General features: G+C 37.8%; 117 protein-coding genes, 1 rRNA gene and 3 riboswitches (1 of these 121 running past the window's edge). Of the genes, 74 read left to right on the top strand and 44 right to left on the bottom strand.

What is annotated here, in order from left to right:
• Together AC1D0Y_RS23400 and AC1D0Y_RS23395 are read right to left on the bottom strand one after the other, a co-directional pair.
• A protein-coding gene (locus AC1D0Y_RS23400) for a YitT family protein (protein ID WP_013081605.1) crosses the window boundary here: on the bottom strand, positions 1–853 show its 5' portion. The gene continues 14 nt to the left of window position 1, outside the view; only the first 853 of its 867 coding nucleotides appear in the window; it begins with the start codon at positions 851–853; its stop codon lies off the left edge, out of view.
• A 381-nt stretch (positions 854–1,234) separates the two neighbouring features.
• Positions 1,235–1,645: an Lrp/AsnC family transcriptional regulator gene (locus tag AC1D0Y_RS23395; protein ID WP_060745367.1), complete on the bottom strand. Its 411-nt coding sequence runs from the start codon at positions 1,643–1,645 to the stop codon at positions 1,235–1,237.
• 196 nt (positions 1,646–1,841) lie between these two features.
• Positions 1,842–1,886, top strand: a riboswitch (PreQ1 riboswitch).
• A gap of 9 nt (positions 1,887–1,895) precedes the next feature.
• Here AC1D0Y_RS23395 and AC1D0Y_RS23390 point away from each other — a divergent pair.
• The 4 genes from AC1D0Y_RS23390 (at position 1,896) to AC1D0Y_RS23375 (ending at position 3,958) form a co-directional block, all read left to right on the top strand.
• The gene (locus AC1D0Y_RS23390; RefSeq protein ID WP_013081607.1) at positions 1,896–2,384 is read left to right on the top strand and encodes a QueT transporter family protein; all 489 of its coding nucleotides are present in this window, start codon (positions 1,896–1,898) and stop codon (positions 2,382–2,384) included.
• 593 nt (positions 2,385–2,977) lie between these two features.
• A complete protein-coding gene (locus AC1D0Y_RS23385) occupies positions 2,978–3,271 on the top strand; it encodes a hypothetical protein (protein WP_235593559.1) in 294 nt (97 codons plus the stop codon).
• 71 nt (positions 3,272–3,342) lie between these two features.
• Positions 3,343–3,588, top strand: a complete 246-nt coding sequence (locus AC1D0Y_RS23380) for a hypothetical protein (RefSeq protein ID WP_060745368.1) — start codon at positions 3,343–3,345, stop codon at positions 3,586–3,588.
• 196 nt (positions 3,589–3,784) lie between these two features.
• Positions 3,785–3,958: a hypothetical protein gene (locus tag AC1D0Y_RS23375; protein WP_477707943.1), complete on the top strand. Its 174-nt coding sequence runs from the start codon at positions 3,785–3,787 to the stop codon at positions 3,956–3,958.
• 59 nt (positions 3,959–4,017) lie between these two features.
• Here AC1D0Y_RS23375 and AC1D0Y_RS23370 read toward each other — a convergent pair whose 3' ends face one another.
• Together AC1D0Y_RS23370 and AC1D0Y_RS23365 are read right to left on the bottom strand one after the other, a co-directional pair.
• The gene (locus AC1D0Y_RS23370; protein ID WP_060745370.1) at positions 4,018–5,454 is read right to left on the bottom strand and encodes a DHA2 family efflux MFS transporter permease subunit; all 1,437 of its coding nucleotides are present in this window, start codon (positions 5,452–5,454) and stop codon (positions 4,018–4,020) included.
• A gap of 21 nt (positions 5,455–5,475) precedes the next feature.
• Entirely contained in the window at positions 5,476–6,051 is a 576-nt protein-coding gene (locus tag AC1D0Y_RS23365) for a TetR/AcrR family transcriptional regulator (protein ID WP_060745371.1), read from the bottom strand.
• A gap of 339 nt (positions 6,052–6,390) precedes the next feature.
• Here AC1D0Y_RS23365 and rluF point away from each other — a divergent pair, with 339 nt between their 5' ends.
• Positions 6,391–7,098: a 23S rRNA pseudouridine(2604) synthase RluF gene (gene rluF / locus AC1D0Y_RS23360; protein ID WP_025601719.1), complete on the top strand. Its 708-nt coding sequence runs from the start codon at positions 6,391–6,393 to the stop codon at positions 7,096–7,098.
• A gap of 36 nt (positions 7,099–7,134) precedes the next feature.
• On the opposite strand, the gene AC1D0Y_RS23355 is transcribed toward rluF, so the two are convergent.
• Complete coding sequence (locus tag AC1D0Y_RS23355) at positions 7,135–8,088, bottom strand: TRM11 family SAM-dependent methyltransferase (protein ID WP_060745372.1); 954 nt, start codon at positions 8,086–8,088, stop codon at positions 7,135–7,137.
• Between the two features lie 260 nt (positions 8,089–8,348).
• On the opposite strand from AC1D0Y_RS23355, the gene AC1D0Y_RS23350 reads away from it, so the two are divergent.
• The 5 genes from AC1D0Y_RS23350 (at position 8,349) to AC1D0Y_RS23330 (ending at position 12,905) form a co-directional block, all read left to right on the top strand.
• Positions 8,349–8,507, top strand: coding sequence for a hypothetical protein (locus AC1D0Y_RS23350; RefSeq protein ID WP_014461742.1), 159 nt, complete (start codon positions 8,349–8,351; stop codon positions 8,505–8,507).
• Between the two features lie 167 nt (positions 8,508–8,674).
• Entirely contained in the window at positions 8,675–9,064 is a 390-nt protein-coding gene (locus AC1D0Y_RS23345) for a tautomerase family protein (protein ID WP_060745373.1), read from the top strand.
• A gap of 359 nt (positions 9,065–9,423) precedes the next feature.
• Positions 9,424–10,428, top strand: coding sequence for a cell division protein FtsZ (gene ftsZ / locus AC1D0Y_RS23340; RefSeq protein ID WP_013055240.1), 1,005 nt, complete (start codon positions 9,424–9,426; stop codon positions 10,426–10,428).
• Positions 10,429–10,430: 2 nt separating this feature from the next.
• Positions 10,431–10,621: riboswitch (cobalamin riboswitch) on the top strand.
• A gap of 143 nt (positions 10,622–10,764) precedes the next feature.
• The gene (gene nikA / locus AC1D0Y_RS23335) at positions 10,765–12,306 is read left to right on the top strand and encodes a nickel ABC transporter substrate-binding protein (protein WP_098250138.1); all 1,542 of its coding nucleotides are present in this window, start codon (positions 10,765–10,767) and stop codon (positions 12,304–12,306) included.
• Between the two features lie 71 nt (positions 12,307–12,377).
• The gene (locus tag AC1D0Y_RS23330) at positions 12,378–12,905 is read left to right on the top strand and encodes a GNAT family N-acetyltransferase (protein WP_028410231.1); all 528 of its coding nucleotides are present in this window, start codon (positions 12,378–12,380) and stop codon (positions 12,903–12,905) included.
• A 311-nt stretch (positions 12,906–13,216) separates the two neighbouring features.
• Here the strand turns inward: AC1D0Y_RS23330 and AC1D0Y_RS23325 are convergent, their stop codons facing one another.
• The gene (locus tag AC1D0Y_RS23325; protein WP_028410232.1) at positions 13,217–14,518 is read right to left on the bottom strand and encodes a CitMHS family transporter; all 1,302 of its coding nucleotides are present in this window, start codon (positions 14,516–14,518) and stop codon (positions 13,217–13,219) included.
• 142 nt (positions 14,519–14,660) lie between these two features.
• Positions 14,661–15,104: a YfmQ family protein gene (locus AC1D0Y_RS23320; RefSeq protein WP_060745375.1), complete on the bottom strand. Its 444-nt coding sequence runs from the start codon at positions 15,102–15,104 to the stop codon at positions 14,661–14,663.
• A gap of 194 nt (positions 15,105–15,298) precedes the next feature.
• Here AC1D0Y_RS23320 and AC1D0Y_RS23315 point away from each other — a divergent pair, with 194 nt between their 5' ends.
• Positions 15,299–15,436: a lmo0937 family membrane protein gene (locus tag AC1D0Y_RS23315; RefSeq protein WP_013055244.1), complete on the top strand. Its 138-nt coding sequence runs from the start codon at positions 15,299–15,301 to the stop codon at positions 15,434–15,436.
• 32 nt (positions 15,437–15,468) lie between these two features.
• On the opposite strand, the gene AC1D0Y_RS23310 is transcribed toward AC1D0Y_RS23315, so the two are convergent.
• Positions 15,469–16,239 (bottom strand): TatD family hydrolase, encoded by a 771-nt coding sequence (locus AC1D0Y_RS23310; protein WP_098966486.1) that lies wholly within the window; start codon positions 16,237–16,239, stop codon positions 15,469–15,471.
• Positions 16,240–16,305: 66 nt separating this feature from the next.
• Positions 16,306–17,226: an EamA family transporter RarD gene (rarD, locus tag AC1D0Y_RS23305; RefSeq protein ID WP_477707942.1), complete on the bottom strand. Its 921-nt coding sequence runs from the start codon at positions 17,224–17,226 to the stop codon at positions 16,306–16,308.
• A gap of 335 nt (positions 17,227–17,561) precedes the next feature.
• On the opposite strand from rarD, the gene AC1D0Y_RS23300 reads away from it, so the two are divergent.
• Complete coding sequence (locus tag AC1D0Y_RS23300) at positions 17,562–17,957, top strand: SET domain-containing protein (RefSeq protein ID WP_025753011.1); 396 nt, start codon at positions 17,562–17,564, stop codon at positions 17,955–17,957.
• 35 nt (positions 17,958–17,992) lie between these two features.
• Here the strand turns inward: AC1D0Y_RS23300 and AC1D0Y_RS23295 are convergent, their stop codons facing one another.
• Positions 17,993–19,135 (bottom strand): AI-2E family transporter, encoded by a 1,143-nt coding sequence (locus AC1D0Y_RS23295; protein WP_013081622.1) that lies wholly within the window; start codon positions 19,133–19,135, stop codon positions 17,993–17,995.
• 127 nt (positions 19,136–19,262) lie between these two features.
• On the opposite strand from AC1D0Y_RS23295, the gene AC1D0Y_RS23290 reads away from it, so the two are divergent.
• Positions 19,263–19,532 (top strand): hypothetical protein, encoded by a 270-nt coding sequence (locus AC1D0Y_RS23290; RefSeq protein ID WP_028410236.1) that lies wholly within the window; start codon positions 19,263–19,265, stop codon positions 19,530–19,532.
• A gap of 249 nt (positions 19,533–19,781) precedes the next feature.
• Here AC1D0Y_RS23290 and AC1D0Y_RS23285 read toward each other — a convergent pair whose 3' ends face one another.
• Complete coding sequence (locus tag AC1D0Y_RS23285; protein WP_028410237.1) at positions 19,782–20,312, bottom strand: IseA DL-endopeptidase inhibitor family protein; 531 nt, start codon at positions 20,310–20,312, stop codon at positions 19,782–19,784.
• A gap of 416 nt (positions 20,313–20,728) precedes the next feature.
• Here AC1D0Y_RS23285 and AC1D0Y_RS23280 point away from each other — a divergent pair, with 416 nt between their 5' ends.
• The gene (locus tag AC1D0Y_RS23280; protein WP_060745379.1) at positions 20,729–21,721 is read left to right on the top strand and encodes a zinc-binding dehydrogenase; all 993 of its coding nucleotides are present in this window, start codon (positions 20,729–20,731) and stop codon (positions 21,719–21,721) included.
• Positions 21,722–21,817: 96 nt separating this feature from the next.
• Here the strand turns inward: AC1D0Y_RS23280 and AC1D0Y_RS23275 are convergent, their stop codons facing one another.
• Both AC1D0Y_RS23275 and AC1D0Y_RS23270 read right to left on the bottom strand, forming a co-directional pair.
• Positions 21,818–23,398 (bottom strand): lactate permease LctP family transporter, encoded by a 1,581-nt coding sequence (locus tag AC1D0Y_RS23275; protein ID WP_025753004.1) that lies wholly within the window; start codon positions 23,396–23,398, stop codon positions 21,818–21,820.
• A gap of 62 nt (positions 23,399–23,460) precedes the next feature.
• Positions 23,461–24,417 (bottom strand): L-lactate dehydrogenase, encoded by a 957-nt coding sequence (locus AC1D0Y_RS23270; RefSeq protein WP_013081626.1) that lies wholly within the window; start codon positions 24,415–24,417, stop codon positions 23,461–23,463.
• A gap of 331 nt (positions 24,418–24,748) precedes the next feature.
• On the opposite strand from AC1D0Y_RS23270, the gene AC1D0Y_RS23265 reads away from it, so the two are divergent.
• Both AC1D0Y_RS23265 and AC1D0Y_RS23260 read left to right on the top strand, forming a co-directional pair.
• On the top strand, positions 24,749–25,624 hold the full coding sequence (locus AC1D0Y_RS23265) for a cation diffusion facilitator family transporter (RefSeq protein ID WP_028410239.1): 876 nt from the start codon (positions 24,749–24,751) through the stop codon (positions 25,622–25,624).
• Positions 25,625–25,765: 141 nt separating this feature from the next.
• A complete protein-coding gene (locus AC1D0Y_RS23260; RefSeq protein ID WP_477707941.1) occupies positions 25,766–27,784 on the top strand; it encodes a methyl-accepting chemotaxis protein in 2,019 nt (672 codons plus the stop codon).
• Positions 27,785–27,821: 37 nt separating this feature from the next.
• Here the strand turns inward: AC1D0Y_RS23260 and AC1D0Y_RS23255 are convergent, their stop codons facing one another.
• Positions 27,822–28,733, bottom strand: a complete 912-nt coding sequence (locus tag AC1D0Y_RS23255; RefSeq protein ID WP_098332953.1) for an RluA family pseudouridine synthase — start codon at positions 28,731–28,733, stop codon at positions 27,822–27,824.
• Positions 28,734–28,888: 155 nt separating this feature from the next.
• On the opposite strand from AC1D0Y_RS23255, the gene AC1D0Y_RS23250 reads away from it, so the two are divergent.
• From AC1D0Y_RS23250 to AC1D0Y_RS23210, 9 genes are all read left to right on the top strand, one after another.
• Entirely contained in the window at positions 28,889–29,281 is a 393-nt protein-coding gene (locus AC1D0Y_RS23250; protein ID WP_013081630.1) for a YhcU family protein, read from the top strand.
• Positions 29,282–29,676: 395 nt separating this feature from the next.
• Entirely contained in the window at positions 29,677–30,471 is a 795-nt protein-coding gene (locus AC1D0Y_RS23245) for a SurA N-terminal domain-containing protein (RefSeq protein WP_028410243.1), read from the top strand.
• 188 nt (positions 30,472–30,659) lie between these two features.
• Positions 30,660–31,430: a L,D-transpeptidase gene (locus AC1D0Y_RS23240; RefSeq protein ID WP_477707940.1), complete on the top strand. Its 771-nt coding sequence runs from the start codon at positions 30,660–30,662 to the stop codon at positions 31,428–31,430.
• Positions 31,431–31,748: 318 nt separating this feature from the next.
• Positions 31,749–33,287: a carbon-nitrogen hydrolase family protein gene (locus tag AC1D0Y_RS23235; protein WP_013055260.1), complete on the top strand. Its 1,539-nt coding sequence runs from the start codon at positions 31,749–31,751 to the stop codon at positions 33,285–33,287.
• Positions 33,288–33,400: 113 nt separating this feature from the next.
• Positions 33,401–33,955, top strand: a complete 555-nt coding sequence (locus tag AC1D0Y_RS23230; RefSeq protein WP_013081633.1) for a glycerol-3-phosphate responsive antiterminator — start codon at positions 33,401–33,403, stop codon at positions 33,953–33,955.
• A 178-nt stretch (positions 33,956–34,133) separates the two neighbouring features.
• The gene (locus tag AC1D0Y_RS23225) at positions 34,134–34,961 is read left to right on the top strand and encodes an MIP/aquaporin family protein (protein ID WP_028410245.1); all 828 of its coding nucleotides are present in this window, start codon (positions 34,134–34,136) and stop codon (positions 34,959–34,961) included.
• 67 nt (positions 34,962–35,028) lie between these two features.
• Positions 35,029–36,519: a glycerol kinase GlpK gene (gene glpK, locus AC1D0Y_RS23220; RefSeq protein ID WP_028410246.1), complete on the top strand. Its 1,491-nt coding sequence runs from the start codon at positions 35,029–35,031 to the stop codon at positions 36,517–36,519.
• Between the two features lie 187 nt (positions 36,520–36,706).
• Entirely contained in the window at positions 36,707–38,386 is a 1,680-nt protein-coding gene (locus AC1D0Y_RS23215; RefSeq protein ID WP_060745385.1) for a glycerol-3-phosphate dehydrogenase/oxidase, read from the top strand.
• A gap of 164 nt (positions 38,387–38,550) precedes the next feature.
• Positions 38,551–40,305 carry a phospho-sugar mutase gene (locus AC1D0Y_RS23210; protein WP_028410247.1) on the top strand — a complete coding sequence of 585 codons (1,755 nt, stop codon included), beginning with the start codon at positions 38,551–38,553 and terminating at the stop codon, positions 40,303–40,305.
• A 34-nt stretch (positions 40,306–40,339) separates the two neighbouring features.
• Here the strand turns inward: AC1D0Y_RS23210 and AC1D0Y_RS23205 are convergent, their stop codons facing one another.
• A complete protein-coding gene (locus AC1D0Y_RS23205) occupies positions 40,340–40,951 on the bottom strand; it encodes a biotin transporter BioY (RefSeq protein WP_028410248.1) in 612 nt (203 codons plus the stop codon).
• A 210-nt stretch (positions 40,952–41,161) separates the two neighbouring features.
• Positions 41,162–41,413, bottom strand: coding sequence for a YhdB family protein (locus AC1D0Y_RS23200; RefSeq protein WP_013055267.1), 252 nt, complete (start codon positions 41,411–41,413; stop codon positions 41,162–41,164).
• Positions 41,414–41,734: 321 nt separating this feature from the next.
• Here AC1D0Y_RS23200 and AC1D0Y_RS23195 point away from each other — a divergent pair, with 321 nt between their 5' ends.
• From AC1D0Y_RS23195 to AC1D0Y_RS23185, 3 genes are all read left to right on the top strand, one after another.
• On the top strand, positions 41,735–43,144 hold the full coding sequence (locus AC1D0Y_RS23195; protein WP_014461707.1) for a SpoVR family protein: 1,410 nt from the start codon (positions 41,735–41,737) through the stop codon (positions 43,142–43,144).
• Positions 43,145–43,270: 126 nt separating this feature from the next.
• Positions 43,271–43,600 carry an antibiotic biosynthesis monooxygenase family protein gene (locus AC1D0Y_RS23190; RefSeq protein WP_098332956.1) on the top strand — a complete coding sequence of 110 codons (330 nt, stop codon included), beginning with the start codon at positions 43,271–43,273 and terminating at the stop codon, positions 43,598–43,600.
• A gap of 65 nt (positions 43,601–43,665) precedes the next feature.
• Positions 43,666–44,097, top strand: coding sequence for an Rrf2 family transcriptional regulator (locus AC1D0Y_RS23185; RefSeq protein ID WP_013081642.1), 432 nt, complete (start codon positions 43,666–43,668; stop codon positions 44,095–44,097).
• Between the two features lie 53 nt (positions 44,098–44,150).
• Here the strand turns inward: AC1D0Y_RS23185 and AC1D0Y_RS23180 are convergent, their stop codons facing one another.
• The gene (locus tag AC1D0Y_RS23180; RefSeq protein WP_098332957.1) at positions 44,151–45,146 is read right to left on the bottom strand and encodes an NADPH:quinone oxidoreductase family protein; all 996 of its coding nucleotides are present in this window, start codon (positions 45,144–45,146) and stop codon (positions 44,151–44,153) included.
• Between the two features lie 179 nt (positions 45,147–45,325).
• Here AC1D0Y_RS23180 and AC1D0Y_RS23175 point away from each other — a divergent pair, with 179 nt between their 5' ends.
• Positions 45,326–46,270 carry a nucleoside hydrolase gene (locus AC1D0Y_RS23175; protein ID WP_477707939.1) on the top strand — a complete coding sequence of 315 codons (945 nt, stop codon included), beginning with the start codon at positions 45,326–45,328 and terminating at the stop codon, positions 46,268–46,270.
• A 34-nt stretch (positions 46,271–46,304) separates the two neighbouring features.
• On the opposite strand, the gene AC1D0Y_RS23170 is transcribed toward AC1D0Y_RS23175, so the two are convergent.
• From AC1D0Y_RS23170 to AC1D0Y_RS23160, 3 genes are read right to left on the bottom strand one after another with little or no spacing between them, the layout of a single operon-like run.
• The gene (locus tag AC1D0Y_RS23170; RefSeq protein ID WP_028410252.1) at positions 46,305–47,039 is read right to left on the bottom strand and encodes an amino acid ABC transporter ATP-binding protein; all 735 of its coding nucleotides are present in this window, start codon (positions 47,037–47,039) and stop codon (positions 46,305–46,307) included.
• Between the two features lie 30 nt (positions 47,040–47,069).
• A complete protein-coding gene (locus tag AC1D0Y_RS23165) occupies positions 47,070–47,774 on the bottom strand; it encodes an amino acid ABC transporter permease (protein WP_034276677.1) in 705 nt (234 codons plus the stop codon).
• Complete coding sequence (locus AC1D0Y_RS23160) at positions 47,758–48,579, bottom strand: amino acid ABC transporter substrate-binding protein (RefSeq protein ID WP_028410254.1); 822 nt, start codon at positions 48,577–48,579, stop codon at positions 47,758–47,760. Before AC1D0Y_RS23160 ends, AC1D0Y_RS23165 begins: the two co-directional genes overlap by 17 nt.
• A gap of 323 nt (positions 48,580–48,902) precedes the next feature.
• Here AC1D0Y_RS23160 and AC1D0Y_RS23155 point away from each other — a divergent pair, with 323 nt between their 5' ends.
• From AC1D0Y_RS23155 to thiD, 9 genes are all read left to right on the top strand, one after another.
• On the top strand, positions 48,903–49,319 hold the full coding sequence (locus tag AC1D0Y_RS23155) for a fluoride efflux transporter FluC (protein ID WP_286127904.1): 417 nt from the start codon (positions 48,903–48,905) through the stop codon (positions 49,317–49,319).
• Positions 49,320–49,709 carry a fluoride efflux transporter CrcB gene (gene crcB / locus AC1D0Y_RS23150; protein ID WP_272801755.1) on the top strand — a complete coding sequence of 130 codons (390 nt, stop codon included), beginning with the start codon at positions 49,320–49,322 and terminating at the stop codon, positions 49,707–49,709.
• A 47-nt stretch (positions 49,710–49,756) separates the two neighbouring features.
• Positions 49,757–49,972, top strand: a complete 216-nt coding sequence (locus tag AC1D0Y_RS23145) for a hypothetical protein (protein WP_013055279.1) — start codon at positions 49,757–49,759, stop codon at positions 49,970–49,972.
• Between the two features lie 158 nt (positions 49,973–50,130).
• Positions 50,131–50,231, top strand: a riboswitch (TPP riboswitch).
• Positions 50,232–50,352: 121 nt separating this feature from the next.
• The gene (locus AC1D0Y_RS23140; protein ID WP_253352935.1) at positions 50,353–50,976 is read left to right on the top strand and encodes a thiamine phosphate synthase; all 624 of its coding nucleotides are present in this window, start codon (positions 50,353–50,355) and stop codon (positions 50,974–50,976) included.
• Entirely contained in the window at positions 50,960–52,087 is a 1,128-nt protein-coding gene (gene thiO, locus AC1D0Y_RS23135; protein WP_028410258.1) for a glycine oxidase ThiO, read from the top strand. Before AC1D0Y_RS23140 ends, thiO begins: the two co-directional genes overlap by 17 nt.
• Positions 52,084–52,287: a sulfur carrier protein ThiS gene (gene thiS, locus AC1D0Y_RS23130; protein ID WP_477707938.1), complete on the top strand. Its 204-nt coding sequence runs from the start codon at positions 52,084–52,086 to the stop codon at positions 52,285–52,287. The genes thiO and thiS overlap by 4 nt, the downstream gene beginning before the upstream one ends.
• Before the next feature lie 5 nt (positions 52,288–52,292).
• Positions 52,293–53,060: a thiazole synthase gene (locus AC1D0Y_RS23125; RefSeq protein WP_013055283.1), complete on the top strand. Its 768-nt coding sequence runs from the start codon at positions 52,293–52,295 to the stop codon at positions 53,058–53,060.
• The gene (locus AC1D0Y_RS23120; RefSeq protein WP_060745392.1) at positions 53,057–54,076 is read left to right on the top strand and encodes a thiazole biosynthesis adenylyltransferase ThiF; all 1,020 of its coding nucleotides are present in this window, start codon (positions 53,057–53,059) and stop codon (positions 54,074–54,076) included. The genes AC1D0Y_RS23125 and AC1D0Y_RS23120 overlap by 4 nt, the downstream gene beginning before the upstream one ends.
• Before the next feature lie 22 nt (positions 54,077–54,098).
• Complete coding sequence (thiD, locus tag AC1D0Y_RS23115) at positions 54,099–54,908, top strand: bifunctional hydroxymethylpyrimidine kinase/phosphomethylpyrimidine kinase (RefSeq protein ID WP_060745393.1); 810 nt, start codon at positions 54,099–54,101, stop codon at positions 54,906–54,908.
• Between the two features lie 30 nt (positions 54,909–54,938).
• On the opposite strand, the gene gpmA is transcribed toward thiD, so the two are convergent.
• Positions 54,939–55,664 (bottom strand): 2,3-diphosphoglycerate-dependent phosphoglycerate mutase, encoded by a 726-nt coding sequence (gene gpmA / locus AC1D0Y_RS23110; RefSeq protein WP_060745394.1) that lies wholly within the window; start codon positions 55,662–55,664, stop codon positions 54,939–54,941.
• A 181-nt stretch (positions 55,665–55,845) separates the two neighbouring features.
• Between gpmA and AC1D0Y_RS23105 the strand changes: the two genes are divergently transcribed.
• Complete coding sequence (locus AC1D0Y_RS23105; RefSeq protein ID WP_016762958.1) at positions 55,846–56,043, top strand: hypothetical protein; 198 nt, start codon at positions 55,846–55,848, stop codon at positions 56,041–56,043.
• 38 nt (positions 56,044–56,081) lie between these two features.
• On the opposite strand, the gene AC1D0Y_RS23100 is transcribed toward AC1D0Y_RS23105, so the two are convergent.
• Positions 56,082–56,702, bottom strand: coding sequence for an NAD(P)-dependent oxidoreductase (locus tag AC1D0Y_RS23100; protein WP_013081655.1), 621 nt, complete (start codon positions 56,700–56,702; stop codon positions 56,082–56,084).
• A 185-nt stretch (positions 56,703–56,887) separates the two neighbouring features.
• Between AC1D0Y_RS23100 and AC1D0Y_RS23095 the strand changes: the two genes are divergently transcribed.
• Positions 56,888–58,153: a hemolysin family protein gene (locus AC1D0Y_RS23095; RefSeq protein ID WP_028410262.1), complete on the top strand. Its 1,266-nt coding sequence runs from the start codon at positions 56,888–56,890 to the stop codon at positions 58,151–58,153.
• Positions 58,154–58,218: 65 nt separating this feature from the next.
• Here the strand turns inward: AC1D0Y_RS23095 and AC1D0Y_RS23090 are convergent, their stop codons facing one another.
• The gene (locus AC1D0Y_RS23090; RefSeq protein ID WP_013055290.1) at positions 58,219–58,437 is read right to left on the bottom strand and encodes an alpha/beta-type small acid-soluble spore protein; all 219 of its coding nucleotides are present in this window, start codon (positions 58,435–58,437) and stop codon (positions 58,219–58,221) included.
• Positions 58,438–58,808: 371 nt separating this feature from the next.
• Between AC1D0Y_RS23090 and AC1D0Y_RS23085 the strand changes: the two genes are divergently transcribed.
• On the top strand, positions 58,809–58,973 hold the full coding sequence (locus AC1D0Y_RS23085; protein ID WP_306460673.1) for a hypothetical protein: 165 nt from the start codon (positions 58,809–58,811) through the stop codon (positions 58,971–58,973).
• Between the two features lie 24 nt (positions 58,974–58,997).
• Here AC1D0Y_RS23085 and AC1D0Y_RS23080 read toward each other — a convergent pair whose 3' ends face one another.
• From AC1D0Y_RS23080 to AC1D0Y_RS23050, 7 genes are all read right to left on the bottom strand, one after another.
• On the bottom strand, positions 58,998–60,107 hold the full coding sequence (locus AC1D0Y_RS23080) for an ABC transporter ATP-binding protein (protein ID WP_016762961.1): 1,110 nt from the start codon (positions 60,105–60,107) through the stop codon (positions 58,998–59,000).
• 139 nt (positions 60,108–60,246) lie between these two features.
• Positions 60,247–61,149: a PucR family transcriptional regulator gene (locus AC1D0Y_RS23075; RefSeq protein ID WP_334035497.1), complete on the bottom strand. Its 903-nt coding sequence runs from the start codon at positions 61,147–61,149 to the stop codon at positions 60,247–60,249.
• Between the two features lie 29 nt (positions 61,150–61,178).
• Complete coding sequence (locus AC1D0Y_RS23070; protein WP_013081659.1) at positions 61,179–61,388, bottom strand: YheE family protein; 210 nt, start codon at positions 61,386–61,388, stop codon at positions 61,179–61,181.
• 66 nt (positions 61,389–61,454) lie between these two features.
• A complete protein-coding gene (locus AC1D0Y_RS23065) occupies positions 61,455–62,615 on the bottom strand; it encodes a YheC/YheD family endospore coat-associated protein (RefSeq protein ID WP_272801754.1) in 1,161 nt (386 codons plus the stop codon).
• Positions 62,612–63,961, bottom strand: coding sequence for a YheC/YheD family endospore coat-associated protein (locus AC1D0Y_RS23060; RefSeq protein ID WP_217599416.1), 1,350 nt, complete (start codon positions 63,959–63,961; stop codon positions 62,612–62,614). Before AC1D0Y_RS23060 ends, AC1D0Y_RS23065 begins: the two co-directional genes overlap by 4 nt.
• 4 nt (positions 63,962–63,965) lie before the next feature.
• The gene (locus AC1D0Y_RS23055; protein ID WP_225049873.1) at positions 63,966–65,048 is read right to left on the bottom strand and encodes a YheC/YheD family endospore coat-associated protein; all 1,083 of its coding nucleotides are present in this window, start codon (positions 65,046–65,048) and stop codon (positions 63,966–63,968) included.
• The gene (locus AC1D0Y_RS23050; protein ID WP_060745399.1) at positions 65,045–66,388 is read right to left on the bottom strand and encodes a YheC/YheD family endospore coat-associated protein; all 1,344 of its coding nucleotides are present in this window, start codon (positions 66,386–66,388) and stop codon (positions 65,045–65,047) included. The genes AC1D0Y_RS23055 and AC1D0Y_RS23050 overlap by 4 nt, the downstream gene beginning before the upstream one ends.
• Before the next feature lie 187 nt (positions 66,389–66,575).
• Here AC1D0Y_RS23050 and AC1D0Y_RS23045 point away from each other — a divergent pair, with 187 nt between their 5' ends.
• The 6 genes from AC1D0Y_RS23045 to AC1D0Y_RS23020 all read left to right on the top strand — a co-directional run bounded on the left by AC1D0Y_RS23045 (position 66,576) and on the right by AC1D0Y_RS23020 (position 72,853).
• Positions 66,576–66,926, top strand: coding sequence for a YlbF/YmcA family competence regulator (locus AC1D0Y_RS23045; RefSeq protein WP_013055299.1), 351 nt, complete (start codon positions 66,576–66,578; stop codon positions 66,924–66,926).
• Positions 66,927–67,105: 179 nt separating this feature from the next.
• Positions 67,106–67,984 carry a Cof-type HAD-IIB family hydrolase gene (locus AC1D0Y_RS23040; RefSeq protein ID WP_013055300.1) on the top strand — a complete coding sequence of 293 codons (879 nt, stop codon included), beginning with the start codon at positions 67,106–67,108 and terminating at the stop codon, positions 67,982–67,984.
• Between the two features lie 446 nt (positions 67,985–68,430).
• Positions 68,431–69,930, top strand: a complete 1,500-nt coding sequence (locus tag AC1D0Y_RS23035) for a coproporphyrinogen III oxidase (protein WP_028410269.1) — start codon at positions 68,431–68,433, stop codon at positions 69,928–69,930.
• A gap of 115 nt (positions 69,931–70,045) precedes the next feature.
• Positions 70,046–71,659, top strand: coding sequence for a long-chain fatty acid--CoA ligase (locus AC1D0Y_RS23030; protein WP_028410270.1), 1,614 nt, complete (start codon positions 70,046–70,048; stop codon positions 71,657–71,659).
• A 5-nt stretch (positions 71,660–71,664) separates the two neighbouring features.
• Positions 71,665–72,468 (top strand): enoyl-CoA hydratase, encoded by an 804-nt coding sequence (locus tag AC1D0Y_RS23025; RefSeq protein WP_028410271.1) that lies wholly within the window; start codon positions 71,665–71,667, stop codon positions 72,466–72,468.
• A gap of 112 nt (positions 72,469–72,580) precedes the next feature.
• Positions 72,581–72,853: an HU family DNA-binding protein gene (locus AC1D0Y_RS23020; RefSeq protein ID WP_013055305.1), complete on the top strand. Its 273-nt coding sequence runs from the start codon at positions 72,581–72,583 to the stop codon at positions 72,851–72,853.
• Between the two features lie 40 nt (positions 72,854–72,893).
• Here the strand turns inward: AC1D0Y_RS23020 and AC1D0Y_RS23015 are convergent, their stop codons facing one another.
• Entirely contained in the window at positions 72,894–73,079 is a 186-nt protein-coding gene (locus AC1D0Y_RS23015) for a YhzD family protein (RefSeq protein WP_025752944.1), read from the bottom strand.
• 141 nt (positions 73,080–73,220) lie between these two features.
• Here AC1D0Y_RS23015 and AC1D0Y_RS23010 point away from each other — a divergent pair, with 141 nt between their 5' ends.
• The 4 genes from AC1D0Y_RS23010 to AC1D0Y_RS22995 all read left to right on the top strand — a co-directional run bounded on the left by AC1D0Y_RS23010 (position 73,221) and on the right by AC1D0Y_RS22995 (position 77,049).
• Positions 73,221–74,120 (top strand): ABC transporter ATP-binding protein, encoded by a 900-nt coding sequence (locus AC1D0Y_RS23010; RefSeq protein ID WP_029320779.1) that lies wholly within the window; start codon positions 73,221–73,223, stop codon positions 74,118–74,120.
• On the top strand, positions 74,113–75,366 hold the full coding sequence (locus AC1D0Y_RS23005) for an ABC transporter permease (protein WP_060745402.1): 1,254 nt from the start codon (positions 74,113–74,115) through the stop codon (positions 75,364–75,366). Before AC1D0Y_RS23010 ends, AC1D0Y_RS23005 begins: the two co-directional genes overlap by 8 nt.
• A gap of 493 nt (positions 75,367–75,859) precedes the next feature.
• Positions 75,860–76,801 (top strand): 3'-5' exoribonuclease YhaM, encoded by a 942-nt coding sequence (gene yhaM, locus AC1D0Y_RS23000; RefSeq protein WP_013055309.1) that lies wholly within the window; start codon positions 75,860–75,862, stop codon positions 76,799–76,801.
• A 65-nt stretch (positions 76,802–76,866) separates the two neighbouring features.
• On the top strand, positions 76,867–77,049 hold the full coding sequence (locus AC1D0Y_RS22995; protein ID WP_013055310.1) for a sporulation YhaL family protein: 183 nt from the start codon (positions 76,867–76,869) through the stop codon (positions 77,047–77,049).
• Between the two features lie 42 nt (positions 77,050–77,091).
• Here the strand turns inward: AC1D0Y_RS22995 and AC1D0Y_RS22990 are convergent, their stop codons facing one another.
• Positions 77,092–78,015, bottom strand: a complete 924-nt coding sequence (locus AC1D0Y_RS22990) for a peptidylprolyl isomerase (RefSeq protein WP_013055311.1) — start codon at positions 78,013–78,015, stop codon at positions 77,092–77,094.
• A gap of 307 nt (positions 78,016–78,322) precedes the next feature.
• On the opposite strand from AC1D0Y_RS22990, the gene AC1D0Y_RS22985 reads away from it, so the two are divergent.
• The gene (locus tag AC1D0Y_RS22985; protein WP_016762973.1) at positions 78,323–78,412 is read left to right on the top strand and encodes a YjcZ family sporulation protein; all 90 of its coding nucleotides are present in this window, start codon (positions 78,323–78,325) and stop codon (positions 78,410–78,412) included.
• Positions 78,413–78,448: 36 nt separating this feature from the next.
• Positions 78,449–78,544 (top strand): YjcZ family sporulation protein, encoded by a 96-nt coding sequence (locus tag AC1D0Y_RS22980; RefSeq protein ID WP_016762974.1) that lies wholly within the window; start codon positions 78,449–78,451, stop codon positions 78,542–78,544.
• A gap of 35 nt (positions 78,545–78,579) precedes the next feature.
• On the opposite strand, the gene AC1D0Y_RS22975 is transcribed toward AC1D0Y_RS22980, so the two are convergent.
• On the bottom strand, positions 78,580–78,759 hold the full coding sequence (locus tag AC1D0Y_RS22975; protein WP_013055312.1) for a hypothetical protein: 180 nt from the start codon (positions 78,757–78,759) through the stop codon (positions 78,580–78,582).
• Positions 78,760–79,235: 476 nt separating this feature from the next.
• Between AC1D0Y_RS22975 and AC1D0Y_RS22970 the strand changes: the two genes are divergently transcribed.
• The gene (locus AC1D0Y_RS22970; RefSeq protein WP_013081673.1) at positions 79,236–79,580 is read left to right on the top strand and encodes a DUF1878 family protein; all 345 of its coding nucleotides are present in this window, start codon (positions 79,236–79,238) and stop codon (positions 79,578–79,580) included.
• A gap of 3 nt (positions 79,581–79,583) precedes the next feature.
• Here the strand turns inward: AC1D0Y_RS22970 and AC1D0Y_RS22965 are convergent, their stop codons facing one another.
• Both AC1D0Y_RS22965 and AC1D0Y_RS22960 read right to left on the bottom strand, forming a co-directional pair.
• Positions 79,584–80,180: an HTH-type transcriptional regulator Hpr gene (locus AC1D0Y_RS22965; protein ID WP_014461677.1), complete on the bottom strand. Its 597-nt coding sequence runs from the start codon at positions 80,178–80,180 to the stop codon at positions 79,584–79,586.
• A 113-nt stretch (positions 80,181–80,293) separates the two neighbouring features.
• Positions 80,294–80,689, bottom strand: coding sequence for a YtxH domain-containing protein (locus AC1D0Y_RS22960; RefSeq protein ID WP_013055314.1), 396 nt, complete (start codon positions 80,687–80,689; stop codon positions 80,294–80,296).
• A gap of 73 nt (positions 80,690–80,762) precedes the next feature.
• On the opposite strand from AC1D0Y_RS22960, the gene yhzF reads away from it, so the two are divergent.
• Entirely contained in the window at positions 80,763–80,981 is a 219-nt protein-coding gene (yhzF, locus tag AC1D0Y_RS22955; RefSeq protein ID WP_464722081.1) for a membrane protein YhzF, read from the top strand.
• 246 nt (positions 80,982–81,227) lie between these two features.
• Here the strand turns inward: yhzF and AC1D0Y_RS22950 are convergent, their stop codons facing one another.
• Positions 81,228–81,758, bottom strand: coding sequence for a tryptophan transporter (locus AC1D0Y_RS22950; protein ID WP_136790505.1), 531 nt, complete (start codon positions 81,756–81,758; stop codon positions 81,228–81,230).
• 124 nt (positions 81,759–81,882) lie between these two features.
• A complete protein-coding gene (gene serC, locus AC1D0Y_RS22945) occupies positions 81,883–82,980 on the bottom strand; it encodes a 3-phosphoserine/phosphohydroxythreonine transaminase (RefSeq protein WP_221841231.1) in 1,098 nt (365 codons plus the stop codon).
• A gap of 253 nt (positions 82,981–83,233) precedes the next feature.
• On the opposite strand from serC, the gene AC1D0Y_RS22940 reads away from it, so the two are divergent.
• The 3 genes from AC1D0Y_RS22940 to AC1D0Y_RS22930 all read left to right on the top strand — a co-directional run bounded on the left by AC1D0Y_RS22940 (position 83,234) and on the right by AC1D0Y_RS22930 (position 86,433).
• Positions 83,234–83,788, top strand: a complete 555-nt coding sequence (locus AC1D0Y_RS22940; RefSeq protein WP_025752934.1) for a PadR family transcriptional regulator — start codon at positions 83,234–83,236, stop codon at positions 83,786–83,788.
• 17 nt (positions 83,789–83,805) lie between these two features.
• Positions 83,806–84,249 carry a GNAT family N-acetyltransferase gene (locus AC1D0Y_RS22935; protein WP_028410277.1) on the top strand — a complete coding sequence of 148 codons (444 nt, stop codon included), beginning with the start codon at positions 83,806–83,808 and terminating at the stop codon, positions 84,247–84,249.
• Positions 84,250–84,552: 303 nt separating this feature from the next.
• On the top strand, positions 84,553–86,433 hold the full coding sequence (locus AC1D0Y_RS22930; protein ID WP_328249750.1) for an acyltransferase family protein: 1,881 nt from the start codon (positions 84,553–84,555) through the stop codon (positions 86,431–86,433).
• A 102-nt stretch (positions 86,434–86,535) separates the two neighbouring features.
• Here AC1D0Y_RS22930 and AC1D0Y_RS22925 read toward each other — a convergent pair whose 3' ends face one another.
• A complete protein-coding gene (locus AC1D0Y_RS22925; protein WP_221841230.1) occupies positions 86,536–86,970 on the bottom strand; it encodes an HIT family protein in 435 nt (144 codons plus the stop codon).
• 691 nt (positions 86,971–87,661) lie between these two features.
• Between AC1D0Y_RS22925 and AC1D0Y_RS22920 the strand changes: the two genes are divergently transcribed.
• Both AC1D0Y_RS22920 and AC1D0Y_RS22915 read left to right on the top strand, forming a co-directional pair.
• A complete protein-coding gene (locus AC1D0Y_RS22920; protein ID WP_013055321.1) occupies positions 87,662–88,405 on the top strand; it encodes an ABC transporter ATP-binding protein in 744 nt (247 codons plus the stop codon).
• Complete coding sequence (locus tag AC1D0Y_RS22915) at positions 88,398–89,603, top strand: ABC transporter permease (protein WP_028410279.1); 1,206 nt, start codon at positions 88,398–88,400, stop codon at positions 89,601–89,603. The genes AC1D0Y_RS22920 and AC1D0Y_RS22915 overlap by 8 nt, the downstream gene beginning before the upstream one ends.
• A 37-nt stretch (positions 89,604–89,640) precedes the next feature.
• Here AC1D0Y_RS22915 and AC1D0Y_RS22910 read toward each other — a convergent pair whose 3' ends face one another.
• Both AC1D0Y_RS22910 and AC1D0Y_RS22905 read right to left on the bottom strand, forming a co-directional pair.
• Positions 89,641–90,360, bottom strand: coding sequence for an EcsC family protein (locus tag AC1D0Y_RS22910; RefSeq protein ID WP_028410280.1), 720 nt, complete (start codon positions 90,358–90,360; stop codon positions 89,641–89,643).
• A 113-nt stretch (positions 90,361–90,473) separates the two neighbouring features.
• Positions 90,474–91,682 carry a M20 family metallopeptidase gene (locus AC1D0Y_RS22905; RefSeq protein ID WP_098334697.1) on the bottom strand — a complete coding sequence of 403 codons (1,209 nt, stop codon included), beginning with the start codon at positions 91,680–91,682 and terminating at the stop codon, positions 90,474–90,476.
• Between the two features lie 224 nt (positions 91,683–91,906).
• Here AC1D0Y_RS22905 and AC1D0Y_RS22900 point away from each other — a divergent pair, with 224 nt between their 5' ends.
• Complete coding sequence (locus tag AC1D0Y_RS22900) at positions 91,907–92,572, top strand: phosphatase PAP2 family protein (RefSeq protein WP_097825009.1); 666 nt, start codon at positions 91,907–91,909, stop codon at positions 92,570–92,572.
• Positions 92,573–92,619: 47 nt separating this feature from the next.
• Here the strand turns inward: AC1D0Y_RS22900 and AC1D0Y_RS22895 are convergent, their stop codons facing one another.
• Positions 92,620–94,008 carry a hypothetical protein gene (locus AC1D0Y_RS22895; protein ID WP_225049874.1) on the bottom strand — a complete coding sequence of 463 codons (1,389 nt, stop codon included), beginning with the start codon at positions 94,006–94,008 and terminating at the stop codon, positions 92,620–92,622.
• An 83-nt stretch (positions 94,009–94,091) separates the two neighbouring features.
• Positions 94,092–94,598: an antibiotic biosynthesis monooxygenase family protein gene (locus AC1D0Y_RS22890; protein ID WP_025751398.1), complete on the bottom strand. Its 507-nt coding sequence runs from the start codon at positions 94,596–94,598 to the stop codon at positions 94,092–94,094.
• 185 nt (positions 94,599–94,783) lie between these two features.
• On the opposite strand from AC1D0Y_RS22890, the gene AC1D0Y_RS22885 reads away from it, so the two are divergent.
• The 5 genes from AC1D0Y_RS22885 to AC1D0Y_RS22865 all read left to right on the top strand — a co-directional run bounded on the left by AC1D0Y_RS22885 (position 94,784) and on the right by AC1D0Y_RS22865 (position 101,474).
• Positions 94,784–96,913, top strand: coding sequence for a transglycosylase domain-containing protein (locus AC1D0Y_RS22885; protein ID WP_477707937.1), 2,130 nt, complete (start codon positions 94,784–94,786; stop codon positions 96,911–96,913).
• A 196-nt stretch (positions 96,914–97,109) separates the two neighbouring features.
• Positions 97,110–98,153 carry a uroporphyrinogen decarboxylase gene (hemE, locus tag AC1D0Y_RS22880; RefSeq protein WP_013055329.1) on the top strand — a complete coding sequence of 348 codons (1,044 nt, stop codon included), beginning with the start codon at positions 97,110–97,112 and terminating at the stop codon, positions 98,151–98,153.
• A 97-nt stretch (positions 98,154–98,250) separates the two neighbouring features.
• Positions 98,251–99,183, top strand: a complete 933-nt coding sequence (hemH, locus tag AC1D0Y_RS22875) for a ferrochelatase (protein WP_028410285.1) — start codon at positions 98,251–98,253, stop codon at positions 99,181–99,183.
• Positions 99,184–99,320: 137 nt separating this feature from the next.
• Positions 99,321–100,742 (top strand): protoporphyrinogen oxidase, encoded by a 1,422-nt coding sequence (gene hemY / locus AC1D0Y_RS22870; protein WP_025751394.1) that lies wholly within the window; start codon positions 99,321–99,323, stop codon positions 100,740–100,742.
• Between the two features lie 162 nt (positions 100,743–100,904).
• Positions 100,905–101,474 (top strand): TetR/AcrR family transcriptional regulator, encoded by a 570-nt coding sequence (locus AC1D0Y_RS22865; RefSeq protein ID WP_013081690.1) that lies wholly within the window; start codon positions 100,905–100,907, stop codon positions 101,472–101,474.
• A 52-nt stretch (positions 101,475–101,526) separates the two neighbouring features.
• Here the strand turns inward: AC1D0Y_RS22865 and AC1D0Y_RS22860 are convergent, their stop codons facing one another.
• Positions 101,527–103,695 carry a peptidoglycan D,D-transpeptidase FtsI family protein gene (locus tag AC1D0Y_RS22860; RefSeq protein ID WP_060745410.1) on the bottom strand — a complete coding sequence of 723 codons (2,169 nt, stop codon included), beginning with the start codon at positions 103,693–103,695 and terminating at the stop codon, positions 101,527–101,529.
• Between the two features lie 280 nt (positions 103,696–103,975).
• Between AC1D0Y_RS22860 and AC1D0Y_RS22855 the strand changes: the two genes are divergently transcribed.
• From AC1D0Y_RS22855 to AC1D0Y_RS22845, 3 genes are all read left to right on the top strand, one after another.
• Positions 103,976–105,265, top strand: coding sequence for an ABC transporter substrate-binding protein (locus AC1D0Y_RS22855; RefSeq protein ID WP_028410288.1), 1,290 nt, complete (start codon positions 103,976–103,978; stop codon positions 105,263–105,265).
• Positions 105,266–105,414: 149 nt separating this feature from the next.
• Positions 105,415–107,235: a cache domain-containing sensor histidine kinase gene (locus AC1D0Y_RS22850; RefSeq protein WP_225049876.1), complete on the top strand. Its 1,821-nt coding sequence runs from the start codon at positions 105,415–105,417 to the stop codon at positions 107,233–107,235.
• Complete coding sequence (locus AC1D0Y_RS22845) at positions 107,213–108,796, top strand: response regulator (protein ID WP_102813512.1); 1,584 nt, start codon at positions 107,213–107,215, stop codon at positions 108,794–108,796. The genes AC1D0Y_RS22850 and AC1D0Y_RS22845 overlap by 23 nt, the downstream gene beginning before the upstream one ends.
• 38 nt (positions 108,797–108,834) lie before the next feature.
• On the opposite strand, the gene yhfH is transcribed toward AC1D0Y_RS22845, so the two are convergent.
• Positions 108,835–108,966 carry a protein YhfH gene (gene yhfH, locus AC1D0Y_RS22840; RefSeq protein WP_013055337.1) on the bottom strand — a complete coding sequence of 44 codons (132 nt, stop codon included), beginning with the start codon at positions 108,964–108,966 and terminating at the stop codon, positions 108,835–108,837.
• 228 nt (positions 108,967–109,194) lie between these two features.
• Between yhfH and AC1D0Y_RS22835 the strand changes: the two genes are divergently transcribed.
• The 5 genes from AC1D0Y_RS22835 to AC1D0Y_RS22815 form a co-directional block, all read left to right on the top strand.
• The gene (locus AC1D0Y_RS22835; RefSeq protein WP_477707936.1) at positions 109,195–109,926 is read left to right on the top strand and encodes an MBL fold metallo-hydrolase; all 732 of its coding nucleotides are present in this window, start codon (positions 109,195–109,197) and stop codon (positions 109,924–109,926) included.
• Between the two features lie 15 nt (positions 109,927–109,941).
• Positions 109,942–110,931, top strand: a complete 990-nt coding sequence (locus AC1D0Y_RS22830) for a lipoate--protein ligase (protein WP_060745413.1) — start codon at positions 109,942–109,944, stop codon at positions 110,929–110,931.
• A gap of 169 nt (positions 110,932–111,100) precedes the next feature.
• Positions 111,101–112,633 (top strand): fatty acid--CoA ligase family protein, encoded by a 1,533-nt coding sequence (locus tag AC1D0Y_RS22825; RefSeq protein ID WP_477707935.1) that lies wholly within the window; start codon positions 111,101–111,103, stop codon positions 112,631–112,633.
• A 35-nt stretch (positions 112,634–112,668) separates the two neighbouring features.
• Positions 112,669–113,445, top strand: a complete 777-nt coding sequence (locus AC1D0Y_RS22820) for an enoyl-CoA hydratase-related protein (protein WP_028410294.1) — start codon at positions 112,669–112,671, stop codon at positions 113,443–113,445.
• Positions 113,446–113,857: 412 nt separating this feature from the next.
• Positions 113,858–113,921 (top strand): 16S ribosomal RNA (locus AC1D0Y_RS22815); the annotation flags it as partial.

The following is a 113,921-nucleotide window of genomic DNA, read 5'->3' as shown; positions in this document are numbered from 1 at the left end:
CTTTTGTTTCATGAGGCGAATTACCGATAAATCCAAATTTCCCGCCGACAACTTCTTTTACTTCGTGGATGACAATAAAAGAATTCGGGTCAATTTGCTGGATTTTCTTTTTAATTTTTAATAGCTCGTTCTTTTTAATAACAACGTAAATAATACGTTTATCTTTGTTGGCGTAGTAGCCGTATCCGTAAAAGATGGTGGCTGCATTTCCAAATTCACTGGTGATGACTTGGGCTATGTCTTTGTATTGATCGGACATAATCGTCATTGCTTTTTTGTTGTGGAAACCTTCGATAACGACATCTACGATTTTGGCACAAAGATAGACGAATATAAAAGTATAGAGCATGTTATTGACGCCAATAGCGAAAACTGATGCTAAAATAATGACACTGTCCATGTAGAACATGCTTTTAGAAATATTATAGCCTTTTGTGTAGTTTAATAAATAAGCTAAAAGAGTTGTTCCACCAGTCGATCCATCCGCTATAAAAATGAGAGCCAGTCCTGTTCCCATTAGTAAGGCGCCGAATACAATTCCTAAAATCATGTCGTGAACGTGAAAAGGAATATAGCTGACTAGACCGAGGAAAACAGATGTCATGACGGCTCCTAGAATCGTATAAAGAATCGTTTTTTTGGTTAGAAATTTATAGGCTAAGGCAATAAATATAAGGTTTACAAGAAATGTGCTGATACTTGTAGGGATATGAAATAAATAATATAAAACAAGGGCAATACCAACCGTGCTTCCGTCACCTAATTTATTTGGAATGACGAAAAAATCAATGGATGCAGCAACTAAAAGTGCTCCAACAATAATTAAGATAATGTCTTTATAGATTGTTTTCAATATGCAAACCTCCTTGATTATTAGGATATTTTCATGTGGAATCTTGTTTTTACTAGTGTTTCACAAATGATAAAATAAAAAACGTCTTAGAAATTGTCTAGTTATAAAACTGATCAACTTCTAAGACGAAGAATTACGATACGTGTATAGGTCTTAATCCGGCTTTTCTATGCTTCGATGTCACCGATTATATAAACCTCTGACCGCTATGTCAACGCTGTGAGAGATGTTCAACTTTTCGAAAAATAGAAAGCGGTTTCCTACATAAAAAAAGAATCCTTTGCGATGGTGCAAAGGATTTTCAAATTTATTGGAATAGGGGGAATACGTTATTAGGATTACCATTTTCATAAATTAATATACCTTTATTTTTTAAAAAATTTATTTGTTAATGACGATTGAAAGTTTGTAATTCACATGCTGATTTAGCTCTGTCAAAAAATCATTTAGTTCTTCATTTGAATGAAATTTGCATTCTAGTAAGTAGCAGCCATCGCCGCTGATTTTAAAGTTGTTGATAACGTGCTCCTGCTGACTTTCTAAAAATGTAAGGTAGGGGTGATGATGAATGCTCTGCGTATAGATATTTAAAAATGCATGGATGGTGTAGCCGAGTGTTCGTTCATCAATGTTAATTGTATAGCCTTTGATAATGCCTTCATCTTCTAACTTTAATACTCTAGCAGAAGCGGCTTGTCCGGTTAAATGCACTTTTTCTCCTAATTCTTTCATCTTCATACGTCCATTTTTTGATAGCTCTTCGAGTATGCGTTTATCTGTATTATCTAACATCGCTACAAATCCTTTCGTATTTCAAATCAAAAGGGTTAACTACTTGATGTCACCTATGTATACTGATACGTCTTCTATTTTATACTAAAGGAAAGTAAGAAAAAAGAGCAGTCAATATGCAAGATATAGAAAGCAGCAGTAGTTTGTAAACAGCTAGTTTGACGAAAGCTTAAGCTTGCTGTATGATTCTTTGAGTGTTTACGTGGTTCGTAACCATCCCACGTTAAAAAACTAAGGAGAGAATAGTAAGATGAATATAAGAACACTTTGCGTCAACGGTCTTTTAGCTGCTATGTATATTGCTGTCAGCATGTTAATCCAGCCGTTTGGCTTCACCAATATCCAATTTCGTATATCGGAAATGTTCAATCACTTAATTGTGTTTAATAAAAAGTACGTGTACGGCATTGTGCTAGGAGTATTTCTGACGAATTTGTTTTTTTCACCAATGGTCGCTTATGATCTGGTGTTTGGGGTAGGACAATCCGTGCTATCATTACTCATTACCATTTTTTCTATGCGCTACATTAAAAATATGTGGGCTCGTATGCTTGTTAATACACTTGTATTTACGTTCACGATGTTTATTATTGCGTTTGAACTGCACTTGGCATTTGATTTACCATTTTTCTTTACATGGTTAACAACGGCCGTTGGTGAGTTCATTGTTATGCTTGTTGGAGCACCCATTATGGCTGCAATTAATAAACGTGTACAATTTAATAAGCTAGTTGGATAAAAAAGATGGGGCTGTGATAAATCTCACAGCCCCATCTTTTTTTCTTTGTTATTCTATAAGTGTAGTGATAAACCCCTTATTATTGAAGAGCTTTTCACGCATGGACAAATTACCCATATCTAGCATGTGAAAAGAGCAGGTCGCGTTTGCGATCTGCTCTTTTTGCGTAAGGCAATAGGAAGTATCCGGTTAGATTGTTTTGAAAGAAGGAGTGACAAATCTCACAGCGCATTCTTTTTTCTTTTGTTACGGTATACATATAGTTGGCAAACTCCTTATCGAAAAGTTTTTCGCACAACAACACATTACCTATGCGTAGCAATTAAAAAAGCAGACCGATGACGGTTTGCTTTTTTAATTGTATTTTTACCATTAAATAACTATTTTTAGTTATAATTGTAAAATAACCTTTGTTATTAGAGAGGGGATTGTTTTTTGAATAGAAAGTTAGGAATTCTTGTTTTATTATAGCGGTAGCCATCTTATTTGCAGGGTGTTCAAAAGAAGAAGACAACGTTCCTTTAAGAGAACTAGCAAAGATAAGTATTAACGTAATCAAAGAACAAAAAATGAAGCAAGGGATTTCATATGAAATGGAATTAGTAAACAAGAGCGATTTGACCATCAAACAAAATAATGTATTTTTATCGTATCCTTTAAAAATGAAAAACGGTTATTCTGATAATAAATTTAAGGTGTTAACAGAAAGAAATAAATTAAATATCAGGCCAAAACAAAAGGTGAAGTTAACGGCATTTATTCCTTATAAAGGAACTAATAAAGAAGCGTTAGGTATTGATGAGCCCGACGTAAAGTGCATAGGGTATTGGAATAAGCTTGATGACTACCATCAATTTTCTTTTGGAGGATCCTTAAAGCAAGAGTAATAGAAAGTTTTTTGTTAAATAGTGGAACTTGAAAGGTGTGAAATCGTATATAAACCAAGGGGGAGATTTCATTGAAGAGATATGGACTATTTATCATTAGCTTCATTGTGTTGCTAGGTAGCTTTCAACTGCTATCAGGCATGATTCTTACGCTTTTGTATGTTCCAGAAAGCGCGGATATGTGGAATTCAATTGAAGGTTTATCAAGTAAAGTAATATTTGGCAGTCATTTACATAGCTTTGCTTTTGTAATTCCCGTTTTAGCAGCTACAGCCGCTTTTTTTATTTCTAAAAAACGGGTTAGGAAGAGTTCATAAGGGATTGATAAAGGCGGTGAATGAATAGTGAGTGTAGACACGGATAGATTGATTAGCTTCTTTATTTTATGGGGAACACCCGCTGTTTTTAGTATAGTACTTTAAACTGAGTAAAACTGAAAAAAAAGAAGCGATACGAGACTTAATATCTTTAAAATCTATTGTAACAACAGGATTTATATTGATTGGAGGAGTGATGGCGAGTTTAGGTAGAGTATTATCTCTGCTGCCTCTCCACGTTATAGGTACTTTTATTTTAGCTATTGGTGGTATCGTGGGCGCTGTTGAAGCATGGAAGACAGAAAAAAAGAAAAGTATTGTTATCCTTGTTTTAATAGTATCTATGATTGCTTTTACATTTGTAATATAAATTCTGCATGTAACAAGAGCTGCTCAACCAGTGAGCAGCTCTTCTTATCAGTTTCTTATTTATTGTGTTTCAAGATGCTGATCTCTTTTCTTTAACGTAAGAGCGAGCAGGAACGAAACGACGGCGAAAGCGATGGCTACATAATAGACGGTATGAACCCCGCTTGTCATACTTTTTATTTGTAACAGCGTTTTATTCGTTTCGCTTGATTGTTGAATAAAGTGCTGAGAAGCCATGGTCATAATACTTGTATACAAAGCGGGTCCAATCGCGCCTGAAACTTGGTTAATCGTATTTGAAATAGCTGAACCGTGGGCATGAAGCGGTTTTGGCACTTGATTTAAAGCAAGCGTCATCACGGGACCGATGCTTAAACCTACGCCAATTGTAAAGGCTGCGTATAAGATGGCTGCAGTCGTCGTGCTTGTTCCGCTTGAAATAGTAGTGAACAAACTTAAGATAATTGTTAAAAGGACTAAGCCCGTTAAAAGCAGCGGTTTAAATCCGATTTTGTCAAACAAACGTCCTCCCACCATAGCTGTTAGAGCCAGCGTTACGCCGCCAGGAAGCATAAGAAACCCTGTTTGCAAAGGAGACAGTCCCGCAGCCGTTTGGAAGTATAGCGGCAAAATTAACATCATTGAAAACTGAATCATCATAATAAGAAACATTAAGAAAATCGATCTTGAAAACACAGACGATCTAAAAGGCTTCATATTAATCATAGGAGAATTCAGCTTGCTTTGCTGTCTGACAAATAAAGCAAGAGCTATGACGCCAATTATGAGCGTAAGCCATACGATAGGATTACTCCATCCCGTCTCTTCACCAGCTGCGCTAAATCCATAAACAACTCCTCCAAACCCAATTGTAGAAAGAAACACAGATGGCATATGAATTGTTGGTCTAGATGTTTCAGAAACGTTACTGAGCTTAAAGAGAGCAAATAGGAAAATAAGCGCCGCTGCAATTAAAAGACCTAGAAATATAATTTGCCACGAATAATATTGAATAATTAATCCTGAAAGAACCGGTCCTATTGCCGGTGCAAATAAAATAGCTACGCTAAAAATCCCCATTACGGTGCCGCGTTTGCTAACAGGCACGAGTGTTAACATTGTGCTCATCACAAGAGGTAAAATAATGCCTGTCCCTAATGCTTGAATCATACGGCCCGCAAAAAGCAGAGAAAACCATGGAGTAATAAATCCAATGAAGGACCCAATTAAGTAAAAGCTCATAGCCGTCACAAACAGCTGTCTTAATGTGAATCGTTGAATTAAGAAAGCAGACACCGGAACAGAGATGCCGATTACAAGCATATATCCGGTAGTTAACCACTGAGCTGAGCTCGTTCTAATGTGAAAATCTGAAATGATACTTGGCAAGGCCACGTTCATTACCGTTTCACTAATTAAGCATAAAAAATTCCCAAGAATCAAAATGAAAAGGATAAGCTTACTTTGTGTACTCATTTTTTCTTCTGTTTGTGTCATAAGTGACCTCCTTTTACTAAATTAATTTTTGTTTGCAAACAGCTTGCCAATTTGGTCAGCTGCAATTTGCATAGGGACTGTACTATTTTTAGTTAATGAAAGAGTATAAGCACCTTCAATCCAAGACTGTATAGCTGAACCTAGCTGTCTTGCTTCTTCTTGTTCATAACCTGAACAAACTAACTTATCTGCATAAACTTGCTCCCACTCGTTATACACGGCTTCACAGGCCATACGAAGCGTTTCGTTTGATGACCATACTTCACTCGACATAGCAGCGAGAGAGATATCCGCTTCATTTTCCACTTGCTCAAACATTCGATCAGCCATCAGTTTTATATGATATTGAATAGCTGACGCGGCATCTTCATGAGAAGCGAGGGATTTTTCGATATAAGCTTTGACTCTTTCTCCCGTTTTTTGAATAGCTTCTTTTGCTAACTGTTGTTTTCCATCCGGAAAATAATAATAAATAGATCCTCTCGGAGCCCTGCTTTCTTTTGTAATTTGACTTAGACTGGTGGCGTGATAGCCTTTTTTGCGAAAAAGTTTAGCCGCTGCGCTTAAAATTTTTTCTTTTGAATTGGTTGGTTCCATGAAAACAGCTCCCTGATATAATTACTAATTGATCGGTCAGTATAATGGTAGCAACTCTATACTGATCAGTCAATCCAGACGTCTAGGCCTTGTATATAAGTGAAGATTGATGCAAGTTTCGCAGGTGTAAGCATTGATTGAAATGTTAAGAATAAGGTTACAAAGTATTTTGGACCTATACTTCTATTACTGTTAAAAAAATATGATTAAGTAATGAAATTAAAAGAAGACGAGAAGCGTATAGCATGTTACGATAGGGACGGTATAGAAATTGGCATATGTCTGTTTCTAATAGAAGAGACAAATTTTAAAATTTTTAAATGTAAGGTTGTGATTCACCTGAGACTGAATAAATTTATTAGCGAATCTGGAAAGGCGTCAAGACGCGGGGCAGATAAGTTAATTAGTGAAGGAAGAGTAACCGTTAATGGAAAGGTTGCAAAAGTCGGAGATCAAGTTAAGCCAGGCGATGATATTCGAGTAAGCGGCCAACAGCTTCGGATTGCTCGAAATAATGTATATATTGCGCTTAATAAACCAGTCGGCATTACAAGTACGAGTGAAAAAAAAGTAAAGGGAAACATCATTGATTTAGTCAATCACCCTTTGCGTATTCACCACGTTGGACGACTTGATAAGGATTCAGACGGCTTAATTTTACTTACAAATGACGGCGATATTATTAATGAAATTTTACGTGCAGAAAACAAGCATGAAAAAGAATATATTGTGGCAGTAGATAAGCCAATTACACCAGAGTTTATCAAAAACATGTCTGAGGGAGTGAAAATTTTAGGCACAAAAACGCTTCCTTGTGAAGTGACACAGCTGTCTAAGTATGAGTTTCAAATTATTTTAACACAGGGTTTAAATCGTCAAATTCGCCGTATGTGTGAAGTGCTCGGATATGAAGTGTACCGCCTTCAGCGCACGCGTATTATGAATATCCATTTAAACAACTTACCTGTTGGGCAATGGAGAGATTTAACGAAAAAAGAGCGTACGCAGCTATTCAAAGAATTAGACTATGAACCTAAAGAGTGGTAAATCAAAAGACACCAGCCTGTTAGACTGGTGTCTTTTTTATTCGCATACAACTACTTGTCTAGAAAATACGCTTTTGCGCGCTACGCAGCGATCTGAAATAGAAAAGCCCGCTTCATGAATCATATGGTCAATCGTATCTACTGTAATCACGACTACTTTATCCGCAAAGCGGCGCGCGTGTTTTAAAATAGAAAGCTGATCTTCAGGCGTCGCGTGGGTGTAGAGATTGTAAGGCATGTCGATGATAGCTACATCATAGTGAGTTGTAACATCTGAAATCGGTCCAGTTTTGACATCACCGCTTAAGCCGAAATGCGCAATATTTTCACGAGATCCGTCGGTCACAAGTGGATTGATATCGCGTCCTACAATATCAATACCCATTGAAAGGGCTTCTACAAGGACTGTACCAATACCGCAGCATGGATCAATCGCTTTCATTCCTTCGGGGTTTGGAACGGCAATGTTAGCTACAGCTCTTGCAAGGCGGGTACTGAGTGCTGTAGAGTATTCACGCGGTTTTTTCAAATGATGCAGCCATACCGCTTCGCTTTTTTGATATTTCCCAAAATACCAGCGTCCTTCAAATGGAACAATGCCAAAAAAGTGGTCAGGGTTATGCAAGTCTGCTTCTGCTACAAAATGCCAACCCACATCACGTTCAATAGCACGCTGACCTTTATAACTTATTTTTTGATCTTTTTCCAAGTCATTAATTTTCATAAAAATGAGTTTAAATGTTTTGTCTCCGAGGTCAATATCTTCTACTTGCTTACAAATATCTGCAAGGTCATCTGATTCATACATAATATCTAATCGCTCTTTGATAAAAGGGCTTCTGCTTGGATCAAGTTTAACAGCACTTTTTATGATAGGTTTCTCAGTTTCAATTTCAAAAAGAGAGCGTCTCTCTAATTGACATAGTGAGAGTTCCTCTTCGCTGCATGCGTATGTGTAGATATACTGAGGCAGCTGCGTATGGTTATTCAATATCGTATCATCCTTTATCGTATCTAATTATCCTTCTTCTCAAACAATAGCGAGAAAAGAAGAGAAAAGCAACGAATTTAAATATATTTGGCTGTGAATAATAAATTGAAGCGCTACATAGTCCACTTATTTGACAAAACATGCTAAAATAACTGGTGATAACCTGCATGTGCTGCTGTCTATACAAAAGAACTGGATCAAGGTTTCTCAAAAATCATTTACACACTGCTGACATTTTGATGAATAGGAGAGGCTACGTGATGTCTAAAAGTGATCATGAAAAGCAACAGATGAGTCGGGCTGATATGAAAAAACAAGCCAAAACATCCTCGCAAAACCTTGTGATGAACGTACTCATTGCCATTGTATCTGTATGTATTTTAGCTCTTATTATAAATGTTTTTATACTAATGAAATGAGCCGTTATGCTGCTCATTTCTTTTTGTTAGGTTCAGCTTTTATTGAAGCATTTGAGGTCTCTTTCACTAGAGAGCATATTGTGAATAGCATATCTTTTTTTTACAAATGATAGTTGTGATATGATGAGGCAATAATATATTAGACAAAAAGCTGGAGGTTACTTAGTATGCCATTACTTAGATTTGATGTAATAGAAGGAAGAGATGAAAAAGAGTTAAAAACATTGCTAGACGCTGCTCACCGAGCGATGCTAGAAGCCTTTGGCGTCCCGGAGCGAGACCGTTATCAAATTGTACATCAGCATCCTGCTCATGAAATGATTATTGAAGATACAGGTCTTGGCTTTGAGAGAAGCAAGGATTTGGTTATTATAAGTGTAACGAGTAAACAGCGAACAGAAGAGCAAAAGCAAGCTCTTTACAGATTAATTGTAAAAGAGCTTGGAGAGAGCTGCGGCATTCAGCCAAACGACATTATGATTTCGATTGTTGAAAACGATAATGCTGACTGGAGCTTTGGCATGGGAGAGGCTCAATTCTTAACTGGGAAATTATAAAACGGTTTATTATCTAGAGAAGCCCTTATTTCTAAGGGCTTTTTCTCATTTTGTCTCTAAAAATATTATTCTCTTAGTCACATCTTACTCAAAATTAAATACAGACATCTGTCAAATGAATGATACAATAAGCTTATATGCCGTTTTGAGTGGAAAAGCCATAAAAGAGTTCGGCGTACTAATTTTAGAACAACAATAAATTTACATAAAGATGTAAAGATTTGAAGGTTAAAAGAGAAATGTATAAAATCTGTAAAACAAAAGAACAGTTACGCGTTAAACATAGGAGTAAAAGGTTCTTCACGTGTTTTTTCGGATAAGAAGAGAAAGTAATTTTGATCATTGAGGAGGAACTTAGAATGTTTGGATTTGATGCAGATGTATCGCCACTAGTGCGAATTAAAGTAATTGGAGTCGGCGGTGGAGGAAATAACACCGTTAACCGTATGATTGAACACGGTGTACAAGGAGTAGAATTTATTGCCGTTAATACGGATGCTCAGGCGCTTAACTTATCTAAAGCAGATGTAAAAATGCAGATTGGTGCGGCATTAACGCGAGGATTAGGTGCAGGAGCTAATCCAGAAGTGGGAAGAGAAGCAGCCGAAGAAAGCAGAGAACAAATTCAAGAAGTACTGCAAGGCGCAGACATGGTATTCGTAACAGCTGGCATGGGTGGAGGAACCGGTACTGGAGCAGCCCCAGTTATTGCCCAAATTGCCCGTGAACTAAATGCTTTAACAATTGGAGTAGTCACTCGCCCATTCAAGTTTGAAGGAAATAAACGTACGAAGCAAGCAGTAGGCGGTATTACTGCGATGAATGAATCGGTAGATACCCTTATTGTGATTCCAAACGACCGCTTGCTTGAAATTGTCGATAAAAAGACGCCTATGCTTGAAGCATTCCGTGAAGCAGATAATGTTCTTCGCCAAGGTATTCAAGGTATTTCAGATTTAATCGCTGTTCCGGGGCTGATTAACCTTGACTTTGCTGATGTAAAAACAATCATGTCTAATCAAGGATTTGCGCTTATGGGTATCGGACGAGCTTCTGGATCAGACCGGGCAATTGAAGCGGCGAAAAAAGCGATTTCTAGTCCGCTGCTAGATGCATCGATTGATGGAGCAAGAGGCGTGCTGTTGAACATTACGAGCGGCAGCAGCTTGAGTCTTTACGAAGTACAGGAAGCAGCAGATATTGTCACGTCTGCTTCTGATCAGGACTTAAATATGATTTTTGGGTCCGTGATTAATGAAGATTTAAAGGACGAAATGATGGTAACCGTTATTGCCACTGGATTTGATGATGAAGATGTTTCACCATCAGCTTCTACTTCTAGAGTTTCAAGAGCACGCTACTAAATTAAATAACCAGCTTTTATGGTGGCAATTGTTTTTCAATTGCCTTAAAAGGGAATCCGGTGCAAATCCGGAGCGGTCCCGCCACTGTAACAAGGAGCCTTATGTCAAAAAGCCACTGTCTATTTAGAGACGGGAAGGCGGTATAAGGCAATGACTTGAAGCCAGGAGACCTGCCATAAATCGCAGCACACAATAACCTACGAGGATAGGGAGGTGTTTTGGCAGAATCAAAAATAAGATAAACAAGGGATACGTTTATCTGAATTTGTATTGAAGACAAGCACTTCTTTTTAGAAGTGCTTTTTTTTTGTATTAAAATAGAAGGTGGAAAAATCAATGATAAATAATAAAAAACTCGTATCTATGATATTTCTTGTGTTACTTTGCCTCACTGCTTGTGCTCCTAATGAAGAGAGCATAAGTATAAAAGAAAAAAAGAAAACGGATAAAAGTGTGACGTTTTTATTTAATTTTACATCTGCAACACTTGATCCTCATACGGATGATAATTATACAGCAGTTCGTGCGGGAGTAGGGGAGACGCTTGTTAAAATCAGCAATGATTTAAAAATAAAGCCCTGGCTTGCTGAAAAGTGGAAAACGGAAGATAACGGTCTTACGTGGACATTTACGATAAGAAAGAATATTACGTTTCAAAATGGTAAAGCACTAGATGCAAATGCCGTTAAGTCTTCTCTTCAAAGAACGATAGATCAAAGTTATGCGATGAAAAACGCTTTAAATATTAAAGAAATGAAAGCGAACGGTCATGCGCTGACAATTACATTAAAAGAACCAATGCCTAAATTTCCTTCTGAGTTAGTACATCCAAACACAGCTATTATAGATGTTGATGTTTCTAATATAGCTAAGAAGCCTATTGGCACAGGTCCATTTCAAGTTTTGACTTTCGATCAAGGAAATCAAGTGAAGTTAGAAAGATATGAACATTATTGGAATGGGAAAGTAAAATTAAAAAATGCGATCTTTGCATTTAACGAAGATGCTAATGCGCGCGTTGCGGCTCTTCAGTCCGGAACAGCGGATATTATTTATCGCCCGCCTTTAGAAAGTTTGGGCACTTTACAAACAGATCCGTCTTTTAAGGTAAGTGGAGTACCCAGTGTGCGTACACATTTATTACTTTATAATCAAACCAATGACGCATTAAAAGACGAAAATGTAAGAAAAGCTATCGATACCTTACTGAACCGAAAAGAAATTGTCAGCAGCATCATGAACAATCAAGCGGCAGCAGCTCGAGGTCCATTTTTACCTCAATTTCCTTTTGCTGATAATAATGCTAATGAGCAAAGAGGTATGCCATCTGCTAAAAAATATTTAGAGAAAGCAGGCTATCAAATCAAAAATGACAAACCAATGAAAAATGGAAAGCCACTATCGCTCTCTCTTGTCACATACAGCTCTCTACCAGAACTTCCTTTGATTGCTCAGCTTATACAGTCTAATGCCAAAGAGTTAGGAATTACTATTAAGATTCATCTCGTTGAGGACAGCGATGAATATGTAATGGCAAAAGACGATTGGGATTTAGCACTGTACAGTCTTATCACTGCACCTAGAGGAGATGCAAGCTATTATTTAAGTACGAACTATTTGCCGGGCGGTGGTTTAAATGCCAGCCGGATTGATGACGATAAGCTAACAAAAATGATAGAACAGTTAAATTCAACAGTAGATGACGCAAAGCGAGATCAGTTAGCTAAGCAAGCAACCGCTTTGATTAATGAGGAAATGCTGACGTCATCGATTGTACATCCAAACATTGTTGTTGCTTATAATCAAAAAGTGAAAAACTGGACCACAAATCCAAGCGAGTATTATATGCTGACTCAGCATTTAGACGTAACGCCATAGTCAATCTTGTGTTGTTCCTATAGGAAAACGAGAAAGTATACAATGATAGATAAAAGGATGTGACAGTAAACGTGCAAGAAGTACAAACGTATCAAATTAAAGAAGTAAAAGAAAAGGATGCGGAAGTGATTCAGTTTGTCATGAATATGCGGAATGAGCTATTTCCTATGATGGAAAAAAATCAGCTTCCTGTGGATTTGCTTCATTTTAATAAATATTATGTTCAAGCGAAAGGCGCTGCTTTTTTTGCAGCTGTCACGGAAAATCAACAAGTAATTGGAACAATTGGTTTATACGCTTACGATGGAAGGTTTCATGCATTAAAAAAGCGATATGAACATAAAACTGCAGCCGAGATTGTAAAATGCTATGTCGATCCAGCATATCGGCGTCTAGGCATTGGACAGCAGCTGTTAAAGGCAGTGGAACAATTTGCTCAAAGTCATTTTTATGACACGTTGTATCTGCATACTCATCCTTTTTTACCGGGGGCTATTCCATTCTGGACTTCACAAGATTTTATCGAAAGGCTTGCTGAACAGGATGAGCCATGGAATACGCTGCACATGGACAGAAAAATACAACCGGTCGTAATGTAACGATATTATACAGTAATTACCATAGAATCTAGATAAGAGCTCATGCTATAATGAGCTTACTTACATTTATAGCCTGTAGGGCAAGTCCTTACAGAAAAGAACCACGTTTCGAATTGGCTGAAACGTGGTTTTTTTCTATGAAAAACAAATAACAAAATATTTTTAAAAATATATATGAAATCGCTTTCAAAATAATGAAATATATTATATAATTACTAGTGTTGTGTTGTACTTTGTTAGTGTTAAATCAATATCCTACATGTGTGAGCCGATTGCCTTATGGTAGTCGGCTTCCTTTTTTATGGTAGAGTCTAAAGGGAGATAGCATTCGTTAAAATGGCTGTAATTGTCATCACAATAGTTGTCCCAAAGGCCCACTTGAAAAGAAACTTTTGATGCTCCCCGAAATCTACTTCAACCAGCCCAATCAGAATGAAAGTAGCGGGTACTAAAGGAGATAGGGGAAACCCAGTTGTGGAATGTCCCAATAAAGCTGCTCGTCCTATTTCTACAGGGTCTACACCAAAATTAGCTGCTGTATGGCTAATAACAGGTAAAATGCCAAAATAATAAGCATCAGGTGAAAATACAAAGCTAAGAGGAAGGCTCGTTATTGCTACAACTAAGGGAAGGTGAGAGCCCAGCCATTCAGGAGTGAGGCTGACAATGGTATTAGCCATGGCATCCATCATTTTTGTTTCTGTAAAAACGCCTGTAAAGATTCCGGCTGCAAAAACCAACGTACTAACCATTACAAAGCTGTTTGCATGACTTAAGATTCTTTCCTGCTGTTCTTTTGGATGAGGAAAATTAACAAATAAAGCAATGGCAAAAGCAATAGCAAATAAAATTGGAATAGGGAGTATGTCTATGATCAAGAGAGTCATTAAGCACAGTGTCAATAAGGCATTAAACCAAAAGAGTCTAGGTGGCTTCCCAGGGGTCTCATGAACTGAAAGCTGTTCAGCAAATGCCATTGATGCACCTTTTAAATGAATAGTTCCTAAGCGCGCTTTTTCTCTCTTTCCGAGTAGATATGCTGAAAATAAAGTCCACATCAATCCCGCTGCCATAGCTGGAATAAGAGGATTAAATAGATCTGATACTTCTAATTGCAAACTTGCTGCGGCTCTTACGAGAGGACCTCCCCAAGGAATCATATTCATAACACCTGCGCTTAAACTAATAACACAAGCCAGTATTAGTCGGTTCATTCCCAGTTTTGTGTACAAAGGAAGCAAGGCGGAAACTGTAATTAAAAATGTAGAAGAGCCGTCTCCGTCCAAGCCAACAAGCATTGTAATAACGGCAGTTGCCATTACGACTTTTAAAGGATCGCCTTTCACAATGTTTAGGATACGAGAAATCATAGGATCAAATAAACCGACGTCAATCATTAGTCCAAAATATAAAATAGCAAAAACGATCATAATGGCCGTAGGAGCTACTTTTAAAATACCATTCATCATCATATCGCCCATATCAGCACTAAAACCTCCAATTATACCAAAGAGGATAGCGACAAAAATAAAAGCAACAACCACGGACAAGCGTTTACTGATGACAAGAAATAGAAAAGTCGCAATCATTCCAAACCCTAACAAAGAAAGCATTATCCATCACCTCTTAAAAAGTTAGAAAATTCTATTAATTTTCATTATAGCATTAGAATTACTGTTAAAGTTTGGTATTTTTAAATAAGATAGCTTCAAACTAAAACTAAAAGCTAAAAAAGCCGCCTTATAGGCGACTGGTTTAAGCTAGGTCAGCTGTTATGGACTGCTTTTGAAGGTGATCAGACAGCAGGCTGTAAGCAATAATTTTCTTTTTATACTGTTTTACGACATCGACATGATCATCATAACTGTATAAGCATAATCGAACATCTTTTTTTCCTTTTTTCGTATCGATAACCAGTGGAGTTTCACTGTCTTCTAGGTGTTTATAATAGTCCTTATTTCCTTCATGGACATAATATTGTTTTAAAAAGGTTGCTTTATTAAAATAATCAATCACTTGCATTTTGTCTTTGCCTTCTAAATGTTTCCCATCAACTGTGACAGTAACGTTTTGGTCATCAAGTGTTGGGTGTAATTGAAATTTAGTCATAAGCCATTTGACCACTGGAGTTGGAAGACACGTTATTAATATTTTGAGTGCACTTACAAGAATGATGGAAAGTAATACAATCCATGTCATAGTTAATCATCTCCGCTATAGTTTAAATGAAATAAGATTACATACTTATTTTACCACAGAGAACATGATTGCTTTTTGTACATTATGTGAACCTTCCTCAGTGAAAAGATGTATATGAAATGCGTTTATTTATGCACATTTAGGGAAATATAAAATTATAACAAATACTACATATAAAAAAAGGAGAAAAAATTATGTTGTGGACGATTATTGGACTTTTATTTATTTTTTGGTTATTAGGATTAGTTTTTCATATTGGCGGCGGCATCATTCACATTCTTCTTGTCATTGCAGTGATTGTGCTAATCGTAAAACTTGTGAAACGAATTTAGATATAAAAGGCCTTTCCTTAGGGAAAGGCCTTTTATGTGGAGAGATTATAAAAACAAGACGTATTTTGATATAAACAATCATATGCTTCCGTTCCAGAAACTCCTTTGAGACGTGCTATTTCCTCAACGGACTGATGTATCATTGATGGAACCGTTATCTGGTTTTGAAAAGGTCCTTCAAATGGCCACGGACCATCTGTTTCGACCATCAAGTAATCAAGAGGGTATTCCATGGCAAGCGCTTGGATTTTAGGCTTATATACAATATCAGGTGTAACTGAAATATAGTAACCGTTGTTTTTCATTCGTTCAACGGTTTTTTTAGCTCCTTTGAACCAGTGGAAGTGAGCTTTAGACACGGAATGTTTTTCTAGTAATTCACACACAATTTCAGCGTCTTCATATACAGCGTGAAGAATTAACGGTTTTCCCCATTTTTTTGAATGAATAATAAAAGCTTCAAGCAGCTCCAAATAGGGATCTAGAGAAAGAGTATAGGTCTGACTTAAGTAATAAGGTAGACCTACCTCACCAACAGCTATCATTTCTTCATTGTTTCGATCAATCCAGGCAAACAGCTCCGCTAATTCATTTGAAGAAGGCAGCATTTGTTCAGGATGAAATCCGTAGGCGGGTTTCACACAAGAATACAATTGGCTGATTTTTTGATTAAGTTGGCAAGACTGTAATGTGGAAGATACAGAAATAAGCGCTTGTAACGAAGGATCCTTCTCTACTATGTCTTTCCAGCTTTTCGGTTCATATTGATCGAGGTGAATATGAGCGTCAATGATTTGTTTCATAAATATCGCTCGCTCCTTTCAGCCCAATTTGTTTAGAAATAATACGTAAGAGAATGTATGATTCTGTTAGGCCTCCATTTTATTTCTTATTTGTTTTTTGTTCCCCCATTTAGCAATAGATGAAAACGTATAAACAATAAGAGCTAACCAAATAAAACTAAAAGCAATAACATGAGCTTTTGTTAGCGATTCATGGTACAGAATCACTCCTGCTAGCAGAGATAATGTTGGTGAAATATATTGAAGAATACCAAGCATTGATAATGATACTTTTTTAGCACTTTTTGTGAATAATAAGAGTGGTAAAGCTGTGACCATTCCACTTCCCATTAATAAAAGACTTGTTGAAAAAGAATCAAAAAACTGCAAGTGTGATTGAAACGTGAGGTAGCTTATATATGCTAATGCAATAGGGGAGATGACCATCGTTTCAAGAGTTAATCCGATTGTTGAGTCAGCTTTAATCTTTTTCTTTGTCAAACCATATAATCCGAAAGTAAGAGCTAAACTAAGCGAAATCCAAGGAACCACACCATAATGAAGACTGAGTGTTAATACCCCGATCGCTGCTAGTATAAATGCAAAAATTTGAGCCCCGCTTAATCTCTCTTTTAAGACAATAACACCTAATAAAACACTTGTTAGGGGGTTAATATATTGTCCAAGGCTCGCTTCTACTATTTTTCCATCAATGACAGCCCACATAAAAATGCCCCAATTTGCACTAATAAGTACAGACGCAGTAAAAAGGGACCAGAATAAGGATGGTTTTTTCATTATTTCTTTTACAAACGTAATGTATGTACACCATTTCTTTGTGATCAATAAAAGAATAAGCATAAAAATAAAAGACCAAAAAACGCGCTGAGCTAAAATCTCCCCTGGTGCTACGTGGTGAACCAGCTTCCAATAAATTGGCGTGAGCCCCCACATAAGATAAGAAAGGACTGCATACGTTACACCATCTTTGTCATGATTTAAGTTCATTTAAAACCTTCCTTCTAACATGAGATAAATTTGGTAATAAGAGTCATAGATTAACATAAAAAAGCAGCATAAACGATTATATCACAGAGAAAAACGATTCTTCACATGTTGAATGGCTCAAAAAAGCGCTATGCGCAAGGTTATTGCTTTTCCATGTCTAAAATAAAGTCAAATTGTGTGTTTCTAACAAGGTAAGTGCTTACACAAGTGTGCATGATAAGCGCTCCTTCAGCTTTTATTCAAGTGGTTATGAAAAACAGTTGATTTCCCTATTAGAAACTGTCAAGCTTAAGGAAGAAAAAAATCTTAGAGGAAAGAATATATAGGTGACGAATATGATCGAAATAAAAGCGTCTGCGATAAGCGACGGAGAATTTAATAGAGGTGTATTTGCTAAGCAAGATATTAAAAAAGGAACGCTTATTCACGAAGCTCCTGTTATCGCTTATCCTAATAAAGAGCATGATTTTATTGAGAAAACAACACTAGCGGATTATGCTTTTGAATATGGAGTGAATCATACGGCTATTCTTTTGGGATACGGTATGCTGTTTAATCACTCGTATACACCCAATGCTACGTATGAAATTAATTTTGACAATCATACCTTTGATTTTTATGCATATACGGATATCCAAGCAGGAGAAGAAATTCTCATCAACTATAATGGAGATGAAGATGATCAAGAGCTCCTTTGGTTTGATCGTGAAGATGAAGAAGAACAAAAGTAAAAAGGTAAGCCCATCGAAAATCGATGGGCTTTTTATTATGCTTTTTTATCTGGATACATAGTCGAATTCAAACGGATGAATTGGTAAATATGCGTAATAATAACTTTTAAAACGGCATATCCAGGGACGGCTAAAATGATACCGATGATTCCGAATAAGTTTCCGGCGGTTAGAATGACAAAAATGACTGTAATCGGGTGAATGTCTAGGCTTCTTCCCATAATTTGCGGAGATATTACTTTACCTTCAAGCAATTGAACAACTGCCCAGACAATGGCTAGTTTTACAAGCATGAAAGGAGAGGTAATAAACGCAATAATAATGGCTGGGATAATGGCGATAATAGGACCAAGGTAAGGCACAACGTTGGTTACCATGGCGATAATCGCTAGAAGTAATGCATAATCTAACCCAATAATCAGATAGCCAATGAAAAGCAGTACACCTATACAAATCGCAACAAAAATTTGCCCGCGAATATATGCGCTTAATGCGTGGTTCATGTCGGCTAAAATGAATTTAGCTTCAGAACGAGAGCGGTTTGGAAGCAGTTTTACAATGTAATTAGGTAAATTTTTCCCATCTTTTAATAAGTAAAAAAGAATAAAGGGTAAAACGGCAACCGATAATATAATTTCTGTAATGGTGCCGACAAAATTCACAATACCGCTTGAAAATCCAGAAACATATTTACTCAAGTGTTTTGATGCATCTTTTGAAATCTTATCTAGGTCCGTGTTAGCCGACTGAAGACCTTGTTCGACATATCGGTTATTCGAAAGGTTCGTCACCGCATGCTGAACGTCATGCGTCAGCTCTGGGATATTATCAATAAGACGGTCAACTTGATTTTTTAGAGGCGGAATAACCGATGAAATAATAATGGCTAATGCGCCGATAATCACTATGTATAAAACAAGAATGGAAATAATTCGTTTTACACCTTTTCGTTCTAAAAAGTCAACAAGCGGATTAAATAAATAAAAGCAAATTCCTGCTAAGATAATCGGCAGTGCGATTGTTTTAATAAAAATAGAGATAGGAATTAAAATAAATCCGATTTTTGATAACGAAAAAATAGTCATGCTGAGAATAAAAATAATAATTGTATATACAACAAATTTATTATTTAAGATTTTTTCTCGGAAAAAAGTTCCTTTCTGAGGTCTAGGTTCCAAGCTGTTCAACTCCTTTTAAAAATAAATGTATAGTTATCATACCCTGATTTAGACTAATTTAAGAGGGTTTTTTACAAAGAAGTGTGCATACTAGTAGAAAATCTTCTAGAAAGAAGGGGTGAAATCATTGAAAAAAGACAAACAACCATCGTATGATGATTTCTCTACAGTAGAAAAAAGCCATGAGTATATAACCGCTGAAGAATTTCCAGACGGTCCTTTCGGTTCTCCTGTTAATCAAAAACTGGGGAAATCTACTTCATGGGAAGAAGGGCAGCGAACGTATAGCGCATTTAATTATGAAAACAAAAATCTTCATGAAAAAGCGCAAAGATTATTTCCGGGCGCTCATCCTGTACATGATAACCCAGAGGAACATGAACAAAATCCAAGTTAATGTCTTTATTATGCTCTGAATATATTGCCCTATCTTTTTGCTGAATTTTGTTGACAATAAGCAATTTAGCCTGTAATATAAAACGTAACTTATCACTGTTTCTACAGGATTCGACAAAATTTGATTTACTTAAACTTGTGATCTCAACTTCTATTTACAGCTATTAGAGCGCTGTAAGTAGAAGTTTTATTTATGTTATCGATAAAAAAAGAAAAAAGCAGGTCTGCTCAAGCAGGCCTGCTTTTTTTATTATTGAACAGCGTCAAATTTATTTACTTTCCACTGAGAATTAGATTTATAGAATGTGACAGTGCGTTTTACGCTGCCGCCATCTACAGTTGGAACTGTGAATTCATAAGAGCGAACTGTTGCTGTCTGATACACAAGCTTTGTTTTTGCTTTTGACCACTCTAACATGCTGAATCCGTCGCCGATTGGATGTGCAAGTTTGCCGTTATATGTGATATAGCCGTAATTTGTTAATCCTTTTTCTACTGCACTATTTGTAAATGTCTCAGATAAGTAGCTTGATAGCTCAGCTTTTGTATCAAATTCAGGGCAAAGATACACGTAATCAGTTCCTTTATATTCAAATGTACGTTCTGTACATGGTTTGTTTTTATAACCGTGCAGAGCACTCCAGAAATGATTGCTGGCACTAGCTGCAATTTTGACAGCATTTGCATCCGTTAGTGTTGTAGATGTTGTTTGTGCTGTAACTCCAGTGCTTAGTGTAAAGAAAATAGCGATTGATGATAAAACTAGTCCAATTTTTTTCATTTCTAACTCACTCCTAATTAATTAACCTTATTTATGTAACAATTATGTGTTTTATATTTCTTTTGTTACATTTATATTACAATAAATCTGTAATAAAAGAAAGTGTTTTGTCTTTTTTTCTTAAATTTTTTTAGTTTTTTACTAGTTTCTAAACTAGACATAGTAAGAGAATTACCAGTTAAATGTTGATTTATCAACGTTTTCAGGCGTTTCTCTCTACTTTTTAATCTTTTTGTTACAAAAAGATTGTTTGTAACAAAAATGTAATAAAAGAAGCTTAATACCTTTACGATACAGAAAAATAAAGATAAAACGGTGAAAAAGTGAATATGAAAACTGTTTTTTTCCTTTTTTTAGGCATATTTCTTTTTCCATTTACAGCTTTTTAGTAGGGTAGATTAAGAGGAGGCGAAATGATGAAAGGCATTATACATAGTGAAAAAAGTGGAATAGCAGGCATGAAGTACAGAGATCTTCAGGAGGTGCACCCTCAAAGAGGAGAAGTAAAAGTAAGACTAAAAACAGCAGGTTTAAACCGGAGAGATTTATTCGTTATGAATAATCGAGGCAAAGGAGATAAGCCGTTTATCCCCGGTTCAGACGGTGCAGGCATTATAGAAGAATTGGGAGAAAGCGTAAAAGGTTTAAAAAAAGGAATGGAAGTAATTATTAATCCAAGTCTAGAGTGGGATTGTGTAGAACACGTTCCACTTAGACCTGAAATTTTAGGCGGTCCATCACATGGAACATTTGCAGAGTATGTAATCATACAAGCGAATAACGTTGTACAAAAGCCATCTTATCTATCTTGGAAACAGGCGGGAGTTCTTTCATTATCCGCTTTAACTGCTTATAGAGCTCTATTTACAAAAGGCCAATTAAAAAAAGGAGAGCACCTCCTTATTCCCGGTATAGGAAGCGGAGTCGCGACCTATGGATTGTTATTCGCAAAAGCTATCGGAGCTAACGTAACAGTCACTTCTAGAAGTGGTGAAAAAAGAAAGCAAGCTCTAAAGCATGGAGCGAATTATGCATTAGATAGCGGAAGCATCCTAAAAGAAGAAACCAACAATAGAAAAGTAGACATCATACTTGATAGTGTGGGGGCAGCTTTATTTCCTGCTTATTTTGAAATATTAAAGCCAAATGGAAGAATTGTTAACTTTGGTGCAAGTTCTGGAAATGAAGTTGAATTACCTCTGAGAACCATTTTTTATCCTCAATTCAACATACTTGGTACGTCTATGGGAAGTCAGGAAGAATTCGTGGACATGATGGATTTTATAGAGAAATATCAAATTAAACCAATCGTCGATCGATTCTATCCGCTGTCAGAGGCAGTTGCAGCTTGCGAACGATTAGATAAAGGGAAACAATTTGGCAACATAGGTTTACTTATTTCGGAATAAAAAAACCCCCAGCGCTAACTGGGGACTTTTTTATATAATCAAACGTTTGTTTAAATGAAAGAAACACGGTAATAACAGCTTTTTAGCGCTTTTTTATCATAACCACCAAGCCAATAAAAAAGTAACAAACCCTCCTAGTATCAAAAATCCCATGCTGTATTTGAGCGTGTATTTAAACAGTTCACCTTCTTTTCCAGCCAGTCCCACTGCTCCGGCAGCGACGGCAATTGATTGAGGAGAAAGCATTTTAGCCATCACGCCGCCGGCAGTATTGGCCGCTACGAGAATAACTGGCAAGACATTAATTTGCTGAGCTGTAGTTAGCTGCAAGTTGCCGAACAGCGCATTATTTGATACGACAGACCCCGTTAGAAATACGCCGATCCAGCCAAGAAATGGAGATAAAAATGGAAAATAAGCAGCTGATGTAGCAAGCGCCAATCCAAGTGTAGAAGACTGTCCTGAATAATTTGAAATAAAAGCAAAAGCAATGACCATCATAATAGTAATAATAGGTCTTGATAATTCTTTTACGGTTTCTAAAAGAGTGGTCCATGCCACTTTTGGCGATACGTTAAGCAAGAAAACTGAAAGGATACAAGCAATAAGAATTGCTGTACCTGTTGCTGCAAATACGTCTATTTTTAAGACAGCAGCGTAAGGCGTAGGATCTTTTACTAAAGGCGCTGCTTTAATTACGTGATTGTGTAAAAATGGGACGTTAATAAGCAGGTTCATATGTTCAAGCATTATTTTGACAAAAGAAATGCTCCAAGCCGTAACGAGTATCGTTAATAGAATAAAAGGAGACCAAGCCTTTAAAATCTGTTTTGGTGACAGGCTGAAGCTTTTAGCTGCTGCCGGGCTTGTTCGTTTAATATAAAAAGCAAGAGCAAGCAAACTCACAATAGAAGATGTGATATTTGGAAGTTCAGGGCCGATGTATGTAACAGTTAAATACTGTGTCAGTGCATAGGAAACGGCTGTGATGCTCGTTGCTTTCCATACGTCTTTTAATCCTTTTATCCCATCCATAATAAAGACAAGTAAAAAAGGAATAAGAAAAGAAATAATTGGAAGCTGCGTGCCGAGAAAATGAGCAATTTCTTTTGGATCTATGCCAGATACTTGTCCTGCGACAATAACAGGAATCCCCATGGCACCAAACGCTCCTGAAGCTGTATTAGCAATTAAACATAGCGCCGCTGCTTTTAACGGTTTGAACCCAAGTCCAACTAAAAGCGCTGCTGTAATGGCAATTGGAGCCCCAAATCCCGCTGCCCCTTCTAAAAAAGCATTAAAGGAAAAAGCAACAAGCAGCATTTGCAAGCGGGGGTCATCGGTTATTGAAATAATAGATTGTCTGATGGTAGTAAACTGTCCGCTTTTGACAGTTAGCTTGTATAAGAACACCGCTCCGATAATAATATAGCTGATGGGCCAAAGTGCATACAGAAACCCATAGCCTGTGGCTCCTAAAACCATTGAGGCAGGCATATCATAAAAATAAATAGCAATAATCATAGAAAGAAGCACCGTAATACCGGCAGCAATATGTCCTTTTAATTTCAAAAGAGTTAAAGCAATAAAGAAAAAGATAATGGGGATGAGTGCAATTAGTGCAGAAAGCCAAATATTATCTAACGGATTATATACCTGAGTCCACGTCATATTCATACACCTCTACTACATATTTAAAACAAGGGAGCGGGGGAGTCCCCCGCAAAAATCTTTAGATGTTACACAAAAGCTCTGTCGCGAGTTTGCTTAAGAATGCTAGCAGAGTGCTCGAGCTGTTGCTGTTCGTGAGGAGTTAAATTCAATTCAATAATTTGACGCACGCCGTTTTTATTAATGATAGCTGGTACGCCGATATACACATCAGAAATACCGTATTGTCCTTCTAATAAAGCAGATACTGTTAAAATAGAATTTTCATCATCTAAAATAGCCTTGGTAATGCGTACAAGCCCCATTGCAATTCCGTAATAAGTCGCTCCTTTTCGATTAATAATATGGTAAGCCGCATCGCGGGTTTGTTCGAATAGATGCTGCATATCGGGTTCTTTTTCAATAGCGGCAGTATTGATAAAATGTTCGAGCTTCACACCGCCAATTTGCGCGTGGCTCCAAACAGGAAATTCCGTATCTCCATGTTCCCCCATAATATAAGCGTGGACGTTGCGAGAATCTACTTCGAAATAGTCGCTTAACAAGTAGCGGAAGCGAGCTGTGTCAAGGATCGTTCCTGAACCAATTACCCGTTCGTTTGGTAATCCTGATACTTTTTGTGTAACGTGTGCGAGAATATCAACTGGATTTGTTGCCACTAAAATGATGCCGTCAAATCCGCTGTTCATAATATCTTTTACGATGCATTCAAAAATTTTAACGTTTTTTTCAACTAGATCTAAGCGTGTTTCCCCTGGAGCTTGATTAGCGCCCGCTGTAATAACTACTAAATCAGCATCAGCACAGTCTTTATAATCTCCAGCCCAGATTTTCATCGGTGTGGCAAATGGCATTCCATGATTGATATCGCGTGCTTCACCTTCTGCTTTTTCTTTGTTCATATCGATTAACACTAATTCATTGGCAATACCTTGATTCACCATTGAAAAAGCGTAGCTTGAGCCAACAAAACCAGTTCCGATAACGGCAACTTTTCGTGTTTTTGGTGTAAATTGTGTTTTCATTTGTATCATCCTTTGAATTTTATTTTGTGATGTTTTTCACAATGTTAGTGTAACAAGAATAAATACCCTCGGCTGTGATAAAAATCACACCCTTAAAAAATAGTAAACAATTTTACAGGGCGATTTAAAAAAATGTCCTTCTACATGAAGTGCCACATTTAGAAAGATCTTAAACGTTTAAAGTGTTGAGTAAAGGCAACTTGTTTTGCAGAAAGCTAAAGAGTTTAACATTCTCTATTTGTATGTTAGCAGCCAATAATGTTTCTATAGACCCACACGAAATCCATTTGTTACACTAAGTTTGCTTATTTTGAATAAAGGAGTGGAAGGGATGGAGAATTACTATGAGCAAGCCCAAAAAGGCGCTTGGGTTAGTATCTTATCATATATCTTTTTATCGACATGTAAACTTATCATTGCGGGTATCACCGCTTCCTCTGCATTAAAAGCCGACGGTCTTAATAATGTTACAGATATTATTGCATCAATTGCCGTCTTAATCGGCTTAAAGATTTCTAAAAAACCTCGCGATAATGATCACCCCTATGGACATTCCAGAGCGGAACATATCTCTTCACTTATTGCTTCTTTTATCATGATGGTCATCGGACTAGAAGTATTGGTCGATGCGGGTCAGTCATTATTTATGGACAAATCTGAAGCGCCTAATTTACTGGCTGCTTGGGTAGGTCTTGGAGCGGCTGCTGTTATGGGTGGTGTCTACCGATATAATATTAAGCTTGCTAAAAAACTTGATAGCCAGTCTTTATATGCGGTTGCTAAAGATAATTTGTCTGATGCACTTGTGAGTATAGGGGCTGTTGTGGGGATTTTTGGTTCACAGTTCGGTCTGCCCTGGCTGGATGTGGTAGCTGCTTTTGCTGTGGGAATTATTATTTGTAAAACAGCCATCGAAATTTTTAAAGAAGCGGCTCATTCCTTAACGGACGGATTTGATGAAGAAAAGTTAGGGCACTACAAAGAAAGCATCGAGCTTGTAGATGGTGTAAAAGAAGTAGAAGATGTGAAAGCGCGTAAGCTTGGTAACCAAGTCGTGATCGATGTAACTGTTAAAGTAGATCCCCATTTAAATGTTATCAAAAGCCATGAAATTGCTGATCAAATTGAACATATGATGAACGATGAGCATCAAATTAAAGATACGCTTGTTCATATTGAACCTGATGCATACGAAAAGCAAAAATAAAACCAGCACGTTCTTTCGTTATGAAAGGATGGGCTGGTTTTATTTTTGGGGAAATTTGAAATAATTCACAAAAACTTCTTCAAAAATGAAAATGAAAAGCCGTTATTAGTAATATAAAGATTTTTGTAGAAGGGTGAGGGAATGAAGAGGTTAAGTGCAAAGCTCGTAGTATTTTTTAGTATTTTTATAGCTAGTTTATTATTAGTTGTTTCAGGGACTGTTTATCAATTTACCAAAACACAAATAGAAAAAGATGTAGAAGTTCAGTCTCAAAGTCAAGTGAAAGAGTTAAAAGAAACGATTCATACGTACTTAGACATGTATAGTCGTTCTTTGCTGACGTACAGTGAGAACGATGTAATCGTTAATTTTGTTAAGCAAGAAGGAAATGAAACAAATCAAGAGAAAAATCCTTATTTTACATGGAATACGGTTCAAAAAGAGTTTACGCAGTTTAAAGAAAAATATCCGAACCTGGCACTTGAATACATAGGCACAAAAAATAAAGGAATGTATTCTGTTCCTAAGCAAGAGTACGGATCAGATTATGACCCGACTTCAAGAGTTTGGTACAAACAAGCAATGGCATTACCTGATCAAGTAATTTATACGGATCCATATGAAGATGCAGCAACAAAAAAGACGGTTGTGACGATTGCAAAGGCTATTTTAGATCCAGATACTAAAAAGGTGCTGGGCGTTATAGCTACTGATTTAGACTTAGATGCATTAAAAAACATTGTAGGTAAAGCAGAAGTAAATCACGGTGGATATGCATTTTTATTTGATCAAAATGGCACAGCGCTCGTCCATCCAACAGAAGCTGGAAAAAATTTAATGAATCAGCCATTTATGAAAAAAATGTACGAAGCAGACCGAAATAGAGATTTCATGAAGTATACCTTTCAAGGTGAAGAGAGAGTGATGGCATATGATACTCTCGAAGGAACGAATTGGAAGATAGGAAATGCCTTTATTTATAATGAAATGCTCTCAAGCGCTCATCATTTACTGACTGTTATTGTCTGGATTGCGTTAATTGGCATCTTATTATCAGTGGTGTTAACCATCTTTTTCTCAAGAATCATTACTAATCCGATTCGCCGCTTGAAAAACGAAGTAGCCAAAGTAACAGCTGGCGATTTAACGGTTCAGGTGAAGACGAAGTCAAAAGATGAAATTGGTGAGCTTACTCATTTATTTAATGATATGGTAGCCAAAATGAAAACATTGATTGGCACGGTTCAGACGTCTGTTGAGACAGTAAAAACGTCTGTTGAAGACTTGAGTGCCGTATCTGAAGAAGCCACTGCATCCAGTGAGGAAATCGGCCGGGCTATCCATGAAATTGCCAGCGGCGCCACGCAGCAAGCTTCTGACGCTGACTCTACTAATCACAAAACGATGAGTTTATCTTCGCAAATTGAAGAAGTCATTGAACAAAATGCCCAGATTAATAAAATGACGATTGAAGCTGTAACCATCAATGAAAAAGGTTTAAAACAAATGAAGCTGCTTCGCAACCAAACCACTGAATCGTCTCAAACGATTCATGCTGTTCAAGCTGTAATGGAAGAGTTAACAAATAAGATGAAAAAAATTGAATCTATTATTTTTACCATTAATAGTATTTCAGATCAGACAAATTTACTTGCATTAAATGCTAGTATTGAAGCAGCTCGTGCAGGAGAACATGGCAAAGGATTTGCGGTAGTAGCTGAAGAAGTGCGAAAACTCGCTGAACAGTCCTCTCAGGCCACTGAACAAGTTCGCCATACGATTGCAGCGATTCAAGGGGAAGTCGCTGCTGCGCGTGAAGAATGCAACCGTACAGAAGAGCTTTCAAAGTCTCAGGACTTTGTGGTAGGAGATACAGAACGAGCTTTTCATGAAATTGCAACTACAATTGAACAAGTGGCGGCGGCTGTCGAACATGTGACAAGCAGCATGGACAGTATCGATGAGCATAAGGAAGACGTGGTAGCGGCCATTCAAAGTATAGCAGCTATCGCACAGCAATCAGCAGCGGGAACTGAAGAAATTACCGCTTCTACAGAAGAACAAATTAGAGCTATTTCTACTGTTTCTCAATCGGCTGAACATCTGCAAGAGATTAGTGAAGAATTAGCGAACTTGATTCGTCAATTTAAAATTAAATAAAAAAGAGCGCCAATAACATATTGGCGCTCTTTTTTATTCAATAGGAAAACAAGTTGCTATACGGTAAAAAAACCTGCTGATCTGTAGGTGCAACAGCTGATACGCGCTGATGAGTAAATGGATGTATAAAAGAAAGCTTAATGGCGTGTAAAGCTTGCTGCTGTTCTTTTAATCTCTTTCCTCCATAAAGCGTATCACCAAGTAATGGATGGTCAATGTGACTCATATGAACACGAATTTGGTGAGTGCGTCCGGTCTCTAGCGAAAGTTCAATAAGCGTTTCATTTTTTGCCGTATTACGCTTCAACACCCGGTAAGATGTTTTGGCAGCTTGTCCCGTTCTAGATACTCTTCTTCTTGTAGCGTGATGACGATCGCGTCCAATGGGTTCATTAACGATTCCTTCTTCTTTTTTTATGATTCCTTGGACGAGGGCAATATAAGTACGGTTAATTTTACGTTCAGCCAGCAGCTGATCAAACACAGAGCTTGCTACAAAATGCTTCGTGAACAAGATAGCACCTGATGTATCGCTGTCCAAACGGTGAACGTGTCTAGGCTTTGTTTTGAGGCCTATTTTTTGAAAATAAGCAGCTACAGCATTTAAAAGAGTTTTTTGATCTTGCTCTGATGAAGGATGAGTATCTAGGTTTATTGGTTTGTTTACGATTAGTACGTGCTCATCTTCAAACAAAATCTCTATATCAACATTGTAAGGGGTGATTTCATTAGGCTCTGCTTCAAAAAAAGGAAGTGAAACTTTATCATGTTCCTTAAGAGTGTTTCTCCATGGTAAAGGCTCACCGTTTATAAGCACATTTTTATTCATTCGAAACTGATGCAGCGTTTTTTTAGGAATACGCCATTTCGTTTTTAAATAATCTTCAATTGTTTGCCCTGCATCATTTTTTGCGATTTTATCTTCTAGCCATTGGCCGTTTATACTCATATTTAATCCCTTCCTTACATACTAGTAAATATCCTTTAATCTTTTAAAAGAACTTGTAAATAATTAGGAGGAAATAACTACCTGAAGTTCTCGTTTTATGTTTATGTTATGCTAAATAAAGAGACATAAGTTAAGAGAAAAAAGGGGGGGTAACCATGAAAATTGCCCAAGCAGCTCCGCCAGAAATGGAGAATTACATAGAAGAGTTGACTGAACAGCTTCGCTATGACTTGTTACCTCGGTATGTATCTGTAGATAAGCTTAATCCTGATGAATTATTGAACCCAGATTATTGTACAGACCATTTATATAATGGCTTACTCGATGAAGCATTGCAAGTCATTAGTAGCCTTCAGACAATAATTGCCGTGATTGAAGCGATCCAACATCGGCCGATTGAAGAAAGCGACTGCGAGCAATTCGAAAAAAATATTGCAATTTTAAAAAAATACGGGTTTTTATTTCCTGTTTCCATTGAGTGTTTTGCAAAAGAAAACAATTTGATTACGTATTCGTATGAATCGTTTTATAATTCATACATAAATTGAAAGAAAAAAGCATGATTATCCCATGCTTTTTTTCTTTTTTTAATGAATTTCAGCTTTCAATTGGATAAAAAAAGAACTTGTGATATCGTTAAATTCGGATAAAGTTCTTATAGAAACATGAAATCAAATACTATTGCTTTTCATATAACAAATAAATTTCCAGATGTATAATGGACTGTAAATTATGTAAATCATACTAAATAATGTTATGATTAGACAGGTCGTATAAACGGAAGCATTTATCTTTCATAAGATTACAAAACGTTTCAATCTTATTACATATGTTTAAAATTAGCCTAAATGGTTTCTTTTTACGTCTATATCATATACAATGCCCCCTAGATGATTTTTTCGAATAGCTAGTAATCGTTTGGGATTATGAAAGGAGATTAATCATGAAAAAACTGATGTATACATTGCTCATTGGGTTAATTGCTGCAGCTTTAACAGCATGCGGTTCAAACGATGATGCAAAGCAATCAAAGAGTGATGATCAAAAAACTGCACAAACTGAGCAGCAAAAAGAGGCTCAGAAGAAGCAGGAAAAACAAGCAAAAGAAATGCAGAAAAAATTAGATAAACAGAAAGTAGACGACAAAAAAACCGTAGCGGTTGTAAACGGTAAAAAAGTTTCTGGTAAAGAGTATAATGTAGCTCTTGCTACATCACAAAATCAATATCAACAAATGGGACAAGACCCAACATCTAAAGAAGCAGCTAAACAAGTAAAGCAGCAAACAATTGACAATTTAGTAGGTCAAACGCTGCTATTGCAAGAAGCTGAAAACAAAGGCTATAAAGCAACTGATGAAGAAGTAAATAAAAAGTTAAAAGAAACGAAAAAGCAGTTCAAGACAGATAAACAGTTTAAAGCGGCTTTAAAAGATGCAGGACTAACTCAATCACAATTAAAGTCTGAGCTGGCTGACAGCATTAAATATCAGCAGTACGTAGATAAAGACATCCAAACACCAGAAGTAACAGATAAAGAAATTCAAGATTATTACGATCAATTTGCAAAACAAAGCCAAAGTCAAGCAAGCGGCGGTAAAGAACAATCTCAAATGCCAAAGCTTGAAGACGTAAAGCCTCAAATTAAGCAGCAGCTTGAACAACAAAAGAAACAAGAAGCATTACAGAAAAAAGTTGAAGAACTTAAGAAAAATGCAAAAGTTGAAGTGAAGCTTTAAATACAAATGAAACGGCCCTTTAAACGGCCGTTTTTTTGTTATGTACATTATTGCTTCTTGTCAGTAAAAAGGGGTGCGTGAAAGATTTTATTGTATTTTGACTTATAAGGTAAAAAGTGTTCTGATGGTTTGCCTTTCATCCTATACTTTTCTTATATAGATATAAGAGAAATTGGGGGAGTCAATAAATGAAAAAGGTGGCTGTTTTTTTTGTTGGGCTTATTTTTTTACTCGCGGGGATGGGTCTGACAGGCAATGCGTCTGCGGCTTCAAATCAACTTATTATTATTAATAAATCTACTAACACCCTTGCTTTTTATGATGAAGGAAAATTAGTAAGGACGTTCAAAGTTGCGACAGGGAGGCAGATGAGTTATACACCAGAGGGTACCTTCAGCATTGTGAATAAAATTAAAAACCGGCCTTATTATAAAGATAACATTCGGGGAGGAGATCCTAGGAATCCGCTAGGTGATCGCTGGCTAGGATTAAATGCCCGCGGAACATATGGAACGACGTACGCTATTCATGGGAATAATAATCCAAGTTCTATCGGGACTTACGCAAGTTCAGGGTGCATTCGTATGTATGATGAAGAGGTACGCTGGCTGTTTGGCCGCGTTCAAACCGGTACAAAAGTGGTTATTGGTCAATTTCATTCTCAAAGTTTTGATTCAATCGCTGTTAAAAACAAATACAAAGTAAGCAGTGCTCCAGTCGCCCAGAATCTTTGTAAAACGAAAAAGCTCTCAAAAGGCCAAATTGGTTTTGTAACGATTCAATCACCGATGGTTTTGTTAAGAGAAGAAAAAGGAAAATGGGTAAAGATTCGTACGTTAAATCGCGGTGAACGCTATAATGTATATAAAATAAATGGCATTAAAGTCTCTTTAGGACCAGGATTTATTGAAAATTATCCTAATAAAAAAACATCCATAAAATTAGATATTTGCAAATAGAAAATGAGGCTGGGACAAAAGTATTTTAGCCTAAGTGAAAAATGAGCCATTGATCAACATGTTTGATTGGTGGTTCGTTTTTTTTTATTATGGTGAACGTAGGTTTCATCTGTTTTGTTCCTTCTAGCAGTTGTACGGAAATCAACAGCGGTGTCACAAGCTATTCATACGAGCTAATGCATCCATTTGTTCGTCTTTAGATTGGATTTATTTTGTTATGTCTCAGCCTCATTTTTTGAATTTTTAATAATGTTTATTATAATAAAAAACAGGGAAACTAATTGCCTAATGAAGAGAGAGAAAGGGTTGTTTTAACGTATGTCTACAATAGATTTATCAAAGTTCGAGAAAAAAATGATTATTCGTAACATCAAACCGGACGATATAGATGAAATTTTAGCACTTCAAAAGCTATCATTCCCCGGAATGGATCCGTGGAAAAAAGAACAGCTTGAAAGTCATCTGGCCATTTTTCCAGAAGGACAAATATGTGCAGAGTACGACGGGGAAATTATCGGATCTTGTTCAAGCTTGATTGTGAACTTTGATGAGTACGATGATCAGCATACGTGGGACGATATTACAGACGAAGGATACATTACAAATCATAACCCGGAAGGCTACAATCTGTATGGAATTGAAGTAATGGTTCATCCAAAGTATCGCGGCATGAAAATAGGACGCCGCTTATATGAAGCACGTAAAGATTTAGCACGTGAATTGAACCTGAAAAGTATCATCATCGGAGGAAGAATTCCTAATTACCATAAGCATTCAGCTGAAATGTCGCCTAGAGAATATGTAGAACAAGTTATTCATCATAAAATTTATGATCCAGTCCTATCTTTTCAGCTAATGAACGGATTTACGCTTATGCGTATAAACCCTGGTTATCTTCCTGATGATCTAGCTTCTAATAAGTATGCAACGCTGATGGAATGGAACAACGTAGATTACGTTCGCCGTTCAAAACGCCATTTTAAAACGTCATTCCCAGTGCGCATTTGTGTTGTTCAGTATATGATGAAACAGATCAATTCATTTGAAGAGTTTGCAACACAGGTAGAATATTATACAGATGTTGCTTATGACGCAAAAGCCGACTTCTGCGTATTCCCGGAAATTTTCACAACTCAGCTAATGTCTTTCTTGAATGAAAAGATTCCAAGCAAAGCGGTTCAGCGCGTAGCAGAATATACGGAAGAGTACATTGAGCTATTCACTAACTTAGCGGTTAAATATAATGTAAATATTATTGGAGGATCCCACTTCGTCGAAGAAGATAATGGAGATATCTTTAATATTGCGTATCTATTCCGCCGAGATGGAACAATTGAAAAGCAGTATAAAGTGCATATTACACCTAATGAAAGAAAATGGTGGGGAATTAGCCCAGGAGATAAAGTCGAAGTGTTTGATACAGATTGCGGTAAAATTGCGATCCAAATTTGCTATGACATTGAATTTCCGGAGCTTGCTCGTATTGCTACAGATAAAGGTGCAAATATTATTTTTACACCATTCTGTACGGAAGACCGCCAAGGCTATCTGCGCGTAAGATACTGCTCTCAGGCCCGTGCGATCGAAAACCAAATTTATACGGTTATCGCAGGTACAGTTGGAAACCTGCCTGAAACTGAAAACATGGATATTCAGTACGCTCAGTCTGCTATTTTTGCACCGTCGGACTTTGAATTTGCACGAGACGGCATTGTAGGAGAATGTAACCCTAATATTGAAATGGTAGTTATTGGAGATGTAGATTTAGAAATTCTTCGTCGCCAGCGCCAATCAGGAACGGTTCGTCAATTAAAAGACCGACGCCATGACGTTTACAATATTAAATATAAAAAATAACGTATTTTCTAAAAACATCATGCAAATGCATGGTGTTTTTTATTTCAACTTTTGCCATAATAAAAACTATTACAATGAATTTTGTGGACTAACCGTGGAAAAGAGGGGAAAACATGAGTTTTCATGGACAATCGGTATTACCCGCTGTTCGAGATATGAAGCAATTGGAAAATTTTTTAGCAAGTAATTACGAGTACGGAGTTCTTTTAGACAATCAAGTGGGAATGCTAAAAGGAATTATGAGAGAGGTTCATAAGCATGAAAAGAAGTTAATCATTCATTTAGACTTAATTCATGGCTTAAAGCACGATGAGTATGCGGTTGATTTTTTGTGTCAGGAGTTTAAGCCTGCGGGGATTATTTCGACAAGAACAAACGTCATTTTAAAAGCTAAACAAAGAGGGATCTATGCCATCCAACGGGTCTTTTTATTGGACAGCACGGCTTTGAAGAAAAGCTACGAGTTAATGAAGAAAGTAAAACCCGATTATATTGAGCTTCTTCCTGGAATTGTGCCCACTTTAATCCAAGAAGTCAAAGCTGAAACAGGCATTCCGGTGTTAGCTGGGGGGTTAATACGAACCGAAGAAGAAGTTCGTAATGCTTTGGGAGCGGGGGCTTCTGCTGTTACAACATCAAATAGAGAACTGTGGAGTATTTCAACTTAAAAAAACTGTTTGACAACGCTTTCATCATCTAGTAAACTTCTAGATAAGTTAATAGATGTGAGGGAGAATAGGAGATCCACGGTATAGCCTTTTAATGATTTTATTAGGGGGATGTATGGTGGATTTTCTTGTTTTCTTGTCATTTTAATTGTTTTCATACAAAGGGGAGGTTATTTATATGCAAGCATTCTTAGGAGAAATAATTGGAACAATGATTTTAATTATCCTTGGCGCTGGTGTATGTGCGGGCGTCAATTTAAAAAAATCGTTTGCTGCTAATTCAGGATGGATCGTTATCACAATGGGATGGGGAATGGCGGTAGCGATGGCAGCATATGCGGTTGGTAATATGAGTGGGGCACACTTAAATCCAGCGTTAACCGTAGCGCTTGCTATTACAGGTGATTTTCCGTGGTCACAAGTACCGATGTACATTTTAGCTCAGTTTATTGGAGCCATTCTTGGTGCAACAGTTGTTTATTTACACTATCTTCCACACTGGAAAGAAACAAAAGATGCTGGTACAAAATTAGGCGTATTCGCAACGGGACCAGCAATTGCTAACCCATTTGCAAACGTTTTAAGTGAGGCAATTGGAACGTTTGTATTAGTTGTAGGAATCTTAGCAATTGGAGCAAATAAATTTACAGATGGATTAAATCCTTTAGTAGTAGGATTTTTAATCGTAAGTATTGGTTTATCATTAGGAGGAACAACAGGCTATGCCATCAACCCTGCTCGTGATTTAGGACCTCGTATTGCTCATGCTATCTTGCCGATACCTGGAAAAGGCAGCTCGAACTGGAAATACGCTTGGGTACCAGTAGTGGGTCCTTTATTAGGCGGATCAATTGGTGCAGTATTTTATCAAGCGGCATTCTTAAATAAAATGTCTAGCAGCTTATGGATTGTCTTAAGCATTGCGGTGATTGTTTTAGCTGTTATCTACGCTGTTTCTAAACAAAAGACAGCACAAATTCAATCAGCAGTAGTACCAAAAAAATGAATGCGCTTTACCATCTAACTATGTACAATAAAGAAACGACACTATACAGAGAATAGGGGATATTGATATGGAAAAATTTATTTTATCTTTAGACCAAGGAACAACAAGCTCACGAGCAATGTTATTTAATAAAAAAGGTGAAGTTGTACATGTAGCTCAAAAAGAGTTTACGCAGTACTTCCCAAAACCAGGTTGGGTAGAGCATAATGCTAGTGAAATTTGGGGTTCTATCCTTGCTGTTATTGCATCTTGTCTATCTGAGTCAGGTGTTCATGCTGATCAAATTGAAGGAATTGGAATTACCAATCAGCGTGAAACAGCAGTAGTGTGGGAAAAAGCAACAGGAAAGCCAGTATACAATGCAATCGTATGGCAGTCTCGACAAACGTCTGCCATTTGTGAAGAGTTAAAAGCAAAAGGATTAAACGATACGTTCCGCGACAAAACGGGATTATTAATTGATGCATACTTCTCTGGAACAAAAGTAAAGTGGATTTTAGATAACGTAGAAGGTGCACGAGAAAAAGCGGAAAACGGTGAATTGTTATTCGGAACAATCGATACATGGTTAATTTGGAAGCTATCAGGTGGAAAAGCGCATGTAACGGATTACTCAAACGCATCCCGTACGCTTATGTTCAATATCTACGATTTAAAATGGGATGATGAACTGCTAGATATTTTAGGAGTACCGAAATCTATGCTTCCAGAAGTAAAGCCTTCTTCTGAAGTATACGCTCATACAGTAGATTATCACTTCTTCGGTCAGAGTATTCCAATTGCGGGAGCAGCAGGAGATCAGCAAGCCGCTTTATTTGGACAAGCGTGCTATGAAAAAGGAATGGCGAAGAACACGTATGGAACAGGTTGCTTCATGTTAATGAATACGGGTGAAAAAGCAGTTAAGTCCGATCACGGTTTGTTAACTACATTAGCATGGGGGATTAACGGTAAGGTAGAATATGCGCTTGAAGGCAGTATTTTTGTAGCAGGATCTGCTATTCAGTGGCTCCGCGATGGTTTAAGAATGTTTAAAGATGCGGCTGAAACTGAAAACTATGCAACACGAGTAGAGTCTACAGACGGTGTATATATTGTGCCAGCTTTCGTAGGACTTGGAACGCCATATTGGGATAGCGATGTACGAGGAGCGATGTTTGGATTGACTCGTGGTACAAAAAAAGAACACTTTATCCGTGCAACGCTTGAATCACTAGCTTATCAAACAAGAGATGTATTAAGTGCAATGGAAGCCGACTCTGGAATTACATTAAAAACATTGCGTGTAGACGGAGGAGCAGTTAAGAATAATTTCTTAATGCAGTTCCAAAGTGATGTGTTAGACGTTCCGGTTGAGCGTCCTCAAGTGAATGAAACAACGGCTCTTGGGGCAGCATATTTAGCGGGTCTAGCGGTTGGCTACTGGAAAGATTGCGATGAAATTGCGCAGCAGTGGAATATGGAAAAATCTTTCGAACCAAATATGGAAGAAGAAAAGCGTGAAGAATTATATAGCGGCTGGAAAAAAGCTGTGCATGCAACAATGGCTTTTAAGTAATTATTTGATGAAAATCCTTTAATTAAAAGTGCATGTATGATATAATTTACTCAAGTTAATAAATTGGTTGGAGAATCGGAGAGACCACAGATCCATATGTAGGCATACTATATATGTGATTTGTGGTCTCTCTTTTTGGTATATTGGAAAAATTTGATATCTTTGAAAAATGAAAGGGGAATGACTTATGTTTTCAAGTCAAACACGTTCGAATAAATTGGTAGACATGACACAAAATCAATATGATTTACTAGTAATTGGTGGGGGAATTACTGGTTCAGGTATTGCCCTTGACGCGACTCATCGAGGTATGAAAACGGCATTAGTTGAAATGCAGGATTTCGCAGCAGGAACGTCTAGTCGTTCAACGAAGCTTGTTCACGGCGGACTACGCTATTTAAAACAGTTTGAAGTTAAAATGGTAGCCGAAGTTGGTAAAGAACGTGCGATTGTATATGAAAATGGTCCTCATGTAACGACTCCGGAGTGGATGCTGTTGCCTTTCCATACGGGTGGAACATTCGGTAAATTCTCAACTTCAATTGGACTGCGCGTATATGATTTCTTAGCTGGTGTAAAACGCTCAGAGCGCCGCAAAATGTTTAGCGCAGAAGAAACGCTTAGCCGCGAGCCATTGGTAAAATCTAAAGACTTAAAAGGCGGCGGTTACTACGTTGAATATAAAACAGATGATGCACGTTTAACAATTGAAGTAGCTAAAGAAGCTGCCGCAAGAGGAGCAGATTTAGTCAATTATACAAAAGTGGAAAACTTCATTTATGATAAAGGAAAAGTAGTAGGGGCTGTTGTTCGTGATCAGCTTACGAATAAAGAATATAATATCTATGCGAAAAAAATCGTCAACGCTGCAGGTCCATGGGTGGACACGCTGCGTGAAAAAGATAATTCAAAAAAAGGCAAGCAGCTTCAATTAACAAAAGGAATTCACTTAGTTATCGATCAAGAGCGCTTTCCGTTAAAACAAGCCATTTATTTTGATACACCTGATGGACGTATGGTGTTTGCAATTCCGCGTGATGGAAAAACATATGTGGGCACAACAGACACGGTCTATAAAGAAGACGCTAGACATCCGCGTATGACTGTAAAAGATCGTCAATATGTTATTGATGCGATTAACTATATGTTCCCAACGGTTGATATTACAGTAGACGATGTGGAATCAAGCTGGGCTGGTGTTCGTCCACTTATTCACGAACAAGGAAAAGACCCTTCTGAAATCTCGCGTAAAGATGAAATCTGGACATCGGAATCAGGTTTAATTACGATCGCTGGAGGGAAATTAACTGGGTACCGTAAAATGGCTGAAATTGTCGTAAATCGCGTAGCTGAAGATTTTAAAGCAGAAGGACGCGAATTTGAAAGCTGTCAAACTAAACATTTACCGATTTCTGGAGGTAATGTAGGAGGTTCAGGTGGGTTCCCAACGTTTGTAGAGCAAAAAGTCAAAGAAGGCATCAAACTAGGATTATCACGTGACGCTGCTGAAAAGCTTGTAAAACGCTATGGCTCAAACGTAGATAAAGTATACCGCTACATGATTGAACGTCAAGATCAGCTAAAAAACAGCGACCTTCCAGCTAGTGTATTTCTGCAAATTCAATATGGCATAGAAGAAGAAATGGTTTCAAAACCAGTGGACTTCTTTATTAGACGTACGGGCGCTTTATTCTTTGATATCAACTGGGTAAGAAGCTGGAAAAAACAAGTGATTGCTCATATGGCCGAAGAGTTAAAGTGGACGCCTGAGCAAACAAAAGCTTATACGGATGAATTAGAACAGCACCTTCATGACGCAGTTGTACCAGTAGATGAAAAAGTTAACCGTATGACAGGTATTTCATGATAAAATAAAAAGTACCTCAAAATTTGTCAATACAGCCATAATATAATAGCAGGAAGTCAAATTTTGAAGAAGAAATATAATATGACTGTTAAAAAAAGAGAAAGACGATTACTCGTTTTTCTCTTTTCATACATATTTACATTTATATAAGGGGGCTTTTTTTTATGAGTTGGAAAGAAACGTATACATCTTGGGTTAATCATCCAAATTTAGATCCTGAATTACGTCAAAATTTAGACGCAATCAAAGGTGATGAAAAACAATTAGAAGATAGTTTTTACAAAACATTAGAATTTGGAACAGGCGGAATGCGTGGGGAAATTGGAGCGGGTACAAACCGTATGAATACGTATACAATCCGAAAAGCTTCCGAAGGCTTTGCTGAGTACATTAAACAAGCTGGCGAAGAAGCTATTAACCAAGGAGTAGTCATAGCGTATGATTCTCGCCACAAATCCCCTGAATTTGCAATGGAAGCAGCAAAAACATTAGCAAGTCACGGAATTAAAACGTATGTATTTGAAGAGCTAAGACCAACACCTGAACTTTCATTTGCAGTGCGTGAGTTAAACGCATTTGGAGGTATTGTTATTACAGCGAGCCACAATCCTCCTGAATATAATGGATACAAAGTATATGGTCCAGACGGTGGTCAGTTGCCGCCAAAAGAAGCTGATGAACTAGTTGGCTTTGTAAATGCTGTGGAAAATGAACTTGCATTAGCTGTTCAATCTGAAGCGGAGCTAAAAGAAAAAGGTCTTATTGAAATGATTGGTTCAGCGATTGACGAAGCATACAATGAGAAACTAAAAACGATTTTAATTAATCCAGAGCTAGCTTCTGAAACAGGTAAAGACTTAAAAGTGGTTTTTACACCTCTGCATGGTACAGCTAATAAGCCAGTTCGCAACGCGCTTCAATCCATCGGTTACGAAAATGTCACGGTTATTGAAGAACAAGAACTTCCTGATCCAAATTTCTCGACGGTTAAATCTCCGAATCCTGAAGAGCCGGCTGCATTTGAATATGCTGTTCGTAAAGGAAAAGAAATTGATGCAGATATCTTAATCGCAACGGATCCAGATGCAGACCGTTTAGGAATTGCTGTCAAAGATCCAAGCGGCGAATATGCGTTATTAACAGGAAACCAAACGGGTGCTTTATTGCTTCACTATTTGCTTTCTCAAAAGAAAGAAAAAGGCGTGCTGCCTGCTAATGGCGTTGTGTTAAAAACGATTGTAACGTCAGAAATCGGCGCACAAATTGCTCGTTCATTTGGACTGCAAGTTGTTGACACTCTAACAGGTTTTAAATTTATCGGTGAAAAAATTAAGCAATATGAGCAAACGGGCGAGTATACATTCCAATTCGGTTATGAAGAAAGCTATGGCTATTTAATTGGTGACTTTGCTCGTGACAAAGACGCTGTACAAGCAGCCATTCTAGCAGTAGAAGCTTGTGCTTATTATAAAAAGCAGGGCATGACACTATACGAAGCGCTTCAGCAGGTGTTTACTAAATATGGTTTCTATCGTGAAGGTCTGAAATCTTTAACGCTTAAAGGAAAAGAAGGATCTGAGCAAATTCAGCATATTTTGGCTACATTTAGAAATGAACCTCCTACTGACATTGCAGGATTAAATGTTTCGGTTGTAGAGGATTATACATTAAGTGAGCGTCAGCATATTAAAGCAGGAAAAGTAGAAGAAATTACATTACCAAAATCAAATGTATTAAAATATATCTTAGAAGACGGTTCTTGGTTCTGCCTTCGTCCGTCTGGTACAGAGCCAAAGGTGAAGTTCTATTTTGGCGTCGTGTCAGAAGATGAAGCAACAAGCATTGCTCATTTAGAAGCTGTACAAACAGCTGTAATGGGTGAAGTAGAACGTGTATTGGATAAAGTGAAAACGGTATAAAAGTAAAGCCTGCTCAAACTTGAGCAGGCTTCTTTTATGATACTTTGTTTGATTGCGTATTTGACAAGTACGAAGAAGATCGTAGGGCTTTATAAATTTTCGGAGCAAGCATAGCCCCAAGAACAGTAAAAATAAGATCCTTTACCGCAAACCACGACATAATCTTCCAAGCGGCTGCATATGTCATTGCAGGAGCTTCAAGCCAGTAATTAACTGCTGCATACATATACGTAGTACCAATTAAATAAATAACCGCAATACCAACTAGCGATGAAATTAAAAAGATAGAAAAAGTTGGCTTCCCGCGCATTTCCATAATTTTTCCTGTGATAAATGCTGCTACGATATAAGAAAGCAAAAAGCCGCCGGTGCTTCCAAATAAAATACCAATTCCTGCTTTAAATTGAGCAAATACCGGGGCGCCGGCAATGCCAATTAATACGTATACAATCATCGAAATAGAACCCATTCGGCTCCCAAGTAAAAGTCCTGCTAATATAACAAAAAAAGGCTGAAGTGAAAGAGGCACGCCGCCTACTTGTAAAAAAGGTGCCCAAGAAGTAATGTTTGCACCAATAGCCATCAGAGCCGCAAACATACCGGCTAGCGTTAAATCTAATGTGCGAAACCTTTTATTAGTACTCATATATGTTCCTCCCAGTATGTACTGAAATATCTTAGCGTATGTACTGAAGATTGTACGTCGAATTCACTTTTATGTCAACGATAAAAATAAATGTGTTTACATATATTATGTAAGGTTTTTTGAAATAAAGTATGCATATTTTTAGTGCAACATAAAAAAATAAAGAAGGGAATTCATCCCTTCTTTGTCCAAGTGTGTGTATCAAAAATACTAGTACAATGATTCTTCCAGAAGCTCCGGGTTGTGCTCCGAATATTCCGTTGCATGATCAATGTAGCGTAGTAAAGAATAAAGCTCTTCTTGAATGATGCGGTAGTTTCGTTCAAAATTGTAGGCGTGCAAAAAATGTTCAATCTTTTTTGAAAGAAAATCGTCGTCTGTTCGAACCATTAAAATTAATAAGTTATCCCATTGTGAACGGTGTGTGTAATATAAAGCTCGATCATAATCAATTACATCCATTAATAACGTTCCTCCTTTTGAGGAGTTGAAATTAGTGTATGATATTTGCGGGAATTCTTACGCTGTAAATGTTGGGCAAAAGACCAGTGCATAATTAAAAGAGGTTGTAGTCATTATGCAAGAAGAATAAACGTACAGCACCGGATAAATGATAAGAAAAGCAAAGAATGATGCAGCATAACAGTTATATTACATCCATTATTTAAGACAACTAAATAAAAATCCCCTTTTCTTGAAAAAATAAAGCTTCTTTTTGATGAAAACACATGAATTAACATGTTTGTACATAGATTGAAGTAAGGAGTGAAAGGGGGAGCTGTCGTGAAAGAAGCAGATTATAAGCAATTATACCGTGCGATTGATGAAATTACGGAAATAGCTAGCGGTTTCGGCTTAGATTTTTATCCGATGCGCTATGAAATTTGCCCGGCAGATATTATTTATACGTTTGGTGCATATGGGATGCCGACTCGTTTTTCACATTGGAGCTTTGGGAAACAATTTTACAAAATGAAATTACACTACGATCTTGGATTGAGTAAAATTTATGAATTAGTTATCAATTCAGATCCTTGTTATGCATTTTTATTGGATTCCAATGCGCTTATTCAAAATAAATTAATTGTAGCTCACGTGTTAGCCCACTGTGACTTCTTTAAAAATAACAGTCGTTTTGCCAACACTAAACGGGATATGGTAGAAAGTATGGCAGCGACCGCTGATCGAATTAAAGAATACGAAGTAAAGCACGGTAAGCGTGAAGTAGAAAAGTTTTTGGATGCTGTCCTATCGATTCAGGAGCATATTGATCCGTCCCTTATGCGTGCCAAGCTTTCTTGGAGCATAGATGATGTAGAATCATCGGAAGAAGAAATCATTTCTCCTTACGATGATTTATGGAATTTGGATTATAAAGAAAAGAAAAAACCAAAACCTCCAAAGTCTTTTAAAAAATTTCCGCCTCAGCCTGAAAAAGACATCTTATTATTTATCGAAGAATACAGTCCTTATCTAGAGGATTGGCAGCGGGATATTTTAACGATGATGCGAGAAGAAATGCTTTATTTCTGGCCGCAGCTTGAAACAAAAATTATGAATGAAGGCTGGGCTTCTTTCTGGCATCAGCGCATTATTCGAGAAATGGATTTAACGAGTGATGAAGCGATAGAATTCGCCAAGCTAAATGCAGGGGTTGTGCAGCCATCTAAGACGGGAATTAATCCATATTATTTAGGATTAAAAATCTTTGAAGACATTGAAGAACGCTACAATAATCCAACAGAAGATATGATTCGCCGGGGTGTCGAGCCGGGGTCAGGAAGAGAGAAGATGTTTGAGGTACGTGAGGTTGAATCAGATATTTCCTTTATCCGCAATTACTTAACAAAAGATTTAGTCATGCGGGAGGATATGTACTTATTCCAAAAGCAAGGGAAAGATTACAAAATTGTTGATAAAGAATGGACAGAAGTTAGAGATCAACTTGTTAATATGCGCGTAAACGGCGGCTTTCCTTATATCACCGTAACCAATGGAGACTATTTAAAAAATGGAGAGCTCTATTTAAAACACTGGTATGAAGGAATTGAATTAGATGTCAAATACTTAGAAAAAGTGGTACCTTATGTTCATCAGCTTTGGGGGCGACCCGTTCATTTAGAAACGATGATGGAAGGCAAACCTATTGCCTTTACGTACGATGGAAAAACAGTGCATAGAAAACATTTGTAAAAAAGAAGACCGCTTAAACAGCGGTCTTTTTGTACTTCTGTAACTTGTTATCCGTATAAATTGAAAAAATAAAATGAATATGCAATAATTAAATGAGAATCGTTTTCATTTAGGGAGGAGAATAACATGTTTGTTGTAAACGCAAGTTTTGAAACAGAAAAGAAATTTGAAGAACAGCTCAAGCAAAAAGCTAAGAAAAACAAAAGAGAAATTGAGGCAGCCAAAGGAAACTTATCGTTCGAATGCTGGAAAAAAGATTCCGCAGATAAAGTTGAATATGTCTTTGTATCCAAGTGGGAAGACAAGCAGTTCTTTCAAGCGTGGATCTCAAGAGAAGAACATGTGAACGAACATAAAGAAGCGAATAAAAAGAAAACGAAAGCATGTGCTGAAGCTATGGAAGTCAAGAAAACGCTGCGTTTTTATGAGGCGGTAGAAGAGGACATTCTTTCCTAAAAAGCATGCTTGACTTTCATAAATGTTGTAACTATAATGATTACAACAAAATAGGAGTGAGAGCAATGAAAATTAGCAGTCGATTCACCGTGGCCGTTCACATACTATCTTTAATTAAAGTAGATAGCAGTCATCCTAGTACTTCAGAGTGGATTGCTAGCAGTGTAAATACAAATCCTGTTGTTATAAGACGAGTAATTGGGATGTTAAAGAAAGCTGGACTCGTGGGTGTAAAAGCCGGAGCTGGCGGAGCTTATCTATTGAAAGATTTAGAAGAGATAACGTTGTTAGACGTTTATCGAGCGGTGGCGGCAGTGGAAGAAGGAGAATTGTTTCAAATGCATGAAAATCCGAATGTGGAGTGTCCTGTAGGAGCCAATATTCAAAGTGTCCTTGAATTGATTTTAAAACGTTCTCAAGATGCCATGGAACAAGTCTTAGCCGATGTGACCATGAAAGAATTAGTGACGGATTTAATAGCAAAAATAGATGCGTAATAACATGCTTCTGTTCGTAAAAAAACGGAGAAACCTAGGTTTCTCCGTTTTTTTTATAGCTTCACAATTGTTCGTCCTCGAGCTTGTCCTTTTAATAAAGTCGGAAGTACCTCAGGGAGCTGTTGTAGTGAAATTTCCTGTTGAATGAAAGGTTCAAAGCTTTCAGGCTTAAAGTCACTAGCGAGTCTATTCCAAATCTCTTTTCGAGTAGGCATTGGACAGTAAACAGAATCGATACCTAATAAATTAATCCCTCTTAAAATGAAGGGGAAGACGGTTGTTGGCACTTTGCCTCCAGCTGTTAGCCCGCTGACAGCTACAGAGCCGCCGTACTGAATTTGACTGAGAACAGAAGCTAGAGGCTCTCCTCCCACAGGATCCACCGCAGCAGCCCATTTTTGTTTGCCTAATGTTTTTAATTTGCCGTTATAAACATCTTCACGCGCTACAATAGAGGAAGCGCCAAGCTCTTTCAAATAAGCTGTTTCCGAGCTTTTTCCCGTACTTGCTTCCACTGTGTAGCCTAATTTTGAAAGAATGGCAATCGCAAAGCTTCCTACACCTCCCGTAGCGCCTGTTACAAGCACAGAGCCATTAGATGGACTAGTATGGTTTTCCTCTAAGCGATGCACAGATAAAGCGGCTGTAAAGCCAGCTGTTCCGATAATCATTGCTTCTTTTAACGTTAAATTTTGAGGAAGAGGGACAATCCATTCGCTGCGTATGCGCGCATACTCACTATAGCCTCCAAAGTGTGATACGCCAATGTCATAGCTTGTTGCGATGACATGATCACCTTCTTTAAAATCAGGGCTGTCAGAAGATACAACGACGCCTGCTAGGTCGATTCCTGGGACAAACGGGTAGCTTGTCACAATATTGCCGTTTGCGATGCTGGCTAAGCTATCTTTATAATTCACTCCTGAATAATGAACGCGAATAAGTACATCGCCTTCTGGCAAATCGTTTAGCGTCAGTTCTTGGACGGACGCCTCCACTTGGTCTTCACTTTTTTTATCTACGATTAATGCTGAAAATGATTGCTCCATTTTATTTCTCCTTTCTATACTGAGATGTATACATCTATACATAGATTACCTTATTTCTATACCCATTATAGAAAATAGTAAAAGAAGTTCCTAATACTTTGATTACGAAAGAGATCATTTCATTATAAAATAGCGGTATAGCTATTAGTTAGCAATACATAGAAAAGAGGAGAAGAGAAATGAGCACAAATGTATATTTTAACCATGATGCAGGCATCGATGATTTAGTATCGCTTTTTTTACTGCTGCAAATGGATGATGTAAAAGTAACGGGAGTATCTGTTATTCCGGCTGACGGATATCTAGAGCCAGGTATCAGCGCAAGCCAAAAGATTATTGATCGTTTTGGAAGTTATGATATTGAGGTTGCTAAATCTACTTCACGCGGTATGAATCCATTTCCAAAGGAGTGGCGCATACATACGTTTTATGTAGATGCACTGCCGATTTTAAATGAAAAAGGGGAAGTACAAACAAAAATAAGTCAGCTCCCTGCTCATGATCATTTAATCGAGACATTGCAGCACACAGCCGGGAAAACAACTTTATTGTTTACAGGACCGTTAACAGATTTAGCAAGAGCACTTGAAAAAGCGCCGGAAATAGAAGAGAAAATTGACAAGTTAGTATGGATGGGCGGTACATTTCAAGAAGTAGGAAATGTGCAGGAACCTGAACACGATGGAACGGCGGAGTGGAATGCTTTTTGGGATCCAGAAGCAGTAGCGAAACTATGGGAAAGCAAAATTAAAATTGAGATGGTTGCTTTAGAAAGCACGAATCAAGTTCCTTTAACACCGGCTATTCGTCAAATGTGGGCTTCACTTCGAAGATATGAAGGAGTAGACTTTGTAGGGCAGTGCTACGCGGCCTGCCCGCCGCTTGTGCACGTTGAAACCAATTCAACATATTATTTGTGGGATGTACTCACAACAGCATTTACAGGGAATTCAACACTTGTGAAGGTAAAAACGGTTTCGAGTATTGTGCATACAGAAACACCGAGCCAAGGAAGAACAGAAATTTCCGAAGAGGGACGACCTGTAGATATCGTATATGATGTCACAGCTGAAGCATTCTTTACGTACATTACAGATTTGATGAAAAAAGCAGTAGCCAAATAAAGAAAAAGGTTGCACATGAAAGTGTGCAACCTTTTTAATGAATCATATTCAAGAATTGACGTGTCCGCTCTTGCTGAGGATTTAAAAATATTTGATCCGGTATCCCTCTTTCCATAATGACACCTTGATCCATAAAAATAACTTCATCCGCTACTTCACGGGCAAAGCGCATTTCATGAGTTACCACCACCATCGTCATTCCTTCTTTGGCCAAGTCTTTCATGGCTTGAAGAACGTCTCCTACAAGCTCAGGATCAAGAGCTGAAGTAGGCTCATCAAACAGCATAACTTTTGGGTCCATCGCCATTGCTCTGGCGATGCCAACACGCTGTTGTTGTCCGCCAGACAGCTGGAAAGGATAAAAGTCGAGCTTGTCTCCTAAGCCAACTCGTGTTAATAATTCTTTCCCTCTTTTTTCTGCTTCTTGAGTGGAAACACCTTTTACAATTACAGGACCTTCCATAACATTTTCAAGCGCAGTTTTATGAGGAAACAAGTTATAGTTTTGAAAGACCATACCTGTTAGGCTTCGAAATGAAGTAATGTCTTTTTTGCGAACAGGCTTGGTAAAATTCATGCTTTTTTTATCAAGTTCAATCGTGCCGTCTGTTGGGATTTCTAACAGATTTAAGCAACGTAAAAAAGTTGTTTTACCCGATCCAGAAGGGCCGATTAATACAATTACCTTGCCCTGTTCAACTTCTAAATCAATTCCTTTTAATACTTGCAAATCACCGAATGATTTATGCAAATTTTTGATATTAATCATATAAAAAACTCCTTTAGCTACTTGAAACGGTTATTTAGATACGTAACGATCTAGTCTTATTTCAATGCGTCCTTGGATAATGGATAAGATTGTGCACATAATCCAGTACAATAGAGCTGCTTCACTATAAAGAAGTAAAAACTCATAGTTAGTTGAAGCAATTTCTTGAGCTTGACGGAACATTTCAGAAACAAGAATAAGCGATGCAAGTGACGTGTCTTTAATAAGACTAATAAAAGAGTTAGATAATGGCGGAATCGATACACGTGCTGCTTGCGGTAAGATAATCCGTCTTAACGCTTGGGAATAGGTCATACCAAGTGAGTAGCCAGCTTCCCACTGTCCTTTAGGAATAGATTGAATTGCTGCTCGAATAATTTCAGATGCATACGCACCTACACTTAATGAAAATCCAATAACAGCAGAGATAAATGGATCAATTGTTATATCTAAGTTAGGTAATCCGTAGAAAATGATAAATAATTGCACAAGCAAAGGCGTTCCACGAATAATTGAGACATATACACGTGCAATCATGTTTAATACCTTACTTGACGACAAGCGAGCAAGTGCTGTTAAAACAGCTAACACAATGCCTATGGCAAAGCTTATTAATGTTAGTGGAATAGAATATTGAATAGCTCCCTTTACCATTGGTAAGAGAGATGATTGAGCGATTGAAATCAATTGATTCAATCGCTCTCCATCAGGAAAAATATTATTTAGGAGAAACATCTTCGCCAAACCATTTCTTAGAAATCTTTGCGTATGTTCCGTCTTTTTTCATATCTTTCAATGCTTTGTTTACTTTATCCACTAACTTACCGCTGTCTTTTCTAAACATAAAGCCGCTTGCAGCACCATCGGATTTTTCATCCGCGATTTTGATAGGTGCGTTAGGGTGCTTTTTCTTATAGTCAAGGAACGATAATTTATCGTTGATTGTAGCATCAACACGGTTTGCGCTCATTAGTTCTACTGCTTGAGCAAAACCTTCAGCACTCGTAATGTTTGCACCATAAGATTGAGCCATGTCTTTATAGTTACTTGTTAATGACTGCGCTGATTTTTTTCCTTTTAAATCTTTAAATGATTTGATATCTTTTTCGTCTTTACGAACAATTAATACAGCGCCTGACTGGATGTATGGATCAGAGAAATCGTATTTTTTTTGACGATCTTCACGAATACCAACTTCATTAGCAATCATGTCAAATCTTTTAGCATCTAATCCAGCAAACATGCCATCCCACTGTGTTTCTTTGAACTCAGCTTTTACGCCAAGACGTTTAGCTACTTCTTGAGCCAATTCTACATCAAACCCAGTTAGCTTTTGTTTGTCATCATGAAAAGTGAACGGAGGGTATGTACCTTCAGTTCCAATTGTTAATACGCCATCTTTTTTCACTTTATTATATAAATCTTCTTGTGCAGATTTATTGTCTCCATTGTTTGCTTCATTTTTTGAGCTAGAACCGCATGCGGCAAGCACAACTGTGAAAGCTAATAGTAGCGACAAAAGTGCAGCAAATTTCTTCATTTTCTAAACCCCCTAGTATTCTGATAGGAAATGATACTCTGTGATACTAAACAAGAACACAGCAAAAGTCAACAAAAAAAACTTATACGATTAATGTGACTTAAAATAAGGGAAATATACCTTCTATACACGGTTTGTCATAAGGATACAGAAAGATTTTAAAATTTGGATTAAGTGGATTTTTAAGGGAGATTTGAGGAGTAAAAAGGAAGTTTCATGCGACGATTTTCTCTTTCATTTTTTCATGACTTTTGGTGCAATAAACATATAGTTAAATGTTAAGGTAGAAATAAATTCCTTATGGTACACTTAAAGAAGAATTTATGAAACGGAGCGATATGATGAAAGCCATAAACTTAATCTCAATTGCCTTTGGTGCTATCGCTGGTACATATGCACGTTATTTGCTGAATCTTTCCTTATTATATACGGGCTATCCAATAGGAACGGTAATTGAAAACCTATTAGGAAGCTTCATACTAGGCCTATTAACAGGATTTTTTGTGTGGAAAAAGCCAAAAGAATGGATAAAGCTTGGACTAGGAGTTGGCGTATGCGGCGGTTTTACAACGTATTCAACGTTTGCAGGAGACGTCATTTCTCTCACTCAGCACCATTTATTTGGGGGAGCCATTTATGTAATTGTCTCTTTAGTAGGTGGAATCTTTCTTGCTTTAGCAGGCTATCTATGCGGTGAAGCGGCAGGAAAAAATTTAGTGAAAGTACATGAGGTGAAGTAAATGAGCATAGTGAGCTTGGCACTTGGCGGGGCAGCTGGAGGAATATGCCGTTATCTTTTGGGTTTAAAAGTTACAAAAACAGTTTCAAACCCTCCTTTTCCAGTATCAATGCTGTTTGTAAACTTGCTCGGTGCGTTTGGACTTGGTCTTTTTTACGGTAGTTATTATGGAAAGGTTCCGAGTCATGCTTATGATGATTCAATATTTTTAATGATTGGCATTGGGTTTTTTGGTGCCTTTACCACTTTTTCAACGTTTAGTATGGAAACCGTACAGTTAATTCGAGAAAAATCTTATCGAAAAATGTTGGCGTACGTGGGGATTTCAGCATTTGGAACAGTTGGTTTATTTACAGTCGGTTTACTGGCAGGGACGTTTTTATTTAAGTAAAGAGAACGTTTCTAGTAGGGAAAAACAAAAAGACGGAGAAGTAGAGAATGGATAGAAAAGCAGAAGTTTGGAAATACATTTTGTTGATTGTAGCTGTTGCAGGTCAGATCATCGGTTTTTTATTTTTATTTATAAATGTTGTGGCAGCATTTATTTTTTACGGTTTTTATATTCTAACTTTTATTATGTTACTCCTGCTGTTTATATGGGATCGGAAAAAGGAAAAAGACAAAGAAGAATTCGACGACTATACCGATTACTAACCATATAAAAAGCAGAATGATGCGGTGCGCCGAGCCTCTTAGTAAAGAAGCCTAAAAGATACCTCTATAAAAGGAAGAGAGCCGTAAGAGCATAAAGGGATATTGTATTTACATCTAGTTGTGTTATAATTTTAAGTACGAAAACAAAATCAATAAATAGCAATCACTAGGGGAGCTTTTGAAGCTGAGACGAATGTATTTCGGACCCTTTGAACCTGATCTGGTTTGGACCAGCGTAGGGAAGTGGCGATCATGTTTACATAAAGATGCATGCTAACCACTCTACGTTGTAGAGTGGTTTTTTGTATGTAATAAAGCCCTCTAAACAAGATGAAGTGATTGAAATTTCTCTTTATTCTGAATGGAAAGGTTTCGATCATGTGGATATTCCTAAATTTCATGTCATTACAACAGATAAGCAGCCAATCGAAGAGCTTCAAAAAATTTTAACAGCTATCGCGCCTTTTGCGGGCGCCGTTCATATTAGAGAAAAAGAAAAAACGGCAAAGCAGATTCAATGTTTACTAGAAAGCCTGCCATTTTGTTGCTCTAAAATTATTGTGAACGATCGAGTTGATGTAGCGCATGCTTTAAAAGCAAAAGGCGTACAGCTTGCCTATCATAGTTTAGACGTTTCGTTTGTTATAGACGCATTTCCTTCTCTCATGGTCGGAAAGTCAGTTCACTCTGTGGAAGAGGCTTTAGAAGCTGAAAAAGATGGTGCTCACTACATTCTATACGGACATATTTATTCAACACGTTCAAAAAAAGGATTAAGAAGTCGAGGGGTAGCAGCGCTAAAAGAAGTAGTAGATGCTGTGCAGATACCGGTTATTGCCATTGGAGGAATTACACCTGTAAATGCCAAAGAGGTGCTTCAAACAGGAGCACACGGTATAGCTGTGATGTCTGATGTCATGCTTGCGCAAGATCCCCTTAAAGCGATTAAACAATATTCTCATATATGGACATCTGGAGGTGGAGAAAATGAAGCAGCATTATGATGTACTGTTAATCGGAGGAGGTATAATCAGCTCTTCTATCGCTTATCATTTGTCAAAACAAGGAGCGTCAGTAGCTATTCTTGAACGCAATCAAATTGGTTGTGAAGCTTCAAGTGCAGCCGCTGGTATTTTAGGTGCTCAAGCTGAAATTGATGAAGAAGGTCCTCTTTTAGACCTTGCTATTAAGAGCAGAAGCATGTTTCCTGAACTGGTGAAGGAACTAAAAGAAAAAACGGCTATCGACGTAGAGCTCATTCAAAAAGGCTTATTAAAAGTTGCTGTAACAGAAGAAGATGCACACGTATTAAAGAAAAAAGCCGCTCAGCACCACCGGTGGGATGAACATGTAAGATGGATCGATGTAAAAGAAGCACGTTTGTTAGAACCCGGGCTCTCTCCAGACATATACGGAGCCATTACAATACCGGGAGACGGCCAGCTAGCTCCGGCTAAGTTAACCCAAGCTCTTGCTCATGGAGCCTTGTATCACGGAGCAGATGTATTCGAATACTGTGACGTTCATTCTCTTATTATGGAAAATGAAACGGTAAAAGGTGTACAGACATCCAAAGGCTCTTTTTATGGAGAAAAAGTAGTTATTGCAGCAGGCTCATGGGCTAAACGCTTTATTTCTTCTGAACATTTAGGTCAGGTGTTTCCTGTAAAAGGAGAGTGTATTGCTCTGCAAAGTCATAAGCCGCTGCTTTCTAAAACGATTTTTTTAGATGAAGGTTTTTACTTAGTGCCAAAGACTGGTGGAAGAATCGTAATAGGGGCAACTAAGCTACAGCATGATTTTACCAAGACGGTTTCTGCACAAGGTATTCAATTTTTGCTGAATAAAGCTTCTGCGCTTCTGCCGGCTATTAAAGATGCTACATTTGAAAAAGCATGGGCAGGTCTTCGTCCACAAACAAATGATGGCTGGCCTTATTTAGGAGAGCATCCTGAAATAGCGAATCTACACATGGCATTTGGCCACTACCGAAATGGTATTTTATTAAGTGCTGCAACTGGAAAAATTATGGCTGATGCTTTGTTAGGGAAAAAGCCGAATCATTCATTTTTTACATCATTTCAGCTAACTAGAGTAATGGAGGGAGTTCATTGAATCTAATCATTAATGGTAAGACCGTTACTGTTGGAGATGAAATTGAAACGGTTCAGCACTTATTGCAGGCTCAGAACTTGCATGAACGAGTGATAATTGTTGAGCTAAACAAGAATATTTTACAAAAAGAAGAACATAGTGATGCAAGTTTGAAAGATGGAGATGCATTAGAAGTCGTTTCATTTGTAGGAGGAGGATGAAGAGTATGTTAAAAATTGGACAATATACATTTAATTCACGTTTATTATTAGGAACAGGGAAATTTCCGGACTTTACGACTCAGCGTCAAGCGGTAGAAGAGTCAGAAACAGAAATTTTAACATTTGCTGTGAGACGAATGGATATTTTTGATCAAAATCAGCCTAATTTATTAGAAGCGCTTGATGTGAAGCGTTTCACTCTTTTGCCTAACACTGCTGGAGCAAAAAATGCAGAAGAGGCCGTACGTATTGCTAAATTAGCAAAGGCTTCTGGACTTTGTGACATGGTGAAAGTAGAAGTAATTGGATGTGATAAAACGCTGCTTCCTGATCCAGTTGAAACATTAAAAGCCAGTGAAGAACTGTTAAAAGAGGGCTTTACCGTTTTACCTTACACATCAGATGATGTTTTACTTGCGCGTCGTTTAGAGGAGTTAGGCGTACATGCCATTATGCCAGGAGCTTCGCCTATCGGTTCAGGTCAAGGTATTATTAATCCGTTGAACATGCGTTTTATCATTGAACAATCAACTGTTCCAGTAATTGTAGATGCAGGTATTGGAACGGCTTCAGACGCAGCTCAAGCTATGGAGCTAGGAGCAGATGGTGTTTTATTAAATACAGCTGTTTCAGGAGCAAAAGATCCTGTGAAAATGGCTCGTGCTATGAAGCTAGCGATTGAAGCAGGACGAGCAGCATTTGAAGCAGGACGTATTGAAAAGAAACAATATGCAACGGCAAGCAGTCCAACAGAAGGGATGAGTATCGGTTGATTAATCGTTATTCCCGCCAAGAACTGTTTCAACCTATTGGAAAAGGCGGACAGCAGCTAATTCAAGAAAAGCATGTTCTGATTGTAGGAGCAGGTGCTCTTGGAACAGGGAACGCCGAGGCTCTTGCGCGAGCGGGGGTAAAGAAAATAACGCTCATTGACCGGGACTATGTAGAGTGGAGCAACCTTCAGCGGCAGCAATTATATAGTGAAAAAGATGCTGATAAAAGAATCCCAAAAGCAATTGCCGCTAAAAAACGGCTTCACGATATTAATCATGATGTAAAAGTAGAAGCGCACGTAGCAGACGGTACCCCTCAAGTTTTAGAACAGCTTGTTGAGGGGGTAGATGTTATGATTGATGCAACCGATAATTTTGACACACGCCTTGTAATGAATGATTTATCACAAAAATATGATATTCCTTGGATTTATGGAGCATGTGTAGGAAGTTATGGAATTAGTTATACTATCATACCAAGTGAAACACCGTGTTTATCCTGTTTGCTTGAATCTGTACCGCTTGGAGGGTTAACATGTGATACAGTGGGGATTATTAGTCCTGCTGTCCAAATGGTAGTCGCTCATCAAGTAACAGAAGTGTTAAAAATATTAGTCGGAGACTGGAATGCGCTCAGGAGGGAACTTGTTTCGTTTGACGTATGGAAAAATGAGTATACGAGCATCAATGTGAACGTGTTTCGCAAATCTGCTTGCCGCTCATGCGGCAGTGAACAAACGTATCCCTTTTTACAATATGAAAATCAAACGAAAACAGCTGTGCTATGCGGAAGAAACACGGTACAAATCCGTCCGGGCAAATCAGCCAAGCAGCCGCTGCAGTCTTTAGGTGAACGATTAAAAGAAAAAGGATATAAAATTGAACAGAATCCGTATCTGCTTTCTTTTTATGTAGATGATTACCGTTTAGTTATGTTTCAAGATGGGCGCGTCTTTGTCCATGGAACAAACGATATAGTAGAAGCAAAGTCACTTTATCATCGGTATATTGGGTAAGAAAGAGATGGAGGTTTCAAGCATGACAGTACCAAAAGCATTAACCATTGCTGGATCAGACAGCGGTGGAGGAGCAGGCATTCAAGCAGATTTAAAAACATTTCAAGAGCGTGACGTTTTTGGCATGTCTGTTATTACAGCTGTGACTGCACAAAATACAGTTGGCGTTCAAGGAGTTTATCCTTTAGAAGTAGAAGCAGTTGAAACGCAGTTAGATTCAATTGCCACTGACTTATTTCCTAATGCAGTGAAGACAGGTATGTTGTTCAGTGCTGATATTATTTACGCAGTGGCTCGTAAAATCAAACAGTACGGACTGCAAAATGTTGTAGTTGATCCCGTTATGATTGCAAAAGGCGGTCAGTCTCTTCTTCAAAGAGAAGCCGTACAGGCTCTAAAAGAATTATTGCCTCTTTGTGAAGTCATTACGCCGAACATACCGGAGGCGGAAGTCATCACGGGTAAAGAAATTCACACGATTGAAGATCGAAAAGAAGCGGCAAAACAGATGCATGAGCTGGGTGTAAAGCACGTGGTAATTAAAGGCGGACATGATCAATCTCATCAAGATATGATTGATATAGTGTATGATGGTCATACGTACGTTGAAATCAAGCATGAAAAGATGAATACAAAGCATACACATGGAACAGGATGCACGTTTGCTGCTTGCGTCACGGCTGAACTAGCGAAAGGCAAAAGCGTGGTTGAAGCAGTTCAAACCGCTTCCGATTTTGTTCACTATGCGATTAAGCATACGCTTGAAATTGGTTCCGGACACGGTCCTACTAATCACTGGGCGTATGGAAAATACTTTCGTTCAAACATATAAAAAAACGTGCCTACAATCTAGGCACGTTTTTTATGAAGAAGGAATATGTGTAGGAATCTCTCCATCGATGCCTAAATAGTAATGTCTAATGGGCTTTAAATTATCATCAAGCTCATACACAAGCGGCACGCTTGTGGGAATATTCAAGTTCGCAATGCCATCAGGCGAAATGTTATCCAAGTACTGCATCAGAGCTCTAATCGTATTACCGTGAGCGGAAATAATAACCTTTTTGCCAGCTTTAATAGAAGGAGCAATAGTTTCGTTCCAATATTCTAGAACCCGCTTTTCTGTATCGGCTAAGTTTTCCGTTACAGGAAATTGTCCCTTAGCTAATTCCTTATACTTAGGGTTAGAAGCTTCATAGCGAATATCTGTTGTCTCTAAAGCAGGAGGGCGTTCGTTCATCGACCTTCTCCACAAATGCACTTGCTCTTCTCCAAATTTTTTTGCGGTTTCTTCTTTGTTCAAACCTTGAAGAGCCCCGTAGTGCCGTTCATTCAGCCTCCAAGATTTATATACGGGAATCCACATGAAGTCCATTTGATGTAAGACAATCCACAGAGTGCGAATGGATCGTTTTAAAACAGAAGTATAGGCAATATCAAAAGTATATTCGTTTTTCTTTAGCACTTTTCCAGCTTCTCGCGCTTCTTGCAATCCATTTTTAGAAAGATCTACATCCGTCCAGCCTGTAAATTTATTTTCCAGATTCCACACGCTTTGTCCGTGCCGAATCAACACAAGTTTTATCATCGTGTTCTCCTTTCAACAGTGACTAAGGACTCTATTCTTTTTTATTATGAGAAGGAAAGAGTTTTTTATCCTAAAGCCGGGGAAAGGAGTTTTTATCATTTAGAAAAAGTGATGCCAAAAAGTAAAGCTTTAACTTTTTTACGCATATGATAAAAATAAAAAAGGGAAGGGAAGATAGTCGATGAGTGACCAAGAACGTCAGATTCAAGCGCTGCACGGCCAAATTGAAGATTTAAAAGAAGAAATGTATCAGATGAAGCTTGATATTAGCACATTAGAGAAAGAAAAAGGAAAGCCTGTTTTGACACCGGCTCTCGTTGGTCAAATAGGAGGTTTTGTTCTAGGTGGATTAGCTATAATCGGTATTTTCTGGATGTAGAACTTCTCGTTTTGAAAACGAAAAGTTCTCCCGATTTTTCAATAAGCAATTCCAACGCGGCATTTGGAAAACTTTTGAGCCCATATCTCATGGTAGGTAAAGTGAGCGGTATCTCCCGTTGAAATTTTAACGGCATCAGCTGGTAAAATATCTTTTTCCACTCGATATGTGCCTGTTATTTCACCCTCAGGCAAGTATGTTGGGCATATAACCGTCCAGTTTAGATCACTTTCCTTCAAGTGTAAGTATCCTTTTAAATGATCTTCTGCTGCTCTCGTCGTTTTACGCTTTGATTCATTTGATTGAAAACGATACTTTTCTGGTTCTGTTCGTGATTGTAAGATGCCTGCAGTTCCAATAGTAAGAATACGATGAACGCCGTAATACTTCATGCTGTTTATAATAAGCGGCATACTTTTTGAAATCGTCTCTGCACCATCTGTATTTAACGCGCTGACTACGATATCTTGATGCTTGAGGGCAAAGTTGATATTTTCTTGATGAAGTACATCGCCTTGTAAGATATGTAGGTTTGGATGACTAACCTGTAGCTTATTGCGGTCTCTAACAAGTACAGTAACGTCGTTTTCATCTTTTAGCATCATTTTTAATAAAGACTGTCCAACTCGCCCTGTAGAGCCTAATAGTAAAATTTTCATTGGCTACACCCCTCTATAAAAGATAGTATCTATTCTTTAGGATATACAATCTGTATACTTATTCATAATAAAAAGCATGCGTAGCATAAAGTGATACAAAGTTGATGAATGAAATATTCAACAACAAAAAAATTTGATATGATAAAAAGACAGAAAAATCAAAAAAATAGGAGAGTGAATGTCTTTTGGGAGACTTGCCTCTGAATCAAATGATGATATTAGTCGTTTTGCTTATGTTATCAGCTTTCTTTTCATCTGCTGAGACAGCCTTTTCAAGCGTAAATAAAATTCGTTTAAAACATTACGCTGAGAAAAAATATCGGGGAAGTAAAAAAGCGCTGCATATTGCTGAACACTTTGAGCAGACGCTATCGACAATTTTAGTAGGAAATATTGTCGTAAACATTGCTGCGTCCTCTTTGGCAGCCAAAATTGCCCTCGATATGTTTAAAGGAAACCTAGCACTTGTGATTAGTATCATCGTTATGACCATCATCATTTTGATTTTTGGTGAAGTCTTGCCAAAATCGTTAGCTAAAGAGCATGCCGAATCTTTTGCGCTGATGATTTCTTCCTTGTTATTTATTATTATTAAATTGTTAACCCCGATTTCCTTCTTATTTTTACAGGTGAAAAAAGGAACTTCTCACTTGTTAGCGTCTGCTCCTACACCAACGATTACAGAAGATGAAATTAAAGTGATGGTAGATTTAAGCGAAGAAGAAGGAACGATTAATAATATTGAAAAAGAGCTAGTTCATCGTTCACTCAATTTTAATGACATTGTGGTGGGGCAAATTTTAAAACCTAGAATAGATGTCACAGCAGTTGACGTAAATGCCGATATTGATTCGGTTTGTCAAATGTTTCTTGAAGAGAGATATTCAAGAGTCCCTGTATACGAAGATCATATTGATAATATTATTGGCATTTTATCAGAAAGAGAATTTTTAACCTGTTTAGTCCAAAGAAAAGAGATTTCTATTCGTGATTTGTTGAGACAACCTATTTTTGTAGTAGAATCCATGAAAATATCTGTTCTATTGCCAGAGCTCCAAAAAAGTAAGGTTCACATGGCAATTGTAGTTGATGAGTTTGGGGGAACGGCCGGTCTTGTGACCTTAGAGGATATATTAGAAGAAATTGTAGGAGAGATTTGGGATGAACATGATGAAGCTGTTAAGTATGTACACCAGATAGGGGAAAAGGAGTACGAATTTAACGCCGACATCCCTATTGATGAATTTTTAACCTATATAGCGGTTAGTTCTCCTGACAGTACGTGCCATACCTTAGGGGGATGGATATATGAGCAGTTTGATCATATTCCTGCTAAAGGAGACTTTTTCTCATATGAAGAGATATTGTTTACCATTAAGGAAGTAGAAAATCGACGTATTCGCAAAGTTTCCGTAAAATCATTTGCGAATAAGAATGAGGAAGCTGATTAAAAGAAACTAGAAAGCGCTCCAAGAAATCTTGGAGCGCTAAAGCCATAATATGAAATTAGTTAATATTAGTACTTGCCGCCTAGGTTTTGCTCAGCTAATTGTACTAAACGTTTTGTGATTTCGCCACCAACAGATCCGTTCGCACGAGCTGTTGCATCTGGTCCTAAGTTTACACCAAACTCACTAGCGATTTCGAACTTCATTTGATCGATAGCAGCTTGAGCACCAGGCGCTACTAACTTGTTTGATGAATTTCTGTTTGATGCGTTTTGATAATTTGCCATGTGTATTCATCTCCTCGTTAGATAAAATAGATTGTAATGGTTGAGTTAGCTGGAGTTGAACCAGCCGAGCAGATGCATCGATTAGATCTGCTTGCCTACCGCGGCGTAACTCAATGCTTGCGAGCTGTTGTGCTCGGTTGTTACTAGTATTATGGCGAAAGGGAAAAAAACATATACATAGAAATTTGTTGGTAATTTATAGAAATTTTTGTGTGGAGTTTGATAAAGAGTAAGAGAGTTTTATTCCGTGCATATTATAGGTACATATTGATCAGGTAAAGTGAGGTGTGCGGATGTCGATTTGTTCCTTATGTAATGGGTTTAGTGATGTACAAATGACGTGCAAAACATGTGGAGGAGTGCTGGGGGATATGGGCAAAGTCAGCGATTATTTTGATGATTACAGTGCTTACATGGAAATCGATCAGTTAAAAATAGAAAATGGGTATCCTAGTGATTTAGCAAATCACCAATGTATTCATCTCTTTTACTGCTCTACTTGTCACAGTGAAGAATTGAAGCAAATACAGGAATAAAAAAAGACCCCTAGGGGTCTTTTTTTATTCCTGTTCAGCACGGATGCGCTGTTCAGATTCTGCATCAAAGAAATGCGCTTTGTTCATATCTAATGCTAAGTCCAGAGACTGAAGCGGTTTAATATCTGTTCTTGAATCTACACGTGCTACAAAATCTTGTCCGCCAAGTTTAGAATAAAGCATGGTTTCAGCTCCCATTAACTCGGATACATCGACTTTGATTGTAACTTTTGTGCCAGGTGAAGATTCAATAAATACAGGCTCATCATGGAAATCTTCAGGGCGGATGCCTAAAATAATTTGTTTGTTTAAATATCCTTGCTCGCGAAGTATTTTCATTTTACCTTCCGGAACTGCAAGAAGAGAATCGCCTACTTGAACCTTCCCGTCTTTTAACGTTCCGGTTAAGAAGTTCATAGCAGGAGAACCAATAAACCCGCCTACAAATACATTTTCAGGTTTTTCATATACTTCTTTTGGTGTACCAACCTGCTGGATAATCCCATCTTTCATAACAACCAGACGAGAAGCCATCGTCATTGCTTCGGTTTGGTCATGTGTTACGTAAATTGTCGTTGTACCCAAACGCTGGTGAAGCTTCGCAATTTCAGAACGCATTTGCACACGTAATTTCGCGTCTAAGTTTGATAAAGGTTCGTCCATTAAGAAGACCTTAGCATCACGAACGATTGCACGACCTAGAGCTACACGCTGACGCTGCCCCCCGGATAATGCTTTTGGCTTTCGCTCTAAGTATTGCTCAAGTCCTAAAATACGAGCGGCATCTTTTACGCGGCGTTCGATTTCATCTTTTGGTAATTTACGAAGTTTTAAGCCGAAAGCCATGTTGTCATATACGCTCATATGCGGATACAATGCGTAGTTTTGGAATACCATTGCAATGTCGCGATCTTTTGGAGCAACGTCATTTACACGCTTGCTGTCAATATAAAAATCACCTTTGGAAATTTCCTCTAAACCTGCAACCATACGAAGAGTTGTCGATTTTCCGCAGCCTGAAGGCCCAACAAATACAATAAATTCTTTATCTTGAATGTGAAGGTTAAAATCTTTTACCGCCGTCACATCTTTATCATACATTTTATAAATATGTTCTAAACGTAATTCAGCCATTTCCATTTCCCCCTTGTATGTACTCTGTGAAATCGTTTTCTTAACTCTAGTGTAATTTTTTTTAATGAAACGGTAAATGGCAAACATGCACAAAAAAAAGAAAGAGTTTTCGTGCACTATTTACGAAAACCCTTTCATTTTATTCTCCATCTTGCAAATTTTTTAAAGCAAGAATGGCTAAGTAAGCAGACACAGCTCCTGTGAAGTGTTTGATATCAAGGTGTGTGCGATCAATAAATTTCTCAATTCTATACTGCAAGCTGTTGCGATGCATGTACAATTTCTTAGCAGCAAGAGATACGTTTAAATTACATTCTAAATAAACTTTAATCGTTTCTAAAAGATCTCCATCATCTTTTACTAAGTCAAGTAAATGTATCATATGATTTTGGATTGCTTCTGAAGACTCTTGCAGAACCAAATGGGGTAAAACGTCGGCAAAATGGATGACGTGGTTTTGTTCGACTGTATGCTTAATTTGATAAAACCATTTCTTTTCACGCTCAAAAATTAATCGCGGTGAAGACGGAAAAAAGTGAATTTGTCCTTCAAAGAACTGAATCGAAGTTTCAAAATCATGACATAGCACCTCGATAGAATCTGATAAATTTTCAGTTAAGTCATTAGGATCATTAAAGGTTTCGATAACGATACCTGATTGTTTATCCATCCACAACACAGTAATCGAGGTAGAATACAAGGCGTGAAGCGCATTTTCAAACTCTATTTTTTGTTCAAACAAACGTTTAATTAAAAACTGGGTGAAGCGAAAAGAATGGTGCTTATGATGAGAGTGAATGACTTTTTCAGGTGCTTCAAATAACAGGTTTGACCAATACAATTGCTCTGGCGTTAGTAAAGAAACTTTCTCATCATAAGGGGTTAAAAAAGCAGAAAGTAACGCCTGCTCTTTTTGAGATAAAGCCGTGTGTTCAATTCCAATGAAGCCTTCATCATATGAAAACCATTTGTAACATTCAAATTGAGAAGGGACTTTAGCCTTAATCATTTTATCCCCAAATAGTGTGTGCAGCTGTTTCATCTGTGCTCGTTCCCTTCGGTGAAAGCTTACTATTCATAAACGTGAAAAAGCATAAGCTCATGAATATAATCAATTAATTGTGTTTCATCTATTTGATTAGAAGGCGCAGTTTTCCATACAATTTGTCCATCTTTTAAATAATCAGCCTCATAATAAACCCGATTCATATAAAACGAGATGTGCCAGCCCGGCATTCGATTATTTTGATACAGCGGTTTAACCTGAAAATGTGAAACCATAAAGAAAATCTCCTTTCTCAATTAGTTATTATAAGCTTACCATGAGAAAAGGAGATGAAAAATCATTTAATCTAAAAATTTTGTTAATTTGTAAAATATGTTGCATATGTGTTTAGCACCTTGCGTTTGAATATCTGTTTCATCAAAAATCATCGGTTTTGCATTCACTTCAAACAGATAATACTGCCCTTGGGCTGACTTTGCCATATCAAGAGAAAATTCTTCAACTAGAGGGAAGGACTTTTGAAGGACTTGCCCGCACGTATTTACAAAGGACGAAAGAAAGGCAGTATCTACTTCATCTTCAAAATCTTGAAAAGGTGAAATGCTGCCGCCGTTTAACGTATGTGTTGTAATGGATTGATAGGGACTATGTCGAATACCGACGCCGCTAATAACATATCCGCTATCTTTGTGATGGGCTAAAATACGTAAGTCATAGCGCCTGTCTTTGAATGGTTGCGTCTCAATCGCTTCTTGAATGAGATAAGCAGACTTGGGAAGGTCAATTGCTTGTAAAGAAGAAAATTCTTCTTTGCGTTTATGATCTTGATAAATAATCGTATGCTTATGGAAAGATAATCGGAAAATTCCAGCACCTTTACTGCTGTTAATAGGCTTAAAGTAAAGGGAAGAGTGTTTTTGCAGAAGCTTAGCAATATCAATTTCTGGTGTTAAACGATAGGTTTTAGGAAGGTGAGAAGATAGCAGTGGATCCTTTGAAAATAATTGATATACTTTCCATTTTGAAAAAAAAGCGGAGTTAAAAAGTGGAATGTGCTTGCCTTTAATTTTTTGATGCAAAGATGTCAACTTCTTGGTTTCTGATTTTCTTCCTGGATAACGATTATATATAACGTTTGGCAGCGGCAAGGTTGTTTTGATCCACTGCTTTTTTTCACCGTCAAAGCAATACCCTTCAAAGAAGTGATGAGACATTGTTTCTTCAGCGAATAAAGCAAGAAGCCCTCCTTTTTCTTGCAGGGTATGATGTAAGAGTTCTAATAAAGGACGCTGTTTTACATTCAGTTTTTCCAAAACAGCCTTGTTCGTTAAAACTCCCACAATAGGACCGACTTTTCCTCCTTTTAAACGAAGAAAAGCTTGAGTAGAAGAAATGTTTTGAGTAAAGGGAAGTTCAATTTCTTGAACTCCCCATGTGTAAGATGCTGAAGGGTTGTGATGAAACCACTGCTGCTTTTCTTTGTGATAGTAAATTGTAATCATATGCTGATGCCTTCAGGTGTATTTAGATAGTATCCAGATAAGTAAATCGCGTATTCTAGAGAAAGTTTTCTAGTTTGTTGATCCGCTTTTCGTAAGGCAGGGTGTGAAAAAATAGAGCGACCGGGCTTAGAGTTAGCTTCAAACAGCCATACGTTTCCTTGATAATCCACTCCAAAATCGAATCCAAGCTCTCCAATTAATCCGTTCAACTCCTGTTCAAGCACATGACTAATTGAGATAGCGGCATCTTTTAGCTTATTTTCAATTTCTTTTTTGTAAGAAGGGTTGGTGAATATTTTAGCTGTAGCTTCAATTTCTCCGCCGTAATCAAGATGCGTAGTGATGCTGTTGGGACCGGCCACTTTAGCAGCTAGAGCAGTAAGCATCCATTGGTTATTCCCGTTTTTATTCGTATGCACGCGAAAGTCTACACAGCGCTTTTCTTTTTTGATTAATGAAATACCCTGCTGAGCAATGTAGGAAGGATTAGTAAGTAAATATTCAAATTCTGATAATAGATCCTCTAAGGTTTCTTTTGCTTGAACATGAAGACCTTTTTCTCCTTTGTAAGTCAGCGTGTACATGGAATCCTTAAAAGATAGGGTATAAATGCCGCGGCCTAAGCTTCCGTTTTTCGGTTTTAAATAAACGGTTTGATGAAGAAGCAGAAGTTTTTTTATTTGCTCACACGAAGGACTTTCAACCGTATAAGGTAACAAATAGGCTGTCTGCTCGTTCAGTTTTAAAAGCTCATGAATTTCCCACTTGTTGAAAAAATCAGGATTAAAAAATGGAATGCCGTAATCAGTCATCATCTTTTCTTTAATGAACTTAAAAGGAGCTAACCCTTCTGTTTTTCGATTTGGCAAACGATTATATACAACGTTAGGAAGCGGGATTTCATGCTGTGTCCAGCCGCTTTCTTCATAAAAATAGCCGTTTATGGTCCCGGTTTCCCAGTTGATATGATGAGTTCCAAAAATAAAAGGCAGGCCCCCTGTTATACTTGCAGTAGAAAGAAGTTTAGCTAAGTGAAGGGAACGCTTTCCAATTGGCCGCAGCAGAGAACCAGTAAAACCAGCGGATAACACACCGATTAAAGGTCCTAAGTGAATGGTTTCATTCACAATAATAGGATGCATCATATGGGCGAAAGGAATTTGAAGTTTTGTCATTAGCTCAGCTGAAATCTGAATTTCTTCACGTTCTGAAGATTGTATAAGGCATGGAGCTGTCATTGTTCCAAAAGCTGCTTGTTTCAAGGAGTCTTTGTAAAGAGATGCAGGAACAGAAAGATCACAGCCTAGCTGCTCTACTACAACAAGGCGAGTAAGAGTTTTTTTCATAGCATTACTCCTTACGATACGATAGTGTGTTAGCTAAATAGACGCAGTAAGACAGGACATTTTTATACATGACTTCTTTTTGTTCAGGTGCTGTTTCCATTACTATTTTTCTTCCCGGTTTCGAATTTAAATCTAAAATCCAGATGCTGAAGTCTCTCGAGATACATAAATCAATACCTAATTCAAAAAGAGAAGGAAAGTGATTTTCCAGCACGGACGGAATCGTTTTACAAATGGTGTTGATTTCATCCATTACATATTGACGATGAACGCGAGGGATGCGAGGCAGCAAGTTTTCAAAAGGTACAATAGATGCTCCTGAACTTACATTTGTTACAATAGAGTCCCGTTCACCTTGTCTAATGCCTCTTCCAATTTCTTTCCAAGCACCATCGTTTCCTTTTTGTAATAGCAGTCTTATATCAAAAGGAGTGCGTTCATAAGGGAAAAATGAAATATGGGGCTGAGCAATATACAGTACATCACGAGTGGTTTTCGTAAACCAGCTCTTAAACTCTTGAAAAGAGGAAAATAGAATGGTGTTTACAATGTCATTTTGTTGATAAGAAGCTTCAATTTCACGTCCGCGTTGTCTTAATTTCACAATCCCTTTACCTTGTGAGCCGTTGGCAGGTTTAATCATTAGGCTATCGTTTGTTCGAAGCAGCTGGACAAGTTGCTCTACACTTTCGATTGGAGTGGTAGGAGGAATATATGAAGATAAATAGCTATCTTTTTTAATTACTTCATAGACATCTAGCTTATTGGGTAATCCATGGCCTAAAAATGTAACATCTTCCCGCTGTTTAAGCCAGTTTACAATAGGGCGAGCCTTTTTAGACAGCGAGTCTTTTCGATAAAAGCAGCGATCGTAAATAAACGAAGGAAGTAAGAAGGAATCTTCTATCCATTTCTCTTGTTGTAAATCATAGCGGAAGCCTTCAATATTTTCGGTGTTAGGATGAATGTTAAAAGGAGTAAAACGGTATATTTCAATCGAAAACTCAGAAGCATGTTTAGCAATTTCGGTCACGTACTCCACTTCTTGCTGTGGGTGAATCGTTAAAAAGCCTAATGAAATCATCATAAATCCTCCTTGGGAAATTGAAAATTCGTTGCATGCAGACAATAATCAAGCAGTGCTTTTGTTGATGGACGGACAGAGAAAGCGCTTGAATCGGATTGTTTGGAAGGTTTGACATTTACTTCAATAATCCAAGGCTTTCCTTCTTGATCAATCGCTAAATCAATACCGAATTCGGCATAAAGTTCAGACGGATGAGAAAGCTGCGTGCAAATTTCAATCGCAATCTCTTTTAAAAGTGAAAGGATATGGCGCGTAGTTTTTGAATCATAGAGCTGAGTTAACACTTGCTGAGGAGGATGAATATCTCCTCCACGGGCAAGATTTGAGACAAAATTGCCGGGTTTTGATACACGTGTGACAATGGACGTGATTTTCCACGTCAAGTCGTCTTTTTTATGACAGAGAATGCGGAAATCAAAAGGGCACTGTTTGTATGTCTGCAGTGAAATTCCTTCTTGGATGAGGAATCCTTGCCTTTTTAATTGACTATAAAGCGTTTCAAATAAGTCATAAAGAGATTCATATTCTTTTTCATACGGCTGCGTAAATGTTGTATAGTCTAAAATATACTTCTCTTTTTTTGAAATTTTAAAAATGTTTTTTCCTTGGCTACCATGAACAGGCTTCAAAAAAACATCGTCATGAAGTTCCAAAGCGTCAAGAAGATCTTGCCGTGAACGAAGCTGATACGTTTTTGGCAAATATGGAAGCAAGTGTACGACATCTTTAAGCTGTTGAAAAACCGTCCATTTATTTAAGTAGCGTGCGTTAAAGAAAGGAACGTCATGTTCTTTTAAAAATGTTTTAAAGGTTTGAAAATCAGCGGTTTGCTCCGTTTTCCTGGCATGAATCCGGTTGTGTACGATTCCCGGAAAGGGAACGTCTGAATAAACCCATCGATCAGCGCGATAAACATATCCTTTAGGGGATAATGACTTCACGTCGCTTAATTTGCTCACATAGCAAAAACACCCTAACTCCTTGCAAGCTTGAACAAATTCCTTACAAAATACAGAAATGGAGCCAAAAAGTTCTTCATCTTCTCGAACTTCTGTTACGATGCTAACTACGGGTCCTAACCTAAACGAGTTCTCTTCATAAATGCCTCTCAGCTGATGTGTTTCATACGGAAAGCGAAAGTCTGTAAATAGAGCTTCTGACATCATGAAACAGCATTCTCGATGCTGAAACACGGTGGCTTCGACTTCTTTCGTGATGGAACCTACTGTTAACGTAAACTCGTGCTTGCACTTCACACGTGAGAACAGAGCAGAACTAATGTAAATGTCGCTGCTCATATGGTTCTCTAGTGGTTTTAGAGAAATGGTAAAAGTATTCATAAACGAATCCTCTTTTTCTTTCCTTTAGTAGGCGAATGCTGATATATACTATGAGGAATTAGCCCAATCTGTGAAGAGAATTTATCGTTTTCGGAGAAAATAAAGGTCTTAAGCTGAATTTTATATAATAATTTGTTATAGTTAGGGAAGTCAAGAAATTATAGAACTTAATTAGGAGGAACTTAACGTGTCTGTAAACTTACATGATGTAGCAAATGATTTAGAAAAAGCAATTCGTCAAAGCGACGATTACACAAACTTAAAAAACTTATATGCAGCAGTAAATGCTGATCAAGGTTCAAAACAATTATTTGAGCGTTTCCGTACAATGCAAATGGAGCTGCAACAAAAGCAAATGATGGGCCAAGAAATCACTGAAGAAGAAGTTCAGCAAGCTCAACAAACAGTTGCAATCGTTCAACAAGATCAAAATATCGCGAAGCTAATGGAAGCTGAGCAACGTATGAGCATGGTAATTGGTGAATTAAACAAAATTATCATGAAGCCACTTGAAGAACTTTACGGTGCGGCTGAATAAGAGATAGAGGAAAGAGGAAAAGAGAAATCTTTTCCTCTTTTTTTATGCGGAAATTCCTTCTAATTGTGCAGTTCTGCTCATAAGCTTAGTAACAAGGCTACACATGCCGACTATCATGAAAAGGTCATTTATAACCGTATCCTAACGGATTAGACATCTATGAAAGAAGGGGTTCTCATATGGCTTATCGATTGCTAGCGTTGAATATTGATGGAACCATTTTAAATAGCCAAGGGCGCGTTACAAAAGAAACGAAAGACGCAATTCAATTCGTTAAAAATAAAGGGGTTTACGTTACGTTAGTAACAAACAGGCATTTTCCGTCTGCTAAAAAAATTGCTCGGTCACTTAAAGTTCATCCAGCAATGCTCATTACTCATAGCGGTGCCTTTATCGGAACATCGATAGACAAACCGATACTAGATAAGAGAATTAGCGAGGAAAAAACATTTAATCTCATTCAGCTTTTTGAAAATTTTAATTGTCATGTCCGCATTTTACATGAAAGGTTTTCAATTGGAAATCGTGTAAAGCTTCCGAATAATATTGTAGCTAAAAGCGTGTTAAAAACGGGAGAACCGCTCTTTTATCCCGTGCAGTTCGTAGATTCATTAGGAGATACGCTTCGTGATGAACCTGTTTCTACGCCAAAAATAGAAGTGTATTTTGCAGATCGTAGAGAAAAAGAATACGCCGAGCAAACAATTGCTAGTGCAGTCCCGGATATTGAATGGTTTTCGTATCCAAATGAAAATAGATGTTATATTACGCCAAAAGGAGCCACAAAAGCTGCCGGCGTTCGTTATGTAGCAAATCGCTTAGGGATACCAATGGAAGACGTAGTAGCAATTGGAAATTGCTATGATGATTTAGAAACGATTGAACATGCGGGAATGGGTGTGGCCATGGGCAATTCACCAACAGAATTAAAAATGCTTGCGGATTGGGTTACTCGTTCTAATAATGAAAATGGTGTAGCCTATATGGTGAAAGAACTATTTAGAAAGCAGCAGCGCCTTGGTTATCTTCATCAAATTGACAGCTTTCGTTTAAAATAAATAAAGGGAAAAGAGGCTAGAACAAAAGCAGTTTAGCCGAAGAAAGATCCGAACGTGAATCGAGATTCTTGATAGAGAATCCAATTCGTTCGGATTTTTTTATTGGAAGAGCGAACGTAGGTTTTATATATGTAGGTGCTTCTAGCTGTTGATTGGAGGGCAAGGCGAAGACTTCTGCGGGAAAAGCGCAAGCGACGAGAAGGCTCATTGGCCGCCTGCGGAAAGCAAAGCCTTGCGCGGAAATCAACAGAGGTGTAAGGAGTGATTCATATGAGCTCATTTATCCCATTTGTTCATCTTTAGATTGAATGAATGTAGTTATGCCTCAATCTCTTTTTCCGTTTGTTTCCTGTCCGCGCATTCCCTTGAGCTGAGCACCTTGACCGGACATACGTAGGTTTTGTAAACTGGTTACTTAGATAGAATTGATTTGAAAGGTGATTATATTGAACATTTATATAAAAGGTATAGAAGATGAGCGTTTTTTACGTCCGCTTCACCGAATTTCAGATTTGTTTTTTGAAGAAAGCAATGTCTCCTTTGAGGATGATAACGAAGCTCAGCTGAAGGTCGAAGTAGAGCTAAAAGTTCATGAAGAAATTTATGCGAAAGCAGTGCTGCATGACGCTGAAACGGACAAGGTGTTTACAGAAGAGCTTTCTAAATCGTTTATGCCGTATGAAACAGAAAAAGAAGAATTTAAGCAAATAAAAAATGTGGTGCTTCGCGTCTACTTATCTGTACTACAGGAGTATACAAGCATTGTTCAAAAATGGGGTATTTTGACCGGTATACGTCCGACGAAGCTGCTTCATATGAAACTGCAGTCAGGCAAAAGTAAAGAACAAGCGCATCGTGAGCTAAAGGAAGAATATTTAATTACCGATGACAAAATTAATTTAATGCAGCATATTGTAGATCGTCAACTAGCAGCTATTCCCGATTTACATGAGTTAAAGAATGAAGTCAGCATTTATATAGGCATTCCGTTTTGTCCGACGAAGTGTGCATACTGTACATTCCCAGCCTATGCGATTAACGGACGTCAAGGATCCGTTACGTCATTTTTAGGCGGCTTGCATTATGAAATGCGTGAAGTAGGAAAATGGCTAAAAGACAATAACGTCAAGATTACAACCGTCTATTATGGTGGAGGCACACCAACGAGCATTACCGCTGAAGAAATGGACATGCTGTATGAAGAGATGTATGAATCGTTCCCGGATGTACAAAATATCCGTGAAATTACGGTAGAAGCAGGAAGACCCGATACGATTACGGAAGAAAAGCTAGCTGTTTTGAACAAATGGAATATTGACCGGATTAGTGTAAATCCGCAGTCTTATATTCAAGAAACCTTAAAAGCTATTGGACGTCATCATACAGTTGAAGAAACTATTGATAAATTTCATCTTTCTCGAAAAATGGGGATGAATAACATTAACATGGACTTAATTATTGGGCTTCCAAATGAAGGTGTAGAAGAATTTCAGCATACGCTAGACGAATCTAAAAAATTGCTTCCTGAATCTTTAACTGTTCATACGCTATCGTTTAAACGCGCGTCTGAAATGACTCAAAATAAACGGAAATACAAAGTGGCAGATCGCTATGAAATTGGTAAAATGATGGATTTAGCAACTGAGTGGACTCAAGAACAAGGGTATGAACCTTATTATTTATATCGCCAAAAAAATATTTTAGGTAATTTAGAGAACGTTGGATATTCATTCCCTGGTCAAGAGAGCCTGTACAATATTATGATCATGGAAGAAAAGCAGACGATTATTGGTCTTGGATGCGGGGCATCTAGTAAGTTCGTGCATCCAGAAACAGGCATTATTACAAGGTTTGCGAATCCAAAAGACCCAAAATCGTATAACGATGGATTCGAGCACTACACACAAGAGAAACTCAAGATTTTAGATGAATTATTTATGAAATAAAAAGGTCACTTTTTAGTGATCTTTTTTTATTTCCGGCAGGGAAATGTCGGAATCTGTTGAATATATAAAAAAGTTGTAAGCGTTTTCTTATTATGACGATTCGAGGTGCCGCTTAATGATGAATGTACAGTTAACCGTACCATCTATGATGGAAAGAGCTGAAAAGCTGTTTAGTAAAAAAGAAGTGATTTCTAAATCTTCAAAAGGAATTCAGCGTTTAACTTATAATCAGTTAATAAAACGGACTCGGCAGCTCTCTAGTATGCTAGAACAAATTGGAGTGAAGCGAGGGGAAAGAGTCGGGACGTTTGCATGGAATCATCATAGACATCTAGAAGCTTATTTTGCCGTGCCCGGAATAGGCGCTGTTCTTCACACCATCAATATCCGGTTAGATCCTGAGCAAATTGTATACATCATTAACCATGCACGCGATAAAGTCATTTTATTTGATGAATGTTTTTTACCTTTATTTGAAAGCATTCATCAAAAGCTTCCACATGTTGAAGCCTATATCATTATGTCAGATGAAGATGAGCTGCCAGAAACAGACTTGCCAGTTTATCATTACGAAAATTGGATTAAGCAAGGAGATGCATCGCATTCTTTTGTTCAAGATTTAAACGAAGAAGAACCAGCAGGTCTTTGTTATACCTCTGCTACTACAGGAGAGCCAAAGGGCGTTGTATATTCTCATCGCGCTATTTATCTGCACTGTATGGCGCTAGGGCTTGCTGATAGTGCTGGATTATCAGAAGCTGATACCGCTATGCCTATTGTTCCAATGTTTCACGTAAACGCATGGGGAATTCCTTTTGCTGCCGTTTGGTTTGGAACAAAGCTCGTGCTGCCGGGTGCTTTTTGTACTTCAGAGACGATTGCTTCTCTGATTGAACAAGAGAAAGTAACTCTTGCTGCAGCTGTGCCTACCGTTTGGTTAAATTTTTTACAAGAGTTAGAAGAAAAACCTTACGCAGTTGATAGTTTGCGAGCTATTTTATGCGGTGGATCAGCGGCTCCAAAAAGCGTCATTCGAGAATTTCAGGAAAAATATCAAATTGAATTTATGCATGCATACGGAATGACGGAAACAAGCCCTGTGGTGACCGTCTCCCGCTTAAAAAGCTATCAGTACAGTGAAGACTTTGAGTATCAGCTCAACGTAAAAGCAAAGCAAGGTTTCTTAGTTCCTGGGGTTGAAATGAAAGTAATAGGTCAAAATGGAGAAGTTGCTTGGGATGGAGTGGAAATGGGTGAGCTATTACTAAAGGGCCCATGGGTAGCTTCTGAATATTACAAGGATAAAAGAACAGAAGATACGTTTAAAGACGGCTGGCTGTATACCGGAGATATTGTAACGGTTGACGAAGAGGGAACCATCAAAATCGTAGACCGAACAAAAGATTTAATTAAAAGCGGAGGAGAATGGATTTCATCGGTTGATCTAGAAAACGCGCTTATTGCCCATGAAGCTGTTTTTGAAGCCTGTGTCATAGCAGTCCCTCATAAGGTGTGGCAAGAGCGTCCAGTGGCTTGTGTCGTGTTAAAAGATGCATACAAAGGCATCGTTTCATCAGAAGAGCTGCTCGGATTTTTAGCGCCGCAGTTTGCAAAATGGTGGCTTCCAGATGACATTTTATTTATGAATGTAATTCCAAAGACAACGGTAGGAAAATTTTTAAAACGTACGCTTCGTGAACAAGTCCTCAATCATTATCAGAAAGGGTGAGTAAGATGACCGTCGAATTAAAAGTAGTAGAACTAGTTTTGCAAGAGCGTATCGCCACAATTTCGTTTAACAGGCCGGATGCGTTAAATGCATTAAACGAAGAAGTGCTAGAGCAGTTTATTCAATGTTTAAAAGTTGTCGAAGAAAGCGAAGCGGACTTTTTAGTAGTAAAAGGAAACGGAAAAGTATTTTCAGCAGGCGGAGATATTAATATGATGATGTCACCTTCACAATCAGAACGTTTTGAGCAGGTGATGGATTTGATTAATGAAGCCGTTCTGACTTTATACAGCCTTCCTCAAATGACGATAAGTGTACTGCACGGTGCGGCAGCAGGGCTAGGGCTCAGCATTGCGCTTGCTTCTGATTATATTATTGCAGAAAGACACACAAAAATTGCGATGAACTTTATCGGTATTGCTCTGATTCCAGACGGAGGCGGTCACTTTTTACTAGAAAAGCGCATCGGTGCTCATCGTGCAAAACAGCTAATTTGGGCAGGAAAGACATTAAAAGCAGAGGAAGCTCATCAATTTGGCATAATTGATGAAATAAAAGAAGGAGATTTGGCGAAGCATGTAGAAGATTATCTCTCATATTGGCTAAAAAAACCTTCACGTGCTTTGAAGGAAACAAAGCGAATTTATGTGGAGACATCTCTTTCACAATTAAAGCAAGTGCTTGCGCTTGAGAAAAGAAGTCAGTTTGCTATGAGCCGAAGTTCGGATCATAAGGAAGGTGTACGTGCGTTTCTGGAAAAGCGAGCGCCTGTTTTTAATCAAAGTGAAAAAGATATTTCCGAAAATTAAGTGAACTAGTTTAAAAGCCAATATTTTTGTCTATCATATTGATAGAGCATGTTTAAAAGTTGCAAAACAGTGGTAACACAAGATAATGTAGAAACTAATGAGGTGATTGGAAATGAACAAAACAGATTTAGTAAACGCAGTGGCAACAAAATCAGAGTTAACAAAAGCAGATGCATCTAAAGCAGTTGATGCATTACTAGAAACAATTTCATCAACGCTAGGTGAAGGTGAAAAAATTCAGTTAATCGGCTTCGGTACATTTGAAGTACGCGAGCGTGCTGCTCGTACAGGCCGTAACCCTCAAACGGGTGAAGAAATGCAAATTCCAGCATCAAAAGTACCGGCATTTAAAGCTGGTAAAGAACTAAAAGAAGCTGTAAAGTAATATAAAACGCCGGAAAGCTAAACCTTTCCGGCGTTTTGTATTAACGATGAAACAATACAAGTTTTCCGCTAGAGCTAACGCATCGATGCGTTTTTTCTAAATAGGAAAGCTCTTCTAACTTCTTGGTGCCGACAGTCTTTGCTTCTGTATCAGAAGCTGCTTCGAAACTTTCATCTATTAATTTTTCTCCAGTCTTTTCAAAAGCGGTTAATGTGTAAGTACTCATAAAATCTACTCTCCTCTTATAGTATAATTGTAAGCGTATTCAACATATTTCTCGTCCTATTCCCTTAAATCCTGCTAAGGTTTACAGATATCATTTTTTTCCATACAATAAACATAGGTTTATTTACAAAGGAGGAATTAAATGTCTCTTTCTATCCGTGAAGTTTCAAAAAGGTACGGTGAATTTACAGCTGTAAATGAGCTATCCCTGCAAATTCCAAAAGGCGAAGTGTTTGGTTTTTTAGGTGCGAACGGTGCTGGCAAAACTACGACGTTTCGAATGATTTTAGGGCTCATTGAACCAACCTCAGGTCACATCCAATGGAATGATAAATCTTTAACTTACAGTAGAAGTCATCTAGTTGGCTACCTTCCAGAAGAAAGGGGATTGTATCCGAAATTAAAAGTCAAAGATCAGCTTGTGTACCTTGGAAGGCTGCGCGGAATGAAAAAAGCGAACGTGCTGCAAGAAATGGAGCACTGGTTATCTCGATTTAATATTCCTCAATATGCTTCTAAAAAAGTAGAAGAGCTATCCAAAGGAAATCAGCAAAAAATTCAATTTATTGCCTCCGTTATTCATCGGCCCGAGCTGCTTATTTTAGACGAACCTTTTAGCGGCTTGGATCCTGTAAACGTAGAGGTATTAAAAGAAGCGGTGCTTGATTTGAAAAAGCGCGGAACGACGATTGTTTTTTCAAGTCATCGAATGGAACATGTGGAAGAACTTTGTGAATATTTATGTATTATGCATCATGGCACGCCTGTAGTGTATGGAAGGCTCCCGGAGATCAAACGTTCATTTGGAAAGAAAAACGTTATTGTACACGGAAAAGGTCCATTTGAGAGAATTACAGAGCTTGAAGGCGTTGTAAAGGTGAAAAAAACGGTTGAAGGCATGATTGTTCAAATTCAACATGAATCCGTATCACAACTCATTTTTCAAGAACTTAAACACTTTTCATTTGTATCTAAATTTGCAGTGGAAGAGCCTTCATTAAATGATATTTTCATTGAAAAGGTAGGTGCTTCCTATGAATAAATTTTGGGTCATTGTTTTTCATACATATCTTAATAAATTAAAAACAAAATCTTTTATTATTACAACGATTATTACTGCTCTTATTCTAGTTGCTCTTACAAATATGGAGAAAATTATCGACGTTTTTAATTCAGACGATAATGGAACAAATGTGGGTGTCATCTATGAAGTGGAAAGCGTATATACATTGTTCAAACAAAATGTAAATGTCATGGATAAAGACATTCATTTAAAAGAATTTACGTCTGAGTCTAAGGCAAAACAAGCGGTAAAAAACGGGGAGCTCGATAGCTATTTACTTTTATCTTTAAACGATAAGCAGCTGCCTCAAGCTGTGTACAAAGCTAATTCTTTGGCCGAATCAAATCTTTCTTCTACCTTAGAACAGGCGGTACAGCAAACAAAAGTGGCTATGGCTACAGTAAAAATCGGTTTAGAAGAAAAGCAAATTGATCAGCTTTACAGCCCTGTTTCATTTAAAAAGAAAGCGTTAGTTGAAAATGCCAAAACAGAACAAGAGCTAAATCAAGCAAGAGGTCTTGTATATGTACTGCTGTTTGTTATTTATTTTGCCGTTATCATGTATGGGAGCATGATTGCGATGGAAGTAGCTACTGAAAAATCATCCCGCGTTATGGAGATCCTTGTATCGAGCGTATCACCTATTACACAAATGTTTGCTAAAATCATTGGAATTGCACTGCTCAGCTTAACACAGCTTGCAGTGATACTGAGCGTGGGCTACACATCGTTAAAAGCCAGTGTGGAAACAAATCATAACGGTATCTTTTCTTATCTCGGATTTAATGATGTTCCGCTGACTACATTCGTGTATGCATTTGTCTTCTTCATATTGGGGTACTTCCTTTTTGCTACGCTCGCGGCTTTTTTAGGTTCTCTTGTGAGCCGTATTGAAGATGTACAGCAAATGATTACGCCTATGACCCTTGTGATTGTGGCTGCTTTTTTAATTGCTATGTTTGGACTTGGTGATCCTGAAACCACAATCATTACGGTCACATCTTTTATCCCATTTTTTGCTCCAATGATTATGTTTTTGCGTGTAGGTATGTTAAATGTTCCTGTGTGGGAAGTGAGTGTATCGATAGGGATTTTAGTTGTGACGATTACGGCTTTAGCTATATTTGGTGCCCGTGTGTATAAAGGAGGAGTCCTTATGTATGGGCAATCTACCTCTTTTAAAGATATTAAAAAGGCGCTGCAGCTAACTAAAAAAGAAACATAAAGAAGTGAGAGGCTGAGATAAAAGTAGTTTAGTTGAAGGAAGATCCGAACGAACAACCTAGATTCTTGAGGGAGAATCCAACTCGTTCGGATTTTTTTGTTGCTATAGTGACCATAGTTTTCATATATGTGGCTGCTTCTAGCTGTGAATTGGAGAGCAAGAAGAAGACTCCTGAGGGAAAAGCGGAATAGGTGAGACCCCCGCAGGAACGGAGGAGACGAGGAGGCTCAGCGCCCTCACGCAGAAAACGAAGTCTTGCACGGAAATCAACAGCGGTGTCTCGAGCAGTTCAGCTCCTTTATCCAATTTGTTCGTCTTTAGATTGCATTGATTTTGTTATGTCGCAATCTCATCTTGTATGAAAAAGCGTCTACCCGTGCATTCGGTGCCAAGCGATGGTAAAATGAAATGTAAAGAGCTGTAAATAAGCGGACGAAGCGATAAGAGCTTCGTTATCAAATACATAGAATGAAGTGGTAAGGAGGAAAAGATCATGACAAAAGGAATTGCTCAATACGAAGTAGGAGAGCAAGTTGATCTTTATTTTTTAATTAAATCCTCAACGAGAGGAATTGCAAGCAATGGAAAGCCATTTTTAACGGTAATCCTGCAAGATAAAACAGGTGATATTGAAGCCAAGCTGTGGGATGCTTCCCCAGATGACGAGGAAAATTATGCTGCTCAAAAGATTGTGCGAGCTGCTGGAGAAGTAATGAATTACCGCGGACGCAACCAGCTGAAAATACGCAACATTCGGCCTGCACAGCCCCAAGACGGAGTGCGCACATCTGACTTTTTAGAAGTGGCGCCTTTATCTCAAGAAGAAATGGTCGAACATATTACAAAGAGTATATTTGAAATGAAAAATTCGAATGTCCAGCGCATCACTCGCCATTTGTTTAAAAAATATCAAACGGAATTTCTAGAATATCCGGCAGCAACTAAAAATCACCATGAGTTTGTATCGGGACTTGCCTATCATGTGGTGTCTATGCTGAAGCTGGCTGAGTCATTTTCAACCCTTTATCCAAGCTTAAACCGCGACTTGCTGTACGCTGGAGTTATTCTTCATGACCTTGGCAAAGTATTTGAACTTTCAGGTCCTGTTTCGACGATATACACAGTCGAAGGGAACCTGCTTGGCCATATTTCGATTATGGTGAATGAAATTGGAAAAGCTGCAGAAGAATTAGCGATTGAAGGAGAAGAGGTTATGCTTCTTCAGCACCTTGTGTTATCGCATCACGGTAAGGAAGAGTGGGGAAGTCCGAAAAAGCCGTTAATTAAAGAGGCTGAGATGCTTCATTTGATTGACAATGTAGATGCTAAAATGAATATGCTGGACCGAGCATTAACAAAAGTGAAGCCCGGTGAGTTTACAGAGCGTATTTTTGCACTTGATAATCGCTCATTTTATAAACCAACGATTGATTAAAAAGGTATAAGTCTTTCTTCCTTCGCATATAGTGGTTGTAAATAACTGTGATGGGGGATCAATATATGGTGACACTACCAATTTGGATTTATTTGGTTGTAGCAGGCATTTTCTTTAGTGGATTTATGGCGATTCGTGCTGCACAACATGATAAGCAAGTGGATGATTCGTTTATTGAAAAAGAAGGACAAGTCTTCATCGAAAGAATGCAAGTGGAAAAAGAAAGACGCAACAGCGATTCCATCTGATTATATAAAAGAGCCTGTCACATGAGTGACAGGCTCTTAGCATTACTGCTGAGGAGTTTCTACGCCAGATTGACTATCTGTCGCACCTTCTTCGAAAATTGGTTTTACATTTTTATCTTTGACTTCCACTTTGGCTTTATCAAGCTCTTTTTGAATCTTCTTGTTCGCTTCTGCTTGATCTACTTTTGAACGTTTGATTTGCTGCTCAAGTTCAGGTTTCTTTTTCTCAAACGATTCTACTTTCTTTTTATCGACTAGTTTAATGATATGGTAGCCGTACTCTGTTTTGATTGGTTTACTTACTTCACCTTTTTTCAGCTTGTAAGCCGCTTCTTCAAATTCTTTAACCATTTGGCCTTCACCGAAGTAGCCTAAATCGCCGCCGTTAGCTGCAGACTGCTGATCCGTTGAATATTCTTTTGCTAGACTAGCAAAGTCCTCGCCTTTTTTGATTTTCGCTTCTACTTCGTTTGCTGTTTTTTCGTCTTTTACTAAAATATGGCTTGCGCGAATTTGAGGTTTTTGAGCTTTATATTCATCATAAGCTTTTTTCAGCTCTTTGTCCGATACCTTAATGCCTGCCGTAGCAGCTTTTTCACGGAGAATATCCACTTTTAGCATATCTTTGACTTCTTTTTCGCCTTTTTGCTTAATAACTGAATCCACCTGATCACCGTATTGTTCTCTTAGAATGTTCAGCTGCTGATCAAGCTCTTTATCCGTTACTTTATATTTTTTACTCAATACTTTTTCTTCGGTAACGCTTCGTACGAGTGTATTAAATTGGTCTTGTCCGATTGTATCTTTCATTTGCTTATACAAATCACCTTGAGTGATATTGCCTGCTTTTGTTTCTACAATTACTTTTGAAGAATCGTTTGCATTTGAAGCATCATTTCCCCCACTGCATGCTGATAAAGCAACGAGGCTGGCTGCCGTTGTTAGTGCAACTAAGCTTTTTTTCATACGTAAACACTCCTACTCATCATTTTTACTTATGTAGCTTGACTCAAGATTTACTATATCACATTTCCTGATGTTAGCAAATGAAGTTAAAACCACGTAAATTTACATTTATTTTCCACTAAGCATGAAGTGATTATACGCTTATGATGGCTTTTTTATAAAGCGTTTTCAAAACAGCAGACAAACTCACAGAGTAATTTCCAAACGAGAAGCAAGAGAAATAAATTATGGAGTTTGGGCTAAAAGCCTAGACGTTTTTTGAGCTGATGCATAAGATGCAGTATTAGTAAACAAAGGGGGTGCTCAAATGAGCGGAGGCGGATATGGAGGCGGTTTTGCACTATTAGTTGTACTGTTTATCTTATTAGTCATTGTTGGTTGTGCATGTTATCACTAGGAAACAGATGAATATAAAAGGAAAGGGGCGATAGATATGGGTTCTTACGGATGCGGATACGGCAGTGGATTTGCGCTATTAGTCGTATTATTCATCTTATTAGTTATCATCGGAGCTAGCTGTTTTTGCTAAGCCTATAAAAAAGCGGTGAGACATCTCACCGTTTTTTATGTAAATGATACTTCAATATAAGATGAAACTAATAAAATGGTAATTAATACATTAATCGTACGAAAAACTTTAGGCTGTTTTTCAGCTGGAATTTCTTTTTGAATACACAATGTATTTGTTAGTGCATTGATGTAGAATAAAATGAATAGTGCAAATACAATAAAGAATATGTACATAAAAATCCCCCTAACAAAATCAGTGTGACGAAGACAAAAAGTCTTATAGTCATTTATATAGTACAGCTTTGTATGAATTTACAAATATCTATATTAACATTACCAAAAAAGCGGTAAAATAGATAGTTATATATACAGTTGAGCAAAGAATTTCAAAAGGTATTTACACAGAAATGCGGTTTTTATTTTATAAAGGGTAGTTAAGAAGTTGAGAAATAGGTTTTAAACGAAATAGCAAAGTGAATGGATAAGAAATGAGTAACAATTACCCATTGTGCAAAAGGATTGTTAAAAAAGACAGAGGGATTTATATTAATATATGCAGTGAGTACATAATCAGTATATGAAAATCTTTATACGGTGCTACTTAAACAGGAAATGTGAATGACGCAGAAAGAATTATTTGGAAGAACATGAATGAATCATGTACAATATGGAGTAGAGGTATATGAACGTTGAAGGAGTAGGGGAAGCGGATGGAAACTTTAGAATCTCGAGTATCACGTTTAGAATATTACATAAAACTGTTATCTGGGACATCTGAACAAGAAGCTAAACCATTTATTGATTTAGTGGTAAGAAATCAGCTTACAAAGAAGGAAGTAGAGGAAATTTTAATTCTGTGTGAAGATACAAAAAACGAATATATTGAGCAAAAAGCGGAAGGTCTAACAGACTTTGTTCCGCTTCTTACACAATTTGTTGGCATGCTGAATTATAAATTAACTCCCAGAGAGACGGTCGAATCGCTTCGTTATCAACCTTCTTATCAAGATGTGATGAATGAATTTTTTGAAATTATTCAATGGATAAGGGACTAACCATTAAGAGTTTGAAATAGTCTCCTGGTGGTTCTCTTTGTCTTTCTTGACGAGCTTGCCATCTTCTTCAGTGAATTCTTCTTCGATATGATGGAAAGATCGCTCGAAGATATCCATAAAATCTTCACCGTAAATTTTGCGGATGACGGTCATCAGTTCCATAAATTCAGGGAATTTGCCGTACAAGTCGCGCAACGGAAGTGCGCCGCTGAACACTGAATTATTAGAAGGTTCGTAATGTTCCATTAAATCTAATAAAATGGCCTCGCCTTTATCTGTCAGCTGAATGTACGTATTTCGCTTGTCGCTTTCTTTTTTAGAAAACTCAAGTAAACCTCGTTCTTCTAGTTTTTTGGAGAAGTTAAATGCAGTAGAAACGTGCATAACTCCAAACTTGGCAATTTCGGAAATGGAAGCCCCGTTTAAATGATATGAAATCCATAAAATATGATGCTCGTTAATATTAAGGTCATAAGGCTTAATCCATTGCTGCCAATCCTTCTCTACGGTTTTCCAAAGGGCTTTACTTAATTGGGCAATGCGTTGGCTAAATAGAAGTGCTTCTTTCAAACTGTAATCTTGATCACTAGTCTTTTTCATCTTCTCCCACCTACTTAGTCTCTTTTTTTATTTATCTTCTATTATGCCAATAAAATAAAAAATTATAAAGATGTAAATTTACAAAATTTTAAAAAATTAAAAAAGAAGGCGTTTCAACCTTCTTTTTTGTCAATTTTTTCATTGGGATTTTTAGTTGTCTGTACATGTTCCTCAAGGTTTGACAAAGAATTTTGGATTTCTTTCAAATGATGCTGAAGGGATTCCTTATGAGGGACAATTTCTTCTTTAAACTGACCAAGGGTAGTAGAAAGGTCACTTGCGATATTTTTCACTATAGTATTTCCTTCTCTGGCGGTCATTTGTACTTGTTGAGAAACAGCTTTTATTTTTGTTGAGAGCTCTTGTTGTGAAGCGTTAACTCGGTCTTTTCGAGAGCTGACACGCTGTTTAAGTTCTCGTCCTGAATATGGAGTAACAAGAAGCGTTGTAATAGCGGCTACGGTGCTTCCGATTGCTGCTCCAGCTGCTAGTTTTTTCATTCTGCTCATTATTTATTTCCTCCTATGTAGTAAAGTAATTGCTAACACTTCCTTCTGACATAATCATAAAAAAATAGCATAGATTTATACAAAAGAAGGAGGTTATCAACATGGGGTAGCTTTATTCATTCTTTTGATAATTAGCCTGAGTTTTTTTCTGGCTGCCTTTAAATGGTTTAGCCTTACGACTAGAACGGCATCATATCCACCTAAACATGTGCTGAAACAAAAGTCTCTTACATGTGCGACAGTGGCTTTTGCGAGTTTTTTATTGGCGCTTATACTTTATTATGTAACCTAGGATGGAGAACTTAAACCTTTATTACATAGTAAGTCTTCATACCTATTGTATGAGCTGCAAATGAAATTTGAGTGAAAAGCATTCTGTACCATTTCTTTTTAAACAAAAGAACCGTAGATTGTTTCTAAAAGATCAGCAACATACTATAAATGAACCGTTTTATCTAAAGGTCCGCCACGCTTTGGTGGGCCTTAGCTTTTGGTGTAAAAAAAGAGCCTGATTCTCAATTAAATCAGGCTCTTGACGTTACGATAATTTTGCTTTGATGCTTGTGCGTTTTAGAACGGATTGAACAATTGGGTAAATAACGACCATAACGATTGTATTCACTACTGTTGCAGGTAATACAACCGCAGCAACAAGCGCCATGACGCTGTTTCCGCCCGGTAAGCCGACGATTAGTGCGGCAGCAGACAAGAATACGGTTCCTGATACGAGCGTGCCAACAGCTGTTAAAGCAGCGGCAACTGGTGTTTTAATGCCTGTTGCTTTTTTCACAAGCATAAATAATGCAAAGAAAACAAATGCTGTAATTGGTTTATCAATCAAGTTTGCAATTTGTCCGCCAGGAAAGCTTGTTGTTAAAGCAGAAATAACCGCTGTGGTTAAGCTAACCAATGCAGCATTTTTTATGCTAGGAAACAACAGGATTGCTAAAAACATCATTGTTAACATCATATCTGGCTTCATTCCAAATAAAATAGGAGGTACCACCGTGTGGAGAACCGCTCCAATTCCGACTAATAACGCTAAAGAAACTAAAACCTTTGTATTCATTTCTCATCTCTCCTCTTCTAAGCTAAGCTCGAAATATACCAATAGTGCGTCTATGCCCATTGCATATATTTACATACTGATTGTAACATATTTATGTGAAAAAAGGATCAGTTAATTCTGCCAATTATGCGTTTGCCTGTTCAAATTCATCCATAAAGGCGGCAAGAGCTTCACACGCTTCAAGCGGTACAGCATTGTAAATAGAAGCGCGGCATCCGCCGATTGAACGGTGTCCAGCTAATCCTACGAAGCCTTTTTCTTTTGCTTGCTGTAAAAACGCAGCCGTTAACTCATCGGTTGGTAAAGTAAACGTTACGTTCATAATTGATCGGCTTTCCTCTGTAGCGTGAGGGGTATAGAAACCATTTGAACGTTCCATGCTTGTGTAGAGTAACTTAGCTTTTTTATGATTTTGGGCTTCAATTGCTTTAACGCCACCTTGTTCTTTAATCCAATCTAAAACAAGTGAAAGCATGTAAATGCCGAACGTTGGAGGTGTGTTGTAAAGAGAGTTGCTCTTTACGTGTGTCTCATAATTCAGCATTGTTGGTAAACCTTCAGGAATACGTTTAAGCAATTCTTTCTTCAAAATGACAACCGTGACACCAGATGGTCCGAGGTTTTTCTGAGCACCAGCATAAATGAGTGAGAACTTAGATACATCAATTTGACGGCAAAGAATGTCACTTGACATGTCGGCAATTAAGTCTACTCCTTCGATAGAAGGATAGTCAGCCCATTGTGTACCAAAAATGGTATTGTTGGACGTGATATGCAAGTACCCAATTTCTTCTTTTGGAAGCTTTATATCATCTAAAGCTGGAATAGAGCGGTAGTTCTCTTCTTTAGTAGAAGCAACAACTGCTGTTTTTCCAAGTTTCTTTGCTTCTTTTAATGCTTTTTCCGACCATGATCCGGTTAGTACATATGCACCGACTTGATCCGGAGATAAAAAGTTCATTGGAATCATAGAGAATTGCAGGCTTGCTCCGCCCTGCAAGAATAAAATTTCATGTGTATCTGGAATGTTAAGCAATTCCGTGAGTGTTTCTTTAGCATGTGTTAATACATCTTCAAACTCTTTGCTGCGGTGTGATAATTCCATCACAGACATACCTGTATTTTTAAAATTAACTAGCTCCTCTTGAGCAAGTTGTAAGACAGGTAGGGGAAGCGCAGACGGACCTGCATTAAAATTATAAGCTCTGTTTAACGTAATCACATTAATTCCTCCTCAAATTAGTTCGAACACTCATCATACAAAATGGCTAATGACTGATGTCAGAAAGAATATCATTATACTATCATGAAAACCATTGATTGTGGAGGTAACTTTTCAAAAATTTAAATTAATCTGTAAAGAGAAAATAATAGAAAAAAGATAAATAAAAAGTATACGCAAACATGTTTTGGCAAACATGTAAATGAAATGTTTATATGCTATACTGATGGAAGAAATAATGTGGAGGAACAGAATGAGAGTATTAAAATATGCCATATTAGGGCTCTTAGATCAGAAGGAGCTCAGCGGGTATGACATTACCAGACTTTTTAAAGAAGAGGTCGGTAATTTTTGGAGTGCTAAGCACAGCCAGATTTATCCTGAGTTAAAGCGATTAACAGAAGAGGGATTTATTCGCTATGAAACCGTGATTCAAGGCAAGAAATTAGAAAAAAAGATGTATTCGATAACGGAAGAAGGAAGAGCGGAGTTAAGCAAGTGGCTCACTACGATTGATCCTATTCCTGAAACAACTAAAGATGAATTTATGTTAAAAGCTTATTTTGCTTCATCCATGTCAATAGAAGAGTTAAAGCAGCAAATAGATAATCAGCTATCAAGCAGGAAAGTGAAGCTAACTTTTTTAAAGAAACGAATGGATGACCTTTTGGAACAAGTTAATCATCACATTACCGTTTCGTCTCCTCAATTTGGTCATTATTTGGTGCTATCTCGCGCTCAAGACCGGGAGACAAGCTATATCAATTGGCTTGAACGTACGCTGAATTTAATTGAAAAAGAACAATAAGAAAAGGTGAGCGGATCATGACTTGGTGCATAAAATCATTTCAAGAGCTGACAAACGATGAGCTTTATGAAATTCTACAGGTTCGCACCGCTATTTTTGTTGTCGAACAGAAGTGTGCTTACTTAGAAGTAGATGGAAAAGACAAACTTGCTTATCACTTGTTCAAAAAAGAGAATGAGAAAATTATCGCATACCTTAGAGTTTTACCAAAAGGAATTAGCTATCAGGAAGCTTCTCTGGGGCGCATTATTGTAGAACAAGCACAGCGCGGTACAGGTCTTGGAAGAGAACTAGTAGCAAGAGGAATTGATTTTTTAGAAAATGAGTTGCACGAGAAGACAATTAAAATTCAAGCTCAAAGCAGACTTCAAACATTTTATGAATCGTTTGGTTTTAGACCTGTTTCCGATATTTATTCAGATGAAGGGCTTCCTCACCTAGATATGCTAAAGACACCTTAGAAACTTCACCAATTGTGTGAAGTTTTTCTATTTCTCAAACGGGTAAGGTGAAAGAAAGATGTTAGGCTTTAGTACTGCGCAGATAGAATCGATATGACTACTACTAAATTAGTAATTTATGAATAAGATAGATAATGAATTTGTTTCTTTTTACTTATTCTTTGATTTTAAGTAAGTGATATATTGAAGAAAGTAATAATATTGTATATAATGATTTTTGTAACAAAAATGTAACAATTACGTAATATTCTTAATATTGGTTCAGAAAGAAATTTGTTGTACATATTGCTTGGAGGCATTTTTATGAGTGCAAAGGAAAAGAAAAATAGGTATATATATAGTTTGGATGGACTTCGAGCTTTCGCTGTTATGTCTGTCATTGCCTATCACTTAGGATTTGGATGGGCATCTGGAGGATTTCTAGGAGTTGACGTTTTCTTTGTATTATCAGGGTATTTAATTACCTCGATTTTACTCGTGCAATCTTGGGAAAATCCTTTGAAAAATTTGAAGCATTTTTGGATCAGCCGAACGAGAAGACTTCTTCCAGCTGTGTATGTGATGGTAGTATTAACTGCAGCTTGGGTTATTTTATTTAACCGGCCATTGTTAACAACGCTACGAGGCGATGCATTATCGTCTATTTTTTATATGAGTAACTGGTGGTTTATTTTTCATAAAGTTTCATATTTTGATAGTTTTGGGTCACCGTCACCATTAAAGAACTTATGGTCACTGGCTATTGAAGAGCAGTTTTATATTGTGTGGCCACTTGTTTTATTGTTGGGTTTAAAATTTATCAAAAAGAGAGGAATTCTTTCTCTATTCATTTTAGCTGGAGTAATGGCCTCAGCTATTCTAATGTCTTTTTTATATGAGCCAGGAGGAGATCCTAGCCGTATTTATTATGGAACTGACACTCGGCTGTTTGCCCTTTTAATCGGCTGTTTACTTGCATTTGCCTGGCCGATGTATCGTTTATCATCAAAAAATCTTCCAGCCGTAGGCAAGCAAGTATTAAACGCGGTAAGTATGGTGAGTTTCTTTGTATTTATTCTCTGCGTATGGAGCGTTGATGAGTATACTCATGCATCTTTTCTTTATCAAGGTGGAATGCTGCTGATTTGTTTAAACGCTGCTGTACTGGTTGCAACAATTAGTCATCCTAGTAGTTTTTTAGGAAAAGCTCTGTCGTTTAAACCGCTTCGCTGGCTTGGTACTAGATCATACGGCATCTATTTGTGGCATTATCCGGTTATTGTTCTTACAACACCTGTATCCGAGATTGGCCGCCCGGTCTATTGGCATGCGCTGCTACAAGTAGGCCTTACATTTATCATTGCTGAACTTTCTTACCGTTACATCGAAGTGCCTATCCGCACACGCGGCTTTCGCTATTATTTCCGGCACTACCATCCGAGAGAGCTTTTTAAATGGCGTAATCTCTCTCGTTCGAGACAAGCGGTTTTGGGCAGTCTCATTTTCTTTTTGGCGCTGTTTACAGCGGATATGACAAGCTTTGCTATTAGTACGCAGCAAAAGGATGAAACGACAGCGAAAGAGACAGAGGTTAAAATTCAAACGAATCATAAAGAAAATGCTTCAACTTCTGTCAAAGACAAGAACAAAGCGGAGAACGCGGAAAAGAGTTCCGGGGAAGAAAAATCTGATGCCAAAGAAAAACAGCAGCCGAATTCTTACAGAGATGTTCTTGCGATTGGAGACTCGGTCATGCTGGATATTGCTCCTAATCTTAAAGAGATGCCGCTTAGTATTACGATCGACGGAAAAGTAGGAAGGCAGCTCAATGAAGCACTGCAGCTAACTCCTAGCTATCAAGCATTTAATAATCCGAACAGCGCAGTGATTATTGAGTTAGGAACAAACGGCTACTTTACAAATGAAGAACTTGAACAACTGGTAAAAGCTTTTTCACACGCGGACGTTTACTTAGTGAATACGCGCGTTCCTCGTTCGTGGGAAAGCACCGTGAACAAGAACTTGAAAGCTGCTTCTGAAAAGTTTGATCACGTCACGCTCGTAGATTGGTACTCAGAGGCTTCTAAGCACCCTGAATACTTTACATCAGATGGTGTCCACTTGGTACCTGAAGGATCAAGAGCATTAACAAAATTGATTGAAGAACGTATGAATTTAGAAGTTAAGGCGGAAAGTCGTTCATAATAAGTGAAAAGCCACACGATGTTTTATATCACAAACTGATTAAACATGTGTTAAATGAATAGATAAAACAAAAAAAGCTTACATGTGTAAGCTTTTTTTGTTTCAAGAAAGGCGAGAAGAAATATTGCCAGCGATTTCTTGAAGTTTTTCAGGCGTGTATTCGCTTGTATGCTCTTTCCATACAGCACCGAATCCATCGCCTTCCCCATAGCGAGGAATAATGTGCATATGATAATGAAACACGGATTGACCAGCTTTTTCACCATTATTATTTAAGATGTTTAAGCCGATTGGGCTGTATGTTTCTTTAATTGCATTTGCGATTTGAGGAACCACTTTAAACAAATTGCGCGCAATTTCCGGCGTTAGTTCGTAAATGTCTTTTTTATGTACTTTTGGAATCACCAGCGTATGCCCTTTTGTTACTTGACTAATGTCTAAAAAAGCTAATACATGTTCATTTTCAAATACTTTTGCACCTGGGATTTCACCGCGAATAATTTTGCAAAAAATACAGTTTTCATCATGTGTGCTCATTATATTCACCTTCCGTTACCAATATAAATGTATGGGTATACATGTACGTTTATTTTACCACAAAGTAGAAATGCAATCAGCAGACAAGAAATAGCTGCTGGCATTTTATACACAAAAACGGGATGCAAACGATTATGCATCCCGTCATGTGAAGAAGGAAAAAATAGCTTTTAATGCAGCATATGATCTTTAAGGAACACCTCATTTACGTAATTGCATTGCCTAATGACACAGTAACTTGAAAAAGTATATTCTCTTTAACAAACACCTCATTTAAGCATTGAGCTAAAAAAATATACAATGTGAACGAAATCGTTCTTGGTCTTTGACAAACACCTCATTTACACAGTAATAAATGAACATTATTGTCTACCCATTATATATATTCTTACTACGTTCATGACTACCATCCCCTTATGAATCAAACATACATCGATTTACAATAAGGTTTTCTGAAATATGCCTGCTGTAGACACCTCATCCCAAATGTAAGAAGCTTTGTAATGATTAGTTGTAATCAATAACTTGTTTTCCTTCTTCCCTATATAGAATGTCCGGATATTTTGATTATATTCTGGAAAAATTAACCGAAAAAAATTGAAAACGATGTGAGGAAGAAAAAGATTTGGTACAATAGAGCAAATAGCGCTTGCGCTTGGAGACAAAAAAGAACAAATAAAAGGAGATCGTGATGGGTTCTTTATTGCAAATTAATAATATTACAGGGGGATATACAAAAACTCCCGTCTTAAAAGATGTATCGTTTGATGTAAATGCAGGTGAATTAGTTGGATTAATTGGCTTAAACGGAGCCGGCAAAAGTACAACGATTAAACATATCATTGGATTAATGGAAGCAAAAAAAGGAAGTGTATCCATTAATAATAAAACCTTTCAACAAGACCCAACAGGTTATCGAAGTCAGTTTACATTTATTCCAGAAACTCCTGTGCTATACGATGAACTAACATTAAAAGAACATTTAGATATGACAGCTATGGCTTATGGACTTGAGCCTCAAACATATGAAGCCCGTCTGCAGCCGCTTTTAAAAGAATTTCGTTTAGACCGGAAGTTAAAATGGTTCCCTGCGCATTTTTCAAAAGGAATGAAGCAGAAGGTTATGATTATGTGCGCTTTTTTGGTTCAGCCATCTCTTTATATTATTGATGAACCTTTTTTAGGGTTAGACCCGCTTGGTATTCAATCTTTACTTGATTTGATGACGGATATGAAAAAGCAAGGTGCAGGCATTTTAATGTCCACACACATTTTGGCGACCGCGGAACGCTACTGCGATAAATTTGTTATTTTACATAACGGAGAAGTAAGAGCGCAAGGAACGCTTAAAGACCTTCAAGAAGAATTTCAAATGCGCAATGCTACTCTTGATGAAATTTATATTGAATTAACAAAGGAAGAAGGCTATGAGTAAGATTGATGCATTATGGAAGCAACGATTTCAGCAGTATTTAGTGGATATAAGAAGATATACAAAATATATCTTAAATGACCACATTAAATTAGTGTTAATTTTTGCGATTGGCGGTTTGGCCTACTATTATCAACAGTGGTTGAGTACATTAACACCGGCGTTTCCTTCGGCTGTAGTGATTGCGATACTTATGGGATTGATTTTAACCATGGGTCAAATTCAAACGTTTTTAAAACGACCTGATTTAGTCTTTTTACTTCCTTTGGAGACGAAGCTGCAGCCTTATTTTAAAAAATCTTTTTGGTTTACCTTTACGATTCAGCTTTATATTTTATTATTTGCAACTGGTGCAGCAGCACCTCTTCAGGTAAAGGTAATGCATGATTCTTACTCAAATGTTTTTGTGTTTTTTCTGCTATTACTCATCTTGAAAGTTGTAAACTTAGGCATGTCTTGGTGGGCCGTATGGTTTGAAGAAAAGTGGGCGAAGTGGACGGATTATATCGTCAGGTTTTTCTTGAATGCAGTTTTTACGTATTTCTTATTTTCGCATGCATACGCATTCTTTACAGGAATCGTAGCGGTAATTATGATTGCGCTAGCCATTTATTATCGGTCGCTTACAAAAAGAAAGCCGATTAAATGGGAAAAGCTAATTGACTTAGAAGAAAAGCGCATGGGCTATTTTTATCGATTAGCTAATTTATTTACGGATGTTCCTCAGGTAAAAGAGCGAATTAAACGCCGTAGATATTTAGATTGGCTAGTAGCACGTATTCCATTTCGTCAAAGTGCCACTTACCATTACTTGTACACCAGAACATTTTTGCGATCAGGAGATTATTTAAGCTTGCTCGTTCGCTTAACTGTCATTGGCGGATTTTTAATTGTAGCTGCGCCGTTTCAATACGGCAATATAGTGGTTGTTTTATTTGTTGTGTACATGACGGGTTTTCAATTGCTCCCGCTTTGGAAGCAGCACAAACAGATTTTATGGCTTTCTCTTTATCCAGTTGAAGCTAAAGAACGGAAAAAGGCATTTCTGGACGTATGGAAAAAAGCGCTGTATGTACAAATTCTTGTGCTCGCCATAGCGGTGGCTTTTTCTAATCTAGTTGCTGCACTGCTTTCCGTGGCAGCAGGTGCTATATTTATTCACTTATTTATAAATGCATATGTAAATAAAAAATTAACGTAAAAAAAAGCTCCGAATGGAGCTTTTTTACGTTTTTAGACTATTTTTGTGACGAAGATAATATCCGAAAGCGATAGACGTTCATCGCTACTTTTGTAAGATGATCAAGAAGCTGATAATTAGCATACGCACCTACAACAGCTCCAATTCCCGGCATCAGCTGAAACATTTTCACAACATCAATGTAGTCGCGGTATTCTTGTTGAAAAGCTTTCCAATCAAGCTCAAGAAGTTCCTCTTTCTTTTCCTCCCAGTTTTCTACTACTTCGAGCAGCTTCGTTCTATGGTCATCGCTGCAAAAAGCAAGATGGAAAATATACAGCATATAAATGCGCTCTTCTTTTTCTTTTACATCAAAACCATACGTAGCGGCAATGTCAAATAAGCACTTCATTTTTATGGAAAGAAGAAGCGGGAAATCTGCTGCACCTAAAAGGAGACCGCCTGCACCAGTACCAGCTCCTTCTACAGCAGCAGTTTTTTTGTACTTAGGTATGAGCTCCAAAATTTTTTTCTCTTTTTCTTCAAACGAAAGACCGCTGACATCTCTTTTTTTAGTAGTGAAATCGGATCCAACAAGCGTGGTTTCAACCATTTTTTTTATGCTTTCAGTCATAATCTTATGGACTTTAGCAGGGATTTTTTCATTTATTTTAAGCTGTAAAGATTTTGCGGTCCGTTGAAATTTAGAAGGTCGTTTCAACATGCTGAATTTCCAATGTTCAGCTTCTTGTAACACTTTTTCTTCATACGTATTCAAAAAAATCACCTCATTTCAGTCGATATAAATACTACGTTTTAAGTGAGGAAAAGGTTCCTGAAATAAAACAACAAGCACTCGTCTGCTTATCCGTACGAATGCTTGCTGAATGATTAATTCGCTTTTATTACGTTTTTAGAAGGAGCTTGTTCTCTTAAATACTCAACAGCAGCCGTACCAAGCGTTTTAGCTGCGATAAGCATTGCTTTTTCGTTAAAATCAAATTTAGGATGATGATGAGGATACGGAGCATCTACACCTTCTGGCTGAGCTCCTGTAAAAAAGAAAGTTCCTTTAATATGCTGCAAATAATAAGAGAAATCTTCCCCAGTCATGTGAGGCTCCGTTTCTTCGACTGTATGAACTTCATCGATTTGAGAAGCAGCAGAAGCAAGAAAGGCCGTTTCTTCCGGGTGGTTGACGACGGAAGGATAGCCGCGCGTATAACTCAGTTCATAAGAAGCGTCAGCTGTTAAGCATGTACCTTGGACAATTCGTTCGATTTCTTTTTCGACGTCATTTCGTACATCTTCATTAAATGTTCTTACCGTTCCAATTAGTCGAGCAGAATCAGCAATAATATTAAATGCATTTTCTGCTACAAAAGAACCTATGCTCACAACCGCTGAATCAATTGGGTTTACACGTCTGCTTACAATTTGCTGTAAATTAACAACAAGCTGAGAGGCGATGACGATTGAATCTTTTGTTTTGTGAGGCTGTGCACCGTGGCCGCCTGCTCCTTTGATCGTAATTTCAAAGCGATCAGCAGCAGCCATAATAGGGCCCGTTCGATATTGAACCACACCAGTCGGAGTTAATGACCACAAATGCGTTCCGAATATCGCGTCTACACCGTCTAAGCATCCGTCTTCAATCATGGACTTAGCGCCTCCGGGAGCGTACTCTTCAGCGTGCTGATGAATGAAGACGATTTTACCGGGGAGAGAATCTTTTATTTCAAAAAGCGCTTTAGCAAGGACTAAAAGAGTAGCCGTATGACCATCGTGACCACACGCATGCATCACACCCGGAACAGTTGATTGATATGGTACATCTTTTTCATCTTGAATAGGAAGGGCATCAAAGTCGGCTCTCAAAGCTACAGTAGGACCAGGTTTTCCTCCTTGAATGCTTGCTACAATGCCGTTTCCTCCTACATTTGCTCGGTAAGAAATACCGATTTTATCATAAAAAGATCGAATGTAGGCAGCGGTTTGAAATTCTTTAAAAGACGGTTCTGGATACTGATGCAGATATCGGCGGACTTGAACCATTTCATCAAATTTTTCTTCAAGTAAAGTATGTAGCTTGGAATTCACGTGACCATATCCTTTCTGTATAGGTTGAATAAAGTTTTGAATTTTTTGACATTTTAATCATTATATCATTATCCATAAAAAAGAAAAGAATGTAAGCGTTGTTATTGAAAAAAGTAATTGAATCATGAAATATTTTATATACATAATAGATACATAAGATGAGGAATAGGGATAAAGAATGAGTTTTTTACCAATTTTCTCATGAGATAATAGGAGGTAACGATATGGTAGATTCACAAACTGTATCTCTGTACAAAAAATTGATGTGGGTGTTTGGGGGGGCAGGTCTCGTTTTTTTAGGCGTGTTGTTTGTTGTGTCGACAGATTCTTTTCAAGGAGACCACTGGCTTGTTTCAGCTATAGATGACAGCACTGTTCTTCAGTCAGCGTCATCTGTTTTTCATGGCTTGTCTTTTTTAGCTTCAAAAGTGATGATTATGGTTCTTTTAGCTGTACTTCTCGTTTTTTTATTTTTTAAAAAGGACTATATCGGTATGATATCGGCATTTTTATTTATTTTAAGCGGTGATATTATTAATAAAGCAGTTAAAGATGCGGTAGAACGAGGGCGTCCTCTTGAAGGCATCGAAGGCTACAGTTTTCCAAGCGGCCATGCGATGATGGGAATTCTTATTTATGGTCTGATTATCTTTTTTCTCACAAAGCATATGAACAGTCAAAAGGTAGCCAAGCGGTATCAGCTTGCAATTACTTTAATTGTTTTATTAATAGGTGTGAGCCGTATTCTATTAAGAGAACATTTTTTAACAGATGTCTTAGCTGGCTACAGCTTAGGGCTTATGTGGCTTATTGTAGGCATTTTCTTCTATACGCTTGTTTATGCGTATGTAAAGCCTTCAGCGGAAAAAGAGTTTCCAAAAGGCATGTAAAAAATATATACATATAGCCCCCTTCATAAAAAGAAGGGGGCTTTTGTTTAAACTAAGAACATCGCGACAATTGTTGTAACGACTAATCCAATCGCTACAGGTTTTAAATTACGTCTGGCGAGTTCAAACGGACTGACTCCGCAAATCGCCGCAGCTGGAATCAATGCCCATGGAATCAACGTGCCTCCTCCAACCCAAATCGCAGCAATTTGCCCTAAAGCAGTTAGGGTGGCAGCGCCCGATCCTAAAGCAGATGCAAATAAATGAGAGACAGAGCCTACAAGTGAAATGCCTGAAAAGCCTGAACCGTCTAATCCGGTAATAGCTCCTAGAGCAGTTATCGTTACAGTGGCGACCTGTGCGGTTAACGGCACAGTGGAAGCAAGCGCAACGCCTAGGTCATTTACAAGTCCATGTGATCCTTTCGGAAGAAAGTCACCGATGATTGTTGTGAATCCAGCATCTCCTAAATAGAAAAAAGCTGCAATGGGAATAACGGGACCGAATACTTTAAAACCAAACTGCAAGCCTTCAATCAAGTAGGAAGTTGTTTGTTCGAGACCTTTTCCTTTGTGAGCAATAAGTGAAACCACCACTAAAATAAATAGAGCTGTGCCACCAACGAGAGCAGTTGCATCTCCTCCCTGTAAATGAAGGGCGAACATTGCCCCTACGTCTATAGCAAAGAAAAGGGGAACTATAATGGCTAAAGCCCGGCGTACTGAAGAAGAAAGAGGTGTGGATTGGACAGAAGAACTGCTTGTTAACATTTTCGGTTGAGCGTGAATTCTATTGTGCTTCATATCTTGTTTTAAAAAGTAAAAAGCAGAGAGTGTCGTAACAACTCCCATCACGATGACCAGAGGGACACTTGCTTGAACCACCTCGTGAACTGGAAGACCTGCTGCGTCAGCTGTTATCTTAGGAGCAGCTTGAATAACAAAGTCTCCTGAAAGCGCAACGCCGTGGCCGAATAAATTCATCGCTACAGCTACGCCTATAGCTGGAAGCCCTACGCGGATGGCCACTGGTAAAAGCACGGCTCCAAGTAAAGCAACGGCTGGAGAAGGCCAGAAAAAATAGGAGATGGTCATCATAACTAATCCAATAACCCAATAGGCAAGAGCAGGCGTTTTAATGAGGCGAGCAAAAGGTGAAATCATCGATTCATTTATTCCTGTAGCCATTAAGACTTTACTCATGGATACAATAATTGAAATAATTAAAATGGTAGGAAGCAGTTCTGTAATGGCATAAATGAAGCTGGAAAAAACAGCGCTGACGGAGTGGCTTAACGAAGAGGTAGCCGTTAAGGAAAGCAAAAAAATCCCGAGTATACAAAGGATACTCGTATCTCGCCGCATAATCATAAAACCGATAATGAAGGCGATAAAAAGGACATACATCCAATGAAGAGCTCCAAGCTCTATGCCCATAAAAATTCCTCCCAATAGGTGATATAGTATACAATATGACGTTTGTGCCTATTGTGATACTCGCCTACTAGGAGGATGTTTACTTATTTAACTACGTGGTATGAGGTCACATAAGAAGGGCGAGAGAAAATCGATGGCTGCTGATCCACGCCTTCTGACGTACCGCGTTTTTTGTGTGCTTCATTATAGGCTTTTGAAGACTGCCAATCGCTAAATGAACTTTCATCTTTCCATCCTGTAAAGATAATGTATGTGTCGTTTTGCAGTGGACGAAGCACACGAATAGCTGAGAAGCCTTCTTCATTTTCAATTAAACGAGCTCGTTGGCTAAATCGCTGTTCAAATAAAGGACGGCCTTCATCTGTAACTGAAATATTATTTAGTACAGCAAATCCGCTATCTGCAAGATCTCCAGAAGCATCTAATACCTCATAAGCATGTCCTTCTTTAAAAATTGTATCTCCATCTGTTTCGTGAACTAGTGCAAATTGATCGTCATCTTTGTGAAGCAGTAACAAACGTTCACTCGGATGTTCGTCGATCAACTTCTGAAGGTAAGGGCCTGTTCCGTAAGTAATAAAGATCTTCATGGACTATACTTCCTTTCTAATTGGGAATTGCATACAATTTACAATTGTAAATCATACTAAAATTATAAAATTTTACACACAAAAATTCAAAAATTGTGAACTTCTAATGAAGATGGTAAAGTAAAACATTGATGAAGTTGTTTTCCATATTATCAAAAGTTTAGCGAAAGAAAAGGGGTGGCACGATGTACAAAAAAGGCTTATACGCAATTGCTGCCTTAGTTGGAATTTTTCTATTAGGATTGATTGGATATATTATCATCTTGTTTCTTGGAAACTATGTAATTGATGAGAAAAAGATTGTCATGGACTCGGCTACGAGGTTAGTGGACGAAAATGGAGATGAATTAACAAAGCTCTATGTGAAAAATCGAGACTTGGTTTCAATTGATAAGATTCCAAAGCATGTGCAACAAGCATTTATTTCAATTGAAGACGTTCGTTTTTATGAACACCACGGAATCGATTTTAAATCTATTGGTCGAGCATTATACCGAGATATATTGGCTGGAGGAAGTGTTGAAGGAGGAAGTACTTTAACACAGCAGCTGGCTAAAAATGTGTTTTTATCTAATGATAAAACGCTGCTTAGAAAAACAAAAGAAGTAGTGGTGGCCATTAACTTGGAGCAGCGTTACAGCAAGCAAAAACTGCTTGAAATGTATTTGAACCAAATATACTTTGGACACGGAGCCTATGGAATCCAAGCTGCATCCAAGCTTTACTTCAATAAAGATGTCTCCGAATTAACGGTAGAAGAAGGTGCACTGCTCGCTGCACTGCCAAAAGCACCGAATTCTTATTCTCCTATTTTACATCCAGAAAAAAGTATAGAACGTAGGAATGTTGTGTTAAATGCCATGCAAAGAGCAGGTTATTTATCGGCTGAAAAAAATGTCCGTTTGCAAGGAAGAACGCTGGGGTTGAACGTAAAGGAACAGGCTAAAAACCCAGCGTATTTAACCTATATCGATATGGTCATTCAAGAAGCAGAGAAGAAATACAGCATTTCGAGCAATGAGCTTCTGCGCGGCGGTTATACGGTCAAAGTACCGATGAGTACAAAAGTACAAGAAGCCGCCTACGAGTTAATGAAAGAAAATCGTTATTTTCCAGGTACAGATAACAGTGCCCAAGGTGCTTTTGTATTAGTGGATAACAAAAGCGGAGGAGTTTTATCTGTTATGGGAGGACGAGATTATGTACAAAAATCGCTCAATCGCGTAAATGTCAAAAGACAGCCAGGTTCTACGATGAAACCTATTGCAGTATATGGCCCTGCGTTAGAAGAAGGTCAATTCAAGCCTTATTCTTTGCTGCAAGACAAGCTTAGAAGCTACGGGGGATACACACCTAAAAATGTAGACGGTCAATATGCTAAAAAGGTAACGATGTACGATGCCCTAAAAGATTCTAAAAACGCAGCTGCTGTCTGGACATTGAATCAGCTAGGAGTTGAAACAAGTAAGCAGTATCTCACAAAGCTAGGAGTTCCTTTAGAAGATAAAGGGCTTGCGATTGCTCTTGGAGGATTAAAGGAAGGCATTACACCGCTTCAATTAGCAGGAGCGTACCGGGCATTTGCTGAAAACGGAGAAAACATCCAACCGTACTTTATTCAAGAAATAAAAGATCAAGACGGAAAAGTAATTGCAAAAGCTGTTCTCGACACTCACAAAGCATTTTCAAAACAAACGGCTTGGTATATGACAAAGATGCTTCAAGGAGTTGTTAAAGAAGGAACGGCAAAAAATGGAGAGTTTAAAGGAGAGTTAGCAGGAAAAACAGGGTCTACTTCGTATACGAATGTTAAAGGAGCCACAAGGGATGCTTGGTTCGTTGGATATACGCCAGATGTTGTAGGAAGCGTGTGGATGGGATATGATTCTACAAATGACCAGCATTATTTAACAAAAGGAAGTTCTTATCCGACTCTATTATTTAAAGACATTCTCACAAGAGCTGGTTACGACGAAGCTGCATTTCAAAAGCCAGCAGGCGTTAAAGATTTGCCAAAACCAATACGCTTAGAGCAAGTTAAAGATTTAAAACAAGAATTAACATTCCATCCATTTGGTTTGCTAACGGTAAATTTATCGTGGACACCTTCACCTGATAAAAGAGCTGTTTATTATGTTTATGAGAAAAAAGGAGATAAAGCCGAAGTAATTGGCAAAGTGAAGGGAAAAGGAGCATTTGAAAAAGAGCGTGTGAATCTGCTCGACAGTCCTACTTATTATGTAGTTCCTTACAATTCCCAAACAAAACAAAAAGGAAAAAAATCCAACGAAGTAACACCTGCTCTTTTTCAATAAAAAAAGGAAGAGTAGGGCGAATTTTTGACATTTTTAGCAGGTGGCTATACAAGTCGTAAAGAAATGGGTATAGTGACAAGTAGAGAATATAACGTGAAACTTTAATCAGTAGAGGAACCGGTATGTTCCTTTGCTGATTATTGTCTGTCTAATCGAAGAAAATACGGATGGAAGACAATCGAGAAAGGTGGAAATTATGAGTCAAGGAACGTTTAACGATACTTTTTTAAAAGCCTGTAGAGGGGAAAAAACGGATCATGTTCCGGTTTGGTATATGCGCCAAGCAGGGCGTTCACAGCCGGAATACCGAAAGCTAAAAGAGAAGTACTCTTTATTTGAAATCACTCATCAGCCGGAGCTTGGGGCATACGTAACACGCCTGCCCGTTGAACAGTACGGAGTGGATGCAGCTATTTTATATAAAGATATAATGTCACCGCTTCCTTCAATTGGAGTGGATGTTGAAATCAAGTCAGGAATTGGTCCTGTAATTTCTAATCCAATTCAATCTTTAAGCGATGTAGAAAAACTAGGAGAAATTACGCCGGAAGAAGATGTTCCGTATGTATTAGATACGATTAAGCTGTTAACAACAGAACAGTTAAACGTACCTCTAATTGGCTTTGCGGGTGCTCCTTTTACAGTGGCAAGCTATATGATTGAAGGAGGACCTTCAAAAAATTACAATAAAACAAAAGCATTTATGTATACGGAACCTAAAGCATGGTTTGCACTAATGGATAAGTTAGCAGATATGACGATTACATATGTAAAAGCGCAAATTGACGCTGGGGCAAAAGCCATTCAAATCTTTGATTCATGGGTAGGTGCTTTAAATGTAGCGGATTATCGTTACTTTATAAAACCTGTTATGGAGCGAATTTTCACCTCTTTACGTGAAAAAAATGTACCGCTCATTATGTTTGGAGTAGGGGCAAGTCATTTGGCAAAAGAATGGCATGATCTGCCGCTGGATGTAGTGGGATTAGATTGGCGAACACAGCTGGATGAAGCACGTGCATTAGGCTTAACAAAAACGCTGCAAGGAAACTTAGATCCTGCTATTTTGTTAGCTCCATGGGAAGTTATTGAAGAACGTGTAACAGAAATATTAGATAAAGGGATGGCCAGTCCTGGTTACATCTTTAACTTGGGGCACGGCGTTTTTCCACAGGTTCAGCCGGAAACGTTAAAGCGTTTAACAACCTTTATTCATGAATATTCTGCAAATAGACAATAAATTGTCAAATAATTTGGAGCGCTAAACTTTGAATTTTTCTTTTTATTCATGGCAAAATGAAGACAAGTATTGAATCTAACAAAGAGGTGTCGAACACATGAGTAAAAAAGTAATGGGATTACTTGTAATGGCATATGGAACGCCATATAAAGAAGAAGATATTGAACGTTACTATACACATATCCGCCGCGGACGTAAACCGTCACCGGAAGCCTTAGAAGATTTACAAAACCGCTACGAAGCAATCGGGGGCATTTCACCTCTTGCAAAAATTACGCAACAGCAAATGGAAAGTCTGGAAAAGCGCTTGAATGAAGTACAGGACGAAATTGAATTTAAAGCGTATCTTGGCTTAAAGCATATTGAACCGTTCGTTGAAGATGCAGTAGAAGCGATGCATAAAGACGGGATTAAAGAAGCGGTGAGCATTGTGCTTGCACCTCACTTTTCAACGTTTAGCGTAAAATCCTATAATGGGCGCGCCAAAGAAACGGCTGAAAAATTAGGAGGACCAATCATTCATTCAGTAGAAAGCTGGTACAGTGAGCCAAAGTTCATTCAGTACTGGGCTACACGTGTTAAACAAACGTTTGATTTAATAGACGAAAAGAAACGCCAAAAAGCCGTGTTGATTGTTTCTGCGCATAGCTTGCCGGAAAAAATTATTGCAGCAGGAGATCCATATCCAAATCAGCTTCAAGAAACAGCGGATTTAATTGCACAAGCAGCTGGTATTGAACATTATGAAATTGGCTGGCAAAGTGCCGGAAATACGCCAGAACCATGGATTGGTCCGGACGTACAAGATTTAACAAGAGAATTGCACGAAGAAAAAGGCTATACATCGTTCGTGTATACTCCGGTTGGATTTATCGCAGACCACTTAGAAGTACTTTATGATAACGACTATGAATGCAAAGTGGTGACAGATGAAATTGGGGCTGATTATTACCGCCCCGAAATGCCCAATGCACAGCCTGAATTTATCGATGGGTTGGCTACAGTTGTGTTAAAACAGATTGCCCGTTAAGTCAATATAGATTCTTTGTACGTTGAACAGGGATGAAAAGTAACTTATAATCAATATAGAGAAAAGTAAGAAGCGAGCTATGGATTTCCATAATCGCTTCTCTTTATATTGAATTTTACAGAAAAGGCGATGATAACATGACGGATAGACGAAAAAAGGTTGTCATCATCGGTGGAGGAATAACAGGTCTTTCAGCTGCCTATTATTTGCAAAAAAAAATAAAGGATCATCAGCTGCCAATTGACCTTCAACTAATAGAAGCGACGCATCGGCTTGGTGGAAAAATTCAAACGGTCAAACGAGACGGGTATTTATTTGAAAAAGGTCCGGATTCATTTTTAGCGCGTAAGCTAGCTGCTACAAAACTGGCAAAAGAAGTAGGGCTAGGCAGGGAGCTAGTCGGAAATGAAAAAGGAAAATCCTATATTCTAGTAAAAGATACACCGCATGCGCTGCCTGATGGTGCTGTAATGGGGATACCAACCAAGTTATCTCCTTTTATCACAACAGGGTTATTTTCACCTGTTGGCAAGCTGCGCGCAGCAGCTGATTTTTTTATACCGAAGACAAAAAATCAGGATGACCGTTCGCTAGGCGTGTTTTTTAGAAGACGGTTTGGTGATGAAGTTGTTGAAAATTTAATTGAGCCTCTATTATCAGGAATTTACGCAGGAGACGTTGATCGCTTGAGTTTACGATCAACATTTCCACAGTTTCTGCATGCTGAACATAAGTACAGAAGCTTAATTGTTGGAATGAAAAAGCTAAAAGAAATTCACCCACAGCACGGTGATGATTCGGAGTTCAAAAAAAATAGTGTCTTTTTAACATTAAAAGAAGGTCTTCAATCGCTAGTAGATGGGGTAGAAAAAGCAATAGATCCTGATATTATTACAAAAGGAATAAAAGTAGAGAAAATTTATAAAGAAGATACCGCATATGAATTGTCGTTAAATAGCGGGAAAGTCATAAAAGCAGACAGCGTTATTGTAACTTCTCCTCATGCAGCTGCTCAGTCTATGCTTTCGGAATATAAAATATTCGAACCGTTGAAGCATATGCCTTCCACTTCAGTAGCTACTGTTGTGATAGCCTTTGCACAAGAAGCGCTGCAAGACAATCTAGATGCAATGAACATCGCCGTTTCAAGAAATAGCGATTACACGATTACGGCGTGTACATGGCTAAATAAAAAGTGGCCGCATGCGGTTCCGGAAGGAAAAGTGCTGCTGAGATGTTTGGTTGGACGAACCGGGGATGAAGCTGTAGTGGATCAGCCTGACGATGAAATTTTTAAAATTGTCCTGGAGGATTTGAAGAAGCTCATCACCATTTCTGCTGAGCCCGAATTCTACGCGGTAACGAGATGGAAGCAGTCAATGCCTCAGTATACGGTCGGACATCACGATATGCTAGATACGATGAACGAACAGCTTGAAAAAGAGCTTGCCGGTCTTTATGTAGCGGGAAGCTCATACGAAGGTCTGGGTATACCGGAATGTGTAGAGCAAGGAGAAGATGTGGCTAAAAAAGCGGTTAAATATGTGCAGCAACTGTAGAAGTGGAGCGGTGAATCAATGCTCCGCTTTTTTGTCTACTACCTGTAGAGAAAGGTTATACTAAGAGAAGAGATTGTGGTTGAAAAGCAAAAGAAACTTGTGCTATAGTAAAACCGTACTTGTTGACCGAAATATTCATTCGGTCAGAAAGAAGGGGATAACGTGGCGATAGACCGAAAGCAATCAGTTGTTGATGCAGCGTCAAAATCATTTGCGCTGTTTGGATATAAAGCAACGACTATGGAGCAAGTGGCGAAGCTTGCAAATGTGGGAAAAGGAACGATTTATACTTTTTTTAAAAACAAAGAAGAGTTATTCGATGAAATTGTTACACGAATGATTCGAGAAATGACAGATGCAGCTGAAACTGTCATTGATAGCAACCGTCCTTTTTTTGAAAATGCCCAAGCAGCTATTTTTCGAATCTTAGAATTCCGCACCGAGCATCAGCTCATGCTGAAGCTGGTACAGGAACAGCAGTTAGGCACTACAGCAGTGCAAGAAGTGCTGGTGCGAGTAGAAGAAGAGATTTTGACTTATATAAAAAACAAAATCGAAATTGCGATTTCTAAAAAAGAAATCAAACCGTGCAACCCGGAGCTCACAGCTTTTTTATTATTTAAAATGTACATTGCACTCGTCTATGATTGGGAAAAACGGCATGAGCCGCTTTCAGAAGAAAAAATTGCTGAATTAATTGAACTATACTTTTTACGCGGTCTGTCTCAGTGAGATGGGCTTTTTTCATAGAAAAAACAAAAAAGGTCTCATGACGAGACCTTTTTTATTGTTCATTATCATCTTTTTTTACGCCGTTTAATTCTGTATTTCCTGTTTTTGCATCTTCTTCTTTTTGCTCTACTTCTTTTTCGCCTTGTTTCTTAAGGTCGAAGTAAGCTTTAATAACTTCACCAGTAACTTGTTTGCTTAATGAATTCGAAGTTCCGGCTACATAAGCAGAAGGGATAACAACCGCTACTGCTACTTCCGGGTTATCATAAGGCGCGTATGAAACGAATGTAGAGTTACGTACGCTTACGCCTTTGTTGAAGGTTTCAGCTGTACCTGATTTACCAGCAATGTTGTATTTTGCATATGCTGTTCCGTTTCCTAGAGCTCTACCAGTTCCATTTGTGACTACGCGACGGAAACCTTGTTTAACAATTTCAATTTCTGATTGGCTCATCGTAATACGATTTAACACTTCCGGTTCAACAGAACTTTGAATACTTCCTTTTAGCTCGCTATCAAGCTCAGGCTCGCGGATTTCTTTTACTAAGTGCGGTTTCATGCGATATCCACCGTTAGCAATCGTTGAGATGTACTGAACAAGCTGAAGCGGTGTGTACGTATCATACTGTCCAATACCAAAATCCAGTGCTTTACCTGGTTCGTTTGTTACGGTATTACGAATACCCGTTGATTCGTTTTCTAATTCGATGCCCGTTGAAATTCCAAGACCAAACTGGCTATAGTATGAGCGCAGCTTGTTAAAGATAGACGGTGGAATGTTCAGTTTACCGCCAGGGCGGTACGTTTCACCAGCCATGCTCATAACCGTGCGGTACATGAACACGTTTGATGATTGTTCCAAAGCTTTTTGAATACCTGTTGCTCCAATTGGGTGAGACGATTTTTTAATTGTTCCTCCAGCAAACTTCATCGGCGCATCGTAAAAAACCGTACCGGGCTGAATAGCCCCTGAATCAAGTCCTGCTAGAACGGTCGCTCCTTTAACTGCGGACCCTACTTCATAAGAAGTTGTCATGTTACCAAGAGCAAAGTCTTGTACTTTACGTGCTCCGGTTTGCTTATCAGTAACAAGCTGTTTTCCGCCCATCGCTAAAATGTCTCCCGTGTGAGGGTCCATCATAATAGCAAACGCTCGATCCATTAATCGTGTTCCTCTGTCTCCAGAAGTGACAGCTTTTGTTAAAGCATCTTCGACTTGCTTTTGCAGCTCCATATCAATTGTTAAAATTAAGTCACTGCCTCGCTGACCTTCTGTAACGGTCTCCTGACTAACTAAGTTGCCCGAGCGGTCCGTTACGTTTTGCACGCGAGCTTTTTGACCGCGAAGAACGTCTTCGTACTGTTTTTCTAAATAACTTTTTCCTACTCGGTCATTACGGCTGTAGCCGTGTGACAAGTAGTACTGTAAGTTTTCGCTTGGCAATCCTTCATCAGCTGATGTGATTTTACCAAGCAGCGTGCTAAGTAAGTCGTCGTATGTATACATACGGTCCCAGTAAGTTGTTGTATCAACGCCTGGCAAGTTCCCTAATTGTTCACTAATAACGGCAAGCTCTTTATCGGTTAAGCCGCTTTTAATAATTTGAGCAGTTAACGCGTAGCCGCCTTCCATCTTGCTTTTAATGGCAATCACTTCAAGGTCATCTTTCACCGATAAAAGTTCATTTTTTGTGATGCGCTTTAGCTGAAGAGGATATAAATCATCTTCAGAAAGTTGACCTTCTTTTACTTTTTGCTTATCCGCTGCGGTAATTTTTTGTGCAGCTGCTTTTGGATGAGTTGCAATCCAGTAATCTTTTAAGTCGCGTTCTGTTAGCTTAATCGTATTTTTATCTTTCTTTTTATCCGATTTGCCAAACACATCTGTTGTAACAGGAACATCAATAAGAGTGGCAAGCTTTTTAGCTACTTTTAGCTTGTCTTCTTGAGTGACGCCTTTCAAACGCGTGTACGTGACAGCGTTCAACGGTTTATTATCCACGATAACGCGGTCATAGCGGTCTAGCATCTTTCCGCGAGGAACCGGTGAATCTACCGTTTCATCTTCTGTTTTTTCAACTTCTCGTTTATAGTTCTCTCCGTACACGATCTGTACGAAGCCTAATCGTAAAATGAGTGCAGAAAAAAGCAGGAAAACCACAATAAACAGCCAGTTAATTCGAAATGAGACATGTGTTTTTTTGCGCTTTTTAGTTTTCATGTAAACCCCTTCACTTTGTTTATACAAGTTAAAAAAATTCATAAATTTTCTTATGAATCTATCACTCTACATATTAACATAATTTTGTCTATAAATGTTATTAGGTGGAATAAAACAGACAAAAAATTTATAGAAATTTTTGCAGAAGAAGAGAGACCTGTCGAAGGGTGCTGAAGGGGGTGTTCAATATTTTCCACTCGGTTGTTCAATATTGTTACCTGTTCAAATGTCCTAGAATCGGTAAAATAAAGAGAGATAGATATCAAGGGGGGCAAAACGAATGAAAATGAAAAGGCTTTCAATAATGTCTGGCGTGTTAGCAACATCACTTTTATTTGCGACAGCATGTTCAAACTCAGGTACGGATTCAAAAGCAAGTAAATCAACAGGCTCAGGTGATCAAGTTGTTATTGATATGTTCCAGTTCAAAGTGGAAATTGCAGATCAGCTGAAAGAATTAACGGATGAATATACAAAAGAACATCCAAACGTAAAGTTTAACATCCAAACAGTCGGCGGAGGCGCGGACTATGGTGCAGCATTAAAAGCACAGTTTGCCTCTGGAAATGAACCTGATATCTTTAACAATGGAGGGTTCCAAGAAGCGCAAACGTGGAAGGATAAATTGGAAGATTTATCTGATCAGCCGTGGGTAGATAATCTGTATGATATCGCCAAAGAACCGATGACAATGGACGGGAAAATTTATGGTCAGCCGCTAAACTTAGAAGGTTATGGTTTTATTTATAATAAAGATTTATTTGAAAAAGCAGGCGTTAAAGAATTACCTAAAACGCTGTCCGAATTAGAAGCAGCTTCTAAGAAGCTTAAAGCAAAAGGAATTACGCCATTTTCTAATGGATACGGCGAGTGGTGGGTGCTAGGTAACCACTTATTTAATATTCCAATGGCACAGCAAGACGATCCAGATGCGTTTATTAAAGGTCTAAACGAAGGAAAAGCAAAATTTGAAGGCAATGAAACGTTTAAGCAATTTATGAATCTGTTCGACTTAACGTTAAAGTATGGAAATAAAAATCCACTAACGACAGACTACAATACACAAGTTACTCAGTTTGCTTCTGGTGAAACAGCAATGATGCAACAAGGTAACTGGACGGTAAATATGATTACCAAAATTAATCCGGACATGAAAATGGGCTTTATTCCAATGCCAATCAGCAACGATGCAAAGAAAAATGATAAATTAGCAATCGGAGTTCCAAATAACTGGGTAGTGAACAAAAATGCGCCAGATGCAGATAAAAAAGCAGCAAAGGAATTCTTAAATTGGATGGTTTCTTCTAAAGAGGGTCAAAAATTCTTAGTTGAAAAGTTCAAGTTCATTCCAGCGTTCAAAAACATCGATGGAAAAGGAATCGATTCTTTATCTGATGATATCTTAAAATATTCTGAAGAAGGTAAAACATTATCTTGGAACTGGTTTAAGTATCCGGAAGGAACGGTTCAAGAAGTGGGCGCAGCAATGCAGTCTTACGCAGGCAAGCAAATGACGGAAGAAGAGTTTATGAAGAAATTAGATACAATTTGGGCAAAAATGAAAAAATAAACAAAAAGTCCGCGTGGAAAACGCGGACTTTTTGATGTGAAAAAATAGCTGGTTAGATTCATAGCTATGAAAAAATAATAGTCAATTGAAAGCGCTTTTAATGTATAATAATAGTCATAATGTATGACATTAGTCAAAGGAGGTTATTTGTGAAAGGCTGGAGCATACGCAAGAAATTAATTTTGTTTTTCTTATTCGCAACGGTTATTCCATTTTTAATTTCAACGATTTTTACGTATCAGTACACCAAAGAAACGGTTAAGAATCGATTTATTTCTACCAACTATCAAGTTATTAAAAACGGAAGCAATGATTTGAGCGATTACTTAAATGAAATTGCTAATATTACAAAAAGGCTGTACGGCTATCACCCATTTATTAAGGTGTTAGATGAAGGTGTATCAAGTGACTTAGGAGCCAATCAACTGGAAATATCACGAACTCTTCTTTATTTATATAATACTCGTCCAGAGATTGAACAGCTCCATCTTTACATTGAAAACGGGCATGACTCATATACAGCTTACAATTCGAAAGTGAGCAGCAGAGGGAAGTACGATGATATTTACACTCAGCCTTACTATTCTTATTTAAATAAAAATCATAAATTTCTTGTGATTGAGCCTACCCATGAAATTTATAGCTACAATAATTTATCAACGTTAATTGATTCACTGCCGAATCAAGTGATTAGCTTTCATCAGCGGATTGATGAGATTCCATCAGACAAGTTGTTAGCTTATCTATCTTTAGACATTAATATGACACAAATTCAATCTATATCGCAGCGTCTATATAATGAAGAGTCAGAAGATTTTTATTTAATGAACAATAAAGGGAAGGTTTTGTATTCCTCTGATTCAAAGGTTATTGGAAAAAATGAAAACTACGCGTGGGTGAAGGCGCTTACTTCTCAAAAAGACCATAGCATGGAATGGGAAGATAAAAGCTTCTCAGGCGTATTAATGTATGAAAAGCTTAAACAGCCCTTTGAGGACTTGTACATTGTGAAACGAATTCCTTACAGTGTTTTATATGAGGATGCAAGAAAGACAGCACTTATGAATGTATTAATTGGCCTACCATTTTTGTGTATGCTCGTTATCGCTACCCTTTTTATATCAGTACGTTTTACACAGCCGATTAACGTATTGATTCGCAATATGAAAGAAGTGGAAAAAGGATCATTTGAGGTGCGGTTTAAGTCGCTTGGAAACGATGAATTTGGTGTTTTAGGAAGGCATTTTACCTCTATGGTAGAAACAATTAATGACTTGATTGAACGTAAATTTCGATTGGAATTAGAAAATAAATCAACGCAGCTAAAAGTGCTGCAGTCACAAATTAATCCGCATTTTTTATACAACGCATTTCAATCGATTGGAACTCTTGCTCTTAAGCATAAAGCAGTTGAAGTATATTCTTTATTAACCTCACTTTCCCACATTATGCGTTACAGCATGAATATGAAAGAGGATATCGTTAGCTTAAAGCAAGAAGTCGATCACGTAAAAGCTTTCTTAAGTCTGCAAAAGCAGCGGTTTGGTTCAAAGTTTGAGTATGAGTTAAATATCGAAAAAGAGGCAGAGCTTATGCGAATACCGAAAATGATTTTGCAGCCTCTTGTTGAGAATTCTTTTAAGCATGGATTTGAAACCCGCATAGGAAGCGGAAAGCTGTTGATTTCAGCTGAGTTGAGCGGTGAAGAACTGATTCTAACTGTTTCTGATAACGGAAAAGGGATAGGGCAACAAGAGTTGAATCAATTAAAAATGAGACTTCAGCAATCGTATAATCAAACAGATGAGCATATTGGCTTGCAAAACATTTATGAACGACTTCGCATCTACTATGGAGATCATGCTTCAATGCAAATTAGCAGTCAAGAAAATCACGATTTTACCGTTGTCATAAAGCTAACAACAATTGAAGAAAAGAGGGATAGTGATGAAAGTATTAATCGTGGATGATGAAGAGCATGTAAGAGAAGGAATAAAGCTGCTTGGACAGTGGGAAGAGCATGAAATTACAGATGTGATAGAAGCTGATAGCGGTGAGCAAGCGATTGCGCTTATCGAGGATCATGGACCGGAAATCATTTTTACTGATATGAAGATGCCTAATATCGATGGAATTGCTTTGTTGGAGTGGATTAAAGAGAATTCACCTTCTAGCAAAACGATTGTGGTAACAGGGTATGATGACTACCACTATATGCGTAAAGCTATTCATTTTGGAAGTACGGATTACATTCTAAAGCCAGTGGATCCTTCGATTTTAAACGATACGCTTGTACGAGCTGTAACCCAATGGAAGAAAGAAGAAGAGTCCAGAAAAGTCCATAATAGCAGCTATCGTTTAATCAATGAAATGAAGCCGATTTATCGAGATCGAAAACTGACGCAGTTAATGAACAATTATTTGCTAAATCAATCAATCTATGAAGAGTTTGGTTTCCATTTGACTAGAGAATATGAAGTGGGGATTGTACGTGTAGATGAATCTATCATTCGTTCTTTTGGCGGTGACCGGGATTTAGCCTATTTTTCAATTTTAAATGTAATCAATGAAATGCTGATGGAAGAAGAAAATGGGGTAGCCTTCCGTTATTTATCAAATAAGTGGGAAATTATCATTATATTTTGGAATGATTTTGAACGCATAACCTCTTTACTGACGACTTTACATACAGCCATTCGCCGTACGTTAGACGTGAGCTGTCGGATTGCAAGAGGGTGCAAAGTTTCTTCTATTGATCAGCTAATGAAATCCTATGAAGATGCGAAAAATTCGCTTTTATTAAGCAATGTTCTTGATCAAAATAAAGTGAAGGTCTACGGCGAGCAAGACGTTTTAGCAAGTGCTTTATTAATAAATATGATGGACTATAACAGTAAAATTGAAGAAGCGCTGCAAGTCGGGAAGTTTGAAGCCTTTTTGCCGGTATTCAACGAAATTATCACAGCTTTTGAAGCGCAAAATTATCTCTCGTTAAAGCAAATTCTGCATTTTGAGCAGGAATATCAGCTGTTAAGCCAGCATTGGTTAAAAAGATATCACATTCCTTATACGATAAATAACAGTCCTGAATATGTTCTTTCTTTTTTCTATAACCAAGATGGGCAGTTTCAGCTAGCAAAGTATGTAGAGAGAAAGAAGCGTGAAGTAAAGCGTTTTTTAAAAGTAGTAAAAAGGTATAGCAAGCAAAACAATCGGGACGTTATTTATGAAATCGAACAATATTTGCAGCAAAATTTTCATCGAGATGTGAAGCTTCAAGAAATATCGGAACGTTTCTATCTAAGTCGTGAATACATTTCGAGAAAGTTTAAGCAAGAATTTCAAGAAAATATTTCAGATTATATGGTGAAAGTCAGAATGAATAAAGCCAAATCACTTTTACTAAATGAAGAACTAAAAATCTATGAAATTGCGAATATGATTGGATATCATGATGATAAATACTTTCGAAAAGTGTTTAAAAAAGTAGAAGGCATTACGCCAAATGAGTATCGCAGTTTAACCGTATAAAAAAAGCTGAAACTGTTATAAAACAGTTTCAGCTTTTTTTATTTCATAATATCTAGACAGTGATCGCATTTATTTCCGTAGCACTCATGCTGTTCCTCGATGTCGTTTCCACATTCTACGCACTTTTTATTAGGTAATCTTTTGAAAAATTCAGTCATTTTTTCTAACATTTTAAATCCCCTCCGTTGTTTTTGTTACTAATATTGTATTATAACAGATGATGAAATGTCAATTATGTTTTATAACAATTCAGCCTATTTTGCTATTCTAAGTGGTTATTTGTTATATAACAATGAGTTATTTCGATAAAATGACCGAAACGAGTGCCTTTCAGTTAGTTTTCAAAAAAAAGTAGGGTATACTGAACGTAATAAAAATAGTACGAAAGGGTGATTGAAATGAAAGTAACTGTTATTGGTTTTTGGGGAGGATATCCTGCGGTTTCAGAAGCTACTTCTAGCTATTTATTGGAGCACGATGGTTTTAAGCTACTTGTTGATTGCGGAAGCGGTGCATTGGCTCAGCTGCAAAAATATGCAAAGCCAGAAGAAATAGATGCTATGATTTTATCTCATTATCATCATGATCACGTGGCTGATGTCGGAGTGTTTCAATATGCACGCCTCATTCAGACTCATCTAGGAAACGCTGTTAAGGAACTTTCTATTTATGGACATACATATGATCAGGAAAGCTTCAACAAACTTACTCATAAAGGAATTACTAAAGGGGTAGAGTATGATCTGAGTCAAAAACTTGAAGTTGGGCCTTTTACCATCGAATTTATGAAAACGAAACATCCAGTCGTTTGTTATGCCATGAGAATAAGCGCCGGAAATCAAACTGTCGTGTACACAGCGGACTCTAGTTATTTAGAAGAGTTTGTTTCCTTCTCAGAAGAAGCAGATCTTCTTATTTGTGAATGTAATTTTTATGCCAATCAGGATGGAAGAGGCGCTGGACACATGACAAGTACAGAAGCCGGTACACTTGCTTCAAAAGCAAGTGTCAAACACCTCATGCTTACTCACCTTCCGCACTATGGAGAACATCAACAGCTAGTAGAGGAAGCCGCTGCTCGTTATAGAGGTACGCTTACGTTAGCTGAATCAGGATATGTATGGGAATAACAAGGAGGAAAATGAATGTTATTTATTGATAATCAAAAAAACTATGATCCCCGAATTAACTTAGCAATTGAAGAGTATGCGCTTAAGCATCTAGACATTAATGAGACATATCTGCTGTTTTATATTAATGAACCTTCTATTATTATTGGGAAAAACCAGAACACCATTGAGGAGATTAATACAAAATATGTTGAAGATCAGCAAATTCATGTAGTGAGACGTCTGTCTGGAGGCGGTGCCGTTTATCATGATAAAGGAAATTTAAACTTCAGCTTTATTACGAAAGACGATGGAAATAGCTTTCATAATTTTAAAAAGTTTACCGAGCCGGTCGTGGAAGCGTTAAAGAAATTAGGAGTTAATGCTGAGCTAAGCGGACGAAATGATTTAATGGCTGAAGGACGGAAAATTTCTGGAAATGCTCAGTTTTCAACGAAAGGGAGAATGTTCAGCCATGGAACTCTTCTTTTTGATTCAGAGATTGAAAACGTCGTATCAGCGTTAAGAGTAAAAAAAGATAAAATTGAATCCAAAGGCATTAAGTCTATTCGAAATAGAGTAGCAAATATCAGCGAATTTTTAGAACAGAAAGTAACGGTGGAAGAGTTTAGAGAAATGCTGCTTCGATATATCTTTGACGGAGAAGAAAATATAACAGAATATAAACTAACGGAAAAAGATTGGGAAACGATTCATCAAATTTCTAAAGAGCGCTATCAGTCATGGGATTGGAACTATGGAAAATCACCTAAATTTAACTTACAGCACTCTCACCGCTTTCCTGTGGGACAAATTGACGTTCGTTTAGAAGTGAATAAAGGGAAAATCGATGCTTGCACCATTTACGGAGATTTCTTTGGAGTGGGGGATGTCCGGGAAGTGCAGGGAAAATTAACAGGTGTTCGTTATGAAAAAGCTTCTATTGAACAAGCCTTAGAAGACATCGATATTCCACATTATTTTGGTAATATTACAAAAGAAGAGTTTGTTGAATTAATCTATTAAGAAAAAAGTCTGCTATATCAGGCTTTTTTTCTTTTTAAACAGATGAGTCTTGTCAATAGAACAGCAGTAACATTATAATAGAATAGAAGAAGTAAGAATTTTTACATTATTATGACTTAATAATGAATGGGTGTTCATTCATTCGTTATTAAAAGGAGGAAGTTATGAGATGAATTTGTCAGCACAGCTTCATAAAACAGCTGAGCAATTTCCACAAAAATCGGCATATGTTTTTATGGACCAGGAAACATCTTATGCAAATCTTGATGCATCGGTATCTAAGTTTGCTAATGGTCTGAAGCAATTAGGTGTAAAAAAAGGAGATCATATCGCTTTGATTGTCGGCAACTCGCCTCATTTTGTTATTGGATTGTACGGTGCTCTTCGAGTAGGAGCTACTGTTATACCCATTAATCCTATTTACACAGCGGATGAAATTAGCTACATGCTTCAGGATGGGGATGTAAAAGCAGTTATTGCGGTTGATTTACTTCTCCCTATTTTAAAGAAAATCATTGGACACGCTCCATTTTTGGAACACGTTATCTTGTGTGAAACGACAGATACAGTAGAAAACATACCTTCTTATTTTCACACGTTTTCGCAAGTTGTAAACAGAGGGGAAGCTACATATGATTTTCTGGAGTTAAAAGAAGAAGATGTGGCCCTCATTCTGTATACGTCGGGAACAACTGGAAAACCAAAAGGAGCTATGCTTACACATAAAAATATTTATTCAAATGCTCAAGACGTAGCAGATTATTTAAGTATAAATGGGAATGACCGAGTCGTAGCTGCTTTGCCGATGTTTCACGTATTTTGTTTAACTGTTTCATTGAATGCGCCTTTAATGAATGGAGGAACGATATTAATTGAACCAAAATTCAGTCCATCTTCTATATTTGAATTAATTCAAAATCGACAAGCGACTATTTTTGCCGGCGTTCCCACAATGTATAATTTCTTACTTCAGCATGACAAAGGGCAAAAAGAGCACTTTCACACGGTAAGGCTTTGTATATCAGGGGGGGCATCAATGCCGGTGGCACTTCTAACCAGTTTTGAACGTAAGTTTGGGGTAATGGTAGCAGAAGGGTATGGATTATCTGAGGCTTCTCCTGTGACGTGTTTCAATCCGATTGACCGAGAGAGAAAAGCCGGTTCTATAGGCACATCTATTATGAATGTTGAAAATAAAGTGGTAAACGAACTAGGAGAAGAAGTAGAAGTAGGACAAGTCGGCGAACTTATCGTCAAAGGCCCTAACGTGATGAAAGGGTATTACAAGCTTCCTGAAGACACGGAATATGCTCTCCGAGATGGTTGGCTGTATACAGGTGACTTAGCAAAAATGGATAAGGAAGGTTATTTTTATATCGTTGACCGTAAAAAAGATTTAATTATTGTAGGAGGATATAATGTTTATCCTCGCGAAGTAGAAGAAGTGCTATATGCGCATCGGGATATTGTAGAAGTGGCTGTTATCGGAGTCCCTGATCCTTCCTTAGGTGAATGTGTGAAGTGTTACGTGGTTTGCAATAATCAAGAGATAACGGAAGAGAAGCTTATTGTCTACTGCAAAGAGCACCTTGCTAAATATAAAGTGCCAAGTGAAATTGAATTTTTAAAAGAACTTCCTAAAAATACAACGGGAAAAATTTTACGGCGTGCACTGAAGCAACAAGTATCCCAGGAGCGATAAAATGAAAGCGATTCCAAGTTGGAGGTGGTGAAAGGATGTCATCTATTTCTTATGAAATGAAGGGACACGTCGCCCATGTGATACTGAACCGTCCGGAAGCAATGAATGCTTTTAATTACGATATGCTTAAAGAATTGGAAGAAGTAATTGAAGGAATTCGTACTCAAAAAGATATTCGAGTTGTGACGTTTAAAGGGGCAGGTGAAAAGTCTTTTAGTGTAGGGGCCGATTTAAAAGAACGTAAAACCCTTTCTGATCAAGAGGTAAAGCGCAATATTTACAAAATAGGAGAAGTGTTTTCGAAGATAGAGCAGCTTCCTCAGCCAACGATAGCAATCATCAATGGATATGCATTTGGAGGAGGAATGGAGCTGGCTTTAGCATGTGATTTCCGGGTTGCTTCAACCGAAGCGCTTATGGGTTTAACGGAAACAAGCTTAGCGATTATACCAGGCGCAGGAGGAACACAGCGTCTCCCTCGGTTAGTTGGGGAAGCAAAAGCAATGGAACTAATTTTAACAGCTCAGCGTCTCTCAGCATCAGAAGCGAAAGAATGTGGTCTAGTAACGAAGGTGGCTCCCGGATATGAAATAGAAGAAACAATAGATATTTTTATCTCTCTTTTATTGAAAAATGGGCCAATTGCGCTTCAGCAAGCAAAATTTGCTATCAAAGAAGGAATGAAGGCCGATTTGCAGACTGGTTTGCAAATTGAACGAAAAGCATATGAGTTAACGATTCCGACAGAAGATCGTTTAGAGGCGCTTCAAGCATTTGCTGAGAAGAGAAGACCTAGTTTTAAAGGGAAATAAGAAAGGGCTGTCTAATGGACAGCTCTTTTTTAGTTTCTTCTATAAGAATAATAAAAAAGAATATGTAAAAGCGCAGGAACAAAGAAGGCAAAGTTACAGCTGGCTTTTGCCTATAATATTTACTATAATACGGTACAGTAGTCATTGTTCAAGTCTATAAATAATAGTTTTTAATTTTTTCTTCAAAAACCGTTGACTTTAGTTAAAATATATTTTATTATTATAAAGCGTCGTTGAGACATACCGTTAAAAACGAAGCTAAAAAAAGAATTTTAAAAAGTTGTTGACATTACGTTGAAAACTTGATAAGATGATAAAGTCGCTTAAGAGCGGCGGTTGAACTTTGAAAACTGAACAAAGCGACAAACGCCAACGTTAATTTTTATTTTTTAAATTGAGCAAGTCAAACATTTCTTCGGAGAGTTTGATCCTGGCTCAGGATGAACGCTGGCGGCGTGCCTAATACATGCAAGTCG

It is taken from the genome of Priestia sp. P1_B12_1 (assembly GCF_056406695.1).
Note: the sequence above shows the minus strand (reverse complement) of the source record. Positions and strands in the feature narration are given on the sequence as shown.

Bases quoted from the DNA above. Each gene is read 5' to 3' on its own strand.
- AC1D0Y_RS23395 (WP_060745367.1), bottom strand. From the start codon at position 1,645: ATGTTAGATAATACAGATAAACGCATACTCGAAGAGCTATCAAAAAAT.
- AC1D0Y_RS23390 (WP_013081607.1), top strand. From the start codon at position 1,896: ATGAATATAAGAACACTTTGCGTCAACGGTCTTTTAGCTGCTATGTAT.
- AC1D0Y_RS23385 (WP_235593559.1), top strand. From the start codon at position 2,978: ATGGAATTAGTAAACAAGAGCGATTTGACCATCAAACAAAATAATGTA.
- AC1D0Y_RS23375 (WP_477707943.1), top strand. From the start codon at position 3,785: ATGGCGAGTTTAGGTAGAGTATTATCTCTGCTGCCTCTCCACGTTATA.
- AC1D0Y_RS23370 (WP_060745370.1), bottom strand. From the start codon at position 5,454: ATGACACAAACAGAAGAAAAAATGAGTACACAAAGTAAGCTTATCCTT.
- AC1D0Y_RS23365 (WP_060745371.1), bottom strand. From the start codon at position 6,051: ATGGAACCAACCAATTCAAAAGAAAAAATTTTAAGCGCAGCGGCTAAA.
- AC1D0Y_RS23350 (WP_014461742.1), top strand. From the start codon at position 8,349: ATGTCTAAAAGTGATCATGAAAAGCAACAGATGAGTCGGGCTGATATG.
- AC1D0Y_RS23345 (WP_060745373.1), top strand. From the start codon at position 8,675: ATGCCATTACTTAGATTTGATGTAATAGAAGGAAGAGATGAAAAAGAG.
- ftsZ (WP_013055240.1), top strand. From the start codon at position 9,424: ATGTTTGGATTTGATGCAGATGTATCGCCACTAGTGCGAATTAAAGTA.
- nikA (WP_098250138.1), top strand. From the start codon at position 10,765: ATGATAAATAATAAAAAACTCGTATCTATGATATTTCTTGTGTTACTT.
- AC1D0Y_RS23325 (WP_028410232.1), bottom strand. From the start codon at position 14,518: ATGCTTTCTTTGTTAGGGTTTGGAATGATTGCGACTTTTCTATTTCTT.
- AC1D0Y_RS23320 (WP_060745375.1), bottom strand. From the start codon at position 15,104: ATGACATGGATTGTATTACTTTCCATCATTCTTGTAAGTGCACTCAAA.
- AC1D0Y_RS23315 (WP_013055244.1), top strand. From the start codon at position 15,299: ATGTTGTGGACGATTATTGGACTTTTATTTATTTTTTGGTTATTAGGA.
- AC1D0Y_RS23310 (WP_098966486.1), bottom strand. From the start codon at position 16,239: ATGAAACAAATCATTGACGCTCATATTCACCTCGATCAATATGAACCG.
- rarD (WP_477707942.1), bottom strand. From the start codon at position 17,226: ATGAACTTAAATCATGACAAAGATGGTGTAACGTATGCAGTCCTTTCT.
- AC1D0Y_RS23300 (WP_025753011.1), top strand. From the start codon at position 17,562: ATGATCGAAATAAAAGCGTCTGCGATAAGCGACGGAGAATTTAATAGA.
- AC1D0Y_RS23285 (WP_028410237.1), bottom strand. From the start codon at position 20,312: ATGAAAAAAATTGGACTAGTTTTATCATCAATCGCTATTTTCTTTACA.
- AC1D0Y_RS23280 (WP_060745379.1), top strand. From the start codon at position 20,729: ATGAAAGGCATTATACATAGTGAAAAAAGTGGAATAGCAGGCATGAAG.
- AC1D0Y_RS23275 (WP_025753004.1), bottom strand. From the start codon at position 23,398: ATGAATATGACGTGGACTCAGGTATATAATCCGTTAGATAATATTTGG.
- AC1D0Y_RS23270 (WP_013081626.1), bottom strand. From the start codon at position 24,417: ATGAAAACACAATTTACACCAAAAACACGAAAAGTTGCCGTTATCGGA.
- AC1D0Y_RS23265 (WP_028410239.1), top strand. From the start codon at position 24,749: ATGGAGAATTACTATGAGCAAGCCCAAAAAGGCGCTTGGGTTAGTATC.
- AC1D0Y_RS23260 (WP_477707941.1), top strand. From the start codon at position 25,766: ATGAAGAGGTTAAGTGCAAAGCTCGTAGTATTTTTTAGTATTTTTATA.
- AC1D0Y_RS23255 (WP_098332953.1), bottom strand. From the start codon at position 28,733: ATGAGTATAAACGGCCAATGGCTAGAAGATAAAATCGCAAAAAATGAT.
- AC1D0Y_RS23250 (WP_013081630.1), top strand. From the start codon at position 28,889: ATGAAAATTGCCCAAGCAGCTCCGCCAGAAATGGAGAATTACATAGAA.
- AC1D0Y_RS23245 (WP_028410243.1), top strand. From the start codon at position 29,677: ATGAAAAAACTGATGTATACATTGCTCATTGGGTTAATTGCTGCAGCT.
- AC1D0Y_RS23240 (WP_477707940.1), top strand. From the start codon at position 30,660: ATGAAAAAGGTGGCTGTTTTTTTTGTTGGGCTTATTTTTTTACTCGCG.
- AC1D0Y_RS23235 (WP_013055260.1), top strand. From the start codon at position 31,749: ATGTCTACAATAGATTTATCAAAGTTCGAGAAAAAAATGATTATTCGT.
- AC1D0Y_RS23230 (WP_013081633.1), top strand. From the start codon at position 33,401: ATGAGTTTTCATGGACAATCGGTATTACCCGCTGTTCGAGATATGAAG.
- AC1D0Y_RS23225 (WP_028410245.1), top strand. From the start codon at position 34,134: ATGCAAGCATTCTTAGGAGAAATAATTGGAACAATGATTTTAATTATC.
- glpK (WP_028410246.1), top strand. From the start codon at position 35,029: ATGGAAAAATTTATTTTATCTTTAGACCAAGGAACAACAAGCTCACGA.
- AC1D0Y_RS23215 (WP_060745385.1), top strand. From the start codon at position 36,707: ATGTTTTCAAGTCAAACACGTTCGAATAAATTGGTAGACATGACACAA.
- AC1D0Y_RS23210 (WP_028410247.1), top strand. From the start codon at position 38,551: ATGAGTTGGAAAGAAACGTATACATCTTGGGTTAATCATCCAAATTTA.
- AC1D0Y_RS23205 (WP_028410248.1), bottom strand. From the start codon at position 40,951: ATGAGTACTAATAAAAGGTTTCGCACATTAGATTTAACGCTAGCCGGT.
- AC1D0Y_RS23200 (WP_013055267.1), bottom strand. From the start codon at position 41,413: ATGGATGTAATTGATTATGATCGAGCTTTATATTACACACACCGTTCA.
- AC1D0Y_RS23190 (WP_098332956.1), top strand. From the start codon at position 43,271: ATGTTTGTTGTAAACGCAAGTTTTGAAACAGAAAAGAAATTTGAAGAA.
- AC1D0Y_RS23185 (WP_013081642.1), top strand. From the start codon at position 43,666: ATGAAAATTAGCAGTCGATTCACCGTGGCCGTTCACATACTATCTTTA.
- AC1D0Y_RS23180 (WP_098332957.1), bottom strand. From the start codon at position 45,146: ATGGAGCAATCATTTTCAGCATTAATCGTAGATAAAAAAAGTGAAGAC.
- AC1D0Y_RS23175 (WP_477707939.1), top strand. From the start codon at position 45,326: ATGAGCACAAATGTATATTTTAACCATGATGCAGGCATCGATGATTTA.
- AC1D0Y_RS23170 (WP_028410252.1), bottom strand. From the start codon at position 47,039: ATGATTAATATCAAAAATTTGCATAAATCATTCGGTGATTTGCAAGTA.
- AC1D0Y_RS23165 (WP_034276677.1), bottom strand. From the start codon at position 47,774: ATGTTTCTCCTAAATAATATTTTTCCTGATGGAGAGCGATTGAATCAA.
- AC1D0Y_RS23160 (WP_028410254.1), bottom strand. From the start codon at position 48,579: ATGAAGAAATTTGCTGCACTTTTGTCGCTACTATTAGCTTTCACAGTT.
- AC1D0Y_RS23155 (WP_286127904.1), top strand. From the start codon at position 48,903: ATGAAACGGAGCGATATGATGAAAGCCATAAACTTAATCTCAATTGCC.
- crcB (WP_272801755.1), top strand. From the start codon at position 49,320: ATGAGCATAGTGAGCTTGGCACTTGGCGGGGCAGCTGGAGGAATATGC.
- AC1D0Y_RS23145 (WP_013055279.1), top strand. From the start codon at position 49,757: ATGGATAGAAAAGCAGAAGTTTGGAAATACATTTTGTTGATTGTAGCT.
- thiO (WP_028410258.1), top strand. From the start codon at position 50,960: ATGAAGCAGCATTATGATGTACTGTTAATCGGAGGAGGTATAATCAGC.
- AC1D0Y_RS23125 (WP_013055283.1), top strand. From the start codon at position 52,293: ATGTTAAAAATTGGACAATATACATTTAATTCACGTTTATTATTAGGA.
- thiD (WP_060745393.1), top strand. From the start codon at position 54,099: ATGACAGTACCAAAAGCATTAACCATTGCTGGATCAGACAGCGGTGGA.
- gpmA (WP_060745394.1), bottom strand. From the start codon at position 55,664: ATGATAAAACTTGTGTTGATTCGGCACGGACAAAGCGTGTGGAATCTG.
- AC1D0Y_RS23105 (WP_016762958.1), top strand. From the start codon at position 55,846: ATGAGTGACCAAGAACGTCAGATTCAAGCGCTGCACGGCCAAATTGAA.
- AC1D0Y_RS23100 (WP_013081655.1), bottom strand. From the start codon at position 56,702: ATGAAAATTTTACTATTAGGCTCTACAGGGCGAGTTGGACAGTCTTTA.
- AC1D0Y_RS23090 (WP_013055290.1), bottom strand. From the start codon at position 58,437: ATGGCAAATTATCAAAACGCATCAAACAGAAATTCATCAAACAAGTTA.
- AC1D0Y_RS23085 (WP_306460673.1), top strand. From the start codon at position 58,809: ATGGGCAAAGTCAGCGATTATTTTGATGATTACAGTGCTTACATGGAA.
- AC1D0Y_RS23080 (WP_016762961.1), bottom strand. From the start codon at position 60,107: ATGGCTGAATTACGTTTAGAACATATTTATAAAATGTATGATAAAGAT.
- AC1D0Y_RS23075 (WP_334035497.1), bottom strand. From the start codon at position 61,149: ATGAAACAGCTGCACACACTATTTGGGGATAAAATGATTAAGGCTAAA.
- AC1D0Y_RS23070 (WP_013081659.1), bottom strand. From the start codon at position 61,388: ATGGTTTCACATTTTCAGGTTAAACCGCTGTATCAAAATAATCGAATG.
- AC1D0Y_RS23065 (WP_272801754.1), bottom strand. From the start codon at position 62,615: ATGATTACAATTTACTATCACAAAGAAAAGCAGCAGTGGTTTCATCAC.
- AC1D0Y_RS23060 (WP_217599416.1), bottom strand. From the start codon at position 63,961: ATGAAAAAAACTCTTACTCGCCTTGTTGTAGTAGAGCAGCTAGGCTGT.
- AC1D0Y_RS23055 (WP_225049873.1), bottom strand. From the start codon at position 65,048: ATGATGATTTCATTAGGCTTTTTAACGATTCACCCACAGCAAGAAGTG.
- AC1D0Y_RS23050 (WP_060745399.1), bottom strand. From the start codon at position 66,388: ATGAATACTTTTACCATTTCTCTAAAACCACTAGAGAACCATATGAGC.
- AC1D0Y_RS23040 (WP_013055300.1), top strand. From the start codon at position 67,106: ATGGCTTATCGATTGCTAGCGTTGAATATTGATGGAACCATTTTAAAT.
- AC1D0Y_RS23030 (WP_028410270.1), top strand. From the start codon at position 70,046: ATGATGAATGTACAGTTAACCGTACCATCTATGATGGAAAGAGCTGAA.
- AC1D0Y_RS23025 (WP_028410271.1), top strand. From the start codon at position 71,665: ATGACCGTCGAATTAAAAGTAGTAGAACTAGTTTTGCAAGAGCGTATC.
- AC1D0Y_RS23020 (WP_013055305.1), top strand. From the start codon at position 72,581: ATGAACAAAACAGATTTAGTAAACGCAGTGGCAACAAAATCAGAGTTA.
- AC1D0Y_RS23015 (WP_025752944.1), bottom strand. From the start codon at position 73,079: ATGAGTACTTACACATTAACCGCTTTTGAAAAGACTGGAGAAAAATTA.
- AC1D0Y_RS23010 (WP_029320779.1), top strand. From the start codon at position 73,221: ATGTCTCTTTCTATCCGTGAAGTTTCAAAAAGGTACGGTGAATTTACA.
- AC1D0Y_RS23005 (WP_060745402.1), top strand. From the start codon at position 74,113: ATGAATAAATTTTGGGTCATTGTTTTTCATACATATCTTAATAAATTA.
- yhaM (WP_013055309.1), top strand. From the start codon at position 75,860: ATGACAAAAGGAATTGCTCAATACGAAGTAGGAGAGCAAGTTGATCTT.
- AC1D0Y_RS22995 (WP_013055310.1), top strand. From the start codon at position 76,867: ATGGTGACACTACCAATTTGGATTTATTTGGTTGTAGCAGGCATTTTC.
- AC1D0Y_RS22990 (WP_013055311.1), bottom strand. From the start codon at position 78,015: ATGAAAAAAAGCTTAGTTGCACTAACAACGGCAGCCAGCCTCGTTGCT.
- AC1D0Y_RS22985 (WP_016762973.1), top strand. From the start codon at position 78,323: ATGAGCGGAGGCGGATATGGAGGCGGTTTTGCACTATTAGTTGTACTG.
- AC1D0Y_RS22980 (WP_016762974.1), top strand. From the start codon at position 78,449: ATGGGTTCTTACGGATGCGGATACGGCAGTGGATTTGCGCTATTAGTC.
- AC1D0Y_RS22975 (WP_013055312.1), bottom strand. From the start codon at position 78,759: ATGTACATATTCTTTATTGTATTTGCACTATTCATTTTATTCTACATC.
- AC1D0Y_RS22970 (WP_013081673.1), top strand. From the start codon at position 79,236: ATGGAAACTTTAGAATCTCGAGTATCACGTTTAGAATATTACATAAAA.
- AC1D0Y_RS22965 (WP_014461677.1), bottom strand. From the start codon at position 80,180: ATGAAAAAGACTAGTGATCAAGATTACAGTTTGAAAGAAGCACTTCTA.
- AC1D0Y_RS22960 (WP_013055314.1), bottom strand. From the start codon at position 80,689: ATGAGCAGAATGAAAAAACTAGCAGCTGGAGCAGCAATCGGAAGCACC.
- AC1D0Y_RS22950 (WP_136790505.1), bottom strand. From the start codon at position 81,758: ATGAATACAAAGGTTTTAGTTTCTTTAGCGTTATTAGTCGGAATTGGA.
- AC1D0Y_RS22940 (WP_025752934.1), top strand. From the start codon at position 83,234: ATGAGAGTATTAAAATATGCCATATTAGGGCTCTTAGATCAGAAGGAG.
- AC1D0Y_RS22935 (WP_028410277.1), top strand. From the start codon at position 83,806: ATGACTTGGTGCATAAAATCATTTCAAGAGCTGACAAACGATGAGCTT.
- AC1D0Y_RS22930 (WP_328249750.1), top strand. From the start codon at position 84,553: ATGAGTGCAAAGGAAAAGAAAAATAGGTATATATATAGTTTGGATGGA.
- AC1D0Y_RS22925 (WP_221841230.1), bottom strand. From the start codon at position 86,970: ATGAGCACACATGATGAAAACTGTATTTTTTGCAAAATTATTCGCGGT.
- AC1D0Y_RS22920 (WP_013055321.1), top strand. From the start codon at position 87,662: ATGGGTTCTTTATTGCAAATTAATAATATTACAGGGGGATATACAAAA.
- AC1D0Y_RS22915 (WP_028410279.1), top strand. From the start codon at position 88,398: ATGAGTAAGATTGATGCATTATGGAAGCAACGATTTCAGCAGTATTTA.
- AC1D0Y_RS22900 (WP_097825009.1), top strand. From the start codon at position 91,907: ATGGTAGATTCACAAACTGTATCTCTGTACAAAAAATTGATGTGGGTG.
- AC1D0Y_RS22895 (WP_225049874.1), bottom strand. From the start codon at position 94,008: ATGGGCATAGAGCTTGGAGCTCTTCATTGGATGTATGTCCTTTTTATC.
- AC1D0Y_RS22890 (WP_025751398.1), bottom strand. From the start codon at position 94,598: ATGAAGATCTTTATTACTTACGGAACAGGCCCTTACCTTCAGAAGTTG.
- AC1D0Y_RS22885 (WP_477707937.1), top strand. From the start codon at position 94,784: ATGTACAAAAAAGGCTTATACGCAATTGCTGCCTTAGTTGGAATTTTT.
- hemE (WP_013055329.1), top strand. From the start codon at position 97,110: ATGAGTCAAGGAACGTTTAACGATACTTTTTTAAAAGCCTGTAGAGGG.
- hemH (WP_028410285.1), top strand. From the start codon at position 98,251: ATGAGTAAAAAAGTAATGGGATTACTTGTAATGGCATATGGAACGCCA.
- hemY (WP_025751394.1), top strand. From the start codon at position 99,321: ATGACGGATAGACGAAAAAAGGTTGTCATCATCGGTGGAGGAATAACA.
- AC1D0Y_RS22860 (WP_060745410.1), bottom strand. From the start codon at position 103,695: ATGAAAACTAAAAAGCGCAAAAAAACACATGTCTCATTTCGAATTAAC.
- AC1D0Y_RS22855 (WP_028410288.1), top strand. From the start codon at position 103,976: ATGAAAATGAAAAGGCTTTCAATAATGTCTGGCGTGTTAGCAACATCA.
- AC1D0Y_RS22845 (WP_102813512.1), top strand. From the start codon at position 107,213: ATGAAAGTATTAATCGTGGATGATGAAGAGCATGTAAGAGAAGGAATA.
- yhfH (WP_013055337.1), bottom strand. From the start codon at position 108,966: ATGTTAGAAAAAATGACTGAATTTTTCAAAAGATTACCTAATAAAAAG.
- AC1D0Y_RS22835 (WP_477707936.1), top strand. From the start codon at position 109,195: ATGAAAGTAACTGTTATTGGTTTTTGGGGAGGATATCCTGCGGTTTCA.
- AC1D0Y_RS22830 (WP_060745413.1), top strand. From the start codon at position 109,942: ATGTTATTTATTGATAATCAAAAAAACTATGATCCCCGAATTAACTTA.
- AC1D0Y_RS22825 (WP_477707935.1), top strand. From the start codon at position 111,101: ATGAATTTGTCAGCACAGCTTCATAAAACAGCTGAGCAATTTCCACAA.
- AC1D0Y_RS22820 (WP_028410294.1), top strand. From the start codon at position 112,669: ATGTCATCTATTTCTTATGAAATGAAGGGACACGTCGCCCATGTGATA.